At 63.7% G+C, this 98,633-nt stretch carries 96 protein-coding genes, 7 pseudogenes and 1 riboswitch (1 of these 104 only partly in view); of the genes and pseudogenes, 52 read left to right on the top strand and 51 right to left on the bottom strand.

The window, feature by feature from the left end:
- Positions 1 to 6 precede the first annotated feature (6 nt).
- From B9A11_RS14430 to B9A11_RS14420, 3 genes and pseudogenes are all read right to left on the bottom strand, one after another.
- Positions 7 to 498, bottom strand: a pseudogene (locus tag B9A11_RS14430) (type I restriction-modification system subunit M N-terminal domain-containing protein); the annotation flags it as partial.
- Between the two features lie 197 nt (positions 499 to 695).
- A complete protein-coding gene (locus B9A11_RS14425; RefSeq protein ID WP_058248725.1) occupies positions 696 to 2,417 on the bottom strand; it encodes an N-6 DNA methylase in 1,722 nt (573 codons plus the stop codon).
- Positions 2,418 to 2,437: 20 nt separating this feature from the next.
- Positions 2,438 to 2,713 carry a hypothetical protein gene (locus tag B9A11_RS14420; RefSeq protein WP_058248741.1) on the bottom strand — a complete coding sequence of 92 codons (276 nt, stop codon included), beginning with the start codon at positions 2,711 to 2,713 and terminating at the stop codon, positions 2,438 to 2,440.
- A gap of 562 nt (positions 2,714 to 3,275) precedes the next feature.
- Here B9A11_RS14420 and B9A11_RS14415 point away from each other — a divergent pair.
- From B9A11_RS14415 to B9A11_RS14395, 5 genes are all read left to right on the top strand, one after another.
- Entirely contained in the window at positions 3,276 to 3,749 is a 474-nt protein-coding gene (locus tag B9A11_RS14415) for a hypothetical protein (protein WP_058248723.1), read from the top strand.
- Between the two features lie 2 nt (positions 3,750 to 3,751).
- Entirely contained in the window at positions 3,752 to 4,207 is a 456-nt protein-coding gene (locus B9A11_RS14410; protein WP_058248722.1) for a TniQ family protein, read from the top strand.
- A 57-nt stretch (positions 4,208 to 4,264) separates the two neighbouring features.
- A complete protein-coding gene (locus B9A11_RS14405; protein WP_058248721.1) occupies positions 4,265 to 5,692 on the top strand; it encodes a hypothetical protein in 1,428 nt (475 codons plus the stop codon).
- Positions 5,689 to 6,306, top strand: a complete 618-nt coding sequence (locus tag B9A11_RS14400) for a hypothetical protein (RefSeq protein ID WP_058248720.1) — start codon at positions 5,689 to 5,691, stop codon at positions 6,304 to 6,306. The genes B9A11_RS14405 and B9A11_RS14400 overlap by 4 nt, the downstream gene beginning before the upstream one ends.
- Positions 6,307 to 7,248: 942 nt before the next feature.
- On the top strand, positions 7,249 to 8,346 hold the full coding sequence (locus tag B9A11_RS14395) for an alpha-hydroxy acid oxidase (RefSeq protein WP_058248719.1): 1,098 nt from the start codon (positions 7,249 to 7,251) through the stop codon (positions 8,344 to 8,346).
- Here the strand turns inward: B9A11_RS14395 and B9A11_RS14390 are convergent.
- The 7 genes from B9A11_RS14390 to B9A11_RS14360 all read right to left on the bottom strand — a co-directional run bounded on the left by B9A11_RS14390 (position 8,333) and on the right by B9A11_RS14360 (position 14,845).
- On the bottom strand, positions 8,333 to 9,187 hold the full coding sequence (locus B9A11_RS14390) for an energy transducer TonB (RefSeq protein ID WP_058248718.1): 855 nt from the start codon (positions 9,185 to 9,187) through the stop codon (positions 8,333 to 8,335). The genes B9A11_RS14395 and B9A11_RS14390 overlap by 14 nt on opposite strands.
- Positions 9,184 to 9,648: a biopolymer transporter ExbD gene (locus tag B9A11_RS14385; RefSeq protein WP_058248717.1), complete on the bottom strand. Its 465-nt coding sequence runs from the start codon at positions 9,646 to 9,648 to the stop codon at positions 9,184 to 9,186. Before B9A11_RS14385 ends, B9A11_RS14390 begins: the two co-directional genes overlap by 4 nt.
- A gap of 4 nt (positions 9,649 to 9,652) precedes the next feature.
- On the bottom strand, positions 9,653 to 10,417 hold the full coding sequence (gene exbB / locus B9A11_RS14380) for a tonB-system energizer ExbB (protein WP_058248716.1): 765 nt from the start codon (positions 10,415 to 10,417) through the stop codon (positions 9,653 to 9,655).
- Positions 10,418 to 10,419: 2 nt separating this feature from the next.
- A complete protein-coding gene (locus B9A11_RS14375) occupies positions 10,420 to 11,103 on the bottom strand; it encodes a Fe2+-dependent dioxygenase (RefSeq protein WP_058248715.1) in 684 nt (227 codons plus the stop codon).
- 66 nt (positions 11,104 to 11,169) lie between these two features.
- Positions 11,170 to 13,638 (bottom strand): TonB-dependent receptor, encoded by a 2,469-nt coding sequence (locus tag B9A11_RS14370; RefSeq protein WP_234988860.1) that lies wholly within the window; start codon positions 13,636 to 13,638, stop codon positions 11,170 to 11,172.
- Positions 13,639 to 13,825: 187 nt separating this feature from the next.
- On the bottom strand, positions 13,826 to 13,993 hold the full coding sequence (locus tag B9A11_RS14365; protein ID WP_083499906.1) for a hemin uptake protein HemP: 168 nt from the start codon (positions 13,991 to 13,993) through the stop codon (positions 13,826 to 13,828).
- 249 nt (positions 13,994 to 14,242) lie between these two features.
- Positions 14,243 to 14,845 carry a CGNR zinc finger domain-containing protein gene (locus B9A11_RS14360; RefSeq protein ID WP_058248714.1) on the bottom strand — a complete coding sequence of 201 codons (603 nt, stop codon included), beginning with the start codon at positions 14,843 to 14,845 and terminating at the stop codon, positions 14,243 to 14,245.
- Positions 14,846 to 15,054: 209 nt separating this feature from the next.
- Between B9A11_RS14360 and B9A11_RS14355 the strand changes: the two genes are divergently transcribed.
- The 16 genes and pseudogenes from B9A11_RS14355 to B9A11_RS14280 all read left to right on the top strand — a co-directional run bounded on the left by B9A11_RS14355 (position 15,055) and on the right by B9A11_RS14280 (position 30,360).
- Positions 15,055 to 15,684: an FMN-dependent NADH-azoreductase gene (locus tag B9A11_RS14355; RefSeq protein WP_058248713.1), complete on the top strand. Its 630-nt coding sequence runs from the start codon at positions 15,055 to 15,057 to the stop codon at positions 15,682 to 15,684.
- Between the two features lie 262 nt (positions 15,685 to 15,946).
- Complete coding sequence (locus tag B9A11_RS14350) at positions 15,947 to 16,201, top strand: DUF6525 family protein (RefSeq protein ID WP_058248739.1); 255 nt, start codon at positions 15,947 to 15,949, stop codon at positions 16,199 to 16,201.
- A gap of 128 nt (positions 16,202 to 16,329) precedes the next feature.
- The gene (locus B9A11_RS14345; RefSeq protein ID WP_058248712.1) at positions 16,330 to 16,926 is read left to right on the top strand and encodes a ZrgA family zinc uptake protein; all 597 of its coding nucleotides are present in this window, start codon (positions 16,330 to 16,332) and stop codon (positions 16,924 to 16,926) included.
- A 7-nt stretch (positions 16,927 to 16,933) separates the two neighbouring features.
- Complete coding sequence (locus B9A11_RS14340) at positions 16,934 to 17,629, top strand: ABC transporter ATP-binding protein (RefSeq protein ID WP_058248711.1); 696 nt, start codon at positions 16,934 to 16,936, stop codon at positions 17,627 to 17,629.
- Complete coding sequence (locus B9A11_RS14335; RefSeq protein WP_058248710.1) at positions 17,626 to 18,876, top strand: ABC transporter permease; 1,251 nt, start codon at positions 17,626 to 17,628, stop codon at positions 18,874 to 18,876. Before B9A11_RS14340 ends, B9A11_RS14335 begins: the two co-directional genes overlap by 4 nt.
- Positions 18,873 to 19,403, top strand: coding sequence for a DUF3299 domain-containing protein (locus B9A11_RS14330; protein WP_058248709.1), 531 nt, complete (start codon positions 18,873 to 18,875; stop codon positions 19,401 to 19,403). Before B9A11_RS14335 ends, B9A11_RS14330 begins: the two co-directional genes overlap by 4 nt.
- 2 nt (positions 19,404 to 19,405) lie before the next feature.
- The gene (locus B9A11_RS14325) at positions 19,406 to 19,897 is read left to right on the top strand and encodes a DUF3299 domain-containing protein (protein ID WP_058248708.1); all 492 of its coding nucleotides are present in this window, start codon (positions 19,406 to 19,408) and stop codon (positions 19,895 to 19,897) included.
- Between the two features lie 224 nt (positions 19,898 to 20,121).
- A pseudogene (locus B9A11_RS14320) lies at positions 20,122 to 21,612 on the top strand (CaiB/BaiF CoA transferase family protein).
- Between the two features lie 14 nt (positions 21,613 to 21,626).
- Positions 21,627 to 22,373: an acyl-CoA dehydrogenase family protein gene (locus B9A11_RS14315; protein ID WP_083499904.1), complete on the top strand. Its 747-nt coding sequence runs from the start codon at positions 21,627 to 21,629 to the stop codon at positions 22,371 to 22,373.
- A complete protein-coding gene (locus B9A11_RS14310; protein WP_058248707.1) occupies positions 22,370 to 23,527 on the top strand; it encodes an acyl-CoA dehydrogenase family protein in 1,158 nt (385 codons plus the stop codon). The genes B9A11_RS14315 and B9A11_RS14310 overlap by 4 nt, the downstream gene beginning before the upstream one ends.
- A 134-nt stretch (positions 23,528 to 23,661) precedes the next feature.
- Positions 23,662 to 24,792, top strand: a complete 1,131-nt coding sequence (locus tag B9A11_RS14305; RefSeq protein WP_234988859.1) for a TAXI family TRAP transporter solute-binding subunit — start codon at positions 23,662 to 23,664, stop codon at positions 24,790 to 24,792.
- A gap of 132 nt (positions 24,793 to 24,924) precedes the next feature.
- Positions 24,925 to 26,521 (top strand): annotated as a pseudogene (locus B9A11_RS14300) (TRAP transporter permease).
- On the top strand, positions 26,518 to 27,330 hold the full coding sequence (locus B9A11_RS14295) for an alpha/beta fold hydrolase (RefSeq protein WP_058248706.1): 813 nt from the start codon (positions 26,518 to 26,520) through the stop codon (positions 27,328 to 27,330). The pseudogene B9A11_RS14300 and the gene B9A11_RS14295 overlap by 4 nt, the downstream one beginning before the upstream one ends.
- Entirely contained in the window at positions 27,330 to 28,715 is a 1,386-nt protein-coding gene (locus B9A11_RS14290) for a CaiB/BaiF CoA transferase family protein (protein WP_234988858.1), read from the top strand. The genes B9A11_RS14295 and B9A11_RS14290 overlap by 1 nt, the downstream gene beginning before the upstream one ends.
- The gene (locus tag B9A11_RS14285; RefSeq protein WP_234988866.1) at positions 28,609 to 29,133 is read left to right on the top strand and encodes a carboxymuconolactone decarboxylase family protein; all 525 of its coding nucleotides are present in this window, start codon (positions 28,609 to 28,611) and stop codon (positions 29,131 to 29,133) included. The genes B9A11_RS14290 and B9A11_RS14285 overlap by 107 nt, the downstream gene beginning before the upstream one ends.
- Before the next feature lie 6 nt (positions 29,134 to 29,139).
- Complete coding sequence (locus tag B9A11_RS14280; RefSeq protein WP_234988857.1) at positions 29,140 to 30,360, top strand: enoyl-CoA hydratase/isomerase family protein; 1,221 nt, start codon at positions 29,140 to 29,142, stop codon at positions 30,358 to 30,360.
- Positions 30,361 to 30,395: 35 nt separating this feature from the next.
- On the opposite strand, the gene B9A11_RS14275 is transcribed toward B9A11_RS14280, so the two are convergent.
- The 4 genes and pseudogenes from B9A11_RS14275 to B9A11_RS14265 form a co-directional block, all read right to left on the bottom strand.
- Positions 30,396 to 31,148, bottom strand: a complete 753-nt coding sequence (locus B9A11_RS14275; protein ID WP_058248704.1) for a GntR family transcriptional regulator — start codon at positions 31,146 to 31,148, stop codon at positions 30,396 to 30,398.
- 82 nt (positions 31,149 to 31,230) lie between these two features.
- Positions 31,231 to 31,623 carry a glutathione S-transferase C-terminal domain-containing protein gene (locus B9A11_RS22220; protein ID WP_234988856.1) on the bottom strand — a complete coding sequence of 131 codons (393 nt, stop codon included), beginning with the start codon at positions 31,621 to 31,623 and terminating at the stop codon, positions 31,231 to 31,233.
- A 94-nt stretch (positions 31,624 to 31,717) separates the two neighbouring features.
- Positions 31,718 to 31,852, bottom strand: a pseudogene (locus B9A11_RS22605) (thioredoxin domain-containing protein); the annotation flags it as partial.
- A 58-nt stretch (positions 31,853 to 31,910) separates the two neighbouring features.
- A complete protein-coding gene (locus B9A11_RS14265; protein ID WP_058248736.1) occupies positions 31,911 to 33,056 on the bottom strand; it encodes a 3-oxoadipyl-CoA thiolase in 1,146 nt (381 codons plus the stop codon).
- A gap of 351 nt (positions 33,057 to 33,407) precedes the next feature.
- On the opposite strand from B9A11_RS14265, the gene B9A11_RS14260 reads away from it, so the two are divergent.
- A complete protein-coding gene (locus B9A11_RS14260) occupies positions 33,408 to 34,334 on the top strand; it encodes a MurR/RpiR family transcriptional regulator (RefSeq protein WP_083499903.1) in 927 nt (308 codons plus the stop codon).
- A 14-nt stretch (positions 34,335 to 34,348) separates the two neighbouring features.
- Here B9A11_RS14260 and B9A11_RS14255 read toward each other — a convergent pair.
- The 11 genes and pseudogenes from B9A11_RS14255 to B9A11_RS21640 all read right to left on the bottom strand — a co-directional run bounded on the left by B9A11_RS14255 (position 34,349) and on the right by B9A11_RS21640 (position 41,231).
- Positions 34,349 to 35,062, bottom strand: a pseudogene (locus B9A11_RS14255) (aspartate/glutamate racemase family protein).
- Positions 35,059 to 35,967, bottom strand: coding sequence for an ABC transporter substrate-binding protein (locus B9A11_RS14250; RefSeq protein ID WP_058248703.1), 909 nt, complete (start codon positions 35,965 to 35,967; stop codon positions 35,059 to 35,061). The pseudogene B9A11_RS14255 and the gene B9A11_RS14250 overlap by 4 nt, the downstream one beginning before the upstream one ends.
- Positions 35,968 to 35,991: 24 nt before the next feature.
- Positions 35,992 to 37,167: an ABC transporter ATP-binding protein gene (locus B9A11_RS14245; RefSeq protein ID WP_058248702.1), complete on the bottom strand. Its 1,176-nt coding sequence runs from the start codon at positions 37,165 to 37,167 to the stop codon at positions 35,992 to 35,994.
- A gap of 27 nt (positions 37,168 to 37,194) precedes the next feature.
- On the bottom strand, positions 37,195 to 37,512 hold the full coding sequence (locus B9A11_RS21665; protein ID WP_234988865.1) for an ABC transporter permease subunit: 318 nt from the start codon (positions 37,510 to 37,512) through the stop codon (positions 37,195 to 37,197).
- Complete coding sequence (locus B9A11_RS22215; protein ID WP_234988855.1) at positions 37,431 to 38,000, bottom strand: ABC transporter permease family protein; 570 nt, start codon at positions 37,998 to 38,000, stop codon at positions 37,431 to 37,433. The genes B9A11_RS21665 and B9A11_RS22215 overlap by 82 nt, the downstream gene beginning before the upstream one ends.
- Entirely contained in the window at positions 37,997 to 38,542 is a 546-nt protein-coding gene (locus B9A11_RS21660) for a carbohydrate ABC transporter permease (RefSeq protein WP_200807292.1), read from the bottom strand. Before B9A11_RS21660 ends, B9A11_RS22215 begins: the two co-directional genes overlap by 4 nt.
- Positions 38,499 to 38,846: a carbohydrate ABC transporter permease gene (locus tag B9A11_RS21655; RefSeq protein ID WP_200807291.1), complete on the bottom strand. Its 348-nt coding sequence runs from the start codon at positions 38,844 to 38,846 to the stop codon at positions 38,499 to 38,501. The genes B9A11_RS21660 and B9A11_RS21655 overlap by 44 nt, the downstream gene beginning before the upstream one ends.
- 32 nt (positions 38,847 to 38,878) lie before the next feature.
- Complete coding sequence (locus B9A11_RS14230; protein WP_327442511.1) at positions 38,879 to 39,823, bottom strand: ABC transporter substrate-binding protein; 945 nt, start codon at positions 39,821 to 39,823, stop codon at positions 38,879 to 38,881.
- A gap of 6 nt (positions 39,824 to 39,829) precedes the next feature.
- Entirely contained in the window at positions 39,830 to 40,129 is a 300-nt protein-coding gene (locus tag B9A11_RS21650; protein WP_200807289.1) for a hypothetical protein, read from the bottom strand.
- 47 nt (positions 40,130 to 40,176) lie between these two features.
- Positions 40,177 to 40,629 (bottom strand): M24 family metallopeptidase, encoded by a 453-nt coding sequence (locus B9A11_RS21645; protein WP_200807288.1) that lies wholly within the window; start codon positions 40,627 to 40,629, stop codon positions 40,177 to 40,179.
- Positions 40,611 to 41,231, bottom strand: coding sequence for a M24 family metallopeptidase (locus tag B9A11_RS21640; RefSeq protein WP_200807287.1), 621 nt, complete (start codon positions 41,229 to 41,231; stop codon positions 40,611 to 40,613). The genes B9A11_RS21645 and B9A11_RS21640 overlap by 19 nt, the downstream gene beginning before the upstream one ends.
- 944 nt (positions 41,232 to 42,175) lie before the next feature.
- Positions 42,176 to 42,284, top strand: a riboswitch (guanidine-I (ykkC/yxkD leader).
- Positions 42,285 to 42,377: 93 nt separating this feature from the next.
- On the opposite strand from B9A11_RS21640, the gene B9A11_RS14220 reads away from it, so the two are divergent.
- From B9A11_RS14220 to B9A11_RS14180, 9 genes and pseudogenes are all read left to right on the top strand, one after another.
- Positions 42,378 to 43,445 (top strand): putative urea ABC transporter substrate-binding protein, encoded by a 1,068-nt coding sequence (locus B9A11_RS14220; protein WP_058248701.1) that lies wholly within the window; start codon positions 42,378 to 42,380, stop codon positions 43,443 to 43,445.
- Between the two features lie 92 nt (positions 43,446 to 43,537).
- Entirely contained in the window at positions 43,538 to 44,230 is a 693-nt protein-coding gene (locus B9A11_RS14215; protein ID WP_268811254.1) for an ABC transporter permease, read from the top strand.
- Positions 44,231 to 44,346: 116 nt separating this feature from the next.
- Positions 44,347 to 45,136: pseudogene (locus tag B9A11_RS14210) on the top strand (ATP-binding cassette domain-containing protein).
- A 95-nt stretch (positions 45,137 to 45,231) separates the two neighbouring features.
- Positions 45,232 to 46,509, top strand: a complete 1,278-nt coding sequence (locus tag B9A11_RS14205) for an agmatinase family protein (protein ID WP_058248700.1) — start codon at positions 45,232 to 45,234, stop codon at positions 46,507 to 46,509.
- A gap of 87 nt (positions 46,510 to 46,596) precedes the next feature.
- Complete coding sequence (locus tag B9A11_RS14200; RefSeq protein ID WP_058248699.1) at positions 46,597 to 47,067, top strand: hypothetical protein; 471 nt, start codon at positions 46,597 to 46,599, stop codon at positions 47,065 to 47,067.
- Positions 47,064 to 47,243, top strand: a complete 180-nt coding sequence (locus B9A11_RS14195; protein WP_058248698.1) for a hypothetical protein — start codon at positions 47,064 to 47,066, stop codon at positions 47,241 to 47,243. The genes B9A11_RS14200 and B9A11_RS14195 overlap by 4 nt, the downstream gene beginning before the upstream one ends.
- 263 nt (positions 47,244 to 47,506) lie before the next feature.
- Positions 47,507 to 47,821 carry a hypothetical protein gene (locus tag B9A11_RS14190; protein WP_058248697.1) on the top strand — a complete coding sequence of 105 codons (315 nt, stop codon included), beginning with the start codon at positions 47,507 to 47,509 and terminating at the stop codon, positions 47,819 to 47,821.
- Positions 47,725 to 48,771: a sensor domain-containing phosphodiesterase gene (locus B9A11_RS14185; RefSeq protein WP_327442510.1), complete on the top strand. Its 1,047-nt coding sequence runs from the start codon at positions 47,725 to 47,727 to the stop codon at positions 48,769 to 48,771. The genes B9A11_RS14190 and B9A11_RS14185 overlap by 97 nt, the downstream gene beginning before the upstream one ends.
- 99 nt (positions 48,772 to 48,870) lie before the next feature.
- Complete coding sequence (locus tag B9A11_RS14180; protein WP_058248695.1) at positions 48,871 to 49,848, top strand: SLAC1 anion channel family protein; 978 nt, start codon at positions 48,871 to 48,873, stop codon at positions 49,846 to 49,848.
- 4 nt (positions 49,849 to 49,852) lie between these two features.
- Here the strand turns inward: B9A11_RS14180 and B9A11_RS14175 are convergent, their stop codons facing one another.
- Complete coding sequence (locus B9A11_RS14175; RefSeq protein WP_058248694.1) at positions 49,853 to 50,284, bottom strand: MarR family winged helix-turn-helix transcriptional regulator; 432 nt, start codon at positions 50,282 to 50,284, stop codon at positions 49,853 to 49,855.
- Between the two features lie 178 nt (positions 50,285 to 50,462).
- Here B9A11_RS14175 and B9A11_RS14170 point away from each other — a divergent pair, with 178 nt between their 5' ends.
- The 5 genes from B9A11_RS14170 (at position 50,463) to B9A11_RS14150 (ending at position 56,617) form a co-directional block, all read left to right on the top strand.
- Positions 50,463 to 51,647, top strand: a complete 1,185-nt coding sequence (locus B9A11_RS14170; protein ID WP_058248693.1) for a 3-hydroxybenzoate 6-monooxygenase — start codon at positions 50,463 to 50,465, stop codon at positions 51,645 to 51,647.
- 79 nt (positions 51,648 to 51,726) lie between these two features.
- Positions 51,727 to 52,422, top strand: coding sequence for a fumarylacetoacetate hydrolase family protein (locus tag B9A11_RS14165; protein WP_058248692.1), 696 nt, complete (start codon positions 51,727 to 51,729; stop codon positions 52,420 to 52,422).
- 71 nt (positions 52,423 to 52,493) lie between these two features.
- Positions 52,494 to 53,567: a cupin domain-containing protein gene (locus B9A11_RS14160; RefSeq protein WP_058248691.1), complete on the top strand. Its 1,074-nt coding sequence runs from the start codon at positions 52,494 to 52,496 to the stop codon at positions 53,565 to 53,567.
- Positions 53,564 to 54,115, top strand: coding sequence for a maleylpyruvate isomerase N-terminal domain-containing protein (locus B9A11_RS14155; protein WP_058248690.1), 552 nt, complete (start codon positions 53,564 to 53,566; stop codon positions 54,113 to 54,115). The genes B9A11_RS14160 and B9A11_RS14155 overlap by 4 nt, the downstream gene beginning before the upstream one ends.
- A 72-nt stretch (positions 54,116 to 54,187) precedes the next feature.
- Complete coding sequence (locus tag B9A11_RS14150; RefSeq protein WP_058248689.1) at positions 54,188 to 56,617, top strand: beta-glucosidase; 2,430 nt, start codon at positions 54,188 to 54,190, stop codon at positions 56,615 to 56,617.
- 105 nt (positions 56,618 to 56,722) lie between these two features.
- Here the strand turns inward: B9A11_RS14150 and ilvD are convergent, their stop codons facing one another.
- Complete coding sequence (gene ilvD, locus B9A11_RS14145; protein WP_058248688.1) at positions 56,723 to 58,570, bottom strand: dihydroxy-acid dehydratase; 1,848 nt, start codon at positions 58,568 to 58,570, stop codon at positions 56,723 to 56,725.
- A gap of 100 nt (positions 58,571 to 58,670) precedes the next feature.
- Here ilvD and B9A11_RS14140 point away from each other — a divergent pair, with 100 nt between their 5' ends.
- The 3 genes from B9A11_RS14140 (at position 58,671) to B9A11_RS14130 (ending at position 64,565) form a co-directional block, all read left to right on the top strand.
- Complete coding sequence (locus B9A11_RS14140; protein ID WP_058248687.1) at positions 58,671 to 59,573, top strand: LysR family transcriptional regulator; 903 nt, start codon at positions 58,671 to 58,673, stop codon at positions 59,571 to 59,573.
- A 69-nt stretch (positions 59,574 to 59,642) separates the two neighbouring features.
- Positions 59,643 to 60,866, top strand: coding sequence for an exonuclease SbcCD subunit D (locus B9A11_RS14135; protein WP_058248686.1), 1,224 nt, complete (start codon positions 59,643 to 59,645; stop codon positions 60,864 to 60,866).
- A 3-nt stretch (positions 60,867 to 60,869) separates the two neighbouring features.
- On the top strand, positions 60,870 to 64,565 hold the full coding sequence (locus B9A11_RS14130; protein ID WP_058248685.1) for an AAA family ATPase: 3,696 nt from the start codon (positions 60,870 to 60,872) through the stop codon (positions 64,563 to 64,565).
- 63 nt (positions 64,566 to 64,628) lie between these two features.
- Here B9A11_RS14130 and B9A11_RS14125 read toward each other — a convergent pair whose 3' ends face one another.
- Positions 64,629 to 66,854: a DEAD/DEAH box helicase gene (locus B9A11_RS14125; protein WP_058248684.1), complete on the bottom strand. Its 2,226-nt coding sequence runs from the start codon at positions 66,852 to 66,854 to the stop codon at positions 64,629 to 64,631.
- Between the two features lie 350 nt (positions 66,855 to 67,204).
- On the opposite strand from B9A11_RS14125, the gene B9A11_RS14120 reads away from it, so the two are divergent.
- Positions 67,205 to 67,864, top strand: a complete 660-nt coding sequence (locus B9A11_RS14120; protein ID WP_083499902.1) for a sugar transferase — start codon at positions 67,205 to 67,207, stop codon at positions 67,862 to 67,864.
- Between the two features lie 197 nt (positions 67,865 to 68,061).
- On the top strand, positions 68,062 to 68,238 hold the full coding sequence (locus B9A11_RS21635; protein ID WP_058248683.1) for a hypothetical protein: 177 nt from the start codon (positions 68,062 to 68,064) through the stop codon (positions 68,236 to 68,238).
- Positions 68,239 to 68,271: 33 nt separating this feature from the next.
- Here the strand turns inward: B9A11_RS21635 and B9A11_RS14115 are convergent, their stop codons facing one another.
- The 12 genes from B9A11_RS14115 to B9A11_RS14060 form a co-directional block, all read right to left on the bottom strand.
- On the bottom strand, positions 68,272 to 70,470 hold the full coding sequence (locus B9A11_RS14115; RefSeq protein WP_058248682.1) for a 3-hydroxyacyl-CoA dehydrogenase NAD-binding domain-containing protein: 2,199 nt from the start codon (positions 70,468 to 70,470) through the stop codon (positions 68,272 to 68,274).
- The gene (locus B9A11_RS22210; RefSeq protein ID WP_234988854.1) at positions 70,471 to 71,370 is read right to left on the bottom strand and encodes a hypothetical protein; all 900 of its coding nucleotides are present in this window, start codon (positions 71,368 to 71,370) and stop codon (positions 70,471 to 70,473) included.
- Positions 71,371 to 71,373: 3 nt separating this feature from the next.
- Positions 71,374 to 71,832: a cupin domain-containing protein gene (locus B9A11_RS14105; protein ID WP_058248681.1), complete on the bottom strand. Its 459-nt coding sequence runs from the start codon at positions 71,830 to 71,832 to the stop codon at positions 71,374 to 71,376.
- An 83-nt stretch (positions 71,833 to 71,915) separates the two neighbouring features.
- Positions 71,916 to 72,827, bottom strand: coding sequence for a hypothetical protein (locus tag B9A11_RS14100; protein ID WP_058248680.1), 912 nt, complete (start codon positions 72,825 to 72,827; stop codon positions 71,916 to 71,918).
- A 6-nt stretch (positions 72,828 to 72,833) separates the two neighbouring features.
- Positions 72,834 to 74,045, bottom strand: a complete 1,212-nt coding sequence (locus B9A11_RS14095; RefSeq protein ID WP_058248679.1) for an acetyl-CoA C-acetyltransferase — start codon at positions 74,043 to 74,045, stop codon at positions 72,834 to 72,836.
- Positions 74,046 to 74,178: 133 nt separating this feature from the next.
- Positions 74,179 to 74,817 (bottom strand): glutathione S-transferase family protein, encoded by a 639-nt coding sequence (locus B9A11_RS14090; protein ID WP_058248678.1) that lies wholly within the window; start codon positions 74,815 to 74,817, stop codon positions 74,179 to 74,181.
- A gap of 319 nt (positions 74,818 to 75,136) precedes the next feature.
- Positions 75,137 to 76,270 (bottom strand): acyl-CoA dehydrogenase family protein, encoded by a 1,134-nt coding sequence (locus tag B9A11_RS14085; RefSeq protein WP_058248677.1) that lies wholly within the window; start codon positions 76,268 to 76,270, stop codon positions 75,137 to 75,139.
- A gap of 21 nt (positions 76,271 to 76,291) precedes the next feature.
- Complete coding sequence (locus tag B9A11_RS14080) at positions 76,292 to 76,504, bottom strand: hypothetical protein (RefSeq protein WP_058248676.1); 213 nt, start codon at positions 76,502 to 76,504, stop codon at positions 76,292 to 76,294.
- Positions 76,504 to 76,716: a hypothetical protein gene (locus B9A11_RS14075; protein WP_058248675.1), complete on the bottom strand. Its 213-nt coding sequence runs from the start codon at positions 76,714 to 76,716 to the stop codon at positions 76,504 to 76,506. The genes B9A11_RS14080 and B9A11_RS14075 overlap by 1 nt, the downstream gene beginning before the upstream one ends.
- A 42-nt stretch (positions 76,717 to 76,758) precedes the next feature.
- Complete coding sequence (locus B9A11_RS14070) at positions 76,759 to 78,537, bottom strand: acyl-CoA dehydrogenase C-terminal domain-containing protein (RefSeq protein ID WP_058248674.1); 1,779 nt, start codon at positions 78,535 to 78,537, stop codon at positions 76,759 to 76,761.
- A 33-nt stretch (positions 78,538 to 78,570) separates the two neighbouring features.
- Positions 78,571 to 78,972 (bottom strand): MerR family transcriptional regulator, encoded by a 402-nt coding sequence (locus B9A11_RS14065; RefSeq protein ID WP_058248673.1) that lies wholly within the window; start codon positions 78,970 to 78,972, stop codon positions 78,571 to 78,573.
- A 229-nt stretch (positions 78,973 to 79,201) separates the two neighbouring features.
- Positions 79,202 to 79,576, bottom strand: a complete 375-nt coding sequence (locus B9A11_RS14060; protein ID WP_058248672.1) for a MerR family transcriptional regulator — start codon at positions 79,574 to 79,576, stop codon at positions 79,202 to 79,204.
- Positions 79,577 to 79,726: 150 nt separating this feature from the next.
- On the opposite strand from B9A11_RS14060, the gene B9A11_RS14055 reads away from it, so the two are divergent.
- The 5 genes from B9A11_RS14055 to trpB all read left to right on the top strand — a co-directional run bounded on the left by B9A11_RS14055 (position 79,727) and on the right by trpB (position 85,389).
- Positions 79,727 to 80,152: a PaaI family thioesterase gene (locus B9A11_RS14055; protein WP_058248671.1), complete on the top strand. Its 426-nt coding sequence runs from the start codon at positions 79,727 to 79,729 to the stop codon at positions 80,150 to 80,152.
- Positions 80,149 to 80,652, top strand: coding sequence for a PaaI family thioesterase (locus B9A11_RS14050; protein ID WP_058248670.1), 504 nt, complete (start codon positions 80,149 to 80,151; stop codon positions 80,650 to 80,652). The genes B9A11_RS14055 and B9A11_RS14050 overlap by 4 nt, the downstream gene beginning before the upstream one ends.
- Positions 80,653 to 80,760: 108 nt before the next feature.
- The gene (locus tag B9A11_RS14045; protein ID WP_058248669.1) at positions 80,761 to 82,713 is read left to right on the top strand and encodes a putative bifunctional diguanylate cyclase/phosphodiesterase; all 1,953 of its coding nucleotides are present in this window, start codon (positions 80,761 to 80,763) and stop codon (positions 82,711 to 82,713) included.
- A gap of 62 nt (positions 82,714 to 82,775) precedes the next feature.
- Positions 82,776 to 84,101 (top strand): MATE family efflux transporter, encoded by a 1,326-nt coding sequence (locus B9A11_RS14040; RefSeq protein ID WP_058248668.1) that lies wholly within the window; start codon positions 82,776 to 82,778, stop codon positions 84,099 to 84,101.
- A 70-nt stretch (positions 84,102 to 84,171) separates the two neighbouring features.
- Positions 84,172 to 85,389, top strand: a complete 1,218-nt coding sequence (trpB, locus tag B9A11_RS14035; protein ID WP_058248667.1) for a tryptophan synthase subunit beta — start codon at positions 84,172 to 84,174, stop codon at positions 85,387 to 85,389.
- A gap of 63 nt (positions 85,390 to 85,452) precedes the next feature.
- Here trpB and B9A11_RS14030 read toward each other — a convergent pair whose 3' ends face one another.
- From B9A11_RS14030 to uxuA, 8 genes and pseudogenes are all read right to left on the bottom strand, one after another.
- Positions 85,453 to 85,821, bottom strand: a complete 369-nt coding sequence (locus tag B9A11_RS14030) for a DUF2237 family protein (protein WP_058248666.1) — start codon at positions 85,819 to 85,821, stop codon at positions 85,453 to 85,455.
- A 12-nt stretch (positions 85,822 to 85,833) separates the two neighbouring features.
- Positions 85,834 to 86,514: an aminoacyl-tRNA hydrolase gene (gene pth, locus B9A11_RS14025; protein WP_058248665.1), complete on the bottom strand. Its 681-nt coding sequence runs from the start codon at positions 86,512 to 86,514 to the stop codon at positions 85,834 to 85,836.
- Positions 86,515 to 86,646: 132 nt separating this feature from the next.
- Positions 86,647 to 87,267, bottom strand: a complete 621-nt coding sequence (locus B9A11_RS14020; RefSeq protein WP_058248664.1) for a 50S ribosomal protein L25/general stress protein Ctc — start codon at positions 87,265 to 87,267, stop codon at positions 86,647 to 86,649.
- A gap of 103 nt (positions 87,268 to 87,370) precedes the next feature.
- Positions 87,371 to 87,769, bottom strand: coding sequence for a thiol-disulfide oxidoreductase DCC family protein (locus tag B9A11_RS14015; protein ID WP_058248663.1), 399 nt, complete (start codon positions 87,767 to 87,769; stop codon positions 87,371 to 87,373).
- Positions 87,766 to 89,016, bottom strand: a complete 1,251-nt coding sequence (locus B9A11_RS14010) for a lytic murein transglycosylase (protein WP_058248662.1) — start codon at positions 89,014 to 89,016, stop codon at positions 87,766 to 87,768. The genes B9A11_RS14015 and B9A11_RS14010 overlap by 4 nt, the downstream gene beginning before the upstream one ends.
- Positions 89,017 to 89,112: 96 nt before the next feature.
- Positions 89,113 to 89,550: a mannitol dehydrogenase family protein gene (locus tag B9A11_RS22495; RefSeq protein ID WP_268811257.1), complete on the bottom strand. Its 438-nt coding sequence runs from the start codon at positions 89,548 to 89,550 to the stop codon at positions 89,113 to 89,115.
- A gap of 80 nt (positions 89,551 to 89,630) precedes the next feature.
- Positions 89,631 to 90,581 (bottom strand): annotated as a pseudogene (locus B9A11_RS22490) (mannitol dehydrogenase family protein); the annotation flags it as partial.
- Positions 90,578 to 91,786, bottom strand: a complete 1,209-nt coding sequence (gene uxuA / locus B9A11_RS14000; protein WP_058248661.1) for a mannonate dehydratase — start codon at positions 91,784 to 91,786, stop codon at positions 90,578 to 90,580. The pseudogene B9A11_RS22490 and the gene uxuA, both read right to left, overlap by 4 nt.
- Positions 91,787 to 91,889: 103 nt before the next feature.
- On the opposite strand from uxuA, the gene B9A11_RS13995 reads away from it, so the two are divergent.
- The 4 genes from B9A11_RS13995 to B9A11_RS13980 all read left to right on the top strand — a co-directional run bounded on the left by B9A11_RS13995 (position 91,890) and on the right by B9A11_RS13980 (position 95,451).
- Entirely contained in the window at positions 91,890 to 92,642 is a 753-nt protein-coding gene (locus tag B9A11_RS13995; RefSeq protein ID WP_058248660.1) for a GntR family transcriptional regulator, read from the top strand.
- Positions 92,632 to 93,603: a TRAP transporter substrate-binding protein gene (locus B9A11_RS13990; protein ID WP_058248659.1), complete on the top strand. Its 972-nt coding sequence runs from the start codon at positions 92,632 to 92,634 to the stop codon at positions 93,601 to 93,603. Before B9A11_RS13995 ends, B9A11_RS13990 begins: the two co-directional genes overlap by 11 nt.
- 66 nt (positions 93,604 to 93,669) lie before the next feature.
- A complete protein-coding gene (locus B9A11_RS13985; RefSeq protein ID WP_083499901.1) occupies positions 93,670 to 94,173 on the top strand; it encodes a TRAP transporter small permease in 504 nt (167 codons plus the stop codon).
- 3 nt (positions 94,174 to 94,176) lie between these two features.
- A complete protein-coding gene (locus tag B9A11_RS13980) occupies positions 94,177 to 95,451 on the top strand; it encodes a TRAP transporter large permease (RefSeq protein ID WP_058248657.1) in 1,275 nt (424 codons plus the stop codon).
- Here the strand turns inward: B9A11_RS13980 and cobS are convergent.
- Genes cobS through cobU form a run of 3 tightly spaced genes read right to left on the bottom strand, consistent with a single transcriptional unit; the run spans position 95,444 to position 97,693 of the window.
- Entirely contained in the window at positions 95,444 to 96,178 is a 735-nt protein-coding gene (cobS, locus tag B9A11_RS13975; protein WP_058248656.1) for an adenosylcobinamide-GDP ribazoletransferase, read from the bottom strand. The two genes, B9A11_RS13980 and cobS, sit on opposite strands and share 8 nt — an antisense overlap.
- A complete protein-coding gene (gene cobT, locus B9A11_RS13970; protein ID WP_058248655.1) occupies positions 96,175 to 97,185 on the bottom strand; it encodes a nicotinate-nucleotide--dimethylbenzimidazole phosphoribosyltransferase in 1,011 nt (336 codons plus the stop codon). The genes cobS and cobT overlap by 4 nt, the downstream gene beginning before the upstream one ends.
- Positions 97,169 to 97,693, bottom strand: a complete 525-nt coding sequence (cobU, locus tag B9A11_RS13965) for a bifunctional adenosylcobinamide kinase/adenosylcobinamide-phosphate guanylyltransferase (protein WP_058248654.1) — start codon at positions 97,691 to 97,693, stop codon at positions 97,169 to 97,171. The genes cobT and cobU overlap by 17 nt, the downstream gene beginning before the upstream one ends.
- Before the next feature lie 68 nt (positions 97,694 to 97,761).
- On the opposite strand from cobU, the gene B9A11_RS13960 reads away from it, so the two are divergent.
- Positions 97,762 to 98,331 carry a histidine phosphatase family protein gene (locus tag B9A11_RS13960; RefSeq protein WP_058248653.1) on the top strand — a complete coding sequence of 190 codons (570 nt, stop codon included), beginning with the start codon at positions 97,762 to 97,764 and terminating at the stop codon, positions 98,329 to 98,331.
- On the top strand, positions 98,328 to 98,633 hold the 5' portion of the coding sequence (locus tag B9A11_RS13955) for a hypothetical protein (RefSeq protein ID WP_058248652.1). The gene runs 456 nt beyond the window's last position; 306 of the gene's 762 nt are visible here — the first part of the coding sequence; the start codon lies at positions 98,328 to 98,330; the stop codon falls past the right edge of the window. Before B9A11_RS13960 ends, B9A11_RS13955 begins: the two co-directional genes overlap by 4 nt.

Raw genomic sequence — 98,633 nt, 5'->3', positions numbered from 1 at the left:
GAGTAATCAGCCTCCGGCAAAAGCGGGGCGGTTCATTACGTGCGGCGTCATGAAGTCTTCCGCAGCCTCGTTCACCTCGGCGCCGAACTTGCGGATCAGGTGTTCGTAGACATTGGACATGGTCCGCTCGGGGACTGCCTCGGGGTGCAGGTCCATCGCGGCGAAGTTCTGGCAGATCTTGTAGAGCACACCGGCCCGGTCCATGCGGGCGATGGTGTTGATGAAATCGAACTGGTCGAAGATGACCCGGGCGTTGTCCGAGAACTGACCGATGTAGTCCTCGAGATTCTGACGGGTCCGCGTCGCACCCAGGCTTGCCAGGGTGTAGTTTGAGGTGTTGTAGAACGGATAGCCGGTCTGCTGGCGCAGGAGAACGCCCATGTCGATGCCGCTGTCCTTGAAGGTCTCGACAGATTGCAGGGTTGCTTCACGCGTCGGTTCGAGCACGCATTCCAGACGGCGCAGAAGGGTGAACGGCAGGATGATTTTGCCGAATTCGGTGTGGCGGAAATTGCCCTAGAGGTCGTCCGCGTTTTTCCAGATGAAGTCCGCGAGGGTCGTGTTGTTCTTCGTTTCCTGGCTCAAGGCCGGTCTCCAATCGTAGTGCAATGCTCGACTTACCGGGAAAGTAGGCGCAAGAATTGCGGATTGATATAGCTGGTCGCCGGAATTCCTGTGGAATCCCGGTATTTTATTCAGTCGGCGGCCCGAAGCTCCCGATGCGGCCAGCAGGCAGCCCGATCATCCTCCAGTTGACTCCGCAGTTCCTCGATCTGGGCCAGGATATCCTTCCGGCGCTGAAACCCCTCTCGCATCTCCTCCAGCGTATCGAGGGTCGGCAACGGGATCGGTAGAGCCTTGAGGTCCTTCATGCCGATCGACTGGATCACCGCGCCGCCGGCAAGCGACTGGATGTGCTCCTGCACCGTCGGGTCCGAGAGGTACTCGTAGAGTGCGAGCGCCGCGATGCCGCCGCGCCGAGTGGCGCGCAGGATCATCATCGACTGCCCTGCGGTCCAGATCTTTTCGGCGTTCTCCTCCGGGATGCCTTCCGGCACCAAAGCGACCGAACCTACCGTGCCCTTCACCGCGATAAGCACGTCACCAGGGATCAGGCGCTGATTGCGGGCCTTGTTGTATTTGGCCATGCTCACGCGCACCGCACGTTTCGGCTCCGCAATGAAGCCATCGGGCACAATGTCTGCGGGCATGGCCTCGAGCAGGGTGTACTCACCGCCCTCATCCTCGGAGATGCTCAGCGGCCGGATGAACTCGACGAGATCTTCCAGTGGCGCAACGTCGTGCTTCTCCAGCAGGGCATCGATGCGCTCCCGCGCGCCGGTGCTCAGGTAGCGGTTCGGGGTGAGGACGAGATTGTTATCGCGGATCTCCTCGAAAGGGACGTCCCGCGCCAGGGCGCGATCTTCAACCTTGGCACCTGATGCCAGGTCAAGCCATGAGGCCTCGGGGAGAACCTCGAACCGGCCACGACGGCCCTTGGCGGCAACAAGGTCATGCCCGAGATCCACAAATCGCACCGAACTGCGCTTGGCGACTGTCGTTGCCAAAGTGACGAGCAGCGTCGGAATACCCGTATTGGTGAACATCATCCCCGAGGGAACCCCCATGATGGCCTGAAGGCGGTCACTGCGCATCAGGTTGTCCCGCGCCACCGTCTCGCTGCCGACCATCCGGAACATGGCGCCGGTGGTGGTCGAGAGGATCACCCGGCCGAGCGTCATTTCGGTCGCATCTGCAATGGCCAGCGTTTCCGAGAGCATCCGGCCGATCTTCCCGCGCTCGAGGCCGAGGCTTGCGAGGGTGCGTTCCGGGATGGTGTCGTCATCCTTCACGATGAGGCCGAAGGGCGGGAACATGACTTCCACGGCAGCATTGCTGACTTCTCGGCGCTCCCAGCCCCAGGCCGTTTCGATGGATACGGCTTCTCCGAGATCGAGGATGCTGAGGATGTGCCCCATGATCCGCGCTTGCTCAGGGGTTGGCGTCACGAAGCTGATCTGGGGTGCGCGTTCCGCCAAATTCGACATCATGGTGTAGTCGAGACAAGGCCGCATGGACCAGGGATAGGAAAACCGGACCGAGGCCGCATCGCCGATCATGTCGACTATTTTCAGGCTGGCCTCCGCACGGATCCAGCCTTCGCCGCGGTGGTCATTGACCACATCCATCAGCTCCGAAAGCGTGCGATACCTTTCCTGCCTGGGTGTGCCGAGCAGGGCGCGCCCGACGCCTTCCAGGATCTGGGCGACTTCCCTGCTGACGGCCTTCGCGCCATCGAGTTCTTCCAGCGGTCGTTGGGTTTCCACCAAGTTGGCCGTGATCTCGAGAAAGGCTGAGAGACCTTCCGAAGGGGAGCGCGCAAGGCGCAGCTGGGTGAGGATTTCTTGCGCTTTCATCGGAACCGTATAGGTAGGGGTTACTTATTTTTTGCCAGCTTAGCGTTAAAGCTGTTGGTATGATAGGTGGTAATCAACCTGTCTTCGCCAGCGACAACCACGACGCCACCCTTCTTGCGCGCATCGTCCAGGAGCTTCTTCCTGAGACGCATCTGCTCGAGTTCTTCGTCGATGATCCGCGTGGTGAGGACGTAGCGGTCGCCCTCAATCTCGCCAAGGTCGAGGGCGAGATCGGTCAGGCCTTTCCTGATGCCGCGTTGGTTCATCCTGCAGTCGAAATGGTGAGTCATGTTCATGTGGGGACGCTCCGTTTTGATGCTGAGACTATGCGCTTGAAGATGGCGTGAGTCAATCAAAAAAACCATAGGCAGGCGCTACCTTTTGAAATTGGCCTCAAAGTATGAGTGGATTGGTTCATGTCGCACAAGGCTTTTCGTGTTTCTTTCGCCACAGGTGATTGACAGGATGATAATGGTCTTAGGTGGTCTAAGTTTCTGTTTTATATTCTCTTTTCAACGCTTCGATCATCGCCTCCTGCAACTGATGGACCGAAATGCGGGGCGCACTGAAAAACAGGTCATGCTCTGCCACCCTTGAGAAATGCCCTGTGGCACCCGAGGTTCACCTTATGATGATCCAGACACGCAGCACCTCTTTCGCACTCATACGGGCAGCCTGACCAAGGCCCCATGACCGGTCTCAAGGCTGGTCCCTCGATGATTCCCGCGAAGGTGCGCATGCTCTACATCCTCACCCCACTCCTCGACGCGATACGCGCCTGATCCAGCCGGTTCCCGGCCGATCTCGCCGTTTCCTGTCCGGATGCCGATCCGGATGATCGCGTAGAGGGGACTCCCCATGTTTGATATTTCCGGTGGCATCGCGCTGCCGAGCCCGTCCGTTGCTGATCGCGACGTACCCGCGGCCTCCAAGGGCCATTGCACCGCTCATGCCGTCCTTGGGGACGGTGAAGGCACCCGTGTTCAGGCCGAAAGCTGGCTCGAACTCTGCCATCAGATGTTGCTGAACGCTGATGAAGAGGTGGCTGAACTGGCCGAGCAGCAGCGGTTCATCTTCGGAGAAGACGAAGATGACCTTCGCGAGCACATCTTCGATGTCATCGCCACGCTGCACGACGGATACCGCATCGCCTACACCATCAAGCCGGAAATCCGGCTCGCATCGGGGGTGTTCCTCGAAGAGATGGCCGAGATCACCGCCAACATCTTTGCCGTTTCGGAATGGACCAGCATCGTCCAGCCGGACGATGAGGAGCTCGCGCCGGCCAAGGTCGCACCCAAACGCAGCCGCAAGCGCAAGACGCGGGGCTGATCATGGCGCTTCATCCGATCCTTCCCGTCATCGCAGGCGAATGCCTGACCTCGTATTTGAACCGGTCCGCGCAGTGGCATTGCGGCATGGGGCTGCATGACTTTCTCGCCTTCGTGGATCTGCCGCGCGCCGCGCTGACGGCGCCGGGCTCTGAGACTCTTGATCGCCTCGAGGGGCTATTGGGACTGCCTGTAAGCCGGTTGGGGGAGATGACCTTCACGGTGGATGGGGACGGGGGCCGCATGCTTGCGGGCCTGCCGGTGCAGTTCGAATTCGGCGATATCCGGAAGACCAAGTATTGCCCGAAGTGCCTGCTTGAGGATTTGAAGCCTGACAGCCCATCCCATGGCGTGGCCGTCGGCCGTATCGGGTGGCAGGTGGCCCATATCCGCAGCTGCCCAGTTCACGGGGTGGCACTGCTCCCAGGCAAAATCCAGTCCCCTGCGAAAAGCCTGTAACTGATCACCGATATCACCCTGGATCAGAAGGCACTGGCAGGGATTGCCGGTCAAGCAATGGCGCGGGAGTGGTCGGGCCTGGAGGCCTATATCTCGAACCGGCTGGCGCGCCAGCCGGGGCCTGCCTGGCTTGATGACCAGCCGATCAATGTGGCGGCCCGCGCCTGCGAGATGCTGGGGATGTTTCTCCTTCAGCCGCCCATGGTCTCGCTGTCCCGCTTGGGCGAAGAGGACTGGCATCAGGCCGGGAAGCACGGCTTCGAGATTTCCGCAGGGGGCGGCGAGGCCATTCGAGCTGCTTTGCAGGAGCGCATCGACGCGGCATTGACCGGTGACCGGTCGGGTGGTGCGCAAAAGGTGTTTGGCTGTCTCTACAAGTGGCTCCAGTACCGGCAGGACGCGAAGGGGAAGGGGCCCATCCGTGAAGTGGTCTGGGAGTTGATCCTCGACAATTTCCCCTATGAGGCCGGCACCATGCTGTTCGGGGAGCCCGTCGACCGACAACGCGTTCATTCCGTCTATAGCCTGGGCAAGAAAGTGGGACTCAGCCCGCGGGCGGTGCAACGTGCTGCCATCCTGAACGGTGTACTCAATGCAGAATTGGGTAAACCGCGCTCCTATGAGATCCTCGACGCCGAAGAGGTAGAGGCGCTGGCGGAGATTATGCTGTCCTCGATGTCGATCGCGGGATTGGCCGAGTTCCTCGGCTCGACCTTCAAGCAAGCAGACGATCTCGTGCGGGCTGGGCTGATCTCGCGAATGCAGGGCGAAGATGGCGAGGTCCGGTCGACTCGCAAGACGATCCTCCACGCATCTGCCGAGGGCTTTCTCGAAGAACTGTTGTCCCAGGCCGAACGGGTGAAAGCACCCTCCGAAGGCATGATGAACATTGATGCCGCAGTCGATCGATCCCGTTGGCCGGCGCTGGATGTCTTCCAGGGCATTCTGTCAGGCGCCTTGAGCCGTGTCGAAATTGTGGATCCGAAGCTGAAGGTGCAGGGCTTGCTGGTCGACCCGGTCGAGGTGCGGGATGCCCTGGCGCGCATTAAGGGCGACGGCCGCGTTGGCAGCTTCGAGGCCGCAGCCTTGCTCGGCGTGCGGCAGATCGAATTTAGCAATCTCGCGCGACTGCGCGGGCCGAATGGGACGCCCTACCTTGCCCAACATGTCGAGCCCAACACCCGCGGCCGCGGCGTGAAGCTGTTCGATGTCGCCGGGATCGAGGCATTCCTTCGCGACTATGTGCTTCTGCAGGAACTGGCCGAGAAGGCCGGCGTGGGGCGGCTGGGCGTGAAATACAAATTGGATGCCTTTGGGTCCGTCCGATCAATGATGCCTCGGCCCAGGGGCGGTTGTGGTATCGGCGGGCGGATGTGGAGGGGGTGTTGGGATAGGTGGGGATATCAAGTATCCACCATCCCCTCGCTTTCTTCTTTGCGCGTATCGTCAGCCTGTACCAACGATGAACGCGGATCCCTTAGATGAAAGAAGTGATAATTTCAGCGGCAATAGCGATCATGCCGTTCCTCTCCCCCGCTTATGCCGGGGAATTCAATGGCTCCATTTTTGGACACAAACTGGGCTCGCCCGTTCCCAAATTCAATCGGGAAGATCTACTGGTCGAAATCATCGGTGAGCCATATTTGGTTTACAATAATGACAGTTGGTCGCAGGTCTTCGAGGAGGCCCACGTCTACCCAACAGTTGTTTCTGGTGTAGTCTATGCCGTAAAGGGGGTTTCGCGACTCTCAAGTGATAAGGAGACGCAACGCCTTGGTCGTAGGGTCGCGAGGGTGCTCTCCATTGAATATGGCGACAACGAATATTGCTATGAGTATGGCGACTATGAATCGAGACTATTGCAATGTAATGATGGGCAACCTCTTTCCTCCATTTACCCGAATATGGATATCTGGGGTGTGATCTCGGGGAGGTACAGAATGTCTGTTCACGTCTATGGTGAAGTCGTCGAATTTCGGGTGCAATTTTCTGAATCCTCCCAGGAAGGTGCAAGAATGCAGGAGATAATGTCAGCTGAAAAAGATGAGTTGTTTATGGAGTTCCACGGAGACGAGATCCTCGATTCCATTGGCCGTTAATGGATGTCTCCTCTGCCAAGCAGTCGCCCGACCGGACCTTGCGGTGCGAAAATTATCGCATATCCTTGGAGTGTAAGGTTAAGGTTGCAGCATAGATGACGAGGCGAACCCATCGAAAAATGAGAAGCTTCGAAGGCCGGGTGCGATTTTACCAGAGGGTTGCCTTTTCGGCGCCGTTACTCGCAGCGATTTTGGTTTTCGTCGCACGCAACGGGACGCTTGGCAGTTTTTTCTCAATCTTTATCAAAGTGTGCTTTCCGGTTTTGCACCAATCATGCCAAGGTGATGTTACCCCTCCAGACGTAAATGCAGAGCTTGATGCGTTTCTTGCGTACGGTTTGGCTGGTTGCGCAGTGCTGGGGGTTTGGACCTTCTTCTTTCGACATCTGATTTGCGATATTGTTCGTAGCATCATGTTGTGGTGGGAGTACCGAAGCTAAGACTGCCACTTGCAGAAAGTGCCTGGATCATCAAGGCGACAAGTGCGACAGGTTGCGAAAGCCGGTAAGATTGCCGCTTGTGTGGTGGAATTTCACTGGCAAAATTAGACGCGCCGCGCTGGCAGACCCGCTGGACTCAGTGTTTTCCGCTCTCAATGTTTTCAAAGGGTTGCTGAAGGACTGGTGGCAAATCCTGCCTGGTCGTTTCATTTGAAGTGCCCAAGGTGAGTTTGCCACTTGGCGGGTCTATCTCTGCGACCTCTGCGTAAGTCATTGATTTTTCGTAAGTATGAAAAGCGCCGCTCTGACCGGGGCGGCGTTTTGCTTGGAAACTGTCAGGAGAGGCGCTTAGCCCGGGCGCGGTCCTCGGTAGCGTCATCGTTTGATGGCTTTCTGCAAGGGGACGCAGCAGTTGCCAATAGTTGACTAAAATAGTAAAAAATGTACCGCGGGGTGGAACTTTCGCTGTCCCTTGTCCAAATCTCACGTCCGGTGCCGACCCATGTCTTTAGATACACCCGAGCGGTTGCCTGCCAGCTTGGCCGACTACCAAGCGCTTGCTCAGGCCAATTTGTCCCCCGACGTGGCCGCCTATTTCCTCAGAGGGGCCGGAGCAGAGCAGACCCTGCGCGCGAATGCCGAGGATCTGGCCGCGTTGCGCCCTTGGCCGCGCGCCTGCAAGGATTTGCGGGGTGGCTCCACGGCCTGCGCGGTGCTGGGGCTGTCCCTTGATGCGCCCTTGCTGGTGGCGCCCATGGCCTATCTGCCCTTGCTGGACCCCGCAGGGGAGGCGGGTGTTGCCGCCGCTGCGACGGCGCAGGGGGTGGGCATGGTGCTGAGCGCGCAATCCGCCCAGCCGATGGATCATGTCCGGGCCGAGGGCTCGAACTGCGGCTGGATGCAGCTCTATTGGCTTGGGGGGCGGGATGCGACCATGCAGCTGGCGCAGCGGGCCGCGCGGGCCGGGTTCTCTGCGCTGGTCCTGACGGTCGATGCGCCGGTCCATGGCATCCGCGATGCGGAACTGTCGGCGGGCTTTGCGCTGCCGCCGGGGCTGCGGGCGGTCAACCTTGATGGTCTGGCTCAGCCGCAATTTGCCCCCTTGACCAGCGGCGAGTCCCTGCTGTTCGACCGTGTCGCGCATGTTCTGCCCGGGTGGGAGGACGTGGCGTGGCTGTGCCGGAATGCGCCGCTGCCGGTCCTGCTCAAGGGCATCTTGCACCCCGATGACGCCCGCCAAGCGGTGCAGGCCGGGGCGGCGGGCGTCATCGTGTCGAACCACGGGGGGAGGGTGCTGGACGGTGCGCCATCTTCTATCTCTGCTCTGCCAGCGGTGGTGGCCGCCGTGGGCGGCGCGGTGCCCGTGCTGATGGATGGCGGCATCCGGCGCGGCGTCGATGTCTTTCGCGCGCTGGCGCTTGGGGCCGATGCGGTGCTGATCGGGCGCCCGGTGTGTCACGGGTTGGCGGTGGCGGGCGCGCTGGGGGCCAGCCACGTGCTGCGCCTGCTGCTCGACGAGCTTGAGGTCACCATGGCCCTGACCGGATGCCGGACCCTCTCCGACATCACCCGCGATTGCCTTGGGCCTAGCCCTTTTTGATCGTGTAGTTCAGCGGGATCACCAGCGTAAAGCTGTCGCCCGTCAGATGGTTGGGCGGTGTCGGCAACCGGTCCAGATCGTCAAAGACCTTTAGCGCGGCCTTGTCCAGCAGATCGGACCCCGAAGAGGTCTGCACCGCGCGGGCGATCACCTGGCCATAGCGATCCAGCGTGAACTTGATGCGCACCTCGCCTTCGACGCCCTTTTTGCGGGCGGCCTGCGGATAGGATTTGGCCTTGGCCAGCCGCAGCACCACGGCCTTTTGCCATTCGCTGACCTCGGCCATCTGCTCGGCGGTCAGACCTTCGGCATCGGCCTTGGCGGTCTCGGCCTTAGCTTGGGCATCGACCCCGGACACTGACGCCTGCGCCGCCTCGGCGGCGACCGCGCCCATCTGCGCGGCCTGATCGACCTGCTCTTCGTCGAACTCTTGGGCGACCTCCTTGGCGACCTCTTGGGTCTCTTCGACGGGGTCGGGGCTGGCGATGCCGAACTTCAGATCGTCGTCCGCCACGTCATAGGGGGTCTGGTTCAGGATCGGCTCTGCGGCGGCCATGGCGGCGTGGACCGCCTCGGGGCTTTCGGTGACGGTGGGGGCGTCGATGGCCTCGGCCACGGCGGTGCTGTCCTCGCCCGCGTCAGAGGGGGCGGCGATGATGTCGGACAAATCGAACATGATCGCGCCTTGCAGGCCTGCCTCTTTACGCAGGGGGTCGTGCGGCGTCTGCTGAGGCTGTGCCAAAAGCCCCGCAGGCAAGCCCACATGGGCCGCAAGGCTCAGCGCCGCGGCCACGGTCAAGACCGGCCCCATCCCGCCGCCGGTGCGATAGGCGAGGCTCATGGCTGGGTCTCCGCTGTCTCGGGCAGGGCTTCGGGCGGGGCAGAGGCCTCGTCCAGACCGACCAGACCGACCTTGAGGTAGCCCTCGGCGCGCAGCACGTTCATGACGGCGATCAGCTCGCCATAGGGCACGGCCTTGTCGGCGCGGATATACAGCCGCTCGTCGCGGTTGAGCATGGTGGCGATGCCGATTTCCATGACCAAGCCGTCCAGCGTGGTCTGAACCTCGCCCACCGCCAGCGACAGATCCTCTTGGAGGGTGATGAACACCGGTTCAGAGGGGCGCTGCGGCGCGTCGGCCACCGCAACGGGCAATTCCACCGGGATGTCGACGGTCGACAGCGGCGCGGCCACCATAAAGATGATCAGCAGCACCAGCATGACGTCGATGAAAGGCGTGATGTTGATGTCGGCGTTTTCCGCCATCTCGTCATCACTGCCAGAGCCAAGTCGCGCGCCCATGGGATCACTCCGCCGCTTGCGCGTGGGGCGCGGCGCGTTGAACCATGGCGCGCGGCGACAGGTCCAGATCGCGCGAAAGGGTGCGCGCCACCAGCGCCGAGGCATCGCCCAGCATCACCTTGTAGCCGCTGACGCTGCGCGCCAGCAGGTTGTAAAAGATCACCGCCGGAATGGCCGCGACCAGCCCGATGGCGGTGGCGAGCAGCGCCTCGGCGATGCCGGGGGCGACCACGGCGAGGTTGGTGGTGTTGGTTTCTGCAATCGAGATAAAGCTGTTCATGATGCCCCAGACCGTACCGAACAGCCCGACAAAGGGCGCGGTGGACCCGGTGATCGCGAGCAGAGCCGAGCCGCGTTGCTGGCTTCGGGCGGCGCCGACCTCGATCCGCGACAGGGCGCTGTCGGCGCGCTCTTTGATACCGGCGTCCGGGCCGTCGCCTGACCTGCGGCGTTCGTCCAGTGCGGCGCGCACCATGGCGCCCATCACCCCGCGCCGCTTGGCAAAGCGGGCCTCGACGGTGTTCAGCGTGCCCGCCTTTTCCAGCGCGCGGTAGTTGCGGCGCAGGCGCAGGCGCGCGGCGGCCAGCAGCACCAGCCGCGCCACGAACACCGCCCAGACCAGCACAGAGGCCACGGCCAGCGAGATCATCACCGCCTTCACCACGATGTCGGCGGCAAGGTACATGCCGACGGGCGACATGTGATCCTGACCGGCCTCGGCCAGCCACTGAGCAATCATCGCGCGCCAAGGATCGAATGAGAATTCCATGATCAGACCTCCGTCCATTCGCGGATCAGGTTGTGATAAATGCCGGTCAGGGTGACGACCTGCGGATCGCTTAGCCCCAGCCGCCCGGCCAGCGTCTGGATCGTCTGGTCGAGATCGAACAGAATGGTGCGACGCTCGTTCGACCGCACCATGCTTTGCAGCCAAAAGAAGGACGACACCCGCGCGCCGCGCGTGACCGGTGTGACTTCGTGCAGCGAGGTCGACGGGTACAGCACCATGTCCCCCGCAGGCAGCTTGACCGATTGCGTGCCATAGTGATCCTCGACGATCAGCTCGCCGCCGTCGTACTCGTCCGGTTCCGAGAAAAAGACGGTCATCGACAGGTCGGTGCGCAGCCGCTCGCCGCTGTGCGGGTTCACGCGGATCGCGTTGTCGACGTGCACGCCAAAGGTCTCGCCGCCTTCGTAGCGGTTGAACATCGGCGGCAGGATGCGCGAAGGCAGCGCGGCGGACAGGAACAGCGGCGTCTGGTGCAGCCTGTCGACGATAAGCTGCCCGATCTCGCAGGCCACGCCCGAGCGCGGATCAAGCTGGCGGTTGTTCTTGACGCCCTGCGACTGGGCACCGGCGGTCTGCTTGCCGCTTTGCCAGTCGGCGGCGTCCAGCCGGGCGCGGATCGCCTGCACCTCTGCCTTGCTGAACAGCTGGGGAATGGTGATGAGCATAAGGTTTCTCCTGTGGGACAGGGGGCCGGGGCAGCGCGTTTGGGCCGCCCCGACCGAGGGAACATCCTAGAACTTCAGATCCACGGCGGCCCAGATCTCGCGCCCTGGCGCGACATAGGTAAAGGGCTCGCCCGAACGATAGGCGGTGTCGTAATAGACCGTGTCGGTCAGGTTCTTGACGCCAAAGCGCACGCCCATGCTGTCGTTGACATCGTAAGAGCCAACCAGATCGAACGACCAATAGGCCGGCAGCACATTGCCATTCGGGGTCAGGGTGCCCAGATCGACGTCGTCTTTCCAGTTGGTCTGAACGCCCAGCATCAGCTGATCGGTGACGTCATAGGTCGCCAGCATGTTGAACTGCTTATGCGCGATGGTCGCGACGCTCTGACCGATGGCGGTGGTATCGGCGGACTCCAGCACTTCGGATGTCATAAAGACCGCGCCACCGTACAGGCCCAGCCGGTCGACCTTGCCCGCGACACCCAGCTCAACCCCGCGCAGGCGGTACTTGAGCGAGTCCTGCGTGACCTGCGCGCCCCTTGGGCCCACATCCTCGCGCGCGTTCATCTTGGTCGTCTGGAACAGCGCCGCGGTCAGCAGCAGATCGTCGTTCAGCTCGTATTTCGCGCCCAGCTCATAGGCCACGTTGCGTTCCGGCGCGAGCGTCGCCCCGCCCGTGTCGAGACCGCCGTAAAAGCCGCCCCCCGAAGCGATTTCCTGCCCCATCGGGTTGGCCGAGGTCGCCACGGAGCCATACAGGGTCAGGTCTTCGCGCGGTTTGAACGTCAGGCCAAGGTTGCCGTTCCACATGGTATCGGTGCGTGACAGCGCATAGGCCGCGCCGCTGCGATCCACGCCCTCGCGGTCCACCTGGTAGTGGTCAAGGCGGATGCCCGCATCCAGCGCCCATTGCGGCGACAGCTCGATCCGGTCGACGAAGTAGGCAGAGATCGTCTGCACGTCGGTCTTGGTCACATTGCCGCTGAGCGATGGCATCACCCCGGCCCAGCACGGGTCGGTGTTGGGGCTGACCACGTCAACGGTGCAGCCGCGCGCGCCGGTCGGATAGTCTTCGGTCGAGCCGGGATAGCTGTCCTGCCGCACGGTTTCCTTTTGCAAAACAAGCCCGGTGGCAAAGCTGTGCGAGACGCCGCCCCAGTCCGCTTCGCCGGTCAGTTGCGCAGTGTTGGCGATCACGTCGACCTCTGTGTAGCGCGACTTGTCGCGGACCCCGGTTGTCCAGTCCGCCGGATCGGGAGAGCCGTTTTCATCGACGCTGCCGGGGGCGGTCAGGATGTAGTCGTTGACCGTGCGCGCCGCCCGCAGGGTGTTGGTGAACGCCAGATTGCCGTTGATGTCCCACGTCAGGCGCGCCGTGGCCACATGGCGCTGGGTGTCCTGAAAGTCGCGATCGGCCACGCCGTAGAAGGTGCCGCGATCCACGCCGAATTCGGTCACAGGGCCGCTCGCGCCGCCGGGGCCCGCGCTGGTAAAGGGCACGCCCCAGTCGGGCATCTGGTCGAAGTGCGAATAGGAATAGCTGGCGTCCAGCGTGACATCGTCCGTCAGCTTGTATTTCAGCGCGACCGCCGCGCCTTCGCGGTTGTCATAGGCCTCGTCCCGGCCCGCGACTTCGCCGCGCTGGTACATCCCGTTAAAGCGCAGCTGCAGCCGGTCGCTGGTGGCGAGGTTGATGTCAAAGGTCGAGCGGATCGTCTTGGCCGAGCTATACTCGGTCGAGAAACGGTAGAAATCCACGTCCTGCGGCTGTTTGGTGGTGACGTTCAGGGTGCCGCCCGTGGCCCCGCGCCCGCCAACAGAGCCGGACGGGCCTTTGGTGATCTCGACCTGTTCGGTGTCAAAGGTCTCGCGCACGGACACGCCCGGATCGCGGACGCCGTCGACATAGATGTCGTTGTTGGCCTTGAAGCCGCGGATATAGATGTTGTCGCCGTAGGCATTGCCGCCTTCGCCAAAGCCCAGCGACACACCGGGCGTGCTGCGGGCCAATTGCCGGACCGAGGTCACGTTGGTGGTGTCCAGCACCTCTTTGGTGACGGCGGTCAGGGTGCGCGGCATGTCGGCCACCTCGCCGCGCAGCAGCGGGTTGGCGCTGGTCACCGCGCGGAAGGGCGCGTCGGGGTCGGCGTTGGGGTTGGTGCCGGCGCGCGCCTGCGCCTCGGCGGCGGCTTGGGCTGCGGCCTCTGCGGCCGCTTGGGCTTCGGCGGCTTCTTGGGCGGCACAGACCGGCGTTCCGGCCAGCTCTGGCGTGCAGACCTGCGGGGCAGGGCGCGGGGCGGCAACCCGGCGCGGTTTGGCGGCGGCCCGCGGGGCCGGTGCGGCGGCAGGTTCCGGCGCTGCGGTGGTTTCCACGTCCAGGGTCGGCAGGACGATGGCCCCCTCGTCCGTGGCCTCCTGGGCAAAGGTGATGCCCGCAAGGCAGGCCGCCGTCAGAGAGGTTCCCATGAACAAGGTGGATTGGCCCGAACGGGCCGGGGCGGCCGCGCGGGGCCGCTGGCGAAGTGTGCGCATTTCTCAGATCCCTCGAAGTGTTCGCTTTTTTGAACGCTGATCTGGCTGTCTGGATTCGGGGATCTGGATGGCGCAGCGTCGCGGTTAAATAGATGATTAATTTTGTCAGGAAAAGCCGAAACTGGCATTTTTCCCGGCGGATTTGGCTGTGTTCCGTTGGGTCAGACGCGAGGCGGCGTGCGGCGACCTATTTGGTCAGGATCAGCTTGCCCGCGCGGGTGATCCGCAGCGTATAGGACTGACCGTCCAGCACGATTTCGGCCTTGACCCCGTCGGGGATCAACGCGCGCGCATCAAAGACCGGGGCTCCGTCGGCACCCTGACGCGGCAACGGGGCGGGGGCGGGCTGGCTCATTGCGGGTCTCCCACCGGCGGGCAGAGGTTATTCTTGCACGCAGAGGCGGGCGTTGGGGCGCAGGCGGGTGTCAGCACGTCTTACTCCTTTCCTGAGACATCCGGGCTTCCTGATCGGTGGCTGGGACGCGGGTGTGGTCGCGGATACATAAAGTTGACTATTTCAGTCACTTTTGCGCCACCTACCTTATCCCGACAAATTAAGTCAAGATAATTTCAACAGGTTCAGTGCGGCCCGTTTGCGACCCGGTCAGCGATTGCGAAAGGCGGCTGCCTTGGCCCGGTTTCCGCAGACTTCCATCGAGCACCAGCGCCGTTTGTGATTCTTACTGACATCCAGAAAGAACAGCGTGCAGGTCGGCCCTTGGCACTGGCGGACGTGGTGGAAATTCGCCCGCGTGACCAACTGCGCGGCGGCCTCGGCGATGCGCAGGATCAGATCGCCCGGCGCATCGAGCGGCTGGTGGTCGCGCAGGGCCAGCCGGTCTTCGCCCGCTTCGATCCAAAGATGCCGGGGGCGGCGCGCAAGCAGCGCGTTGATCTCGGCGATGATCGGGTGGCCCGCATCCTTCGGCGGGGTTCCGGCGGTCACCTCGATAAACTCCCGGAAACGCTCGCGAAATGCGACGATCTCGGCACGCGCGGCTGCCAAGGCATCGGCGTTTTGCGGGGCGCGCAAGGGCGCAACCTCGGCCGCGGTGGCAAGGCCCGCGGCCTCCATCCAATCCAGCAGATCCGCGCCCGTGTCCAGCCAGTCATACAAGACGGTGCGCGGCTGGGCGCGCGTATTGAGAAAATCCAAGGCGGGATGTTCAGCGATGAAAAAGGGCTCTGGTCGGGGCGCGTCGGTCATCGGGTTGTTGATCCTGTCGCAGAACTGGCCCGTCAGCATAACCGAAGAATGCCGACTTAGGTAGTTACAAATTCACACGCGGCCTCACGAACAAGTAACTGTCCAAATGATTTTCACCAGTTACAAATAACCGGCAATTGGAGTTGTAAGCGGTTGCCCGTCGGCCCAATGCAAAACCTGACCTGACCTCAACACAAGGAGATACCCCCATGACAAACATCCTCTATATCGCCGCCTCGCCGCGCGGTGCGGCTTCGCAATCGGGCAAGCTGGCAGAGGCTTACCTGGATGCGCGCAAGGCGGTAGAGCCGTCCGCCTCCATCGACACCCTTGATCTTTGGCGCGCCGATCTGCCCGAGTTCGACGGCGACAAGGCCGCGGCCAAAATGACCTTCTTTGGGGTGGGCGACATGGACGCGCCGCGCCAGAGCGCGTGGGATCAGGTGGTGGCCATCACCGAGCGCTTTCTCGCGGCGGATGAATACGTGCTGTCCGTCCCCATGTGGAACGGCGGCATCCCGTATAAGCTAAAGCAATACATAGATATTATCACCCAGCCGGGGCTGCTTTTTGGCTTTGACCCCGAGCAGGGCTACAGCGGGCTGTTGCAGGGCAAGACGGCCCGCGTGTTTTACACCTCTGGCGTCTATGCGCCGGGGGCACCGGCGAAATACGGGGCCGATCACCACTCGACCTATCTGTCGTGGTGGCTGGAATTTATCGGCGTGACCGAGGTTGAGACGCTGCGCTTTCAGCCCTCGTTGTTGACGGCGGACCCGCAGGGCGATCAGGCGAAGGCGGTGGCACGGGCGGCGGCAATGGCGCCCGTGCCGGCCTAAACATCGTTCAGGCGCGTGCCGGGGGTGGCGGGGCAACCGCTTCCCTCGGCTTTTTTGTTTGCTTTGCGCCGCCTTTCTAAAATTTTTGCCGAGCCTGTGAGAATCCGGGTTGAGCATCGGTTGGGTTATATTATAACGCAGATGTTACGTTATATCATAACATCAAAATTGCGACGACCGCAGCCCACACCCGCACAGGAGCCCGCATGACCCGCGCCGTTGACCCTTATCATCCCCTTTCGGCGTGGCGGCGCGCGGCGGCATGAGGCGCAACGTCTCGACCACCCTGCGCCGCCGCAGGCGTGGCGATCCGATGCGGGCCTTTGACGCGCTGCCGCGCCCTTTGCGCGCGTGGATGGCGCAGGCCGCATTGCCGTGGTCGCCCACCTCTTGTCGCCGGATCTGGGTCAAGGCCCAGGCGCAGGGCGCAAGCCTGGAGGATGTGCTCGCGCGGCTTGACCGGGCCGAACAGCGCACCCTGGCGCGTGACCGGCTGTCGCGGCTCGCCCTTGATTAACAAGGCCACCGAAAATGACCCCCGCTTGGGCCCGCTGGCACAAACGGGGATGTGATCGCGCCCTCTCGCTTGGCGGTCTTGTCATGCGCCTGGCAATTCTTCATCACTCAGTCTCGAAAGGACACACCATGAAACCGATCCATTTGGCGCTTGCCGTCACGGCCCTTGCTTCGCCTGCCTTGGCGCAGGAGGCCCGCGAGATGGACGCCCATGAGCACGGCGTCTCGGTCGCGGAAATCGCCGTCGAGCACGGCAAGGTTGCGATCAACATCACCGCGCCGGGCATGGATATCGTCGGGTTCGAGTACGAAGCCGCCTCAACCGAGGACAAGGACGCGGTCGAAGCGGCGATCCGCGCCCTGCTGACGCCCGAGGCCATCGTGGCCTTGCCCGAGGCGGCGGGCTGCCGCCTAACCGAGGTCTTGGCGCATCTGCATGGCGGGGATCACGACGACACGGCGGACGCCCATATGGACGACGATCATGACGATCATGACGACGCGGCGCACGAGGATCATGACGACCACGCAGACGCCGCCCAGCACACCGAGTTCCACGTCAGCTACGCCTTTGCCTGCGAGGACGAAGACGCGCTGACCCAGATCGGCTTTCCCTTCTTTGACCAGTTCGCCAACGCGCAGGAAATCGACGCGCAATACGTCACAGAGACCGGCGCCGGGCTGGCTGAAATCACCCGCGCTGCGCCGACCCTGACGCTGGAGTAAGCCCGCAATGACCCTCTCTGCCCGGGCCCTGTCGCTTGAGAATGTCCGGTTTCGCTGGTCGGGGCGGGCGGCCTTTGGGCTGTCGGTCCCGGAGTTTCGCGTCAGCCGGGGCGAGTCCGTCCTGCTGCTGGGGGAAAGCGGGTCGGGCAAGTCGACCTTGCTATCGCTGATTTGCGGGATCGTCACCGCTGATGAGGGCCGGGTGAGCGTCGGGGGCACCGATCTGTCCAGCCTGCGCACCGGGGCGCGGGACCGCTTTCGCGCCGAACATATCGGGGTGATCTTTCAGCAGTTCAACCTGCTGCCCTACGCCAGCGTGTCGGACAATATCCAGCTGCCGCTGCGCTTTGCCCCCGCCCGTCGCAAGCGCGCTGCGCCGGATGAGGCGGCGCGCCTGTGTGCGGCGCTTGGCCTGCCGGAGGGGATCACGGACGTGACCGCCGGGCACCTGTCGGTCGGCCAGCAGCAACGGGTCGCCGTGGCCCGCGCGCTGATCGGACAGCCGCCGCTGATCGTCGCCGATGAGCCGACCTCGGCCTTGGATGCGGCCACGCAGGACAGCTTTCTCGCACTGCTGTCCGAGCGGATCGCGGCGACGGGCGCGTCCTTGTTGATGGTCAGCCACGACGAACGGCTGGGCGCGCGCTTTGACCGGGTGGTGCGCCTGTCTGACATCGCCCAAACCGACGGGATGACCGCATGATCTTGCGCCTTGCCTTTGGATCGCTCATGGCGCGGGCGCTGACCGTGGGGATGACCATCCTTGCCATCGCCTTGTCGGTGGCGCTGTTTCTTGGGGTGGAAAAGGTGCGCACCGGCGCGCGTGCCAGCTTTGCCGATACGATTTCCGGCACCGATCTGATCGTCGGGGCGCGGTCCGGGTCGGTGCAGTTGCTGCTGTACTCGGTGTTTCGCATCGGCAATGCCACCAACAACGTCACTTGGGAAAGCTATCAGGACATCGCCCGCCGCCCCGAGGTCGACTGGATCGTGCCGATCTCGCTGGGCGACAGCCACCGGCAATTCCGGGTGATGGGCACGACCCAAGGCTTTTTCGAGCATTACAAGTTTCGCGGTGGCCAAGCGCTGGAGATCGCCGAGGGGCACGGCCTGACGGACCTGTATGATGCGGTGATCGGCGCCGAGGTGGCCGCCACGCTGGGCTATCACGTGGGCGATCCGATTGTCGTGGCGCATGGGCTGGCGTCGTTCACCGAGCATGACGAACAGCCCTTTCGCGTGGCCGGGATCATTGCGCGCACTGGAACGCCGGTCGACCGCACCGTGATTGTCAGCCTTGAGGCGATCGAGGCGATCCACGTCGACTGGCATTCCGGCGCGCAGCGGCCCGGCGCGGGCACCCCGATTGAGCAAATCCGCCAGATGGACCTGACGCCCAAGGCGGTGACCGCCGCTTTGGTTGGCGTGAACTCAAAGCTGCGGATTTTTGGCCTGCAACGCTGGATCAACGAATACCCGCAGGAGCCGCTGCTGGCGATCCTGCCCGGCGTGGCCCTGCAAGAGCTGTGGCAGATCGTGGGCATCGCGGAAACCGCGCTGACGGGGGTGTCGGCGATGGTGGTGGTGACCGCTTTGCTGGGGATGATGGCGATGATCTTTTCCTCGCTCAACGAGCGGCGGCGCGAGATGGCGATCTGGCGGGCGATGGGCGCGCGGCCCTTGACGATCCTTGGGCTGCTGGTGCTCGAAGCGGCGCTGATGGCGGCGCTCGGGGCGGGGTTGGGCCTGGCGCTGCTGTATGGCGGGCTGGTCCTGGCCCAGCCGATGGTGGACGCGGCCTTTGGGCTGTGGCTTCCGATCGACCCGCCGACGGCGCGCGAGTTGATCGTTCTCGCAAGTGTGATCGCCGCAGCGGCGGTTGCGAGCCTGTTTCCGGCCCTGCGGGCCTATCGCCTGTCGCTGGCCGATGGCATGATGGTGAAAGTATGACTGACACGTATTCTTCTCGCCGGGCGTTTATCGCCCTGATGTCCGCAGCAATCGTGCCCGCTGCGTTGGCCCCTAAGCGCGTCGAGGCGGCGGGGGTGCGCGAAATCACTTGGGATGATCTGATCCCGCCCGGTACCGCCTATGGCGAGATCATCGGCCCCGGCCAAAAGGATGAGGTCAACGACACGTGGATTCCCGAATTCGACGCGAATGGGCGCAAGCTGAACACCGCGTTGGACGGCGCATCCATCAAGATGCCGGGCTATATCATTCCCTTTGACACCACCGCCGAAGGCGTGACCAGCTTTATGCTGGTGCCCTATCAGGGGGCGTGTATCCACGTCCCGCCGCCGCCGCCGAACCAGCTGGTGTTCGTGCGCACGCAGACCCCGTGGCCAAGCGAGTCGATGTGGGATGCGGTCTGGGTGACTGGCCTTATGTCGGCCAAGCCCATGTCGACGGAAATCGGCGATGTCGGCTATCAGATCGCGGCGGACGAGATCGAACTTTACGACTGGATGGAGTGAGCATGAACCGCCGTATGCTGCTGCTTGGGGGCGCCTCTGCGCTGGTTGCAAACCGAGCGATGGCCGAGCCGGTGATCGAGCTGACGTGGCGCGATTTGTTGCCTGCGGACGATCGCTCGGTACCGGGCAGCCTGCGCAACCTCTTGCCCCACGACGAAAGCGATCTGGCCGCCCGCCAGCCCATGTCGACCGGCGTGCGGACCGATTGGAACGGCCAGATCGTGCGGCTGTCAGGCTTTGTCGTGCCGATTGACCACAAAGGCAGCGGCGTTGTGGCGTTCTTGTTGGTGCCCTTTGTCGGGGCCTGCGTGCACGTGCCGCCGCCTCCGGCGAACCAGTTGGTGTTCGTCACCACCAGCACGCCCTACGAAGGCTCTGGCATGTTCGAAGCGGTGACCGTGACCGGCATGTTTGGCACCGCATCGACCTCGACCCAGCTGGCCGACGTCGGCTATGCGCTCTCCGCCGACGACATCCGCCCGTACAAGGCGTAGCGCGCCGTTCCCCTTTTTATGCGTCTCAGGCGCAATGCGCCGAGTGGGGGCGACACAAAAACCGCGTTGGCGTTGCTCGGGGTTTCGAACATGTCACCGGCACCCGCCCGGTGCGTTCCTGATCTGGCAGTTGCCTACTTGCGGCTCCCCGGCAAGCACCATTTGACCCTGCACGGGTTTTGTCTCGACGAGGGCGAGACGCTGGACCGGGATGAAATCGAGCAATGGCATTTCACCTCTATGGGCGGACTGGGCAACCCACGCCGAATTCTGCGCTTGCCGATCCTTTTGGGGATGGCAGAACCGATAGCGTCCCCGCCCCTCGCATCCCTCAAAAATGTAGGTTTTCCCATCTTGGATCGCGCAAAAGCCCGTCCACGCGCCGGAAAAGCTCGAAAAAGACTATGAGGCATATTTATAATTCTTGTATTGCGTTAGAGTTGCAATTCCCCGATGCCGCCGCCCAAGAGAAAGAGGAGGTATGTGCGTTGGCGGGTTGCCTGGAACATGTGAAGGTTCTTGATTTCAGCCGTGTCTTTGCCGGCCCTTGGGCTGCGCAAATGCTGGCGGATTTTGGGGCGGAGGTCACCAAGGTAGAGCACGTCAGAGGCGGGGATGACGTCCGACGGATGGGCGTGTCGCATCTTGATGCCCAAGGCCAGCCGACCGGCGAGACCTGCTCTTTTCTGGCGATGAACCGTGGAAAGAAATCTGTTGCCATCGATCTGGGCAAGCCCGAGGGCCAAGAGATCGCGCGAGGCCTGATCGCGCAGGCGGACGTTTTGATCGAAAACTTCAAGACGGGGACACTGGCCAAGTTCGGACTGGACTTTGAACAGGCCAAACAGATCAATCCATAGCTCGTCTACTGTTCGATTATCGGGTTTGGTCAGGCCGGGCCGATGGCGCATTTGCCCGGCTATGATCCGATCTTTCAGGCCATGAGCGGGCTGCTCAGCATGACCGGGATCGCCGAGGGCAAACCGGGGGCCGGGCCCGCTTTGGTGGGTTATTCGATTTCGGATATCACTGCTGGGCAATACGCCGTCTCAGCCATTCTGGCCGCGCTGGCCCACCGCGACGCCGTCTCGGGCGAGGGGCAATACATCGACGTGGCGCTGCTGGATACGCAGATCCACGCGGCGTCGCACATGGCGATGAATTATCTGTCTTCGGGGCGCCTGCCACGGCGCAACGGCACCGCCTCGCAGATCACCTGCCCTTGGCAAAGCTTTGACTGCGCGGATCGCCCGATCATGATCGCCATTGGCAATGACCCGCAGTTCCGCCGCTTTGCCGCGTATCTCGACATGCCTGATCTGGCCGATGATCCGCGCTTTGCGACCAATCTCGACCCGGTGGCCAATGCTGAAACCTTGATTCCGATCATCGCCGAAAAGCTCTTGCTGAAACAGGCGGATGACGTGTGGGCGGACCTCGACGCGATTGGGATTCCTGCCGGACCGCTCAATTCTTTCGAAGAGACCTTTGCCATGCCGCAGGTCCAGGATCGCGGCTTGCTGCAAACGCTGGACCATCCCAGTGCGGGCACGGTGCGCTATGTGCGCAATCCCGTCCGCTTTTCGGCGGGCGAAGCGGATAAGGGCCAGCGTCCTCCGCCACTGTTTGCCGAGCATACGGACGAGATGCTGGCGGGCCTTGGGCTGGATGCGGATCAGATCCAAGCGCTGCGCGCTGCGGGTATCGTAAAATAAAGGGGGAGGACAGAATGTCCGACGAGTGGAAGGAAAACACGCGCCTGATCTTGGAAAGCGCACGCGCGATCCTGCCGGGGGATCGGTCCTTGGACCGGGTGCGCAAGGCGCGGTTCGACGGGGCGGGCGCCGCCGGGGCCGACCTCTTTGCGGTGCTCACGGGGCGAGGGGTGGCCCTGGTGGATAGGGGTGCGGCGGGCGTGACGGTCGATGCGCCCGAAACGCTTGATGGAGCGCGGCTGGGCGCGGTGTCCTTTGACACTGTTGCCGCAGAATTCCTGCCCTGCGCAAACCCAGACGCGGTTTTGGACAGCGCGACGCTGGCGCACGCGGCGTACCTGTTGGGGCTGTCGGACGCCGCTCTGGACATCACCCTTGACTACCTGCGCATCCGCGAACAGTTCGGGCGACCCATCGGCAGCTTCCAGTCGCTGCAACACCGCGCCACCGAGATGAAAATCCAGCTGGAGCTGACCCGCGCCGCGGTCGAGGCCACCGCCCGCCGGTTTGACACCGGGGCCGATGCGACGGCGCGCAAACACGGCGCGGCGCGCTGCCATCTGCGGGCTGGCACGTTGGCCATGCACGTCAGCCGCGAGGCGATCCAGATGCACGGCGCGATGGGCATCACCGACGAGGCGGACATCGGCCTTTATGTGCGCAAAGCCATGACAGAGGCGAACCTCTTTGGCGCGGCATCCGTGCAGCGGCGCGTCCTGTCGGACCGTTTGAACGACCCGAAACAGGAGCACGCGGCATGAAAGACGTCACCGATTACAACGCCCTGAGCGACGCCGATTTCCGCGCCATGGTGCGGGCCTTTGTGGAAACCGAATACCCGGACATTCGCCGCTATGCCCTGAGCCGTCTGCACTGGGACGAGGTCAAACCGTGGTATCTCAAGCTGTCCGAGCGCGGCTGGCTGTGCCCCACATGGCCGGTCGAGCACGGCGGCATGGGGCTGACGGCGGGCAAACACTTGATCATGATCGAAGAGTTCGAACGCTTTGGCGCGGCGCGCGTCAATGACATCGGGCCGGTCATGCTGGGGCCGCTGCTGTTGAAATACGGGAGCGAGGCGCAAAAGGCGCATTTCCTGCCGAAAATCCTGTCGGGCGAGCACATCTGGGCCCAAGGCTACAGCGAGCCGGGGGCCGGCTCCGATCTGGCGGCGGTGCGCTGCGAGGCGGTGCTGGACGGCGACGAATGGGTCATCAACGGGCAAAAGACCTGGACCACGCTGGGGATGGACGCCAACTGGATCTTCATCCTCGCGCGGACCGACAAGACGGTCAAGAAACAGGCGGGGATCAGCTTTTTGCTGGTGCCGATGGAAGCCAAGGGCGTAACCCAACGCCCGATCCTGAACCTCGACCTAGAGGAAGAGTTCTGCGAGGTGTTTTTCGACGACATGCGCGTGCCCGCCGATCACATCGTGGGCGAGGTCAACGGCGGCTGGACGGCGGCCAAGGCGTTGCTGGGGCACGAACGTGTGTTCATTGGCGCGCCGCGTCTGTCGGCTTCGGCGATGGCGCGGCTGGAACGGATCGCGCGGCGGGTGGGGGTCTGGGATGACCCTGTGTTCCGCGACCGCTTTGTCGCTTTGCAATGCGACGTGGCCGATCTGAGCGATCTGTTTGAAACCTACGTGGACAAGCTGCGCGGCGGGCAGGAAATCGGCGCGGACGTGGCCATGCTCAAGATTTTCCAGAGCGAGTTGTACCAGCGAATCTCTGAACTGGCGATGGAGGTGGCGGGCGAAGAGGCCGGGCTGCGCCATGCGCCCGCAGGCGACAGACGAAACCACGCCGCGGCGGTCTATCTCTCAGCCCGTCCGACGACGATTTTCGGCGGCTCGACAGAGGGTATGCGCAGCATGCTGGCCAAGGCGGTGCTGGGATTGCCGACCGGATAAAGTCCACTTTGTACTAAAGAGTATAACAATGATTTTTATGCGTATGCGGGGATACTTCAAGCGTCGACGCGCCGGAACGAACACCGCGAAACGGGGCGGGATTGCAGACACCGCTCAGCCAGGGAGGACTGAATTTGCTGCGCAGAGCATTCACCACCGGGGCCGCCGCGCTTGCCGCATTCATGACCACGACCGCCGTGATGGCGCAGGACGTCTCGTTGCCCAGAACGCAGGTCTGGACGTCGTATGACGTGGGCACCGCTGGCTACGTCGAAGCGTCCGCCATGGCCGACGCGCTGGACAAGAAGTTTGGCACCACCGTGCGGATCATCCCGTCGGGCACCTCCATCGGGCGCCTGCTGCCGCTTCAGGCCGGGCGCGCAAGCTATGGCTTTATGGGCAACGAGAACTACTTTGCCGGCGAAGCCATGTTCGAATTCGGCGCGCGTGAGTGGGGGCCGCAGGACCTGCGCGTGGTGCTGGGCCGCCCGTCGCAGGTGGGTCTGGTGACCGGCAAGGACACGGGCATCGCGTCCCCGGCGGATCTGGCGGGCAAAAAGGTCGGCTACGTGCTGGCCAACGCGTCCACCACGCTGAACACCGAAACCGTGCTGGCCTTTGCGGGTCTGACCGCCGCCGACGTGGAAAAGGTCGAATACCCGTCCTACGGCGCGATGGCCAAGGCGTTTGTCGCCGGTGAAATCGACGTGGCGCCCGCCGTGCCGACCTCGTCCTTCCTGCGCGAGGCCGAAGGGGGCCGCGGCGTGCAGTGGCTGTCCATGCCCAAGGAAGACACCGAAGGCTGGGGCCGCGTTGCCGCCCATGCCAGCCTGTTCTCGCATTCCGAGGCGACGGTCGGCGTGAGCATTTCCGACGACAACCCGGCGGACTTGCTGGGCTACCGCTACCCGCAGCTGACCGTGCCGGCCTCGACCAGCGCGGATGAGGTCTACAACATGATCAAGGCGCTCGATGAGACCTTTGACATGTACAAGGACGCCTCTGTGGTGATGCCGAACTGGTCCACCTCGATCGCGGGCACGACCCCGGCGGGCGCTCCGTTCCACGACGGCGCGGTCAGGTACCTCAAGGAAATCGGCGTCTGGACCGACAAGGACCAGCAGTGGAACGATGCCCGCATCGCCCATATCGAAGAGGTCAAGGCCGCTTGGGAGGCCGCAACCGCGCAGGCTGACAGCGAAGGCGTCAAGGGCGCGGACTGGCCCGCCTATTGGGAAGCCTGGCGCGCCGAGCACCTGAACTGATCCATCCAAGACCGTGATCGCGCCTGGGGCCAAGCCTTGGCGCGATCCGCTTATGCCCCCGCAGACCCGCTGGGCCCTGCCGCATTGGTGGTGGCTCTGGGTGCAGGCTTTCCTACTGTTACGGACCTGACCATGCAAAAAGATGCTCTCCCGGACGCTATTACGCCATTTCGCCCTTGGGCCGCACAGGACACGCGGCTGTCCGGGCTGGCGTGGTTCACGGTCTTCGCCCTGTCTGCGATTGGCCTCGTGATCATCACGAACCAGATTTTCAATCTCAAGCTTGGCGGCTTTCGCCCGATCTCGACGGCCTATTACTACATCGTGGTGGGGTTGTTCCTGCCGGTGGCCTTTCTGAGCTCGCCCGCACGCGAAGCCGATGAGACCCGCGTGCGCTGGTACGACTGGGGGCTGGCGGCGCTGGCGTTTAACGTCTGCATGTTCTTTGCGTCCAACTCCGAAAGCATCCTCTACAAGGGGTGGGAGTTTGTCGCCCCCACCTATGTCATTGTTCAAGCGGGGCTTTTGGTGGCTCTGGCGCTCGAAGCGGTGCGTCGCTGTGCCGGGGTGCCGCTGTTCGTGATCTGCGCGATCTTTGCGACCTTTCCGCTGTATACCGGCCACCTGCCGGGGTTCCTCTGGGGCGTGCAGCTGTCGTTCTCTGACACGGTCCTGAGCCATTCGTTGGGCGTCGAAAGCATCATCGGCATTCCGATCCGCGTCATTGCGGACCTGTTGATCGGTTTTATCGTCTTTGGCGTGGCGCTGACGGCCTCGGGGGGCGGGGTGTTCTTTATGGACCTGGCCAGCGCGCTGTTGGGCCATGCGCGCGGCGGCCCGGCCAAGGTGGCTATCCTGTCGTCGGGCTTTTTCGGCTCGCTGTCGGGCAGCGTGATTTCCAACGTGATCTCGACCGGGTCGATGACCATCCCGACCATGAAGAAATGCGGCTACCCGGCCTCTTATGCGGGGGCGGTGGAATCTTGCGCCTCGACCGGGGGCGCGCTCATGCTGCTGGCGACGGCGCTGATCCGCGCCGAAAAGGGCCGCAGGATCGAGCCGCTGGTCGAAATGATCATGGAGACGGGGCGCACCACCGGGATGCTCGTGGGCGTTCTGGCGGGCGTGGGTCTTGTGGTGGGCGCGCTGTCGATCACCGGGGTGGGCAATGCCTTTAGCCGGGAGTTGTTGCAATACGCGGGCGGCAACCCGTACCTGCTGCTGATCTTTGGCGCCTGCTCTGGTGCAGGGCGGCTTTTCGATGATGGCGAGCCACCTGTTCATCCTGTACTGGGCGATGCTGTCCTACATCACGCCGCCCGTGGCCATGGCCGCCGTGGCTGCATCGTCCATCGCCAAGGCTCCGGCCATGAAGACCGGCGTCACCGCGATGCGGCTGGGCGCGATCCTGTTCCTGCTGCCGTTCCTTTTCGTGCTGAACCCGGCGCTGATCCTGCAAGGCGACACGCTGCACGTGATCATGGCCGCCACCACGGCGATCCTGTCGATCCTCATGCTGTCGGCGGCCTCCGAGCGCTACATCTACTTTCTCGCGCGGCCTGCCGTCGGGTGGGAAGCGGCGGCCCTCTTGGTGGGCGGGCTGTGCCTTTTGGTGCCGGAATGGCGCTCTGACATGGCGGGGCTTGCGATCCTTGCGCTGGTCATGGGGGCGGGGGTCCTGAGCAAAACCAAACCGAGCCAACTTGAAACCGGGGAGGGTTTGAAATGACCGTTTTCCAAGTCACTTTGCCCGACGGCGGGCATCTGAACGCCGCTCTGGATGGCCCCGAGGATGCCGAAGTGATCGTCTTTGCCAACTCGGTGATGACCGACCTTGGCGTCTGGGACGCGCAGGTTGCCGCCTTTGGCGCGACGCACCGGGTGCTGCGCTTTGATCAGCGCGGGCACGGCGGGTCCAGCTTGCCGGACGGTCCGATGCGCTTTGAGCAATACGGCGCCGACATCATCGCGCTGCTGGACCACCTTGATATCAAACGCTGCACCTTTGTCGGCCTGTCGATGGGTGTGCCCAGTGGGCTTGCGGCCCATGCCATCGACCCCGCCCGCTTTGCGCGGTTCGTGGTTGTGGATGGCATCTGCAAAAGCGCGCCCGCGCGGGTCGCCTTTTGGACGGAACGGCGCGAGACGGCGCTGGCGCAGGGGATGCAGGTGATCGCCGAGCAAACCGCCAAGAATTGGCTGCCCGGTGTGGCAACGCACGATCCAAAGGCCGCGCAGCTGCGCGCCATGATCGCCGCGACCCCGGCCGGGGGCTTTGCCGCCGCAACCCATGCGCTGGCCAGCTATGACCTGTCCGCCGTCGTCGAAACCCTGACTTGCCCACTGCTGGGGTTGGCCGGGGCGCTGGACGGGGCGATGCCCTCTGCCGTGCCCGCCCAGTTCGCCGCCGCGCCCGATGCGCGCTTTGCCACCGTCCCGCAGGCGGGCCACATCCCGAATTACCAGGCACCCGAAGCCTTTAACGCCGCTCTGGCGGACTTCCTCGCTGCCACCACGCCCCAAAAGGAGACAATTTGATGTCTGGACCTCTCTCGCATATCCGCGTGCTCGACCCAAGCCGGATCATGGCTGGGCCTTGGGCAGGCCAGATATTGGCCGACATGGGTGCCGACGTCATCAAGGTTGAACGCCTTGGCGAAGGGGATGACACCCGCCGTTGGGGGCCGCCGTTCCTCAAGGATAAGGACGGCAATGCGACCCGCGAAGCAGGCTATTACCTGTCGGTTAATCGCGGTAAACGCTCGGTCGAGCTGGACCTGAAATCCGAAGAAGGCCGCGCCGCGGTGCGCGCGCTGGCGGCCAAGTCGGACATCGTGCTGGAGAACTTCAAGACCGGGACGCTGGATCGCATGGGTCTGGGCTATGAGGACCTGAAAAAGGAAAACCCCGGCCTGATCTATTGCTCGATCACCGGCTTTGGCCTGAGTGGGCCGATGGCCAATGACGCCGCCTATGACTTCATGATCCAAGGCATGGGCGGCTTGATGAGCGTTACCGGTGGGCCGGATGATGCACCGGGGGGCGGGCCGCAAAAGGTCGGCGTTCCGATCATCGACATCATGACCGGCATGTATGCCGCGATCGGGGTCTTGGGCGCGCTGGCGAACCGGACCCAGACGGGGCAGGGCGATCACATCGACCTCGCCATGCTGGACGTGTCGGTGGCGATGCTGGCCAATCAGGCGATGAACTACCTCGTGTCGGGGAACACTCCCGTGCGCCGGGGCAACCGTCACCCCAATATCCAGCCGCAGAACGTTTACCCTGTCTCGGACGGGTTCATCGTGCTGGCGGTGGGCAACGATGGGCAGTTCCGCAAGTTCTCCGAGGTGATCGGCCAGCCCGCCTTGGCGGACGATCCGAAATTCGCCACCAACGCCGCGCGGGTCGAAAACCTGCCCGAGTTGGAAGAGATCCTGGTTGCGGCGCTGGCCTCTGGCACCATCGACGAGTGGGTCGGTAAGTTCGCTGCCGCCGGGGTGCCTTTGGGGCCGCTCAACACCATCGACCGCGTGTACGAAGAGCCGCAGGTCAAGCACCGCGAGATGCTGCGCGACATTCCGCACCCGCTGTCCGGGACGCTGAAACAAGTGGTCAGCCCGCTGAACTTCCGCAACGCACCGCTGTCGTTTGAAAAGGCGCCGCCGCTGCTGGGGCACATACCGCAGAGGTGCTTTCCGCGCTGGGACTGGAGGCGGCAGAATGACGGACCAAACCACCAAGCCGAGCGCCGGGCGCATCAGCTTTCCCGAGGCCGAGACCATGACGCCTGCGCAAAAGGAAGTCTACGAGCAGATCGTTTCCGGCCCGCGCAAGACGCTGGTCGGCCCGCTGCGCGCGGCGCTGCACAACCCGGTTCTGGCGGACCGCTGGCAGCGTCTGGGGCGGGTGTTGCGCTTTGAGACCTCGCTGCCGACGCATCTGAACGAACTGGCGATCCTTGTGACCGCGCGGCGCTGGAACAGCGAGCTGGAGTGGGCGATCCACCTTGGCGACGCGGGCCGGGCGGGGCTTGATCCGGCGATCGGTGAGGCGATCCGCACCTGTTCACTGCCGGATTTCAAAGGCGACGAGGCCGCCCGCGAGATCTATGAGTTCGCCCGCCAGCTGGTGGAAACCGGCAACGTTGCAGACGCCGACTATGCGGCCATCGTCGCCCGCTGGGGAGAGGTCGGTGCGGTCGAGCTGACGGCGGTGATCGGCTATTACTCGATGGTTGCCATGACGTTGAATGTGCACCGCATCCCCTTGCCGCAAGGCATGGAGGTGTCCTTGCCGATCCAGGATGGCGTGTTGTCCAAAATGCCGGCGGCGGGCTAAGCGGCCATGTTCTATGATCCGCGAACGCAGGACCACGGTCTGCCGCATAACCCTTGGCTGGCGTTGGTGGTGCCGCGCCCGATCGGTTGGATTTCAACGGTTGGGCCGTACGGCACCAACAACCTGGCCCCCTATTCGTGCTTTAACGCCATTTCCGGCAAACCGCCGTTCGTGGTGTTTTCCGCCGATGGCCCAAAGGACAGCGTGACCAATGCCGAGGCGACCGGTGCGTTCTGCGTCAATATCGCCACCTATGATCTGCGCGAGGCAATGAACCAAAGCTCTGCCCCGTACCCGGCAGAGGTGGACGAATTCGCCGCCGCAGGGCTGACGCCCGTGGCTTGCGAGAACATCCCGGTGATGCGTGTCGCCGAAAGCCCCGTGTCCATCGAATGCCGCCAGTCTCTTTTGAGATGGCGCGGCCCAAGATCGACTGACTTCAAGACCAAGGACCAAGGACCAAGGACCCACCAGACGCTGTCCCTAGAGGTAAGCGATTTTATCGCCACCGTGACCATCGACCGCGCACCCGTCAACGCGCAGAACAACCGCTTTCGCGAAGAACTGGTCGAGGTGATCGACGCCCTAGGCGACCGGACGGATGTGCGTGCGATCATCATCACCGGTGCGGGCAAAGCCTTTTCCGCGGGCGCAGACCTGTCCGAGCGGCCGACGCGGGAACCGGGCGTCTACACCGCGCACAACCGGCGCGTCCGGGCCAGCTTTGACTGCCTGCTGGAGTGCCCAAAGCCGATCATCGCGGCTGTCAATGGCGCGGCCATCGGCGCGGGCTGCGTGACCGCGCTGTGCTCTGACATCATCGTGACTTCGGAAAAGGGGTTCCTGCAGATGACCGAGGTCATGGTCGGTCTTGCGGGCGGCGTCGCCCATGTGCGCCGCCACTTTGGCGAAAGCGACGCGCGCATGATGGTCATGACCGCGCGCCGCGTATATGGCCCGGAATTGCTGCGCATGAACGTGGCCTCGGCCTGCACCGCGCCCGAAGACCTGCTGGACACCGCCCGTGGCATCGCCGCCGATATCGCCAAGGCCAGCCCCTCGGCGGTGCGCGCCGCGAAGAAGTCGTTCCAGCAGACCGAATGCGTGTCGATCTACGAAGGCTACCGCTTTGAGCAGACCCAGACCAAGGCGCTGTCCACCTCGGAGGATACCGCCGAAGCCATGGCCGCCTTCCGCGAAAAGCGCGCTCCGGTGTTCAAAAGCTGAAGGATTCGCGCCCTGGCTTTGGTCGGGGCGCACCCTTAGCGCAGCTTGACCTCGATCTTCATCATGTCGCCACGATAGACGCCATTGGCCAGCAGGATGATGTCGCCATGCTGGTTGACCGCCATCCGCTGGACCTTGGCCACCGGCTCTCCGATGGAGACGTTCAGCAGATCGGCAATCGACAGATCAGACGAGCCGATGGTCACGATCTGGTTGGCGTCGCTGATCGTCTGGCCCGGAATGTCCGACACCAGCCGCATCGCCGTCACCTTGCCATAATCGGCCTCGTCGATCTGCGGGCAGATCCGTTCATCGACGTAGATGTCGGCCAGCAAAAAGGTGATCCCGTCCCGCGTGTGACGGCGGCGCAGGTGGCGATAGGCGGGCGCGGCATTGCCGATATGCCCTTCGTAGCGGGGCAGGGCGACGTTGCGGTCATCTTCGAGGATTTCGATCGTTGCATTGTCGCGCGCGATCAGCATCCCCGTCCAGTCGGTCTTGACCTCGCACCACAGGTCGCGCTTCGGACGGTCCAGCACAAAGGTGCCCTTGGCTCGGTAGCGTGCAATCAGCCCTTCTTTTTCAAGCGTTGCGAGCGCTTGGCGGATGGTCATCGTCGCCACGCCGCATTGTTCGGACAGCTCCTTGACCGTGGGGATTTTTGCGCCGACCTCCCACTCTCCGCTTTCGATGCGCTGGCGAAACAGGCTGGCCAGTTGGATGTAGCGCGAGACGTTGCTTTTCTGAAGCGCCGCCACGGTGGCGTTCTCAGCTTTGTTTTGCGACATGTTCCATACCCCGATCTTCGCGTGAGGATCAGGGTGCAGAGGTTAACGCGCGCCTTCAATCCTAAAAGCTAGGTTTTAGGACTTAGGTCTCGAACCACAGATGTCCGGCGGTGATGTCGGCGACGTTGTCGCCCGCGTGGTCATCATCTGGCACCGTGCTGGCGACAGAGGCGCGCTGTGCCATTTGCGCGTCAAATGCCGCAAGCTGCGGGAAGTGGGTGCGCCAGTCGCAATCGGACCAGCGGAAATCCAGTTGCCCAAGCGCGCAGATCACCGAGATTTGCCCAATCCCAAAGGGGCTTTTCGACAGCTGCGCGGCGTCCTGTTCCAGCTGGCGCATCGCGGCACGGATTTTCACGCGCCACGCGTCTGTGACCTTGTCCCACGCGGCCGCAGGTCGCGCCAGCTCTGTGCGCCACAGCAGCAGGATATCGGTCATCCCATCGCCCAGAGCCTGCCAGCAAAGCTGATCCATGCGTGCGGCCGGGTCGGTCGGAAAAAAAGGCCGTTCCCGCGAGGCTATCCAGGTATTCACAGACCACGCGGCTGTCATACAGCGGCTTGCCCGCGTCCGTCACCAACGTCGGGATCTTGCCCAAGGGGTTGTCCGCCAGCACCGCCTGCGGCGTGGGCATGTGCAGCGCGACCACGTTGCGCGACAGCTCGACCCGATCTTCCATTCCGGCTTCTTTGAGAAAAATCATGACCTTGCGCACATAGGGTGAGCGCGGGGACCAATGCAGTTTCATGTCAATTCCTCCCTCAGACGGCTTCGAGACCGATGGCGATGCCCTGTCCGACACCAATACACATGGTGGCCAGCGCGCGTGTGCCCTGACCCTTTGCCAGTTGCCGCGCCGCGGTGCCGGTGATGCGCGCGCCGGACATGCCCAGCGGATGCCCCAGCGCAATCGCGCCGCCATTGCGGTTCACGTGCTCTGCATCATCGGGCAGGCCAAGGCGGCGCAACACGGCCAGCGCTTGGCTGGCAAAGGCTTCGTTCAATTCGATCACGTCGAAATCGGTCGGCGCAAGGCCAAGGTGCGCACACAGCTTTTCCGTTGCCGGTGCCGGGCCAATCCCCATGATGCGCGCGGCCACCCCGGCGGTCGCGCCGCCGGTAACGCGGGCCAGCGGCGTCAGTCCGTGACGTTTGATCCCCGCCCCGGTTGCCAGGATCAGCGCCGCCGCGCCATCGTTCACGCCCGACGCATTGCCCGCCGTCACAGACCCGCCTTCGCGGAAGGGCGCCCTCAGCGCGCCGAGTGTCTCCAGCGACGTGGCGCGCGGGTGTTCGTCGGTATCAAAGACGATCGGATCGCCGCGGCGCTGCGGGATGTCCACGGGGATGATCTCTTGGGCGAATGCGCCCGAGGCAATCGCCGCCGCCGCACGCTGCTGCGAGCGCAGGGCAAAGGCGTCCTGATCGGCACGAGAGATGCCAAAGTCCTCGGCCACGTTCTCGGCGGTTTCGGGCATCGAGTCGGTGCCATAAAGGCGCTGCATCACCGGGTTGACGAACCGCCAGCCGATGGTGGTGTCCTCGACGCTGTTGGCGCGCGAAAAAGCGCTGGTGGCCTTGGGCATGACAAAGGGCGCGCGGCTCATGCTTTCGACGCCGCCCGCGATGGCGATGTCGCCTTCGCCTAACGCCAACCTGCGCCAAGCGCCCAGCACCGCATCCATGCCCGAGCCGCACAGGCGGTTGATCGTTGTGCCCGAAACGGTTTCTGGCATCCCCGCAAGCAGCAGCGCCATACGGGCGACGCTGCGGTTGTCTTCGCCCGCCTGATTGGCGCAGCCATAGATCACGTCGACCACCGCCTCCCAGTCGAGCGCGGCGTGCCGCGCCATCAGTGCCCGCAGCGACACGGGTGTGGCCACGTCGCCCTCTGCGCCGCGATCCATCAGCAGCGGTTTGTCGAGGTCATGCAGCAGCATCGCCAACAAGTGCTGCCGGTTCACCGTCCAGTTCCAACGCGTCTCGGCCACGGGGAGCAACGCCAGCCCCGCTTCGGTCACATCGTTGGTATGATCCACCAGCGTATCTGTCGAGCCATGCGAAAAGGGCACGTCCTGAATGCGGTCGTAACTTGAGGCGGACAGCGCCGAAAACCACGCAGTGACGCAGGCCGATTGCAGGTCGGGGGCCAGCTCGGCGGCGCGCGGAAAGGCGTCGAGGATCTGCTGCGCCTCTGGCGCGGTCGGGCGAACAATTTGATAGCTTTTCATCCGAGGAAATACTGTTGAGATGGGGGTATGACGAAAGAAAGAGCCAACAGGCCCACGGCGGTCGATCCCGCGCAGCCCGCGCCTGCGGAGGGGCTTGGGGACCAGACGCTTGAGGGGCGGATTTACCGGGCCTATCCGGCGCTGACCCGGTCCGAGCAGCGGTTGGCGGACGTGCTGCTGGAACACCAGATGGAGCTGCCAAGCTACACCGCCGCCGAACTGGCGACCAAGGCGGGCGTGTCCAAGAGCACGGCGGCGCGCCTCATCCGCACGCTCGGCTATCGCAGTTACCCCGAGGCCAAGCGCGCGATCCGCAACGAGCAATTCTGGGGCTCGCCCCAAGGTGGCCTGAGCCGCGCCGAGCAAGCGCCTGAGGTTTCCGCGCAGCGCATGATGGAGGACGACCTGGAAAACATCCGGCAGACCCTTGCGGCGATCCCCGAGGCGCGGATGACAGAGGCCGCCGGGGCGATTGCCAACGCGCGGCGGGTGTGGATCATCGGCCTGCGCAGCGGGCATGGTCTGGGCCTGCACATCGCGCATTACCTGACCCTGATCCGGGGCGAGGTCCACCTGATGAACTTTGGCTCGGGGTCGTTGTCGCATGACGTGGGCAGCCTCCAAGAGGGGGATTTGCTGCTGGTCATCGCCTTTCGCAGACGCCCCAAGATCCTTGTGGACATGCTCGAAGCCTCGCGCGAGGCGGGGGCGCGCACCTTGTTGATCACCGACTTGTCCGCCGGGGCCAGCGCCCGTGCCGCCGACATGACGCTACGCTGCCGCACCCAAAGCCCGGCACCGTTCAATACCTTTACGGCGGCGGTCACCTTGATGAACTGCCTTGCGTGGCAGGTGCATTCGATGCGTGGCGACGCGGCCATCGACCGCTATCGCCGCATTGATCAACTGGTGCGCAGGCTCGACAATGTGTCGACCCCGCAGACGCCCCCCTAGGGTCATCGCCGCGCTCAGCCCAGCAGGTGGCTGCGGGTGGGGCGGGCCCAAACCCCAAGGCGCGAAGACTGCGCGCCCGACCGCGCCAACATGCTGGCCAGCCCCACGGCGGCGCCGACGCCTTCGACGACCGGCAGCGCGTGGCGTGCCTCTAGATCGCGGGCAAAGTCGGCCATGCCCGCACAGCCCAGAACGATGCTCTCGGCGCCGCGCGCCTTGGCCTCGTCGATCAGCGCCGAGATCTATTGCGTCGCGCCGCTGTCTGGGTCGTGCAGGGCCAGGACCGGGATGTCGCTGGCCAGAACCGCGCGGCAGCGGCTGGAAAAGCCATAGCGGGCCACGTTGTCTTCGAGGATCGGGACCGAGCGGGACAGCGTGGTGACCACGGCAAAGCTGTGCCCCAACAGCGATGCGACGTGCATCGCCGCCTCGCCAAGGCCGACCACCGGGCCGTTCAGCAACGCCCGCGCCGCATCAAGGCCGGTGTCGTCGAAACAAGCGATGATATGCGCCAGCGCGCCGTGGTCGCGTTCGGCGGTCTGCATTTGCGACAACATGCCGGGGACGGCCAGCGCGCCGTCGAAAGGGCCTTCGATGGCGGCGGGGCCCATGGCGGACTGCCCGGCGATCACCTGGACATCAGAGGCGGCAGCGGCCCGTGTGGCGCGTGCGATCCCGTCCGTCATGGAGGCGGTGGTGTTGGGGTTGGTGATGGTGATGCGGATCATGCGGCAACCCCCTTTTCCAAGGCGCGGGTCGGCGCACCGTCGTTCAGCGTGTCATAGGCGATTGGCGCGTCGGTCAGATGGGCGTCGGCAATGCCTTGTTGCCAGCGGGCATAGGACGCTTCACCGATGCGCGACGAGGTCCACATGGCGCATTCGCGGTAGGTCTCGACCACCTGCACCGAGATCGCCCAGTCGATCTTGGGGAACAGCCGCGCCAGCACGTCGGCGTAGCTGCCCGCATCGTGGCTGTTGACCCACGCCATGCCGCGTCCCAGCGCACGGGCGAAGCGTACGGGCCGGGTGTCGCCTGCGTCCAGACCTTCGGTGTAGTAGACGCTCCACGGGATGTCGCCGCCGTCGCGGGCAAATGTCGCGCACAGCTTGCCATGGCCTGCCGCCTGATAGGCCAGCGCGCCGGGCAGGTCGATCAGCAGGTAATCCCCCATGCCCCCGGCAAAGCAGCTTTGCAGGATACCGGCGTCAAGGTCCTGGATATAGTTGACCGCCGCAGGGTCCACGCCCGCCTCGCGCAGCATCATCTTGAGGTACATGCCCACGCTCGCGCCGTTCGATCCTTTCATCAGGACGGTCTTGCCGACCAAGGCCTGCGCGTCAAAGGCGGGCGCTTCGTGCCGCCCAATCAGCGCCAAGGGCGCCCGGTTCGACACCTGCGCAAAAGGCACCAGACGGCGCCCGCGCCCGTGGAACATCGACGGCACCCAGATCCCGCCCAGCGCGGCCTCGGCGTCGCCATCGCGGATGTGATCCAGCACCAGATCCCAAGGGCGTGGGACCACTTCGGTCACCTCCAGACCCTCTTGGGCAAAGAAGCCCTGTTCGTTGGCGATGTAGTGCGGCAGGTAGTTCAGGCTGTGGCCAGTGGCCGAAACGAGGAAGCGGTCCACGTCAGTCTCCTTGTGTCAGTCGGGTCAGGCGCAGCGCGCAGCGGCGGCGGGGGCGGCGTGCACGCGCTTCCCGGTCGGCTTGTCGAACCAGACGGCATCGGCGTCGTCATAGTCCAGCGAACAGGCGTCACCGTGGGCAAAGCCGGGGTGGCCGGGCATCCGCACAAAGACGAGGTCTTCGGTCGAGATGCCTTCGCCCGCGTCCTCCAGACCCAACCGGCAGCCAATGATGGTCTCGGCGCCAAGCCGTTCGATCACCGCCACGCGGGCGGGAATGCGGGCCTGACCCTCGGGGCGCAGCTCCAGCTTTTCGGGTCGGATGCCAAAGATCGCAGAGCTTTCACCGCCCGGAGTGCCCGCGCCGTGGGTCCAGCTGACACCATCGTATGTGGTCAGGCGGTCGGCGCTATATTTGACCGGGATCAGGTTCATCGGCGGCGCACCCACAAACTTGGCCACAAAGGTGTTGGCGGGCTCGTCATAGATCTCGTCAGGCGTGCCGATCTGCTGGATCACGCCGCCGTTCATCACCACGATGCGGGTCGCCATGGTCATGGCCTCGACCTGATCGTGGGTCACGTAGACAAAGGTCTTTTTCACCTTCTGGTGCAGGGTCGTAATCTCGGACCGCATCTGCGTGCGCAGCTTGGCGTCGAGGTTCGACAGCGGCTCGTCCAACATGTACAGCGACGGATCGCGCACCAAGGACCGGGCAAGGGCGACGCGCTGGCGCTGACCCCCGGACAGGCTGCCGGGGCGGCGGTCCAGCAGCGGGGTCAGCTCCAGATGCTCGGCGATGCGGTCGACGGCGGCCTTGACCTCGGGGCGGTTCATCACCTGCCAGCGGTGGATCATGTTGATGATCGGGATGTGGTGCCACTTTTTAAAGCGGTCTATCACCAGCGGAAAGGCGATGTTGGCGCGCACGGTCATGTGCGGATACAGCGCGTAGCTTTGGAACACAAAGGCGACACCGCGCTGTTTCGGGCTCCAGTCGTTGGCGCGCTGCCCGTCGAACAGCATCTCGCCGCCGGAAATCTCGGACAGGCCGGCGATCATCCGCAGCAGGGTGGACTTGCCACAGCCCGAAGGCCCAAGCAGCACGAGGAACTCGCCATCCTCGACAGAGGCATTGAAGCGGCGGATGACAGTGTTGGTCCCGAAGGTCTTCGAGATACCGTTGAAGTCGATCTTGGGCATCGGATCACCCCTTGACTGCGCCGGAGGTCAAGCCTGCGACGATCTTGCGTTGAACGAGAAGGAAAAACACACGGCGGGAATGGAGAACATCAGTGCGGTGCCCATCACGGCGGACAGCGGCGTCTCATACTCGCCGATAAAGCTGGCCATGCCGACGGCCGCGGGCCACAGGTCCGGGTCCATCAGGAAGGTCACGGCGAACTGGAACTCGTTCCAGCCACCAAAGAAACAGATGACAGCGGCGGCGGCGAGGCTGGGTGCGATCAGCGGAAAGACGATAAAGGAGAGGATCCCAAGGCGCGGGCAGCCGTCGATGATGGCGCTTTCCTCGATCTCATAGGGGATCGAGTCGATGGCCCCCTTGAGGATGAAGGCCGCGACCGGCAGCGAAAACCCGAGTTGGCAAGGATCACGCCCCACAGGCTGTTCAGCAGCCCCAGCGAGATGAACATGGCATAGAGCGGCACCACCAGCAGCGCCTCGGGGATGACCTGCGTCATGAACATCAAAAAGCCGATCAACCCGCGCCCGTGGAACTTGAACCGCGACAGGGCATAGCCCAGCAGCGAGCCCAGCATCAGGCTGAGCACCGTGTTGCCCAGCGCGATCACGGCGGTGTTGGACATCCAGCGCAGGACGGGAACTTCGCTAAGGGCCGTGATCAGGTTCGGCAGGTTGGACAGCTGCGGACAGGGCAACTGGCCGGTGTTGAACAGCTGCGTATCGGTGCCCAGCGCGGTGGTCGCCATCCAGTAGATCGGAAAACCGGCAAAGGTGACCAGCACAGCGATCAAGGCCACGCGCAGCAGGGAAAAGAGAGGATTGGTTTTCATTTCGACATCACCCGTGCGCGGCGGCGTTCAAACAGGAAGTGGGCAAAGGCCACCGCGAGCGCGAGCACAAGGCCGACGACGCCATAGGCAGAGGCGAGGCCCAGTTCGAAGTCCTCGAACGCGGTCAGGCGCAGTTGCACCACAAGGGTGGACGTGGACCCGATCGGGCCACCCCCGGTCAGCAGGTAGATCACCTCGAAACGGCGGATCGACCAGACCGCCACCAGCAGGGCCACGATCTGCATGGTCGGCAGAATGTAGGGCAGCGTTACGTTGCGGAACACGTTCAGCGCATCGGCCCCGTCGATCCGGGCGGCTTCGCGCACTTCTTCGGGGACCGATTGCAGCGCGGCCATCATCACCAGCATGACGAAAGGCGACACCTGCCAGATCGTCACGAACATGATCGAGGTCAGCGCCAAGTCCACAGAGGTCAGCCACGGGATGCGCCCAAACCCAAGCGCTTGGGTGATGTCGCTGGCCACGCCGGACGGCCCGTTAAAGATACACAGCCAGACCAGCGTGGCGGCAACCGACGGCACGGCCCAGCGCCAGCGCCGACGCCGTGCCGACCAGAATGCCAAGGATCACCGTCAGGATCGTGTAGATGATCGTGACCGAGAACGACGTATAGAACTGATCGTCGGTCAGCAGGTCTTGATAGTTTTCAAGCCCGATGAAATCGTCCGCGGTGGGCTTCATCAGGCGCGTATCCGTAAAGCTCATCCAGACTTGCTGGATGAGCTGGCCAACGACGAACAGCGTCATGTAGGCCAGTGGGACCGCGACGAACGCGTAGGGAACAAGGCCCAACAGTCGTTCACGCTTGAACAGTGTAGAAGTCATGGGTCGCGGTCCTTTAAACCGGGATCGGCGGCTCAGTTGTTGTAGTCCGCGTCGATTTCGGCCTGTGCCTCGTCCAGGGCTTCTTCGGTCGTGGCCGCGTTCAGCAGGACCTTTTCAAGGCTGGTCATCAGCGGGCGCAGGATCGACTGGGTTTCCAGCTCATACCCCGGGATCAGCGTCGAGCGCGAGTCTGCCGCCATTTCGGCAAAGGTGGTCGCCCAGGGGTTCGCCGCGACGAACTCTGCGGTGACCGGAACATCGGTCGCCAGCGCATCGGGGCCAGAGGCGGCGCGCAGCGAGGTTTGCCCCTCTTCAGAGATCAGCCAGGACAGGAATTCCTTGGCGGCGGCATTTTCCGCGTCGCTGGACCAGGTGTTCACGCCCAGAAAGATCTGCTGGTGCGCGCCCGGATGCGGGAAGGGCAGCGCCGTCGCGCCAAGCTCGTCACCGGGCAGCGGGCCGCCCGTGGCGATGTTCAGCGAGCCGCCGGAGTTGTCCAGCGAGAACGCCATCTGCTGTTCCTTGAATCGGGTGCGCTGGGTGCTCATCTGGTCGCCGATCGGAATGATGCCGCTGTCATAGGCCGCCTTGAACGCGTCAAAGGCCTGCGCCATTTCCGGCGTGCCAAAGGTGATCTTGCCGCTGTCATCGACCAGCTCGGCGCCGTAGCCATAGGCCCAGTTGAGGAAGTCCTTGGACCACGGGCTGAACTCGTTCATCGAGTGGCGGCCGGTAAAGCCGATGGCGCCGGTGGCTTCGCTGGCGGTCTTGGCGGCGGCGATCATCTCTTCGATGGTCTCGGGCAGCTCGACGCCGGCCTCTGCCAGGATCGCCTTGTTGAAGATCAGCGCGTAAACGGCGCGGTGCCAGCCGATGCCATAGCGGGTGCCGTCCACGACGCCGTTGTCGTTGGTGGCGTTCAGGGTGTCGACGCCTTCGGTCACGTCATCCAGCGGGATCAGGAAGTCGGCCCCGATCAGCGTTTAGAACAGACCGTCCTGCCCGATGAGGATGTTGGGGCCCTGACGCGCGCCCATTTCGGTGATCAGGCGGTCGTTGAACTCGTTGCGCGAAATCGTGTGCTGTTCCAGCGTGATGTTCGGGTGGCTGTCCTCGAACCTTTTCACGGCGGCCCACAGGTTTTCGCCGCGCAGCGCATCCAGCCACTGGGTGTTGGCGATGGTCAGCGTGACCTGGTCCTGCGCGGCGGCGGGGGCGCCCGCGCCTGCGAGCATCGCAAGCGCCGCAGCGCCGGCCATCAGGGTGCGTCGGGTGAAAGTCATGTTGGGTTTTCCTCTTGTTGGACTTGGAAAGGGAGGGAAGGAAGGCGTCAGGCAGGGATGCGATGAACACCGAGCGGCACGTGACAAGAGAGGTTCTCGGCCCCGTTGTCTGTCACGAGATAGCAATCGCCAATATTCGCACCCGCGGTCAGCGGATCGAGCCATTGGGAGTGCAATACAAAGGTCATGCCCTCTTCGAGGGTGGCATGTTTGTTGGATTGGATGTTGTAGGGCGGCATTTTCGGCATGGATACCGAATGTCCCACCTTCGGGTTGCGCGGCCCCTTGGTGGCGGGCCAGACATGGGTGATGCGGCGGCCCATGGCTTCCCAGTCGGGGTTGGGCACATATTGCTGCGGCACCTTCAGCGGCGCGCCATCGTCGCCCGCGCTCCAGTTATAGGGCATGGAGCGGCTGTCGGCGTCGGTCAGGACGCCGCGGCGGATGTACGGCTCGAAGGAGACATTGGCGACATCCGAGATCAGCGCTCCCGGTCGCACCACATGGCCGTAGGGCTTGCCGCAGTGGGTGCCGTAGGGGTTGATCCCGATCTGGTAGCCTTCCCGGTCTCGCCGCCGCGCGCCATCTGGGCAAAGGTGAAGGCGGCATAGATTTCGTGGTCGGTCACACCGGGGCGGATCACGTGATAGGCCGCCTGCATCCCGATACAGGCCAGCTGCGCCGCGGCCCGGACCACGGCCTGCTCCGCCTTGGACCGGCGGCGCTGCATTCGGTCAACGATGCCTTGCGCCTTTTCAAAGCGGCTGCCGGGCAGACTCTCTGCAAGGCCCGCCCAGTAGGGCGCCGAGGTTGCATCGCCCACCAGCCCGATCTGCGCCTTGGTCAAGCCCAGCTCTGCCAGTCGCTTTGCCGTGGCCTCGACCACGCGGTCCAAGGCGCGGCCGGGGCGGTTATAGGTCTCGCGGCCCCATGTCCCGATCTGCCAGATGTCGTCAACCAGCACAGGCAAGCCCGCAGGCGGCAACACGACAGAGCTGGAAAACACCGTGTACAGGGTCAGCGGTAGGTCCGTGTCGGTGGGAATGATCAGCATCCCCTCGCGGGCACAATCGCAGATATAGCGCAGGTAAGAGTTGGACACCTTTTACGACCCGATGCTGTCCGCATGTACCAGCAGCACGTCATGCCCTGCGGCGCTTGCCTCTTGGCGGATGCGGCGCAGACGATCTGCAAATTCCGCTTCGGGCAGCGGCGGCACGGGGGTGAACTCGAAATCCGGCTCAAAGCCGTCCAGAAGGCGCTCAATCCGGGGGGGGTGGTGTGGGTGTCAGCCAGCTTTGTGAGGGTCATGGTCGGGCTCTTTTCCGTGTCGTTTGGGGCAGGGGGGTGACCGCCTGTTGAGTTCACAAACCGTAGGATGACGGGCCGCGGCAAGGCGCAAGAACGCCGGAAGAAAGCCCTAGATCGCGCCTGCCTAAAATTTGTGCACCGTCGCGAAATAGGTATTCTGAAGAGATGTCTTTTGATTTTTGGCAGGAGAGTGCCAAAATGAAATTTACGCCTAAACCCCTATTATAAATTGGTAATATGTAGAATGCGTGGGACTCCTTGGGCGGATTCTTGGAATTTTTCGGCGCGTCTTGTAAGAAAAGTTTCAGTCCATAAAAACGGCAGTGCTAACGCTATAGGCATTTCATTAACGCTTTGTATCCCCAAACCCTGACTGAAAGCGCCGCGATCCACTGGCCCGTGGCACGGCAGGGCAGGCCGCACCACGCCCCACCCCGCCGGTTCGGAATCGGGGTGTCGCTGCGATCAGGCCGCCTGTGCCGTGTGAAAGGCGCAAGCCCCCCGCAGGCTGCCTCAAACGCGCGCGAAGCCCCGTGATCTACCTGTGACCGAGAGGGGCAGCCATCGCGGCGGCCCACTGTTGACGGGCTGCGCGCCACCGGATCGCGCAAAACCTGCCCAAAAAGAGGGCAAACGCCGGAAAATAGCGCTTAAACATGCTTCAATTTGGCATTTTTGCCGGGCGCCCCCCGCGCTCTGGCTTGTCCGAAACGTGAACGCTGGTGTCGCATGAACGGGCAGGGCGTTTAGGGTTCCACTGTCCCAAGGGGCAGGTTCGGTCCGAGAAATCCACCCGGCGGGCCAAATCCCGTGGGGCACACGGCGGGCCAAAATCCCGGGAGGCATACTGCGCAGGTTCATCCCGCGCCTTGTTCTTGTTCCGCCCGCGGGGAGCGAACCTTTTGCAATGAGCGGGACGCTGAACCGGGGAAATCACATGACCAAGCTCAAGCACCTTGCCACGACCGCCCTTTCGCTGGGGCTTCTTGCCGCGACGCTCTCGCCTGCCGCCGCGCGGGAAAAGACCGACTTCAAGATCGCGTGGTCAATCTATGTGGGCTGGATGCCGTGGGGCTATCTCGAAGACAGCGGCATCATGGACAAATGGGCCGAGAAATACGGCATCGACGTCGAGATCGTGCAGATCAACGATTACGTCGAAAGCATCAACCAATACACCGCGGGCGCGTTCGATGGCGTGTCGGCCACCAACATGGACACCCTGTCGATCCCCTCGGGCAGCGGCGTGGACACCACCGCGCTGATCATCGGGGATTATTCCAACGACAATGACGCGGTGATCGCCAAGGACGGCATGACGCTGGCCGATCTGGCGGGGACCAAGGTCAACCTCGTGGAGCTGTCGGTCTCGCACTACCTGCTGGCGCGGGCGCTGGACAGCGCAGGGCTGGCGGAAAAGGATCTGGACGGGGTGGTGAACACCTCTGACGCCGATATGATCGCCGCCTACGCCACCGACGACGTGAAAACCGTGGTGACGTGGAACCCGCTGGTGTCCGAGATCACGGCCTCCAACCCGGATGCAAGCGTGCTGTTCGACAGCTCGAAAATCCCCGGCGAGATCCTTGATCTGATGGTGGTGAACACCCAAACGCTGGCGGACAACCCCGACTTTGGCAAGGCGCTGGTGGGCGCGTGGTACGAGGTCATGGGCCTGATGGCGGCGGGCGACGAAGCGGTTTTGACCGCCATGGCCGAAGCGTCGGGCACCGATCTGGACGGCTACAAGGCGCAGCTGGCCGCGACCGAGATGTTCTATGATCCGGCCGATGCGGTGGCGCAGGCCTCTTCTGCCGATCTGCCGGGCACCATGACCGAAGTGGCCGAGTTCCTCTTTGACAAGGGCATCCTGGGCGAGGGCGCGCCCTCGGCGGATTTCGTCGGCATCGCCTATCCCGATGGGACGGTGTCGGGGAACGAGGCGAACGTGATGTTCCGCTTTGACGCCACTTACATGCAGATGGCCGCCGACGGCGCGCTCTGAGTGCCGCGCAATGGAGAAGCCGGCGCGCTCTGAGTGCCGCGCAATGCTTACGTGCCCCGGCTGCGGTCGGGGCACCCGATAAAGGCCCCCTCATGCGACTGATCAACCGTATCCCCTCTCGTCCGCTCGCGGTGTTTCTGGCCGCCGTGCCGTTCATCGCGGTGCTGATCGCCTATGCGGTCGGCTCGGACATGCGGCTGGCGGCGAACCCGTCGGACAAGCTGCTGCCCGCGCTGTCCACGATCCAAGAGACCGCCGTGCGCCTGTTCACCCAAGGCGACCGCCGCTCTGGCGAGCTCCTGCTGTGGAAGGATACATGGGCGTCGCTCTCGCGCCTGCTGGGGGGCGTTGGAATTTCGGCGGTGCTGTCCTTGGTCATTGGCATGGTCGTCGGGCTGCTGCCGCTGTTCCGGTCGCTGTTGTCGGGGTTCGTGGCGGTGCTGTCGATGGTACCACCCTTGGCGCTGCTGCCGATCCTGTTCATCGTCTTTGGCCTTGGCGAGACGTCCAAGGTGGTGCTGATCGTGATCGGGATCACCCCCTTTATGACCCGCGATCTGGCGCAGCGGGTGCTGGATATTCCGCATGAACAACTGGTCAAGGCGCAGACCCTTGGGGCGTCGTCCTGGGTCATCGCCGCGCGGGTGGCGCTGCCTCAGGTGCTGCCGCGCCTGATTGCCAATGTGCGCCTGTCGCTGGGCTCTGCCTGGCTGTTCCTGATCGCCGCCGAAGCGGTGGCGGCGGATGTGGGCCTTGGCTATCGCATCTTCCTTGTGCGGCGGTAGCTGGCGATGGATGTGATCCTGACTTACGTCATCTGGATCACCCTGCTGGCCTATGTGCTGGATTGGCTGCTGAAACAGCTGTCGCGCAAGGCGTTTCCGTGGATGGAGGCAGGCTTATGAGTTTCGTACAGGTCCGTGACGTCTGGCAAGCCTACGGCGGGCGATCCATTATCGAACGGGTGAACCTCGACGTCTCTGAGGGCGAGTTCGTCTCTATCGTTGGTGCGTCGGGCTGCGGCAAGTCCACCTTTTTGCGGCTGCTGCTGGCGGATGAGCGCCCGGTGCGCGGGGCGATCACCGTCGATGGCGGGGACGTGGCCGTCGAGCCAGGGCGCGCGCGGCGTGGTCTTTCAACGCTACTCGGTGTTTCCACATCTGACTGTGCGCGAAAATATCGTCGCCGCCGAGGGGTTCAACACCCGCTCTGGCTGGCTGTTCGGCGCGGCCAAGCGCGCGGCCCGCGACCGCGCTGATGCCATGCTGGTGCGCATTGGGTTGAACCACGTGGCCGGGCAATACCCCGCGAGCCTGTCGGGCGGGATGCAACAGCGCCTTGCCATTGGCCAAGCGCTGACCGCGCGCCCGCGGGTGCTGCTGTTGGACGAGCCTTTTGGCGCGCTCGACCCCGGCACGCGGGGGCAGCTGCACGACTTTTTGACCGAACTGCGGGCCGAGACGCAGATGACCGTCTTTATGGTCAGTCACGACCTCGAAGAGGCCTTCAAGCTGGGCGACCGGGTGCTGGTCTTTGATAAGCCGCGCTGGGATCCGCAAGATCCGGGGCTGTATGGCGCCACCGTCACCTATGATTTCGACGCGCGCGACGGCGGGATGCCGCATCAGCATATCCTTGATCGCTATCCGTCGCTTGCGCCCGCATCAGAGCCGGTCCCAGAGCCGGCGTAACAGACACTCACGCGCGCCGCCGGGCCCCGCGCGTGGGACAGCCAAGGCCCGGAACATGACAGCCCCGAAACGGGCTAACCGATTGGGAGACAGAGATGTTTTCTGAGATACTCAAGGCAGAGGCCCGCGCCCGCGACCCGCGCAGCCAGCGTGCCCGCCATGCCACGCGCGAGATGCGCTCCCACCACCCCGACCTGACCAAGCTGGCCGGTTGGAAGGCGATGCGCAAAGAGGCCGAGCTGCCCGAAGGCCGCTGGGCCGAGGAACGCGCCTGGGCCTTGCGCATGGGTCTGACCGGCGCGGACACCATCGAGGACAAGTCGATCCCGACCTTTGCGCGCGGCGAGCTGCCGCATTACGCAGGGATCAATACGTTTCTCAAGGCGCCCTACACCGAGGACGTGCTGGAGGTGGCCAACTACGACGCGACGGTCTTGGGCATCCCCTTTGACGGCGGGACAACCTATCGGCCCGGCACGCGCTTTGGCCCGCAGGGGGTGCGCAAGATCTCGGCGCTGTATACGCCATATAACTACGAGATGGGGGTCGACCTGCGCGAGCAGATGACGCTGTGTGACGCGGGCGACGTGTTCACCATTCCGGCGAATATCGAGAAGAGCTTTGACCAGATTTCGCGCGGGGTGTCTCATGTGTTCTCGTCGGGGTCTTTGCCCATCATGATCGGCGGCGATCACTCGATCGGCTTTCCCTGCGTGCGCGGCATTGCGGAGTGTACGTCGAAGAAGATCGGTATCGCGCATTTTGACCGCCACGCCGACATTCAGGAAAAAGACCTTGATGAGCGGATGCACACGACGCCTTGGTTCCATTCGACCAACCTGCCGAACGTGCCGGCCAAGAACCTTGTGCAGATCGGGATCGGCGGCTGGCAGGTGCCGCGCGAGGCGGTGAAGGTTGCCCGCGAGCGGAATACCAACATCATCACCATGGGCGACATGGAGAAGATGGGGCTAGACAAGACCATCGAGATGGCGCTGGAGATGGCCTGGGACGGGGTCGACATGGTCTATATGTCCTTTGACATCGACTCGATTGATTGCGGGTTTGTCCCGGGTACAGGCTGGCCGGAGCCGGGTGGGTTCCTGCCGCGCGAGGCTTTGGCCTTGGCGTCCGGGGTTGCCGCCGAGGGGATTTGCGGGCTGGAGCTGGTCGAGGTCTCGCCGCCCTATGATACGTCCGACATCACCGCCCTGATGGGCACGCGGGTGATCGTGGATGTGCTGGGGTCCATGGTGGCGCATGGCAAGCTGGGCGCGCACAAGCGGCACATCGACAAGCCGGTGACGCTGCCGCATGGCGAATTCGAGGGCAAGCGTTGGTCGAATCCCGCGCCGCACAAGGTGGGCGAATGATTGGGCCGTGGCAGAGGGGCGCTGCCCCTCGGGCTTGCGCCCTCACCCCGGGATATTTGGAAAGAGAAGAAACAGGGGGAATGATGGATGCCGCATGATCGTCATCACCATCATGGACATGATCACGGTCATGACCATGGGCACGCGCATCACCCGCATGACCACAATCACCCGCATGACGCGGATCATTTGCACAGCCATATGCACCACCACGACGATGCGGCGGATTTGCAGGTGCTCGCGGCGCAATTCATCGACGGTTTTGTGCAGGCCAAGGACAAGACGTTCTATCTGAAGCTGGCGGGGGTGCCGTTCGAGCGGCCCGGCAAGGGCGGGGCGAAGGCGCTCAAGCTGGTGGATGTGGAGTTGACGACGGATTGGCAGGTGGGGACGGCCTCGCCGTCTTTTGGCTCTCGAGAGCTGAGTTACCTGCCGTTTCCCGGTGAGATGGTGCGAGAGCGCACCAATATGAGCCTAGTTTACGTATCCATGGACGAGAAGGCGAGCTTGGATTTGCGCGACTTTTTGGCCCAGAAAAAGAGAGTGATTGACCAATGAAATATCTGACTTTTGTGTCCGCAGTGTTGGCGGCAAGCCCAGGTCTGGCGCATCCCGCGCAGGAACTGCATGTGCAAGAGGGCGCGCCTGGTGCCCTGTCCATCGGCGCGGCCGTTATCGGGCTGGCTTTGTTCGTGGGATGGGCGCTGTCCCGGCGTGGGCAGGCGGGCGTCTGAAGGTGATCGGATTGGGGTAGGGGTTTCGCGCCTCTGCCCCTTTTTGACCTGCGCCGGCGGGCGATCCTGTCTCAGGGCGGCAGCCACAGACGGGCCGCCGTAAGAGAGATTTGACAGGCGCAAGGAGCATCGCTGGGCGCGCACTTGTCGCCAAAGATCAGGCGTCCACGCCCTGCGAGTCCATTTGGTGGTCTTGACGGAGCTTTGTTCTGGATGCCGGCTTGGGGGGAAGTTACCTGTATAAATCAGCCAAAAAGTAGAACGTGGCAAAGACCCGCGTCTCGACCGGAAGGGGGTTTTTTATACTCTCGCCAAGTTTCGGCGAACTGCTTGCCACCGACATCGCCAGCCATCCGGAAAATCTGCGTTGGAAAAAGCAAAAGGTGCTGTCCGCCTTGCGTGACCTCTTTGGGATGGACGTCGCCTTCATCTCGCGGTTCACGGCCACCGAACGGATTTTCGACGAAATTCTCATTGGCGCGTGCTCCCCCACACTTTCGCTGCGCCGCGGAGATGGCTCTTTGCTGGGCGCAGCTATTGCGACCGGATTGCGCAAGGGGCGGCGCCGACCCTTATGACAGACGCACGGACCGAGCCGTCTGTCGCGGATAACCCCGAAACGCTGGACCTGCCCATCGGTGCCCATGTCAGTTTTCCGATCATCCTGTCGACTGGTGTCACCTGGGGGATGCTCTGCGCTTTTAGCCGTCAGCCGCGCCAGGATCTGACAGACCGCGATGTCGCGATGTTCGGCATTTACGCCGACATGCTCTCGCGCGACATCGAGGTGCAGGTCATCGAAGGCGGGTCCGCAGAGGAACTAGAGTTACGCATCGACAAGCTCATTCGGACAGATTTGGACATTCACCTTCAGCCCATCTTGTCGTTGCCCGGTGCCATCCCCCAAGGCTATGAGGCGCTGACACGGTTTCCGGCCGAATTGGGGAGCGTCGAGACGATCTTTCGCCGGGCGAAATACGATGACCGGATCGTAACGCTCGAAGAAGCGGTCGCGCGAAAGACAGCCGCCATCCCCATGCAGATGGGCGACGGCTTTTTCGTGTCAGTCAATGCTTCGGTCACCTCGATTGAAACCCTCGACTTCGAGAGCATCTTTCCGCCGCACGTGCGCCACCGCATTGTGCTGGAAATCACAGAGCATGAGCGCGTGCCGGATTATGCGGCATTTCTGTCTGTCCTGACGCGTCTGCGGGCACAGGGGTTTCGCATCGCGATCGACGATGTCGGCGCGGGGTATTCCAGTCTGCGGCACGTCATTCAGTTGAAGCCCGATTTTCTCAAGCTTGACCGCTCGCTTGTGATTGGATTGCTGGCGAGCCGAGAGCAGCGCGGCCTCGTCAAGGCGCTGGCCGAGATGGTGCAGTCTCATGGCGGGGTTGTCATTGCGGAAGGCGTTGAAAATCCGAAAAAGGTTGTGATGCTTGAGAGACTGGGCGTCACCATGGCGCAGGGCTATCTTTTCGCGCGGCCCATGCCGGCGGCCAAGGTGCTTGCCGCGGACGGCTGACGCGCGCGCATTGCGCTTTTTCCCGCGCTCTTGATCTGGGTCAACGCGAGGGCGCAGTTTGCATTCCAAAAGCGTGATGTGAACACCAAAGGACGCGCCATGACTGATATGCCTCACGCGCCGGACCACAGCCGGTTGGCCCATTTTCCCGTGACCTTCTTTGCCACCGTGATGGGCCTTGCGGGGCTGACACTGGCGCTGCATCTGGCGGAAACGCGCTTTGGCTGGGGGCATCTGGCCAGCCAGATCGCGCTGATGGTGGCCATTGCCGATTTTGCCGCCATCGCAGTTTTGTTTGTTCTCAAAGGCTTGCGCCACCCCGGCGCCATTCAGGCCGAGTGGGCGCATCCGGTCAAGCTGGCCTTCTTTCCGGCGATTTCCATTTCCTTGCTGCTGATCGCGACGGCTTTGCGCGCCGAAGCGCCGGGGGCGGCGGGCGTCGTGTGGTCCGTGGGGGCGGCGGCGCAGGGGGTGCTGACGCTGGCGGTCATCTCGGGGTGGATCGGGCGCAGGCCGTTTCAGCCGATGCACATTTCGCCTGCGTGGTTCATCCCGGCGGTGGGCAACGTGATTGTGCCTGTCGCGGGGGTGCCTTTGGGCTTTGTCGAAGTGTCGTGGCTGTTCTTTTCCGTCGGCCTGATGTTCTGGGTCGTGCTGCTGACGCTGGTGATGAACCGCTTGATTTTCCACGATCCTTTGCCGGGGCGCTTGCTGCCGACCTTGGTGATCCTGATCGCGCCGCCCGCCGTCGCGTTCCTGGGCTGGTTGCAGCTGAACGGCGGGGTTTTGGACGCCTTCGCGCGGGTGCTGTACTATGCGGCGATCGGCTTTGCGGCGATTGTGGCGATCCAGGCGCAGGGGTTCGCCAAGCTGCCGTTCGCGCTGTCATGGTGGGCGCTGAGCTTTCCGGTGGCGGCGCTGACCATCGCGACCTTGCGCTTTGGCGAATTGGCCGGGTCGGGGGCACATGACCTGCTGGGCGGGGCGTTTCTGGCGCTGCTGGGGATGATCGTCGCGGGGCTGATCTGGCGAACTTTGAAGGCCGCTGCGAAAGGCGAGATTTGCCAGCCGGAATAGGGGCTTAACCCGCCTCGAAGGCGTCAGAGACCTTTTGGGCGAGGGCGCAGAATTGCGCCCTTTCCGCGTCGGACAGACCCGTCAGCACGTCGTCCTGCAAGGCGGCGACCAGCGGCAGAACTTCGGCAAAGACCTGCGCGCCTTTGTCGGTCAGGAACACCTCGCGCGCCCGCCGGTCGCGTTTCGAGACATTGCGCGCCACCCACCCCTTGGAGATCAGCCGGTCGATCACTCCGCCAATGGTCGCGCGGTCATAGGCGATGGCGGCGGCGATGCTGGCTTGGTCGATGCCGGGGGTGTCCTTGACTGCGCCCATGGCGGCAAATTGCACCGGCGTGAGGTCGAGACCAGCAGCCTTCATCCGTTGTTGAAACACTTGGGTCGAGTGTTGGTGGAGGCGGCGAATCAAGTGTCCGGGCATGGTGTTCAGGGTCATCTTGCGCCTCCTTTCTGGCTGAGACTACGCATTTTCAGTATCTTACAGGGGTTAATTTGTACACTCATCTTTTTCGTTGACCAAAGCTGCATCCCCCGCCTACTAATATGCACACATACAATTTCTGCGGGGGAGGCTCAGCCGGGACGGCTGCGGGCCGCATGAAGAGGAGCAACGGATGTCTGATCTTCCTATCATCATTGCCGGGGGCGGTATCGGCGGTCTGGCGGCGGCTTGCGGCCTTGCGCGCAAGGGGCAGCGGTCCATCGTGGTGGAACAAGCGCCGCAACTGGGCGAGATCGGCGCAGGCATCCAGATCGGGCCGAACGCGTTCCATTGCTTTGACTATCTGGGGGTCGGGGACGAGGCGCGCGCGGTCGCCGTCTATATCGATGCTCTGCGCCTGATGGATGCGCAAACCGCTGAAGATATTACGCATATTCCGCTGGATGAGCCGTTCCGCAAGTTCTACGGCAACCCCTATGCGGTGGTGCACCGGGCGGATCTGCACGGGGTTTTGCTGAAATATTGCGAGGCGAGCCCCTTGGTCGATATTCGCACCAGCCACGTGGTGACGGGTTACGAACAGGACGAAAGCAGCGCGACGCTGTTGGTGCAGGACCGCGACCCGATCAAGGGCAAGTTCCTGATCGGCGCCGAAGGTCTGCGTTCGCCCATTCGTGCGCAGCTGGTGGGCGACGGCGAGCCGCGGATTTCCGGGCACACGACCTATCGCAGCGTCATTCCGACCGAGCAAATGCCCGAGGATCTGCGCTGGAACGCGGCGACGCTCTGGGCCGGGCCGAAGTGTCATATCGTGCATTACCCCCTCAAGGGGGGCAAGGTGTACAACCTTGTTGTGACCTACCACCGCGATGTTCAGGAGGCGATCGCGGGGCGCCCTGTGTCAAAGGAGGAAGTGGCACAGGGCTTTGAACATATCCACCCCAAGGCGCGGCAGATCATCGAGCACGGCGACAACTGGAAGCTGTGGGTGCTGTGTGACCGCGAGCCGATCTCGAACTGGGTGGACGGGCGTGTGGCGCTGCTTGGGGACAGTGCGCATCCGATGCTGCAATACTTTGCGCAGGGCGCGTGTATGGCGATGGAGGACGCGGTGGCGCTGTCGCATTGCGTTGAGAACTTTGGCGAAAATGTCGAAGACATGTTGCAGCGCTATCAGGATATGCGGCGGGTACGCACGGCGCGGGTGCAGATGAATTCGCGGCTGATTGGTGAATACATCTATCACCCCGATGACGCCAAGGCGGCGGTGCGCAACCATGTGATGAAGGGCATGTCGCCGGACGATTGGTACAACCAGCTGAACTGGCTCTATGGTTCGAATGGACTCGAGGGCTGAGAGCTCTCGGATTTTGGATATTTGTAAAGAGAAGAAGACCGCAGGTTTTCGTGCCTGCTTGACCGGAAGGAAGACTTGGATGGCTTTGGCTTTTGACGCGGCTCCGACGCCGACGGTGGCGATTGTGGACAGCGACGATCGCATTCCCGTGCGGCGGATTTTCTGCATTGGGCGCAATTATGCGGCGCACGCGCGGGAGATGGGCAAGGACCCGGATCGTGATCCGCCGTTCTTTTTCCTCAAGCCTGCGGATGCGGTTGTCGAGGACGGGGCGACGATTCCGTACCCGCCGCAGACCGAGAATTTTCACTATGAGGCCGAGCTGGTTGCGGTGATCGGCACGGGCGGGGTGAATATTCCCGAAGAGCGCGCGCTGGATCATGTGTGGGGTTATGCGGTGGGCAACGACCTGACGCGCCGCGATTTGCAGTTGAAGGCGCGGGAGCAGGGGCGGCCCTGGGATTTGGGCAAGGGCTTTGACCGTTCGGCCCCGGTGGCGGCGGTGCATCCGGTGTCGAAGGTGGGGCATCCGTCCAAGGGGTCGATCAAGCTGACGGTGAATGGTGAGGTCAAGCAGGATGCCGATCTGTCCGAGCTGATCTGGTCGATCCCCGAGATCATCTCGATCCTGTCGCAGTCGATGGAGCTGCGCCCGGGCGATCTGATCATGACGGGTACGCCGGCGGGGGTTGGTCCGCTGGTCGAGGGGGACGTTTGCGTGGTGGAGGTTGAGGGTCTGGGGACCTGCACCACCACGATCGGGCCGCGCGCCTGACAAAGCTTGCCCCGTGCGTTTAGGCGCGCGCGGGGCGTTTGAGAGCGCAAGTCGCAGGGAAGGAGAGACCGATGGACAACGCCATGCAACCCGAGGACACGCCGGAACTGCGCGCGCTGTATAAAGGGTTCGAGGACAGCCACCTGAACCCGCTGTGGACGCAGACCGGCGATCTGATGCCGGTGCATCCCAAGTCCAGGGCCGTGCCGCATGTGTGGAAATGGTCGGACCTGTTGCCCTTGGCCGAGCGGTCTGGCGATCTGGTTCCCGTGGGGCGCGGCGGGGAGCGGCGGGCGATAGGTCTGGCAAACCCGGGGCTGGGGGGAAAGGCTTATGTCTCGCCCACGCTGTGGTGCGCGATCCAGTATCTGTGCCCCGGTGAGAACGCGCCCGAGCATCGCCATTCGCAGAACGCGTTCCGCTTTGTGGTCGAGGGCGAGGGCGTCTGGACCGTGGTGAACGGCGATCCGGTGCGCATGTCGCGGGGCGATTTGCTGCTGACGCCGGGGTGGAACTTTCACGGGCATCACAATGTGGCGACAGAGCCGATGGCGTGGATTGATGGCCTTGATATTCCGTTCAGCCAGCAGATGGACGTTGGATTCTTTGAATTCGGGGCCGAGCGGGTGACCGACAATGCCACGCCGAATTACAGCCAAGGCGAGCGGCTGTGGTGCCATCCGGGGCTGCGGCCGTTGTCGCAGTTGCAGGATACGGTGTCGTCGCCCATAGGCGCATACCGTTGGGAACACACGGATAATGCGCTGACTCAGCAGCTGTTGCTGGAGGATGAGGGAAACCCGGCGACGGTGGCTTTGGGCCATGCGGCGATCCGCTATACCAACCCGACGACCGGCGGCGACGTGATGCCGACGATCCGCTGCGAGTTCCACCGCCTGCGCGCAGGGACCGAGACGGCGGCGCGGCAAGAGGTCGGCTCGAGCGTGTTCCAGGTGTTCGAAGGCAGCGGTTCGGTGGTGCTGAACGGCGAAGTCAAAAAGCTGGAGAAGGGCGATTTGTTTGTCGTGCCGTCTTGGGTGTCTTGGTCTTTGCAGGCGGAGACGCAGTTCGATCTGTTCCGCTTTTCCGACGCGCCGATCATGGAGCGGTTGCACTTTATGCGCACGCAGGTCGCGGGGGCATGAGCACCGACGACGCTGCCGCGCGCGAAGCATTGCGGGCGCGGCAGGGGGCGGGGGCGCGCTATGATGCGGACGCCGCCCCACATGACGACCTGCTTTTGGCGCGGCGCGGGACGGCCTATTTTGCGCGCAAGCTGAATGAACTCAGCGATGCCGAGCTGTGGGGCGATAGTCTACGCCCCGGCCAGACGCGCCGCCATGTGATCGCCGAGGTCAGCTATCAGGCGCGCGAGATTGCGATTGCGCTCAGTGCGTTGAACGGCCCTTTGGCTGCCGAAGAGGCCGAGTGGCGGCCCGATGTGGCGCTTGCGACGACGCTGCCCGCCCGCGCGCTGCGGCATCTGTTCGAACATTCGGCCAAGCATCTGGACGTGGAATGGCGCGATCTGCCGGGGGCGAAATGGGACGCGGCGGTCACCTTGCTGGATGGCACGCAGCCCATGGCCCGTGCAACGCCCCGCCAGCGCGCGGCAGCGATCTGGCAGGCGGCGGTCGATCTGGGCAACGGCGCGCGCGCCTCGGATATCCCTGTCATCCTACGCCAGCCCTAGGCGCATTTGCCGTTTGTCATACGCTAACAGGCGGGCTACCACTTTGGACATAGCCAAAGGGAGAGTGGCGCCATGACGACCCAAGACATTGAGACACTGGTGGATGAGCTGACGCTGGAAGAGCAGGTGAGCCTGCTGTCGGGGAGTGGCTTTTGGTCGTTGCCCGGTGTGGAGCGGCTGAACATCGGTAAGCTGCGCGTCACGGACGGGCCGAATGGCGCGCGCGGCGGTGGCTCGTTGGTGGGGGGGGTCACGGCGGCGTGCTTTCCGGCGGGAATCGGGATCGGCGCGACATGGGACCCGGACTTGGCGCGCGAGATCGGCGGCGCGCTGGCCGATGAGGTCAAGTCAAAGAACGCCCATGTGAGCCTTGCGCCGACGGTGAACATCCACCGCAGCGTCACCAATGGGCGCAATTTCGAGTGTTACTCGGAGGACCCTGAATTGGCGGCGGCGCTGGCCGTTGGGTATATCCAAGGGCTTCAGGCCAAGGGCGTATCCGCCACGATCAAACATTTCGCGGGCAATGAATCTGAGATTGAGCGCACCACGATCAGCTCGGAAATTGACGAGCGGTCCTTGCGAGAGGTTTACCTGCGCCCCTTTGAGGATGCGGTGAAAAAGGCGGGCACTTGGGGGGTGATGTCGTCTTATAACAAGCTCAATGGCACTTATGCCGCTGAGAATGCTTGGCTTTTGACGAAGGTGCTGCGCGAGGACTGGGGCTATGACGGGATTGTCATGTCCGATTGGTTCGGCTCTCGGACCTGCGCGCCGACGGTGAACGCGGGGCTGGATCTGGAGATGCCGGGGCCGACGCGCGACCGCGGTCAGCAGCTGATCGACGCGGTCGAGGCGGGCGAGGTCAGCCGCGAAACCGTGCGCGAGCGCGCGCTGAACATGCTGCGATTGATGCAGCGGGTGGGCTCGCTGGACGATCACCGCGCTTTCGAGGAGCGGGCTGAGGACCGACCCGAGCACCGCGCGCTGATCCGGCGGGCCGGGGCCGAGGGGGCGGTTTTGATGAAAAACGAGGGCGTCCTGCCGCTGGATGCGCCGCAAAAGATCGCCGTCATCGGCCCGAACGCCAAGGTTGCGCAGATCATGGGCGGCGGCTCGGCGCAGCTGAATCCGCATTACCGCGTCTCGCCCTGGGAGGGGCTGGTGGCCCGCGTTGGCGAAGATCGCCTGACCTACGCGCAGGGCTGCACCAACCACCGTTGGGAACCGGTCATGGACAAGGTCACGGCGGCGTTTTTCGACAACGAGACGCTGGACGGCGCCCCGGTGCACGTGGAGGAGATGGACAGTTCCGTCGCCTTCTGGATCGAAGGTGTGGGCGGCGGCAAGGTTGATCCGCTGCACTTCTCGGCGCGGGTGACGGGGCAGTACACGCCTGAACAGAGCGGGCCGCACAGCTTTGGTCTGCACGCGGCGGGGCTGGCGCGGCTGTTTGTGGACGGGCAGTTGGTGGTCGATGTGTGGGACGGCTGGACCAAGGGGCGCACCTTTTTCGAGGAAGGCTGCGACGAGGTCACGGGGCTGGCTGATCTGACAGCGGGCAGGCCGGTGGAGGTGGTGATGGACTTCCGCACCAAGCCCACCGACAATCTGCAATTCAGCGCTTTCCGGTTTGGCGTATCGCGGCCTTTGGGGGAGGCGGAGATCGCCGAGGCGGCGCGCGTGGCGAGCGAAGCGGACGTCGCGTTGGTCTTCGTTGGACGGTCGGGCGAGTGGGATACCGAAGGGTCGGACCTGCAAGACATCGCCTTGCCCGGCGCGCAGGACGCGCTGGTCTCGGCGGTGCTGGCGGCGAACCCCAACACGGTGGTGGTCTTGCAGACCGGCGGGCCCGTAGAGATGCCCTGGATCGCGGACGCGCCCGCCGTGTTGCAGGCGTGGTATCCGGGCCAAGAGTGCGGCAACGCCATTGGTGATGTGCTGTTCGGCGAGGTTGAGCCGGGCGGGCGCTTGCCCCAGACCTTTCCGGTGCGGTGGGCGGACAACCCGACGCGCTCGCAGGATCCGGAGGTTTATCCGGGCCTCGATGGCCGCGTGCGCTATGAGGAAGGCGTGTTCATCGGCTATCGCCATTACGACCGGCAGGGGACGCTGCCCTTGTTCCCGTTTGGCCATGGTTTGGGATATACGACGTTTGAAATCAGCAACTTGCGGGTCATGGGTGAGGAGGTAACGGTCACTGTGACCAACACCGGCGCGCGCGCGGGGGCGAGCGTGGTGCAGGTCTACGTCGGCGATTTGGAGGCCAGCGTGGCGCGGCCCACGCGCGAGCTGAAGGCGTTCCGCAAGGTCCGGCTGGAGGCGGGTGAGAGCGCCGATGTGACCCTGACGCTGAGCGCGCGGGATTTTGCGTTTTATGACGTGGAGGCCGGGGGTTGGCGCGTCGAGGCCGGGGCGTTTTCCGTGGAAGTCGGGTTCTCGGCTGCGGATTTGCCGCTGCGCTGTGAGGTCGTGCGCGAGGCCGAGAGTTTGGCTGTGTGAGGAAAGGGCGAGGGGCTCGCCCCTCGCGCTCCCCAGGATATTTTTAAAGAGAAGAAGATGGGAAGGCCACCGCAGTGGATTTGCGGTGGCCTTTGGTTTTGTAGGTTACTTTTTGAGTTGGGTGACGTCGCGGACCGCGCCTTTTGCCGCCGAGGTGGTCAGGGCGGCGTAGGCTTGCAGTGCGGTGGAGACTTGGCGTTTGCGCTGCTCCTCGGGCTGCCAGCCTTTTTCGTCGCGGGCGGCGCGGCGGGCGGCGAGCACGGCATCGTCCACGGCGAGGTGGATTTTGCGGTTGGGGATGTCGATTTCGATCTTGTCGCCTTTTTCCACCAAACCAATGGTGCCGCCTTCGGCCGCCTCAGGGGAGACGTGGCCGATGGACAGGCCCGAGGTGCCGCCCGAGAAACGCCCGTCGGTGAGCAGCGCGCAGGCTTTGCCCAGACCTTTGGATTTGAGATACGAGGTCGGGTAGAGCATTTCCTGCATGCCGGGGCCGCCCTTGGGGCCTTCGTAGCGGATGACCACCACGTCGCCTTCCTTGACTTTGCCGGTGAGGATGTCGCTGACCGCGGCGTCCTGGCTTTCGCAAACATGCGCCGTGCCGGTGAACTTGAGGATCGAGGCATCGACGCCCGCGGTTTTCACGATGCAGCCTTCCTCGGCGATGTTGCCGAAGAGCACGGCGAGGCCGCCGTCCTGGCTGAAAGCGTGGTCCTTGGAGCGGATGACGCCGCCTGCGCGGTCGGTGTCGAGGTCTTTATAGCGGTTCTCGGTCGAGAAGGCCTGCGTGGTGCGCACGCCGCCGGGGGCCGCTTTGAACAGCTGTTCCGCCTCGGGGTTGTTGGCGACCTTGATGTCCCATTTGCCGATCGCCTCGGCCATGGTGCTGGAGTGGACCGTGGCGCAGTCGTTGTGCAAGAGGCCCGCGCGGCTGAGTTCGCCCAGGATCGAGAAGATGCCGCCGGCGCGGTGCACGTCCTCCATGTGGACGTTTTCGATGTTCGGCGCGACCTTGCACAGGCAGGGCACCTTGCGCGAGAGGCGGTCGATGTCATCCATGGTGAAGTTCACCTCGCCCTCGCGGGCGATGGCCAGCAGGTGCAGCACGGTGTTGGTGGACCCGCCCATGGCGATGTCGAGCGACATGGCGTTTTCGAACGCTTCAAAGGTGGCGATTTCGCGCGGCAGAAGGCCCGCTTCTTCGTCGTTGTAGTGACGCTTGGTGATCTCGACGATCTTGCGGCCCGCTTCGAGGAACAGGTTTTTGCGGTCGGCGTGGGTTGCCAGCGTCGAGCCGTTGCCGGGCAGGGCGAGGCCAAGCGCTTCGGCCAAGCAGTTCATCGAGTTGGCGGTGAACATCCCCGAGCACGACCCGCAGGTCGGGCAGGCGTTTTCCTCGATGTGCTGGACCTGCTCGTCGGTGTAGGTTTCCGAGGCGGCGGCGACCATGGCGTCGACGAGGTCGACCTTTTTCACGTCAAGATCGGCGAGGTCGATCTTGCCTGCTTCCATCGGCCCACCCGAGACGAAAATCACCGGGATATTCAGGCGCATGGCGGCCATCAGCATCCCCGGCGTGATCTTGTCACAGTTGGAAATGCAGACCATGGCGTCGGCGCAATGGGCGTTGACCATGTATTCGACGCTGTCGGCGATGATCTCACGCGAGGGCAGCGAGTAGAGCATCCCGTCGTGGCCCATGGCGATGCCGTCATCCACGGCGATGGTGTTGAATTCCTTGGCCACACCGCCTGCGGCCTCAACCTCGCGGGCGACCATCTGGCCGAGATCCTTGAGGTGGACGTGACCGGGCACGAATTGGGTGAAAGAGTTGACGATGGCGATGATCGGCTTGCCAAAGTCTTCGTCGGTCATGCCGGTGGCGCGCCACAGGCCGCGTGCGCCTGCCATGTTGCGGCCATGGGTGCTGGTTCTGGAACGATAACGAGGCATGGATGCCCTCCCGGAGTGAAATTTGGCGCACCTTATAGCGGTGGTTTGCCAGAGTGAAATATATTATTCTGGGCGGATTGATAGCCTGAGGGACTAAGTGATGGACCTGCGCCCGCTGCGGCATTTCCTTGCCTTGGCCGAGAGTTTGCACTTTGGCCGCGCCGCCGAGCAGTTGGGGATGACCCAGCCGCCGCTGTCGCAGTCGATCAAGGCGCTCGAGGCGCAGCTGGGTGCGCCCTTGTTCGACCGGACGCGGCGCAGCGTGGCCCTGACGGCCTTTGGCGCGCAGTGGTTGCCGCATGTGGCGCAGGCGGTGGCGGCGGTGGATGCCCTGCCCGAGACGGCGGACAGCATCCGCCAAGGGCGCGCCGGGCGGCTGGAGCTGTCCTTTGTCAGCACCGCCGATTACAGCATTTTGCCGACGCTGGTGGCGCGCTTTCGCCAGCTTTACCCGCAGGTTGAGCTGTCCTTGACCGAGGCGACCAGCGACCGGCAGATCGCCGCAATGGTAGAGGGGCGCGGGCAGGTGGGGATCATCATCCCGCCGCAAGAGGCGAGCCTGCCGGAGCGGTTTGCCTATCGCTGTCTGGCGTCTGAACCCTTGGTCGCCGCCGTACCGGAAAGCTGGCTGGCCGAGGGGCGTTTGACCCCGGTGGCGGGGCAGGTGACAGCGGCGCAGGTGGTGGCTTCGCCGCTCATTGTCTTTCCGCGACACGTCGCGCCGCTGTTTTATGATTTGGTGACAGGCTATTACGCGGCCCATGGCGGGGCGGCGCAGATCGTGCAAAACGCCATCCAGATGCAGACGATCATCTCTCTGGTGTCCGCCGGGATGGGCATTGCCCTGGTGCCTGCGTCCTTGCGCAACCTCGCGCGGGCCGGGGTGTGTTACCTGACGCTGGCGGGGGACGCGCCGCAGCTGGAGACGGGCGTCGTGTGGCGGCGACAGGATGACACGCCGACCTTGCGCAACTTTCTGGCGATGCTGGACGACATCACCTGACACATCCGGGGCGTGCATCCCGGCGCGCGGCGCGCTATCACATGCCAGAACACTGGAACGGTTTTCTTGATGACGTTACGCGTTTTGCACACCGCCGATTGGCACATCGGCCAGACCCTCAACGGGTGGAGCCGCGAGGCCGAGCATCGCGCTTGGCTAAAGGCTTTGGAAGACGTTCTAGAGGCGCATCAGATCGACGTTTTGCTGATTGCGGGGGATGTGTTTGACGGGATAAACCCGTCGGGGGTCTCGCAAAAGCTGCTGTATCAGGCCTTGCGCGGGTTCAAGACCCGGCGGCCCGGTCTGGTGACGGTGATAACAGCGGGCAACCATGACCCCGCAGCGCGGCTCGAGGCGCCCGCCGCCATTCTTGACAGCCTCGATGTGCATGTGGTGGCGACGGTGCGGCGGTCCGAGGGCGCTTTGGACGTGGCGCGCCACATGGTCCCGCTGCCCGATGCCAGCGGCGCGGTGCGCGCCTATGCCTGCGCGATCCCGTTTTTGCGCGCTGCTGACCTGCCGGGGCTGAGCTTTGCCGAAAACGGCGCGGGCTCGCCCATCGTTGAGGCCGCGCGCCGGTTCCACGCCGAAATGGCCAAAGGCGCTTTGGCGCTGGCGGATGGCCTGCCGATCCTCGCCATGGGGCACCTGCATTGCCACGGCGCGACCGAGAGCGACGGGGCCGAGCGGCGCATCCTGATCGGCGGCGAACACGCGGTCCCCGAGGATATTTTCCCGCAGGCCTTTGACTACGTAGCGCTTGGGCATTTGCACCGTCCGCAAAATCTGGCCGGCGGGCGCATCCGCTACTCCGGCTCGTGTTTTCCGCTGTCCGCCACCGAGGCGGGCTATGAGCATGGCGTGACGCTGATCGAGGTCGGGGACGAGATCACCAAGACCCATCTGCCCATGCCCCGCCCCGCGCCGATGTTGCGCCTGCCAGAGCGTGGCACGATGGAGGTGTCCGATCTGGGCGCGGCCCTGCAAGCCCTTGATTTGCCTGATGTTCCCGCCGATCTGCGCCCCTTCGTCTACGTGGAGCTGACCGCGACCGGCTCTGCCGCCGTGCTGATGACCGAGGCCGAACGGCTGCTGTCAGACGCCCCCGTCCGCCCCGCGGGCATCCGCGTGCACCGCCCCGCGACCGAGGTAACGCAGACCCCTGCGCCGGTGTCGCTGGCCGAAACCACGCCCGAAGACCTTTTCCGCACGGCTTTCGAGGCCGCCAACGGCCTTGCACCCGAACCCGCGCATATCGCCGCCTTCCGCGATGCCTTGGCAGAGGAGGGCTAAGCCATGCAAATCCTTCAGATCAAGGGCGAAAACCTCGCCAGCCTGTCGGACGCCTTTGTCCTCGACCTGACGGCGGAACCGCTGCATTCCGCGGGCCTCTTCGCCATTACAGGCGAGACGGGGGCGGGCAAATCGACGATCCTCGACGCCATGTGCCTTGCGCTTTATGGCAACTGCCCGCGGCTTTCGAGCGCGGGGGTCAACGACGACGTGCCCGACGCCAGCGGCGAGACGATCAAATCGTCTGACGCGCGGGCGATCCTGCGGCGGGGGGCGGCGCAGGGCTGGGCCGAGGTCACATTCGTCGCCCCGGACGCAGAGACCTACTGCGCGACATGGGCGGCGCGGAGGGCGCGCGGCAAGGCGGACGGGCGGCTGCAAAGCATCGACCGCAGTCTGACCCGCGTGGCCGACGGCACGGTCTTGGAAAGCCAGATCAAGGCGGTGAACGACCGGGTGACCGCGCTGACCGGCCTGACCTATGACGAGTTTCGCCGCACGGTCTTGCTCGCGCAGGGGGACTTTGACGCCTTCCTCCGGGCGGGCACAACCGAGCGCGCGGCGCTGCTGGAAAAGGTCACCGGCACCGAGGTCTATCGCCTGATTTCCCGCCGCGTTTATGCCCTGCACCAAAAGGCACTGGCGGCGGTCACCACGCTAGAGGCGCAATGTGGCACGGTTCCGATTTTGACCGATGAGGCCCGCGAGACTTTGGTGCAGGACGCGGCAGCCTTGGCACCTCAGATCGCGCAGTCTAGGGCGCAACGCGCTGAAAGTGCGGCGAAATTGCAGTCGCATGTGGATCTGGAAAACGCGCGCACCGCCTTGGCCCAAGCGTCCGAGGCCGCACAGCACGCGGCAGAGGCATTGGAACAGGCCGCGCCAGAGCGCGCGCAATTGGCCCAGCTGGAAACGGCCCTGTCGCTGCGGTCCGAGTTTGATCGCTTTGCCGCGACGCAGCGCACGCTGAAAGAGGCGACAGAGGCCGAAACACAGGCCCAGGCCGATCACTTGCGCCTGTCCGCAGAGGTCGAAACCGCCCAGACCCGTGCTTCGGACGCGGTCGCGGCGTGGGAGGAAACGGAACGCGTGTTCAAGGCCTTTGGGCCGATCTGGACGCAAGCGACCCAGCTTGACCAAGCCATCCTGACCGCCCAGCAAGAGGTTCAGGATGCACGCGCGGCCCAGCTTGAGGCAGAGGAGGCCGCCGCGCAGGTGCAACAATCCGTCTCTGACCTGAACGGGCAAAAGGAAACCGCCGAAACCGCCCTTGCGGCGGCGGGGGCGGCCTTGGCGCGCGTGCCGGACGCCGCGCGTTGGGTGGATCGCTGGCCCGACGTGCAGCGGCAGCTGGCCTCTTGCGCGGACCTTGCCTTGGCCGAGCAGACCGCCGTGGGGCAGGCGGCGGAGGCGCGTCATCAAATCACGCAGGCACAGACAGCCCTTGCGCAACTGGACGCGCAAACGCCGCAGGACCGGGCCAAGCTGAGCGGGCTAGAGCAGGCGATCACCGACGCTCAGGCCGCGTTGAACACCGACCGTAGCCCGCAGACGCGGCTGGAGGCCGTGCTCGCCAAGCTTAGCGCCGTCCAAGAAATGCGCCGCGCGGCGCGGGATTATGACAGCGCCAAGGCCCAACATGCAAAGGCCGCAGGGCGTTTGGCGGCACAAACCGAGGCAGAGGCCAACGCTGACGCCGAAGCGCGCGCTCATCAGGCGGCCGCCGATGCCGCAGCGCAGCGGGTTGCGGCTCTCGAAGCGCCAGCACAGCGCGCCGAGGCCGCCGTGTCGGAGCTGGCCCAGCAGTTGCGCGCGCACCTTGAACCCGATTGTCCTTGTCCGGTGTGCGGCGCGACAGAGCACCCCAGTCTGGCGGATGATGCCTTGGCGGCGTTCGCGCAGGACATGCGCACAGCGTTGGACACTGCCCGTACAGAACGGGACACCGCGCTGCGGGCGCAGGACACCGCCGCGCGGGCAGGCGATGCGGCGCGCTTGGCGATGACGCAGGCGCAGGAAACCTGCGCCACTGCGCAAGCCGCGATGCAGGCAGCGACCGACAGCTACACGCAGGCGCGGGGCGCAGAGGCGAGCTTGCCCGCTGCGCCGGACTGGGCAATTTTGCCGCTGACACAGGCTGCTGAAACGCTGGAGGCAGAGCGCTTGCAACTCGCCGATCAGCTGGCTCAGCGCGAGGCGCAGCGCAGCCAATTGGACCGCAATCAGACCGCCGCCCAAGCGATCCGACAGCGGTTGGAGCAGCGCCGCGCGGCCCGTGAAGCGCAGGCCGAGGCGCTGGCCGAGTTGCGCACCACGCTTGGTGTGGCCGAGCAGTCCGCCCGCCATGCGGCCCAGCAACGCGCGGCCGCCGAGACCGATCTGACGCCGATCTTTGCGGCGATGCAACTCCAGCCGGACGGGTTCGGCACCGAGGCGCAGGCGCGGTTATCTGACCGGATTGAGCAGGTCAGCGCGCGCCTCAAGGCGCAGCAAGAGGCTGAAATCGCTCTGAAAAATCTCGCCCCACAGCTGAGCGCCGCGCAGGCGCAGGCGCGCTCTGCCGCCGAAAATGCCACGCGTCTTGGCCAGGTCGCCGACACTCGCGCCGCCAAGTTGGCGCAGCAACAAACAGAGCGTGCCGCTCTGTTGGACGGCGAGCCCACCGACACCCACCGAACGCGCCACAACACCGCACGCACGCAGGCGCAAACCGCCAAGGACAGCAGCGCCGATGCCTTGGCGCAGGCCCGCAGTGCGCTGAGCGCCGCCAAGGCCCATCTGACCGCTTGTCAGCGTGCCGCCACGCAGGCGAGCAAAGACCGACAAGCCGCGCAGGCCGATCTGACCACCAAGGCCACCGCCGCCGATTTGTCGCTTGATACCCTGGCGCAATTGATCGCAGACAGCGGGCAGTTGGACGCGCTTCGGGCCAAGCTCAAGGCGCTTGAAGATGCGCATTTGCGCGCAGTCTCGAGCCATGAGGCCCGGCAAAAGGATGTGGCCGCGCTAGAGGCAAAGGGCTTGCCCGAAGAGGATGCCGCAACCCTCAAGTCGCAGCTCGAGCAGGCCGATGCGCAGCTCAGCGATCTTGACGCACAGCGCGGCGCCTTGCAGGAACGGCTGACGCAGGACGATGCCTTGCGCGCGCAACTGCGCGGGATCGAGGCGCAGATCAAAGAGGCCCGCGCCCACGAACAGGTCTGGGCGGCGGTCAACGACGCCATCGGCTCTCGTCAGGGTGACAAATTCGCGCGCGTCGCCCAAAGCGTGACGCTGGCCATGCTGGTCGAGCGCGCCAACCTGCATCTCGAAAGCCTGAAACCGCGCTATCGGTTGGCGCAGGGCGGGGCGGATCTGTCCTTGCACATCGTCGACCGCGACATGGGGGACGAGCAGCGCTCGACCCGCTCGCTGTCGGGCGGCGAGCGGTTCCTTGTGTCGCTGTCGCTGGCTTTGGCGCTGTCGCAGATGGGCAGCCGGGGCGGTTTGGCCGATACGCTGTTCATCGACGAAGGCTTTGGCGCGCTGGATGCCGAGAGCCTTGATGTGGCGATGGACGCGCTGGAGGCGCTTCAGGCGCAGGGGCGCACCATCGGCGTAATCAGCCACGTCGAAGCGATGAAGGATCGCATCCCGGTGCAGGTCCGCGTGACCCAGCGCGGGGCAGGGGCCAGCAACGTGTCCGTGGCGGTGCTATAGGCGCAACAAAAAGGCGCGCCGGGTGGGGCGCGCCTGAGTGAATTATCGTTGCCTTTGTTACGGTTACGGCTTGCGCCGGGGGGCGTCCATGCCACCGGGGCGCGGTTTCCCTTTGGGGCCGGGCTTGCCCGGTTTGCCGGGGGCGGTAAAGCGCTTGGAGGTGTCCGCCGCCTTGTTGAACTTGGGCTTGGGCTTGGGTTTCTCACCCGGTTTGCCCTTGCCAAAAGGTTTGTCGCCAGAGGGTTTGCCTTTGCCGAACGGCTTGTCACCTGATGGTTTACCCTTGAACGGTTTATCCCCCGAGGGCTTGCCCTTGTAGGGTTTGTCGCCGCGCGGGGCGTCGGATTTGCCCTTGTAAGCAGGCTTGTCGCCCTTGGGCTTATAGGGGCGGTCGTCCGAGCGGTCCTTGTTAAAGGGCTTGTCGCCGCGGGGTTTATCGCCCCAAGGCTTGCCACCACCGGGCTTGTCCCCACGCGGTTTATCGCTGCGGGGCTTGTCCCCCCACGCCTTTTCACCGCGCGGCTTGTCCGAACCGCCAAGCGAGCGCTGCGCCTCGCCATCGGGGCGGGGTTTGCGCGGCTTGTCTTTCCAATCGGGCTTGCCGTCGCGCTGCGGACGGTCGCCGCGCGGCTTATCGCCCCAAGATTTCTCGCCACGGGGCTTGTCAAAGCGCTTGTTGCCCTGCGTGGCGCCCTTGGCAGGGCCGCGCGGCAGGTCGGGCGCGGCGTCCAGAACGCGCATCATCACGCCGTCTTCCAGCTCGCCGCCATCGGGGACGCGGGCCAGAACCTCGGGCATCTTCTCTTCAAGCAGCTCAACAAAAGTCTCGCTGTTCTGCACGCGGATCGCGCCCAGAGCGTCCTTGGAAATGCCGGTCGCGCGCAAGATCAGCGGCAGCAGCCAGCGCGGCTCTGCCTTGTCGTCGCGGCCTACGGACAATGCGACCCACTTGGACGGGCCAAAGGGCTTGCGTTCCGCCCGAGGGGTGCGCGCATCGGGGTCGCTCAGCTCTTCGGGCGCGGACTGCCCGGCGCGGAACAGCCGCAGGCAGGCCGCCGCGATTTCCTCGGGCGAGCGGGTTTCCAGCAGGCGCGCGGCAAAGGCGCGCTGGTCGTCGGTCATCTCCTGCGACCAAAGCTCGTCGTTCAACAGGCGCTCTTCGTCCTGACGCAGGATCTCATCGGCGGTGGGGGGCGTGATCCACTCGGCGGTGATCTTGGAGAATTTCAGCAGACGGTCGGCCTTGGACGCCAGTTTCGGGGTCACGATCAGGGCGGAAATGCCCTTGCGCCCGGCGCGGCCGGTGCGGCCAGAGCGGTGAAGCAGCGCCTCCTGGTTCTTGGGCAAATCGGCGTGGATCACGAGGTTGAGGTTCGGCAGGTCGATGCCGCGCGCAGCCACATCGGTGGCCACGCAGACCCGCGCCCGCCCGTCGCGCATGGCTTGCAGCGCATGGGTGCGTTCGGTCTGGGACAGCTCACCGGACAGGCAGACCACGCGGAAACCCCGGTTGGACAGACGCGCCGTCAGGTGGTTCACCGCCGCGCGGGTGTTGGCGAAGACGATGGCGTTTTCCGCCTCGTGATAGCGCAGCAGGTTGATGACGGCGTTTTCGCTGTCATGAAAGGCCACCTTGACCGCGTGGTATTCAATGTCTGCGTGCTGGGTCTTGCCCGAGAGGGTGGTGACGCGCTCGGCGTCCTTTTGGTACTGCTGCGCCAGCTTGGCGATCATCGGCGGCACGGTGGCCGAGAACAGCAGGGTGCGGCGCTCTTCGGGGGCCTCATCGAGCATAAACTCAAGGTCTTCGCGAAAGCCGAGGTCCAGCATCTCGTCCGCTTCGTCCAGCACGATGGCGCGGATGCTGCTGAGGTCCAGCGTGCCGCGCTGGATGTGGTCGCGCAGACGGCCCGGCGTGCCGACAACGATATGCGCGCCGCGTTCCAGCGCCCGGCGTTCATCGCGCGCGTCCATCCCGCCGATGCAGGATGCCATGCGCGCGCCCGCCTTGGCATAAAGCCAGCCCAGCTCGCGCATCACCTGAAAGGCCAGCTCGCGCGTCGGCGCCACGACCAGCGCCAGAGGCGCTGCGGCAAAGCCCAGTTTCTCTTCGTCGCCCAGCAGCGTCTTGGCGATCGCAAGGCCAAAGCCCACGGTCTTGCCCGATCCGGTCTGCGCCGACACCAGCAGATCCTTGCCGTCTAGCTCGGGGTTGGACACGGCCTGTTGGACGTCTGTGAGAGTGTCATAGCCGCGCTCGGCCAGCGCGTCGGCGATCGTTTGAATCATGAATGGGGTCCGTTCGGGGCAGGCGCACATGCTGCGCGGCAGAAAAAAGGGGGCGCAGGGCGCGCCAAGCTGCCTTCCTAGCACCCGCGCACGCCTTTGTACATGGGGTTTTATGGCCAATCCGTCGCAACGGCCCGAGTCGCGACCCAGCCCTTTCCTCTGCCATAGGTTTGGCGGAACACAATCATCCCGGGAAACCGGGCCTTGCTCCATAAAAAAAGTGGCAAAAATGTGCCCAAATTTGCTGGGTTTCGCAGTTGCAGCATTTCCACGCCTTGACTTGCAGGGGGCTTTGGCGGCATCTCGGTTTTACATTAATCAATTCTTAAGCGTTGAAGGTAACGTCACAAATGGTTAACACAACCTCGTTCGACACCACCGATCACAGCACCCCTATTTTTGACACAGCGCCGCGCGGAGGATCTTTTGGATTTCGCGTCGCAAAAAGAACTTTTGACATCGTTGTCGGTCTCGCTCTTTTACCGCTGGTTCTACTGTTTGGGATCGCGCTGCTGATCGTTAACCCGTTTGCAAATAAGGGAAAACTCTTTTTTGTTCAGCCTCGGATGGGGCGAGATACAAAAGCCTTCAACGCGATCAAGTTCCGCTCGATGCGCGCGGTGGAAAAGGTTCAGCGCTCGGCGGATTGCCCGCTGGAGGTCGACCGCATCACCCCGCTGGGCGGCTTTTTGCGGAAAAGCCGCATCGATGAGCTGCCGCAGGTTCTTAACGTTCTCAAGGGCGACATGAGCCTGATCGGCCCGCGCCCCGACTACTATGATCACGCGCTGCATTACATCGAAGAGATTCCCGGCTACCGCGAACGCCACGATGTCCGTCCCGGCATCAGCGGCTATGCGCAGACCGAACTGGGCTACATCGAAGGCGTCGAGGCCACCCGTCGCAAGGTCGCCGCAGACCTGCACTACATCGAGAACGCCAGCTTTGCACTGGAAGCGTGGATTTTCTGGCGCACGCTGGTCGTGGTGTTCAAACGCGCAGGCAGCTAAGCCGACCTGCATAAAACGACGGAAAGGCGCCCATTTTTGCGGCGCCTTTTTTGTTTTCTGGGGGATTTGCCCAGGAAACAGGCGCGCATGACGGGGCGGCGCGCGGTCGGGAAAGCTTTGTTTAGGATTTGCGCGTAGGGTTAAGGGCACCATTCTGCGCATAGGGGGGACGCAGCGAACCTGAAAAGGAGCACGCCATGTGCCTGTCCGTCGAAGCCTTTGCCCTGTTCTTGAACCTGCTGCCCATCGACCTTGTGGACGCCGCGCCCGATCGGGTGGTGATTGCCGCCACCTCTGGGGATGTGCACTGGGTCGCCGTCGAAGAGCGCTGGTGCACCATGGCTCCACAACTGGACCACATCACCGAAAGCTAAAAGGCCAACCCCGAGGGGCTGGCCTTTGGTCGTTTACGCAGCGTCTGCGGATTTGTCGAAGCGCCCGTAAAAGCTTTGGTTCTTGTCGGCCATCTCGCGCAGCAGCGGCGGGCAGGTGAAACGGTCGCCAAACTGCTCGGTCAGCTGGTCACACCGCTCGGCAGCATAGGCCGCGCCCAGCATGTCCAGCCACGACAGCGGACCGCCGGACCAAGGCGCAAAGCCCCAGCCAAGGATCGCGCCCACGTCACCTTCGCGGATGTCCATCAGCACGCCTTCTTCCAGCGCGCGGACCGCTTCGAGCGATTGGGCGAACAGCAGGCGGTGCTGCACGTCGATCAGGCTGGGCTGCGCGTCGGCTTCGGGGTACTGCGCCTTGACAGTGGCGGACAGGCCGGTGCGCTTGCCCTTTTCGTCGTAGTCGTAGAACCCCGCAGAGGCCTTGCGGCCCAGACGGCCCTCGCCTTCCATCCAGAAGATCACCTCGTCCACGGCCGCGTCGGGATAGGCGTCGCCCATGGCGGCCTTGGTGGCGCGGGCGATTTTCGCGCCGAGGTCAATCGAGGTTTCATCCACCAATTGCAGCGGCCCCAGCGGCATCCCCACCATCTTGGCGGCGTTTTCGATCAGCGCCGGGCTGACGCCCTCGGCGACCATACGGATGCCTTCGTTGATGTAGGGAATGATGCAGCGGTTGGCGTAAAAGAAGCGCGCGTCGTTGACAACAATCGGCGTCTTGCGGATTTGCCGCGTGAAATCAAGCGCTTTGGCCACGGCCCGGTCGCCGGTCGCCTTGCCCTTGATGATCTCGACCAGCATCATTTTCTCGACGGGGCTGAAGAAGTGGATGCCGATGAACTGCTCGGGGTTCTTGGACGCCTTGGCAAGTTCGGTGATCGGCAGGGTCGAGGTGTTGGTGGCAAAGATGCAGTCGGCGTTGGTCACGGCGTCCACAGCCTTGGTCACTTCGGCCTTGATTTTCGGGTCCTCGAAGACGGCTTCGACGATCAGGTCACAGTCGGCCAGCGCGGCGTAATCGGTGGTCGCCTCGATACGGGCCAGCACCTCCTCTTTCTTCTCGGGCGTGGCCTTTTTGCGGGCGATGCCCTTGTCCATGTAGGTGGCGGTGTAGGCTTTGCCGCGATCCGCTGCTTCTTGCTTTTGGTCGAGCAGGACAACCTCGATCCCCGCCTGAGCGGACACCAGCGCGATGCCCGCGCCCATCATGCCCGCACCAAGGATGCCGACCTTTTGCACACGCTGGTCGGCCACATCGGCGGGACGCACCGCGCCCTTTTCCAGCGCTTCCTTGTTGATGAAAAGCGAGCGGATCATGTTGCCTGAAGACGGGTTCATCAGGATGTTGGTGAACCAACGCGCCTCGATTTTCAGAGCCGTATCAAAGGGGACCATCGCGCCCTCGTAGACCGCCGAAAGCATCGCCTTGGCCGCCGGGTAGACGCCCTTTGTCTTGCCGTTAACCATGGCCGACGCGCCGACAAAGGTCATGAAACCGGCCGGATGATAGGGCGCTCCGCCGGGCATTTTATAGCCCTTGGCGTCCCAGGGTTTGACGATATCGGCGTCCTTGGCATTCAGCACCCAGTCGCGAGCGGCCTCCACCGGGTTGGCGGCGATTTCGTCGATCAGACCCGCCTTTTGCGCCTTGATCGGGTCCAGCAGCTTGCCTTCGAGCAGGAAGGGCGAGGCCCCCATGGCGCCCAGCTTGCGCGTCAGGCGGGTGGTGCCGCCCGCGCCGGGGAAGATGCCAACCATGATTTCCGGCAGGCCGATCTTGGCCTTGGGGTTGGGCGCGGCAAAGATGCGATGGGTCGACAGCGGCAGCTCCAACCCGATGCCCAGAGCGGTGCCGGGCAGGGCGGCGGCGATGGGCTTGCCGCCCTTGTTGGTCTTGGGGTCCATGTTCGCGCGCTCAATCTTGCGCAGGATGCCGTGCATCCGCATGGTGCCCTCGAACAGGCCTTGGGCGGGGTTGTCGCCGGCCATTTCCTTCATCTTGGCGATGACGTTCAGGTCCATCCCGCCGGCAAAGCTGTCCTTGCCAGAGGTGATCACCACGCCCTTGACCGTCTCATCGGCCAGCGCGTCGTCGATCAGACTATCAAGCGTTTCCAGCCCCTCGAGGCTGAGGACGTTCATCGACTTATCCGCCACGTCCCAAGTGATGATCGCAACGCCGTCGGCGTGTTTTTCCATCGTGAAATCGGTCATTTAGCTCTTCTCTCCCGAAGCGTTATTTGTGGTGCCGGTCCACCGTTGGTGGCCCATGCCATTAAGGATAGAGGACATTTGCCAGCCCTCGGGTGTGTGGTGCAGCAAGGCAGACGAGGTGTAGGGCGGGATCACCTGTTGCCCCTCGCGCAGAAATTCGGTGCGGTAGGTCGCGATGATCGAAAAGTCGTCGCAGACCTCAAAGCCCACCGGTTGCCGAATGATCTGGTCCAGCCCCATGACGTCGCAGGCCTGTAAATAGTACTGAAAATTCTGCATGACCTCTTGCGGGGTGCGCAACATCGTCGGCCCCTCGCGGGTGATCAACGAGAACGGCAGCCTAATCCGGTTTTCCCAGCGCGTGATGTCGCGTGTCAGGAAGGGCTGGGTGATGTCTTCCAGGAAAGCGTCGAAATCGCCCTGGGAAAAGGCAACGGGCGGCGGGGTGGGTCTGGGAATGTCATCAGGGGCCAGCAGTGGCCAAGCCGCGCGTGAGATGTGGTTGCGCACCTCTTGCATGACAAAGCGGTCCCCTTTGCGCACCAGCACCATATGCGCGTTGAAACTGGGGTAGACGTCCAGCGTGCCGTTCAAGAACCAAGAGCGGTACTGCCCTTCGATCTCATCCGGCCCAAGGAAATGCGCGTCGACCACGCTGCGCACATAGTTCGTCACCTTCATGTTGTGGATTGAGCGGTGCAGCGTGTGCAGCGCTTCGCCGAGTTTGGCGTCATGGTTAAAGGTGGTCGGGCCTTCCTTGGTGTAGATCCAATGCGGGTTGGTGGTGTGCTGCATCATCAGGTGAGGGTTGTCCTCCCAGATGGCTTGGGTCAGCTTGTCCAGCACGCCCTGCATGACCGCGCGGGCCTTGGCCGAGGATATGAGCGAGGTCTCGGGCATGGGTCAGAAAGGGCTTCCGTCGCGGCGGGTAAAGGCCATTTGGCCCGCGTCCACGGTGACTTGCATATCGACGTCTGAATAATGGCCCCGCTCGGTCGGGGTGCGGGTGCCGATGACGACAAAGGCGCCTTCGGCGTCCGATCTGTTGACGATGTGATGACCGTTGCGATCCCCCTTGGGGAAGGCGCAGCAATCGCCGGGGCTCAGGGGCGTCTCGCCCGTGTCATCGACCAGCGTCAGCGCGCCCTCGGTGACCACCAGAAATTCGTCCTGTTCCTCGTGCCAGTGCCGCAGCGACGACATGGCGCCGGGCGCGAGCCGCACCAGATTGGCCCCGAACTGCGTCAGGCCCGCCGCATCACCAAGGCGCTGCTGGCTGCGCCCCGCCATGGCGGCGTCATGCGGTGCGGGATAGCTTGATCCGGTCAGAACCGGCAGCCGGGTCAGGTCAATCTTGGGCATTACGCACCTCCTGCGCGGGGCGCGGTGGATGGGGCCGGGCGAGTGGCTTTTGCGGTCACGTTGGGCACGGGTTACTCCTTTACTCAGACTTTGGTCCGGGACGCCGACAGGTCGCTGCCGGTGATCCGATCAAGGGTCAAATGGCCCATGGGGTGCATGACGGCGGTGACGCGCCACTGGCCGTCGTCGCCTTGTTCCAGCGTCATCGCGCTGGTGTAGGACGGGATCAGCAGCTCTGTCTTACGCAGGATATGCGTGCGGTAGGTGCCGTGCATCCGGCGCGTGCCCACGGCTTCGGCGCTTTTGACAAGGCGCACAATGTCGGTCAGCCCATGCACCTTGAATTCGGTCATGCAGCGGTCAAAGTCTTGCCGCAGCGCATCCCGATCCGCGATCACTTGGTTGATCCGGCTGCCCTGCATGAACAGCGGGAACTGCACGGTGTCACACAGGGCGTCAAAATCGCCGTCCAGATAGGCGTGGGTCATCCGGTCCAGCGTCGTTTGAAACTCCCACAAGGTTTGCTCGCGGTCCTGCGCGGTGGGCTCGTCGCTCTGGCCAATGGCCAGTAGCGCCTTGCCATGCGCGCCCGCGTCGGCCACCACATGCTGGGTCGAGACGGTCTTCCATCCGTCGCCGCGCCGCTCCATCACGGTAAAGTTCGGATAGGGCGGGCGCACCAGGTCGTCCCCCGCATACAGGTGCGAAACATGGACAAAGCGCAGCCGGTCCGGCCCGTCAAACACCGCCACATCGACGTTGCGTACCAGCCGATCCACCCCCAGCGAGGCATAGTGATCGCTGGCCGCCTCAAAGCCGGTGCGCAGCTCGGCCATGGTCGGGCGCAGCTGCATCCCGGCTTCGGTCGAGATGGTAAAGGGCGTGGTGTAATGCCGGGCGAACAGGTCGAAATTGCGCGTCAGCAGAGCCTCTCCGGTTTCATCCAGAGAGAGCTGCGCAATGTCCAATGCCGTATCGCCCGGTGTGGTCTGCATCTGGGATCAGAGCCTTTCGATGATGGTGGCCGCGCCCATGCCGCTGGCGATGCACAGCGTGGCAAGGCCGGTGCCCTTGCCGGTGCGCTCCAGCTCATCGAGCAGGGTGCCGATGATGATCGCGCCGGTCGCGCCAAGCGGGTGGCCCATGGCGATCGAGCCGCCATTGACATTGACCTTGGAGGCATCCACATCGAACGCCTGCATGAAGCGTAGCACAACAGAAGCAAAGGCTTCGTTGACTTCGAACAGGTCGATGTCGTTGATCGACATGCCGCTGTCGCGCAGGATTTTCTCGGTGGCGGGGACGGGGCCGGTCAGCATGATGGTCGGATCGGTGCCGATCTTGCAGGTGGCGCGGATGCGGGCGCGGGGCTTGATGCCGTATTGCTCGCCGAATTCCTTGTTGCCGATCAGCACCGCAGCAGAGCCATCGACGATCCCCGAAGAGTTCCCGGCGTGGTGCACGTGGTTGATCCGCTCAAGGTGCGGGTATTTCATCAAGGCAATCTGGTCGAAACCGGGCATGACTTCGCCCATGTCCTTGAACGACGGTTTCAGCGCGCCAAGGCTTTGCATATCGGTGGCGGGGCGCATGTATTCGTCGCGGTCGAGGATCGCCAGATTGTTCTGGTCGCGCACGGTGATGACCGACTTGGCAAAGCGGTTGTCGGCCCAAGCCTCGGCGGCGCGGCGCTGGGATTCAACCGCAAGGCTGTCCACGTCATCGCGGCTAAAGCCATACTCGGTGGCGATGATATCGGCGCTGATGCCTTGGGGGACGAAATAGCTTTCCATGGCAAGGCTGGGGTCCACGGCAATCGCCGCGCCGTCGCTGCCCATGGCCACGCGGCCCATCATCTCGACGCCGCCGGCGATATAGGCTTGCCCTGCGCCGCCCTTGACCTGGTTGGCGGCAAGGTTTACCGCCTCCATGCCCGAGGCGCAAAAGCGGTTGATCGACAGGCCGGGGATGGATTCATCAAGGTCCGAGGCCAGCACCGCCGAGCGCGCAAGGCAGCCGCCCTGCTCGCCAACCTGGGTGACATTGCCCCAGATGACGTCTTCGACGGCGTGCCCGTCCAGACCGTTGCGGTCCTTGATGGCGTTGAGCACCTGCGCCGACAGACGCAGCGAGGTCACCTCGTGCAGCGACCCGTCCTTGCGGCCCTTGCCGCGCGGGGTCCGGACTGCGTCATAAATATAGGCTTCGGTCATAGAGTTAGGCTCCTGTCGGATCGATTTCTTGAGATCAGGGTGGGGGAAAGCCGCGGCCCACGCAAGAGTTACGTAGTGGCGGCTTACGTAAAGACGTTAGGTCGTTTTGACTGTCCGGGCCGGGGCCGCCATGTCAGGCGCGATCCGCCGGAGAGCCCGGCATCAGATCGTAAGGGTGTTTCCAGCCGTCGAGGCCTTGGATGTTGGACAGCCACCGGTCGATATTGGGCCAGTCGGCGCGGTCAAAGCCAAAGGGCTCGGGGTAGAAAAGGTAACCGCAACAGCTGAAATCGGCGTTGGTGGGGGCGCTGCCCACGATCCAGTCGCGGTTTTCGAGATGGTGGTCGAGCGTCTTGTAGGCGGCCTTGAGGCGGCCTTGCATGAATTGGATCACCGGGGCGGGGCGCTTGTCCTCGGGGAGGAAGTTCATGAGAAAGCGGGTCATGCCGGCTTGGGACGACATCTTGTGATTGTCCCAGAACATCCAGCGCATGACTTCGCGCTGCTCCTCGGGGGTGGTGCCGCCGAACTTGCCGGTTTTCTCGGTGATGTGCATCTGGATGATGGCAGACTGGCTAAGCTTGAGGTCTCCATCTTCGAGCACTGGGGCTTCGCCCATCTCGTTGACGTTGGCCAAGTATTCAGGCGTGCGGGTCGCGCCGCCGAAGAAGTCAACGTAAACCGGCTCCCACACGAGGCCGGAGAGTTCCAAGGGCAAAGCCGCCTTGTAGGCGTTTCCGCTTTCGCCGAAGCAATGCAGTTTGATGGTCATGCGCCAACCTCCCGTTGCGCTTGTTTCAAGGGATCGCGTGGGGGTTTTGCACCCCCACACCCCCGCAGGATATTTTCTAAGAGAAGAAACACAATGTCGCAGCCCTCGGTAACCGCTCTTTAACACGCATAAGTGTAGTCTGGTTCTGCGGTACAGGCTGGGAAGCCGATGACCGCAAGAGGAGAAGACCGGCTCTGCCGAAACGGAGCCGGCAATGCAGGAAGGTCGAGTGCAGCCCTGACGCTGGGTACGATGTGCGACCTTCCTGCTTCTTCTCTTTACAAATATCCATCTTCCCCGCTTTCAGCCCGCACCGCCGTCAGAGGTTGCGCGCAATCAGTTCCTTCATGATCTCATTGGTGCCGCCATAGATGCGCTGGACCCGTGCGTCGGTCCACATCTCGGCCACCGCGTATTCCTGCATAAATCCGTAGCCGCCGTGCAGTTGCAGGCAGTCGTCGAGGACTTCACCTTGGGTGTCGGACAGCCAGTATTTGGCCATGGCGGCCTTTTCGACCGACAGCTCACCGCGCAGGTGTTCCACCATACAGGCGTCAAGAAAGGCGCGGGCGACGGTGGTTTTCGTCTGGCATTCCGCCAGTTTGAAGCGGGTGTTCTGGAATTGGGTGAGCGGGCCGCCAAAGGCTTCGCGTTCCTTGCAGTAGGCGATGGTGCGGGCGACCGCGCCTTCCATGGCACCCACGGCGCCGCAGCCGATGATCAGGCGCTCTTGGGGGAGCTGTTTCATCAGCTGGTAAAAGCCCTGACCCTCTTCCTGCCCGAGAATGTTTTCGGGCGGGATTTCCACGTTGTCGAAGAACAGCTCGGACGTGTCCGCGGCGTGGCAGCCGATCTTGTCAAGGTTGCGTCCGCGCGAAAAGCCAGCCGCGCCGTCGGTTTCCACCACCACCAGCGACACGCCTTTGGAGCCCTGCGAAGGGTCGGTTTTCGCCGCTACCACGATCAGGTTGGCGTGTTGGCCGTTGGTGATAAAGGTTTTTTGTCCCGACAGCTTATAGGCGTTGCCGTCGCGCACGGCGCGGGTTTTGATCCGCTGGACGTCCGATCCGGTCGACGGCTCGGTCATCGCCAGGGCGCCCACCAGCTCGCCGGTCACCATCTTGGGCAGCCAGCGCTTTTTCTGCTCCTCGGTGCCATAGGCGAGGATGTAATGCGCGACGATGCCCGAATGGATGCCGTGGCCCCAAGAGGCCAGATTGGCGCGTGAGCCTTCGATCAGGATGACCGCTTCGTGGCCGAAATCGCCGCCCGCGCCGCCGTATTCCTCGGGGATGGAGGGGCAGAGCAGGCCCAGCTCGCCCGCCTGCTGCCATGTCGCGCGGTCCATCATGCCTTGCTTGCGCCAGCGTTCAAACTGCGGCTGCCACTCGGTTTCGATGAACTTGGCGGTCATTTCCGCCAGCATCGCGTGCTCTTCGGTCATCCAGCTCATGTCGGTCCTCCCCAACCGGCGTTAGCGTTTGCGCGCCTCCAGCTCGGAGTTGAAAACCCGCAGCCGGTGGTTCAGCGCGTCGGTGTCTGTCACGCTGTCGAAATGCTCGAACAAAAAGGACAGCGCCTCTCCTTCGTCGAGCCCGGCGTCATGCGCGAACCGCTTGAGGCCACGATAGCCATCTTCGGTCATGGCGACAGGAAAACGCCGCGTCAGACGGAAACGTTTTGGCATCATTTTATCCTTTTCTGTAAAAGTCCTGAGAGGACAAAGACCCCCAGCGCGCAACCCGCCCAGATCAGCGCGGGGCGCACCTGCGGGCCAGCGTTCAGCGTGCCGTCCCCGAATTCGGGCGACACCGATACCGCGCCGTACCCGGCCCGGACCAGCGCGCCGAACAGCACCAGCATCGCCAGCAGTTTGATCAGTTCCAGAAAAGAAATCACGCCGCCTCCGGGGGTTTGGGTGGGGTTGCCCCCACCTTTCCCTCAGAACTGCTCGGCGTCCAGCGACATCACCGGGTCCGCGCCGCTTTCGATGCGGCGCAGGTGGGTCGTGGTCATCGGCAGTTGCCGCGCCATGTAGTAGCGGCCCGTGGCGATCTTGGTCTTGTAAAAGTCCGCGTCGCCGGTGCCTTCCGCCAGTTTATCCTCGGCGGTGACCGCCATCTTCGCCCACATCAGGCCAAGGCAGACGTGGCCCATCAGGTGCATGAAATCATACGATCCCGACAGCGCCGCGTTGGGGTTTTTCATGCCGTTCTGCATGAAATACATCCCCGCCGCTTGCAGATCCTTGGAGGCGGCTTTCAAAGGCTCGCGGAAGTCCTTGTCGAAGGCTTCGGACCGGCCCTTGGTTTCCTTGATAAAATCGGTGACCTGCGCAAAGAAGGCCATGACGTGCTTGCCGCCGTCCTGCGCCAGTTTGCGGCCCACGAGGTCCAGCGCCTGAACGCCGTTTGCGCCTTCGTAGATCATGGCGATGCGGGCGTCGCGGGCGAATTGCGACATGCCCCATTCCTCGATGTAGCCGTGGCCGCCGTAGACCTGCTGGGCCTGCGTTGCCATCTCGAAGCCCTTGTCGGTGAGGAAGCCTTTGACCACGGGGGTCATCAGCGACACCAGACCATCGGCGGCCTTGTCTTCGCAGCGGTGGGCACGGTCAATCAAGGATGCCCCCCAGTACGCAAAGGCGCGGGCCCCCTCGACAAAGCTCTTTTGATCCAAGAGGTTGCGGCGAATATCCGGGTGCACGATCAGCGGATCGGCGGGGCCGTCGGGATTTTTCGCGCCGGTCACGTCACGGCCCTGAAGGCGGTCTTTGGCGTAGATCAGCGCGTTTTGATAGGCGACCTCGGCCTGCGCATAGCCCTGAAGGCCAACGCCGACGCGGGCTTCGTTCATCATGGTGAACATGGCGCGCATACCCTTGTGTTCCTCGCCCAAGAGATAGCCGGTCGCCTCGTCGTAGTTCATCACGCAAGTGGCGTTGCCGTGAATGCCCATCTTCTCTTCGAGCTTGCCAACAGAGACGCTGTTGCGCGCGCCGGGTTGGCCATCCTCGACGATGAACTTGGGCACGATGAACAGCGACACGCCCTTGATGCCATCGGGGCCGCCGGGAATCTTGGCCAGCACCAGGTGGATCACGTTTTCGGACATGTCATGGTCACCGGCAGAAATGAAAATCTTCTGGCCGGTGACCTTGTAAGTGCCGTCCTCCTGCGGGACGGCCTTGGTGCGCATGAGGCCAAGATCGGTGCCACAATGCGGCTCCGTCAGGTTCATGGTGCCCGTCCATTCACAGGTCACCATTTTGGGCAGATAGGTCGCTTTTTGGTCGTCAGTGCCATGCGCATGGATCGCGGAATATGCGCCATGCGTCAGACCCTGGTACATGTTGAATGCCATGTTGGCCGCCGAAAACTGCTCTCCAACCGCAGTTGCGACGACATAAGGCAGACCCTGACCACCATACTCGGGATCGCAATCCAGCGCCGTCCAGCCGCCTTCGCGCACGGCATCAAACGCCGCCTTGAAGCCGTCCGGCGTGCGAACCACGCCATTTTCCAACACACACCCTTGGGTGTCGCCCACAGCGTTCAGCGGGGCCATCACTTCAGAAGCGACCTTGCCCGCCTCTTCCAGGATGGCCGTCAGGGTGTCGCGGTCCATGTCCCCGTAACCGGGAACGTCCTGCCGAGATACCCCAAGCATCTCTTCGAGGACAAAAACCTGATCTGCGATAGGCGCCGTGTATGTGGGCATGTGTTTCTCCCTAAAACTGCCCGCGGCCGACCGTTATTCGGCCGCGCTTTTCTGGTCCATCGAGGCGAGCATCTTTTCGCCCCACTTCATCTGGTCTTCGAGCTCGCCGATGGCTGCATCCAGCTCGGCGCGCTGCGATTTCATATCTGCCAGACGATCCTGAGCGATCTCGTAGGCGCGGGCCAACTGCGTGCGCTGCTGGTCGCCGACGCTGTACAGGTCCAGAAGCTGGCGGATTTCCTCCAGCGAGAACCCAAAGCGCTTGCCGCGCAAGATCAGCTTGAGACGCGCGCGGTCGCGGCGGGTGAACAGACGCTTTTGGCCTTCACGAATGGGGAACAGCAGTTCCTTTTGCTCGTAAAAGCGCAGCGTCCGTGGCGTCACCTCGAAAGCATCGCACATCTCTCGAATCGTCATCTGTCGTTCGTCGTTCATTTTCCGTTTCCTCAAGCCGCAGGTGAGTGTGTACGCCTCGAGGTGCTCATTCGTGCTTATTCCTACAACGGGAATTTTCGTTGACGTAACTCATACGTCACGTCAATTCCAAGTTGACGTAACATCACGAAAGGTCAACAGCGCGAATTCGCAATAATCCTTCAAAGCGCTTTGGGTGGCTTAGTAAGGGAAACCTTACCCGACGTCGTCGGAAAATGTTAACGAATAATTAAGATAGATTAACAGATTCGGCGGTCTCGTTGCGCAGGGCGCGCAGCTCATCGACCGCCTCGTCCAGTTGGCGGCGCTGCTCTTCGAGCTCTTGCAGCTGGCGGTCGGCCATTTCGACCCAAGCCTTCATCTGCGCCTCGGTGCCTTCCTTTTCGTAGATCAGCAGCCATTGGCGGATGTCTTCGAGTTGAAAGCCGAATTTGCGCCCCCGCAGGATCAGGGTCATGCGAGCGATTTCCTTGGGGCCATAAAAGCGCGAGCGGCCCTCGCGATCAGGGTGGAGCAGTTCGATATACTCGTAATAGCGCAGCGTGCGCGGGGTCACGTCGAACTTTGCGCACATCTCTTTAAAGCTTAGGCGTGTCTCGGCCATCTCGTCTCTCCCCTCGGCAGACGCAAGGTAAGCCGCGTTTGGGCGGTGTGCAACCGGGATCACGGGGGCCGGGACGCGACGGAAAAACCGCGCTTGCACAGGGGCTTTGCGCCGCCCAATATGGGGGTGCATAACCGTCAGAGAGCCGCAATGACCGCCGACAAAGCCCGCATCGCCAGACAGTTTATCGAGACGATCCCGCACTCCAAGGCGTTGGGGATGCGGATCACTGACATTGGCGACGGCAGCGCGACCATCGTGATGCCCTATGACGCGCGGTTTATTGGCGATCCCGAGACGGGGGTGATTCACGGCGGCGCGGTGTCGGCCCTGATGGACACCTGCGGCGGGGCGGCGGTGATGAGCCATCCGCAAAGCCCCACCGGAACAGCGACGATCAACCTGCGCATTGACTATATGCGTCCTGCGGCTCCGGGTCAGGCGATCACAGCACGGGCCGAATGCTATCACATCACGCGAAACGTGGCTTTTGTGCGCGCGACCGCCACCGATGACGACACCGAAAACCCCGTCGCCTGCGCCACAGGCGCCTTTACGGTGGAGGCGCAGGCATGACCCGCAAGACCCCCGAACCCGTTCAAGTCATTAAACAAAGGCGCGATGCGGCGCTGTCGGCGCTTGTCGATGGGGTGCCGTATATCCATTACCTTGGGGTGACCTTTGACCGGCGCGGCGACGAGCTGACCGCGGTGCTGCCCTTTGACGACAAGCTGATCGGCAACCCGTTTTTGCCCGCGATCCACGGCGGCGTGACGGCGGCGTTCCTTGAGATTACCGCGATGATCACCCTCAACTGGACATGGCTGTGGGAAGACATCGAAAGCGGTGTTCTGGATGCCGAAGAGATGGTCGCAGGCAAACTGCCGCGCCTGCCGAAAACCATTGATTTCACGGTGGATTACCTGCGCAGCGGCCTGCCGCGCGATGCCTACGCGCGGGCGCGGGTGAACCGGTCGGGGCGGCGCTATGCCTCGGTTCAGGTGGAGGCGTGGCAGGACAACCGCGACCGGCCTTTCGCGGCCGCCAACGCCCATTTCCTGATGCCACGCAGCTGATTTTGGTCAAATTCGCAGCGGATTCAGCGCCCTCTCTGGGCCTGTTTTAAAGGTCTGGTAGGGCTTATCCGCGCAAATACCCCCAAGGCCAAGACGACGCGGGGGGTTATGGCGCGGTTCATTCCATATTTTCCAGAACGGCTGTGGCAGCGCTATGTCTGGGCGCTGGCCGTCATGGCGGCGATGGTGGTCGGAAACGTCGTTGTCCAGCGTGTGACCTTTGAACAGGCCGCGCAGAACGCCGCGCGCGTGCTGTTGATCACCGAACAACAGACGCGCGTTGCGCAGATTTTGTCGGATTTACAGACCTTTGAGCAAAGCGGTGACGCGCCTGACCTGACCGCGCGGCTGGACGCCTTTGACGCGGCGCAGGGGCAGCTGTTGCAGGCGGCGCCCTCTGATCCCGCGATCCAAGCTCTTGCTGCCGCGGGGGAGCAGTTTTCGTGGCGTGTGCAAAGCGCCCTCGTCGATCCGCAAGCGGATGCGCCTCGGGATCTTGCGCCAACATTGGCCGCCGTTCGTGAGGATGCGCTGCGCCAAGCTGAGCGACAGCAGGCGCAAGCCGTGCGTTGGCACTGGGCTGCCTTTGCCGTCTCGGGTCTGGTGGTGATTGCGCTGGCGGTGCTGGTGTTTTGGCCGTCGCATCAGTCGATCCGCGCCGCTACACACCGGGGCCGCGTGCAAATTCGCGCTCTTCAGGATAAGAACGATGACCTGCGCCAGCTGTCGGAACGGCTGGACCATGCCAAGTATCACGACGCGTTGACCGGCCTTGGCAACCGGCGCAAGCTGATGGCGGACCTGTCGCGGCGGATGCAGGCGGCGCCGCTGGGGGCTCTGTGCTTGCTGCAAATCGACCTCGACCGATTCAAATCGGTCAATGACACCTTGGGCGTGACCATGGGCGACGCGGTGCTGGTGCATGTGGCAAAGGTTCTGGAGCATCTGTTGCGCACGCAGGATGTGATTGCGCGGGTGGGCGGCGATGAGTTCGTCGTCATCATGGAATTCCCCCCCGAAGATGCCCCCGAAATGGCGCGGAATCTGGCCGATGCGATGCTGCAAGCCATCCGCAGACCCTTTTCCCCGCAAGAGGATCAGACCTGCACCGTGGCCGCCAGCATTGGCTACGCGTTCAACGGCACGCGCCGTGACACGACGGAAACGATCATGGCCAACGCTGACATCGCCTTGGGCGAGGCGAAACAAGGCGGGCGGGGCCTGGCGCTGCGCTATGATGCGGCCATGCGTGCCGGGCTGGAGTGGCGCGCCACGCTGATCGCCGACCTTGAACGCGCCATTGCCGACTACGAATTCGTTCCCCATTTCCAGCCCAAATGCGATCTGGCGACCGGGGCGGTCTGCGGTTTCGAGGTGCTATCGCGCTGGGAGCACCCACAGCGGGGCACCCTGCCGCCCGCCGAATTCCTTGATCTTGCCGAGGAAATCGGCTGTCTAGACGTGATCGACGCCCAAGTGCTGCATAAGGGATTGGATGCGCTGCGCGATTTGCGCGCCCAAGGTGTCGAGGTCACCATGGCCTTTAACGCCTCCGCCAGCAGCCTGCGCCAGCCAGAGTGGGTGCAGGACCTCAGCATGGCGCTGGCCATGCGCAACCTCAAGCACAGCGACATCGTGATCGAGGTGCTGGAGACGATCTTGATCCAGGACGACCAGGATCAGGCGGTGCGCAGCATCCGCGCCCTGACTGCCGCGGGCACCCGCGTGGACATCGACGATTTCGGCACCGGATATGCGTCAATGTCGATGCTGGCGACTTTGGACGTGGGTGGGCTCAAGATTGATCGCTCGCTGGTGACCAACATTTCGCAGGCGCGCGATCGCCAAGTGGTCGAGGCCATCATTGGCCTGTCGCACGGCCTTGGGATCAAGATCACTGCCGAAGGGGTCGAACGCCCGGACCAGCTTGCGATTCTGCGCGACTTGGGCTGCGATACGATCCAAGGCTTTGGCATCGCGCGGCCTATGCCCTTGACGGACATGCGGGATTGGCTGGCCGAACGCGCGGAGAGCTCGGTGACTTTACTCGAGGCGGGCTAGTGGTTGTCGGGCCGGGCCGGGCGGATTAGGGTCGGCGCGATCAACCCCCTGAAAGCTTTCGCATGACCGCAGCTGCACCAGCCCCCGTTACCCACCGGCGCGTTCTCAAGATCGCCGTGCCGATCATGCTGGCCAATGTCACCGTGCCCATCCTTGGGGTGGTCGACACGGGCGTGGTCGGGCAAATTCCGCAGGCCGCGCCCATCGCCGCCGTGGGGGTCGGGGCGATTATCCTCGGGGCGATATACTGGATTTTCGGCTTTTTGCGCATGGGCACGGCGGGGCTGACCGCGCAGGCCACGGGGCAGGGCAACCGTGCCGAAGTCGCGGCCCTTTTGACCCGCTCGCTGATGATCGGCCTTGCGGGCGGCGCTGCAATCATCGCGCTGCAACAGCTTGTTTATGCAGGGGCTTTTGCCATCTCGCCAGCGGGGCCAGAGGTCGAATCCCTCGCGCGCGACTACATGCAGATCCGCATCTGGTCCGCCCCCGCTGCCATCGCGATTTACGGCATCAACGGCTGGCTGATCGCGCAGGAACGCACCCGCGACGTGCTGATCCTGCAAGTCTGGATGAATGGCGCGAACATCCTGCTCGACCTGCTGTTCGTCTTGCAGCTGGGCTGGGGTGTGTCCGGCGTGGCCTTTGCGACCTTTCTGGCAGAGTGGTCGGGGCTGGCCATGGGCCTGTATCTGTGCCGCGCAGCGTTCCGAGTGCCGGACTGGCGCGATTGGCCGCGCGTCTTTGACCGCGAAAAGCTGAAAAATATGGCAGTGGTGAACACCGACATCATGCTGCGCTCTTTGATGTTGCAGGCGATCTTTGTGTCCTTCCTGCTGCTGGGGGGCAAATTCGACGCGGTCACTCTGGCCGCGAACCAAGTGTTGCTGCAATTCCTGCACGTCATGTCCTTTGCCCTAGACGGCTTCGCCTTTGCCGCCGAAGCCTTGGTCGGGCAGGCCATGGGGGCCAAGGCGGTGCAGCAACTGCGCCGCTCGGCGGTCCTGACCTCTCTTTGGGGATTGGGGTGTAACGTGCTGTTCGCGCTGGCTTTTGCGCTGCTCGGCGGCATCGTTATCAACACCATGGCCAAGGACCCGGAGGTCCAGCAAGCGGCCCGCGCCTACTTGCCGTGGATGGTGGCCGCGCCCTTGGTGGGGCTGGCATCGTGGATGCTGGACGGGATTTTCATCGGGGCGACGCGGACCGGGGACATGCGCAATATGATGGCGATTTCTGCCGTGATCTACGCCGCCTCGGTGGCCTTGCTGATCGGGCCGCTGGGCAATCACGGGCTGTGGCTGGCGCTGCTGATTTCCTTTGTCGCCCGTGCCATTACGCTGGGCCTGCGCTATCCGGCTTTGGAACGCGCTGCCCAAAACGGTTAGGCGCTTTTGCCTCTGGCCTTTTGCGCCCCAAATGGCCTATGCAGACCCAATCATACAAGGGAGAGGCGCGATGGACGATCTCGTCAACAGCTTCATGACCGGCCCCGACGACAAGGGCCGTTTTGGTATCTTCGGCGGGCGCTTTGTGTCCGAAACGCTCATGCCGCTCATTCTTGAGCTTGAAGAGCAGTACGAACACGCCAAGACCGACGAAAGCTTCTGGGCCGAGATGGACTTTCTGTGGAAGCATTACGTCGGCCGCCCGTCGCCGCTGTATTTCGCAGAGCGCCTGACTGAACGTCTGGGCGGCGCCAAGGTGTATCTGAAACGCGACGAACTGAACCACACCGGCGCGCATAAGATCAACAACGTGCTGGGGCAGATCATCCTCGCCCGCCGCATGGGCAAGACGCGGATCATCGCGGAAACCGGCGCGGGCCAGCACGGCGTGGCCACCGCCACCGTTTGCGCGAAATTCGGTTTGAAATGCGTAGTTTACATGGGCGCGCACGACGTGGAACGTCAGGCACCCAACGTGTTCCGGATGCGCCTTTTGGGCGCCGAAGTGGTCCCGGTGACCTCTGGTCGCGGCACGCTCAAGGACGCGATGAACGACGCGCTGCGCGATTGGGTGACCAACGTGCGCGACACCTTCTACTGCATCGGCACCGTGGCCGGCCCGCACCCGTACCCGGCGATGGTCCGCGATTTCCAGGCCATCATCGGCAAGGAAGCCAAGGAGCAGATCCTTGAGGCAGAGGGCCGTCTGCCCGACACCATCATCGCCGCGATCGGCGGTGGTTCGAACGCCATGGGCCTGTTCTTTCCGTTCCTTGACGACAAGGGCGTCAAGATCATCGGCGTCGAAGCGGGCGGCAAAGGCGTCAACGAAAAGATGGAGCATTGTGCCTCTCTGACCGGCGGCCGGCCCGGCGTGCTGCACGGCAACCGCACCTATCTGCTTCAGGACGACGACGGCCAGATCCTCGAAGGGTTCTCGATTTCCGCCGGGCTCGACTATCCGGGCATCGGGCCGGAGCATTCGTGGCTGCACGACATTGGCCGGGCCGAGTATGTCTCGATCACCGACCAAGAGGCGCTTGGTGCGTTCCAGCTGTGCTGCGAGACCGAGGGCATCATTCCCGCGCTCGAACCCAGCCACGCGCTGGGGCACGTGATCAAGATCGCGCCCGAGCTGCCCAAGGACCACATCATCGTGATGAACATGTGCGGTCGCGGCGACAAGGACATCTTTACCGTGGCCAAGCACCTTGGCTTTGACATGTAAGTCCTTGTGACAAAAATATTTGGGCGTCCCTCGGGGCGCCCTTTTTCGTTTCAGTCAGGGGGCTTAGGCGGCGTGCTCTTGCAGGACGTGCAGCGGCACGATGTCCAGCGCGCGCTGGTGCGTGGCGGCCAGATGGACCTTGGGCGCGCAGCCTTCGTCGTGGGCTTGTAGGAACCGCCCGGCGCACAGGCACCAGCGATCCCCCGGCTTTAGCCCGGCAAAGTTGTACTGCGGCATGGGGGTGCTGAGGTCATTGCCCACGTATTTCGAATAGGCGAGGAACTCGGCGGTCATCACCGCGCACACCGTGTGGCTGCCCTGATCGGCGGGGCAGGTGTTGCAATGGCCGTCGCGGAAATAGCCCGTCAGCGGCGCGGTGGAACACATCTCCAGATCGCCCCCCAAGACATTGATCGCTGCGTCTTTGTCCATCGTCGGCTCTCCTTACCGGAACTTGTCCGCCAGTTTTTGCAACGGGCTGCGGTCGTCCTCTGCGGGCGCTTCGGCGGGTTTTACGGCCTTGGCGGGCGTCTCTTTCACCGTTTTCGATGATCTAGGCGGCGCAGTGCGCAAGGCAACGGCGTTCTGGAACTTGCCCGCCTCGCCATCGGCCAGATGGCCTGCACCGTCGGAAATCCCGCGCAGCAGATCGTCCAGCCAGACCTCGTCCGCCTTGGCGAAATCATGCAGGACATAGCCCGCGACGGCCTCTTTGCGGCCCGGATGGCCGATGCCCAGACGCACGCGCTGGTACGCTTCGCCGATATGCTGGTGGATCGAGCGGAGGCCATTGTGCCCCGCGTGCCCGCCGCCCATCTTGACCCGGCATTTGCCCGGCGCGAGATCCAATTCGTCATGGAAAACAGTGACATCGCCGGGCTCAAGTTTATAGAAACGCATCGCCTCGCCGACCGACTGCCCGGACAGGTTCATAAACGTCTCGGGCTTGAGCAGCAGCACCTTGTCCCCGCCCAGGCGCCCCTCGGACACTTGACCGTTGAACTTGGACTTCCACGGCGCAAAGCCATGGTCCGCCGCGATCTGATCCAGCGCCATAAAGCCGATGTTGTGCCGGTTCCTGGCGTATTTACCGCCGGGATTGCCGAGACCTACGAAAATCTGCACGCTGTCCTCCGTGTCTTGTCCGCGCCCTTGTAGGCCAAAACGCCCCCCGCTGACAACGCGAGAGCCCCGCGCAAAACAAAAGACCCCCGCCGCTGGGGCAGGGGTCCAATGTCTTGCAACGATGGGGGAAGATTACTCTTCGCCGCCCTCTGCTTCGTCTTCGTCGTCAGAGGCCGCAGCCAGACCCGACGGAGCCGAGATGTTCGCGATGACAAAGTCACGGTCGATGGTCGGCTTGGTGCCTTCGGGCAGGGTCACGTCCGAGATGTGGACGATGTCGCCGATGTTCATGCCGGTCAGATCAACGGTGATCTTTTCGGGGATGTCGCCCGCAGTCACGATCAGCTCGACTTCGTTACGGACGACGGTCAGAACGCCGCCCTTCTTGATGCCGGGAGCCGCTTCTTCGTTGATGAACTCAACGGGAATGAAGAGGTTGACCTTGGACGTGCGACGCAGGCGCATAAAGTCCACGTGGGTCGGCAGGTCTTTGACCACGTCACGCTGGACGTCGCGGCAGATGACGCGCACGTCTTCGTGACCTTCAACCTTGAGGTTGAACAGGGTCGACTTAAAGCGGCCTGCTTTCAGGCGCTTGAGCAGCTTGTTGAACGGGATGTTGATCGGCAGAGGCTCGCTTTCGCCACCAAAAACAATCCCCGGAACCAGGCCGTCACGGCGTGCCTGACGAGCGGCGCCCTTGCCTGTCCCCGTACGTTCCAGAGCTTCGAGATCAGGAATCTCACCAGCCATAATAATTCTCCAAAGTTAGGGCAGGGTGCCTCCAAGGCTGTCACCCCGCGTGAAGCCGTGGCCATAGGCGGAATCGCCTCGTTTGGCAAGGGGGCAATCGCCTTTATGCGCTGTCAAAACGGTGGGCGGCCTCTGGTGGCGGGAGATAGCAGGTCTCGCGGCGGCCAAACAGTCGGTATCGGTTGCGGGCAACGGCGCTATAGAGGGCATCGCGCAGGGGGCGGGGGATGATGCGGGCGAGGGTCGCAGCCCGCCACGGATGGCGCAGGTGGGCGGCGATGTGCAGGGCGGCATCGCTGCGGAGCAGCGCGCGGTCGGTGATCAGCGCAAAGGTCTGGTCCAGCATCTCGGGCGTCAGCCCATGCCGGGCGGCCAGCGCCGCGCCCTGCGCCGAGTGGACAGAGGCAAAATGCAAGGTCGGCGCGCGCTCGTGGCGCAGAATAAACGCGACGCTGCCGGTGCACAGCACGCAGTGCGCGTCAAACAGCACCGTGGGCGTCATCGCGACAGGGCGGCTTTCATCGACGCCTCGGGGAAACATGTGGCGGGGCGGCCCGTGGCCTCTTGCCAGCGTCCGATAGAGCGGCGGGTTTTGAACCCCGGCAGCCCGTCCGCGCCGCCGACATCGTGGCCCATCTCCTCCAGCGCGCGCTGCATCTGCGCAACGTCAGAGCGGTAGAGCCCGCCGACCGCGCCCCATTTGCCGCTGAAATCGCCCATGCCGTATTGGATGCGATCCCCCACATGGCCGACGAACAGCGCGTAGAGATCGGACATGTTATAGTCTTTCAGGACGTAGAAATTCGGCGTAACGATAAAGGCGGGGCCATTGCGGCCCGCAGGCATCAGCAGGAACCCTTCGCCGCGCAACTCATGGGCGGGAAAGGCTTTTCCCCCGATGCGGGTGATCCCCATGGCTTGCCAGTCACTGATGCGTTTGCCTTGGTCCGGGCCTTCGAGGGTGCAGGACACGCTGGCCGGGACGGTGACTTCGAACCCCCAGTCGCGGCCCTTTTGCCAGCCGTGTTTGCCCAAGTAATTGGCAATCGAAGCGATGGTATCCGCCTCGGAGCGCCAGATATCCGCGTGGCGGTCGCCGTCGCCGTCGGCGGCGTATTTCAGGAAGTTGGTCGGCATGAACTGCGGCTGCCCCAGCGCCCCGGCCCAAGAGCTTTTCATCGCGCCGCTGGGGGCGTGGCCGGCCTGCGCGATCTGGAGCGCGGCGATCAGCTCGGCCGTGAAATAGGGCGCGCGGGTGGACATAAAGCCTTTGGTCCCAAGGACTTGAAAGACGTCATGTTTGATCGGCACCTGACCATACCCGCTTTCACGGCCCCAGATGCCCAGCACGATCCGCCCGGGCACCCCGGTGCGCGCCTCGGCCTGCGCCAGCGCTGTCGCGTGCCGTTTCATCATCGTGCGCCCGACGCGGGTCGCGCCGTCCAGAGAGCCACGGTTAAAGTACTTTCCGGGCGAGCCGAACTCGGCCTGTCGCTGGCGTTTGGGGGTCTGCGGTTTGGTCCCCGGCGGCACCAGATCGGGCAAGTCCCAGTTCAGCTGCACGCCGTTGAAAGCGGCGCGAAAGGTCTGGCGCGACACGCCTTTTCGCTGGGCTTGCGGCCAGACGGTCTGGTCCAGCCACGTTTCGAACTGCTTTTGCACGGCGGCTTTGTTTTGCGCTGCGGCAGGGGCGGCAAAGGACAGGACCACAAGGGGCAGGGCAATCAGACAACACAGGGCGCGCAGCATCACAGACTCCGGGTTCGGGACAGGCCCCGTCAGCCTAGCGGGCGAATGCGCGCGCGCCCACGGTTTTTTGCCGCAAAGGCGTGCTTTTGCCGACCTCTAGCTTAGGGCCGTTTCGGCGTGGATCGCGTGGGCCATGCCCAGTTCCAACATCAGTTGCAGCCGATCGCTGACCGCCCGTCGCCACTCTGGCGCGGCCAGCAGAGCGCCCGGAAACAGCCCCGGCAACGCGTGCAGAGCATCGCACAGCGCCTCGGCCCCGTCCCGGCGGGCGGCGTGCAGCGCGTCCTGGCGCGGATCGCGCAGATCATAGGGCTGGCCTGCTGCATCACGGCCCAGCACGTAGCGCATCCAGGCGGCCACGGCAAAGGCAAAGGCGTCCAGCGGTTGCCCCTGTTCCAGCGCGGCGCAGGCGGGGGCAAGGATGCGTTGCGGCAGTTTTTCGGTGCCATCCATGGCGATCTGATAGGTCTGGTGGTGCAGGTGCGGGTTTTCGAAGCGCGCGACCAAAGCCTGCGCGTAGGCGTCCAGATCCACCCCGGCAGGGGCGGCAAGGTCGCTGCGGAGGCGCGCAAATGGCGGCGCACCAGACGCGCCAAGCCCGGATCGGCCATCACGTCCGACACATGCTTGTGCCCCGCCAGAAAGCCCGCATAGGCCAGCATCGAATGCGCCCCGTTGAGCATCCGCAGCTTCATCTCTTCGAAGGGGCGCACATCGTCCACGAACTGCGCCCCCGCCGCGCCCCAGTCGGGGCGGCCGTTGGGAAAGCGGTCCTCGATCACCCATTGAGTGAACCGCTCTGTCTCAATCGCGGCGGCGTCTTGCAGGCCCAGCAGCTCTTGGGCCGCCTCTAACGTGGCGGGCGTGCTGGCCGGGGTGATGCGGTCCACCATGGTCGACGGGCAGGCGACCTCTGCCCGGATGTGATCCAGCAGATCGGGGGCGGCGCGGCGGGTGAAATCCATCAGCAGGCCGTGCAGCATCGCGCCATTCTCGGGCAGGTTATCGCAGCACAGCACGGTAAAGGGCGGCGTCCCCGCCGCGCGTCGCTGCCTCAAGGCCCAGACCAGCAGGCCCGCAACCCCGATGGGCTGGTCCGGCTGCGCCAGATCATGGGCAATCGCCGGGTGCGACAGGTCCACGCCGCCGGTGGCGCGGTCGATGCCATAGCCTTTTTCCGTGACGGTGACGCTGACGATACGTGTTTGCGGGGCGGTCAGGGCGGCCAGCACTTTCGCGCGGTCCGTTCCCAGATGCGCGGCCCCGGCCAGCGCGCCGATCACCCGCGCCGCGCTGCCCTCGGCGCTGCGCTCGATCAGGGTGAACAGGCCGTCCTGCGGAGTCAGTTGCGTGGCGGGGTCAGGGCTGCGCAAGCTGACCCCAAGGATGCGCCAATCGCCGCCCGATGCCGCCAGCGCGCTGTCGGTATAGGCCGCTTGGTGGGCTTTGTGAAACGCGCCCAGCCCCAGATGCACGATGCCAACGCCATGCGCGGTTGGATCATAGGCAGGCTGGGCAACCTGTTCGGGCAACGCGCCAAGATGCGCCAGAGACAGCCGGGTCATGCGTCGACCCGAGGTTCCAACGCCGCGATCACGCCGCGCAATTCGGCCAAGCCCTTGAGGCGGCCAATCGCCGGATAACCGGGCTGCGCACGGCGGCCCAGGTCATCAAGGATGTCCTGACCGTGATCGGGCCGAAAGGGGATCGACCAATCGGCGCGGCCTTGCGCACGGCGGCGCGCCTCTTCGCGCAGGGCGGCCTCGATCACCGCGACCATGTCGGTGTCGCCGCCCAAGTGCTCGGCCTCAAAGAAAGAGCCGCGAATTTCACTGGTTTCACGCGTCACGTTGCGCAGGTGCAGGAAATGCACGCGATCACCGAGACGTTCCATCATGCCGGGCAGGTCATTGTCGGGCCGCGCCCCCAATGATCCGGTGCACAGCGTGATGCCATTGGCGGGCCGGTCGACCGCGTCCATGACCGCCTTGTACTGCGCTTCGGTGGACATGATGCGCGGCAGGCCCAGCAGCGGCACGGGCGGATCGTCCGGGTGGCAGCACAGGCGCAGGCCCAGCCGTTCAGCGGTGGGGATCACCTCGGACAAAAAGTCCACCAGATGGGCGCGCAGCTGCGCCTCGTTGATGGCATCGTATTCGGCCAGATGGGCGCGCACCTCGTCCAGACCAAAGCTTTCGGCGGCTCCTGGCAGGCCAAAGACGACGTTCTTGGCCAGCTGCGCCTGATCGGCGTCGCTCATGTCGGCAAAGCGGCGGGTGGCCTCTTCGCGCAAGGCGTCGTCGTAATCGTCCACCGCGCCGGGGCGCGCAAGGATGTGCAGGTCGAAGGCCGCGAAATCCGCCAGATCAAAGCGCATACAGGTGGCGCCATTGCGCATCCGGTAGGTCAGATCGGTGCGGGTCCAGTCCAGCACCGGCATGAAGTTGTAGCAAATCACCTCGATCCCCGCCGCCGCGAGGTTTTCAAGGCTGGTGCGATAGGCGTCCAGATGGGCCTGCCAGTCGCCCTTTTGCTTTTTGATGTCTTCCGAAACGGGGAGGCTTTCGACCACGTCCCACGCCATGCCAGAGGGCGACCCATCCTTGAGGCGGCTGACCTCGGCCTGCCGCTGGGCGATCTCTTGCGGGGTCCAGACCGCGCCCGTGGGCACGTGATGCAATGCAGAGACGATCCCCTGCACCCCGGCCTGGGCCACATCGTCAATGGACACAAGATCCTTGGGGCCAAACCAACGCCACGTCTGCTGCATGTTTTCCTCCCGCAGAATCTGTCTTTGACCCATTTTAGCATCGGAAAAATTTTGAGTACTAGTATGGCAGTATGGTAGCCAGAAATGGGAGAGGAGGCGAATCATGGTACTTGATGGCCAGGATCGGTGGCGTTTGAACAACGCTTTGCCGATTTCATCGCAGATTTACGCGTTGCTGCGCGATCGTATCGTGCGCAATGAGTTCGCGCCCGGCGAGCGCATCTCGGAGGCCGAGATCGCCAAGCTGTGCGAAGTCAGCCGCCAACCCGTGCGCGAAGCCTTTATCAAGCTGGCCGGTGAAAACCTGTTGGAGATTCGTCCGCAGCGCGGCACCATCATCACCAAGATCGCCTATACCGCCGTTCTGGATGCGCGGTTCCTGCGCGAAGCCATCGAGGCGGACATCGTCTCGATCCTTGCCTCCCGGTCCGACACCGCGCTGGTGCGCGAGTTGCGCGATCAGGTCTCGCGGCAGCGCGAGCTGGGGCAGAGCCGCTCGGCCGAGTTTATCCAGCTCGACGAACATTTCCACCACACCCTCGCCCAAGAGGCGGGCAAGGGCGGCGCGTGGAAGCTGCTTGAAGGGCTGAAATCGCAGATGGACCGCGTGCGGTTCCTGTCGCTGTCGCAGTTCCCCATCGGGCGGCTGGTAGCGCAGCACAGCGCGCTGGTCGACCGCATCGAACGGGGGGATGTGTCCGGCGCAAACGCCGCCATCCGCACCCATCTGCGCGAAGTTCTTACGGATTTGCCCAGCATTCTGGCCGCAAACCCGCAGTTTTTCGACCTGCCGGACGGGACGGTCCTGCAACCGGCCAATGCACCTATTCAGGGAGGAATAGACCATGAGCATTAACTGGAAAATCACCGCCGCCGCGGCGGCCATCGCGGCCATGGTGGCGGGCGCGGTGTCGGCGCAGGACATGACCCTCAAGCTGGGTCACCTCGCCAACGAGGACAATCCGTGGCACAAGGCCAGCGTCAAGTTCGGCGAAGAGCTGTCGGCGCTGACCGATGGCCGCATCGCCGTCGAAGTCTTTCCGAACGAAAGCCTTGGCAAGGAAATCGACCTGATCAACGGGATGCAGCTGGGCACGGTCGACATGACCATCACCGGCGAGAGCCTGCAAAACTGGGCGCCCATGGCGGCGCTGCTGGCGGTGCCTTACGCTTATAAATCCATCGAGCACATGGACGAAGTGGCCTCTGGCGAGATTGGCGACCAGATCAAGGCGCAGATCATCGAAAAGGTGCAAATCCGCCCCATCGCGCATTTCGCCCGCGGTCCGCGCAACCTGACCTCGAACCGCGCGATCACCTCGCCGGATGCTCTGAACGGCCTCAAGATGCGCGTGCCCAACGTGCCGCTGTTCGTGGACGTGTGGAAGGCGCTTGGCGCGAACCCCGGCCCGATGGCCTTTTCCGAGGTGTTCACCTCGCTGCAAAACGGCACCATCGAAGCGCAGGAAAACCCGCTGGCGCTGATCCGCTCGGCGTCCTTTGCCGAGGTGCAAAGCCACGTCAACCTGACCCAGCACGTGCGCAGCTGGATCTATCTGACCATCGCCGAATCCACCTGGAACAAGCTGAGCGCCGACGATCAGGCCGCCGTCATGGAGGCCGCCGCCCGCGCCCAAGCCTATGAGCGAGAGCTGTTCGACGCCTCCATCGCCGCCGACCGCGCCTATCTCGAAGAGCAGGGCATGACCTTTGTCGAGGTGGACGGCGCGGCGTTTCAGGCAAAGGCCAAGGACGCGGTTCTGGCCAACGTGAACGACGAGATCAAGCCGATCGTCGAAGGCCTGTTCTCTGAGTAATCACAGAACCTTGGACCCGGTGCCGCAGCGGTGGCGCCGGGTTTTTCCATAAGGGGGGAGCGGCGTGTGAGACACGCAGAAAAAGTGATTAACGCCATCACCTTTGTGGCCAAACTGGGCACGGGGCTGTCCTTTTCGGTGCTGATTGCCGCCGTCCTGATCCAGGTCGTGGGTCGCCATACCGGCATGGCCCCCGTCTGGACCGAAGAGCTGACGCGCTATGCGCTGCTGTTCACCGTGGCCTTTGGCGCGGGGCTGGCCTTTCGCACCGGTGATCTGGTGAACGTCGATGTGATCTGCGAGCATCTGCCGGGCAAAGCGCCATGGCTGCTGCGCCTGTTCGCGGCGCTGGTGACGGCGGGGCTGGCGATTTACCTTTTACCGCACGCGTGGCGCTATGTGTCGATCGGCAAGATGCAGACCTCGCCCGCGCTGGGGGTTCGGATGGATTTCATCCACGCCGCCGTCTGGATCATGCTGGCGCTGATCGCCGTGTTTGGCGTGCTGCGCATTCTTGGGATGCTGACCGGCACCGAAGACGGCAAACCCCAAAAACCGCAGGAAGATTGACCTATGGACGTTACGATCTTGTTCTCGACCTTCGTGGTCGGGTTGGCATTGGGTGTGCCGGTGGCGATCACGCTGGGGGCCGCGTCGCTGGCCTATCTGCTGGTGTCGGGAATGCCCCCGGTGGTCATGCCGCAAAAGATGTACGCGGGCATGGATGTCTTTGTTTTGCTGTCGATTCCGGGCTTTATCCTGGCCGGGAACCTGATGAACCAAGGCGGCATCACCCAGCGCATCATCCGCTTTGCCAATGCCTTGGTCGGCTGGGTGCGCGGCGGTTTGGGGCTGACCAATATCGCGGCCTCGATGCTGTTCGGCGGCATCACCGGCACGGCGGTGGCGGATGCGGCCAGCATCGGCGGCGTGATGATCCCCGGCATGAAAAAAGCCGGCTACCCGGCGGATTTCTCGGCGGCGGTCACGGCGGCCAGCTCGACCGTGGGGCCGATCATCCCGCCTTCGGTGCCGATGATCATCGTCGGCGCGCTGTCGGGCATTTCGGTCGGGCAGATGTTCCTCGCCGGGGCGATCCCCGGCATCCTGATGGGCATCGCCATGATGGTCACCGCCTATGTGATTTCCAAGCGCCGCCACTTTCCGCGCCAAGCGTGGCAGGGCTGGACCGAGGTCGCGCGCAGCTTTGGCGGGGCGATCTGGGCGCTGGCGATGACCTTTCTGATCATCTACGGGCTGCTGTCCGGCCTTGCGACCCCGACAGAAACCGCCGTTGTTGCCAGCCTTTATGCCTTTCTCGTGGGCGCGTTCATCTATCGCGAATTGCCGATCCACAAAGTCCCCGGCATCATCGTCGACAGCGCCGTATCGGCGGCGGGCATCCTCGCGCTGGTGGGGTTTGCCAATGTGTTCGGCTGGATCCTCGTGTCCGAGCGCATCCCCCAAGCCATCGCGGACGGCGTTTTGTCGTTTACGGACAACACCTTCGTGGTGATCTTGTTGATAAACCTGCTACTGCTGTTCGTGGGGATGTTCATGGAAACCATCGCGGCGCTGATCATCCTCTTTGTGCCGCTCTTGTCGCTGGCCCAAGCGGTGGGCATCGACCCGTTGCACTTTGCGACTTTTGCGGTGCTGAACCTGATGATCGGCCTGACGACGCCGCCGGTGGGCGTGTGCCTGTTCGTCTGCGCCGGGATTGCGCGCTTGCCGCTGGCCCCGGTGGTGGTGGCGATCCTGCCGTTCCTAATGACGAATATCGCGGTGCTGCTGCTGGTGTCTTATGTGCCGGCGTTCGCCACGTGGCTGCCGGGTCTGCTTAAATGAGCAAGCCCAGCGTCATCCACGCAAAGCTTTCCGACAGGAACTGGATAGAGCCCAAGACATCGCCCGTCTGCCCGCCGATGCGCCGCTTGGCGGTGTAGGCGGCAAGGGTGGTGACGGCCCCCATGACGATCAAAGGCACCGCGCCAACCGCCCAGATCAAGGCGACCAGCAGCGCTATGGCCCAAGCCCAGTGCCGCGCGGCCCCGTCCGCCATCTTGCCCAGACCGTCCGCGCGGGCGGCGGGCAGCAGCCAGAGAACAAGGGTCATCGCCAAACGCGAGGCGACCGCCAGCCCAAGGAATTGCGCCAAAGACGCCTCCGGCAGCTCGGCCAGCGACGCGATCCACAGGGCGCTGCACAGGCCCACGGCCATGACCCCATAGCTGCCGATGCGGCTGTCGCGCATGATTTCGAGGCAATGCGCCTTGTCCCGGCCGCCGCCCAGACCGTCGGCGAAATCGGCCAGACCGTCCTGATGCAGCGCGCCGGTGACCAGCACCAGCACCGTAAAGGCCAGAAGCGCGGCGATCACCGCGCTGGCACCCAGCGTCAAAAGCCCCGCGTGCGCCGCCCAGACGATCAGGCCAATGGGCAGACCCGCGAGCGGATAGGCCCAAGAGGCCGCCGCCAGAGGTGGCACTTCGCCCCGCAGCTGCCCCGCAGGCAAGCGCGAGAGCAGCATGATCGCCACGCGAAACTCGGTCAGGCGCGTGGCGAGCGGGGTCATGCCTCGGACACGCCCGCTTCGGCAAAGGTGGCCATGCCGTTGTGGCACTCCAGCGCCGCGCGCAAAACGCCAAGAGCCAGCGCCGCGCCAGAGCCTTCGCCCAGAGCCATGTTCATGGCGAGGATCGGCTCTTTGCCCATGGCGTCCAGCAACTTGCGGTGGCCCGGCTCGGCGCTGACATGGCCAACGACGCAATGGGCCAGCAGGTCCGGGTTCGCGTCGAACAGCGGCACTACGGCGGCGGTGCAGATATAGCCGTCGAGGATCACCGGGATGCGGCGCGCGCGCGCCTCCAGGACCGCGCCGCAGATCGCCGCCTGCTCGCGCCCGCCGATGGCGGTCAGCAGGCTCAGGCCCTTGGCGTCCTTGTGTAGGGTCACGCCTTGCTCGATCACCTGCGCCTTCAGCGATTTGCCCGCCTCATCCGAGCCGGTGCCGCGCCCGACCCACTCTGCCGCCGTGCCGCCAAAAGCCGCAAAGGCCAGCGCCGCCGCGATCGTCGAGTTGCCGATGCCCATCTCGCCAAGGATCAACACCGAGGTGTCGGGTTTGACCGCCTCGGCGCCTCGGCGCATGGCGTCCAGCACCTCAGCCTCTGTCATCGCGTCCTTTTCCGAGAAATCTTGCGTCGGCGTGTCGAGGTCCAAGGCAACCACCGACAGATCCGCGCCCGAGGCCCGGCAGAGCTGGTTGATCGCCGCTCCGCCGTGTTCGAAATTCGCCACCATCTGCGCCGTCACCGCCTGCGGGAAAGGGTTGACGCCCTTGTCACATACGCCGTGATTGCCTGCGAAAACAACCGCTTGCGCGGCCTTGATCGCGGGGCGGTCGGTGCCCTGCCAGCTGGCCATAAAGACCGCGAGGTCTTCGAGACGGCCAAGCGAGGCGGGCGGCTTGGTCAGGCTGTTCTGACGTTCGAGCGCGGCGTTTGCGGCGGCTTGGTCAGCGCTCGGCAGGTCAAGGCCCAAGATAGCGTCAAGAGAGGTCACTTCAGAAAGGATTGTCATTCGGTTTCACCCTGATTGGATAGCCTGCGGCACACAGATAGACGTGATCACACGCCTCGGCGACCGTCTGGTTCAGCCAGCCCGCCGCGTCGCGGAACTGTCTGGCGAGTTTATTTTCCGGCACGATGCCGCAACCGACTTCGTTGGTGACAAAAACGACCGGGGCGGTCTGATGCCGCAGCGTTTTGGTCAGCTCCGCGCCCGCCGCGCGCCAGTCGTGATCGCCCAGCATGAGGTTGGTCAGCCACAGCGTCAGGCAGTCCACAAGGCGCGGATCGCCGCCGTCGGTGTTCGTCAGCGCGCCGCACAGGTCAAGCGGTTCAGAGACGTTCTGCCATTCCGGCCCGCGCCGGTCCTGATGCGCCGCAATGCGGGATTTCATTTCATCGTCAAAGGCTTGGGCCGTGGCGATATAGACGCCGCGCCCCGTGGCGCTGAGCGTCAGCCGCTCGGCCAGCGCAGATTTCCCGGACCGCGCGCCCCCTGTTATCAGTGTCGACTTTTCCATTGGCGCGTGAGAAAGCAGGTTTTAAGGCAAAAGAAAAGCGGGAAGGTGCGGTGTCGGACGAAACGCCAATGGGCGCAGAATTGCTGTTGATCCGCCACGCGCCAGTGGCAGAGCCGGGGCGGTTGATGGGGCGGACGGACGTGGCCGCGCGGGTCGATCCTTTGGTCGCGGACCGGGTGCGCGCATGGGTAGGCGGCGTCTCGTTGCGCCGCTGTAGCCCGGCTTTGCGCTGTCGCCAGACGTTCGCAGCGCTCTGGCCGGATGCTGCGCCCAAGCTGGACACACGCCTGTGGGAGCAGGACTTTGGCGACCACGACGGGCTGCCCTTTGGCGACTTGCCCGACCTTGGCGTCTTGTCCAGCGCCGAGTTGTCCGCCTATGCCGCGCCAAACGGCGAGAGCTTTGACGACCTTTGCGCCCGCGTCTGGCCCGCCTTGCAGGACTGCGCTTCGCTCGCGTTGCAGCAAAACGCCCCCGTCGCCGTCGTCGCCCACGCAGGTGTCGTGCGCGCGGGGCTCGCGATGGTCCTTGGGGCCGCACCGCTGGGCCTCGCGTTCGAGATCGCGCCGCTGTCCGTCACCCGCCTGCGCGTCGGCCCGGATGGTCCCGTCTCGGTGATCGAGGTCAACCGCACATGACCGCGCGCGTCTTTGGCCACTTTGGCGAATGGCTTCAGGGGCGGATGGGGCCGGATGGCCCGGTCGCCTTGGTGACCCTGACCTGCAACGCTTTGTGGATGCAGGCCGAGGCGGGCGGGCACCCGCCCGAAGAGGCCGCGCAGTTGGGGCAGGTTTTGGGCCTGAAGATCACCCAAGGCGTCACGGGCATCATCCCGCTGGGCTGCGGCGCAGGCGCTTCGACCGCGTCGCTGATCGCCATGGCGCGCGGGGCGGGCTTTGCAGGTGATCCTCTGACGCTGGCCAAGGCTTGTCTGAGCGTC

This window comes from Tropicibacter naphthalenivorans (assembly GCF_900176475.1).
Taxonomy (GTDB): domain Bacteria; phylum Pseudomonadota; class Alphaproteobacteria; order Rhodobacterales; family Rhodobacteraceae; genus Tropicibacter; species Tropicibacter naphthalenivorans.
This window is presented reverse-complemented; position numbering and strand designations above follow the sequence as displayed.

Coding starts and splice junctions, on each gene's coding strand:
- B9A11_RS14425 (WP_058248725.1), bottom strand. CDS start 2,417: ATGAAAGCGCAAGAAATCCTCACCCAGCTGCGCCTTGCGCGCTCCCCT.
- B9A11_RS14420 (WP_058248741.1), bottom strand. CDS start 2,713: ATGAACATGACTCACCATTTCGACTGCAGGATGAACCAACGCGGCATC.
- B9A11_RS14415 (WP_058248723.1), top strand. CDS start 3,276: ATGTTTGATATTTCCGGTGGCATCGCGCTGCCGAGCCCGTCCGTTGCT.
- B9A11_RS14410 (WP_058248722.1), top strand. CDS start 3,752: ATGGCGCTTCATCCGATCCTTCCCGTCATCGCAGGCGAATGCCTGACC.
- B9A11_RS14405 (WP_058248721.1), top strand. CDS start 4,265: ATGGCGCGGGAGTGGTCGGGCCTGGAGGCCTATATCTCGAACCGGCTG.
- B9A11_RS14400 (WP_058248720.1), top strand. CDS start 5,689: ATGAAAGAAGTGATAATTTCAGCGGCAATAGCGATCATGCCGTTCCTC.
- B9A11_RS14395 (WP_058248719.1), top strand. CDS start 7,249: ATGTCTTTAGATACACCCGAGCGGTTGCCTGCCAGCTTGGCCGACTAC.
- B9A11_RS14390 (WP_058248718.1), bottom strand. CDS start 9,187: ATGAGCCTCGCCTATCGCACCGGCGGCGGGATGGGGCCGGTCTTGACC.
- B9A11_RS14385 (WP_058248717.1), bottom strand. CDS start 9,648: ATGGGCGCGCGACTTGGCTCTGGCAGTGATGACGAGATGGCGGAAAAC.
- exbB (WP_058248716.1), bottom strand. CDS start 10,417: ATGGAATTCTCATTCGATCCTTGGCGCGCGATGATTGCTCAGTGGCTG.
- B9A11_RS14375 (WP_058248715.1), bottom strand. CDS start 11,103: ATGCTCATCACCATTCCCCAGCTGTTCAGCAAGGCAGAGGTGCAGGCG.
- B9A11_RS14370 (WP_234988860.1), bottom strand. CDS start 13,638: ATGCGCACACTTCGCCAGCGGCCCCGCGCGGCCGCCCCGGCCCGTTCG.
- B9A11_RS14365 (WP_083499906.1), bottom strand. CDS start 13,993: ATGAGCCAGCCCGCCCCCGCCCCGTTGCCGCGTCAGGGTGCCGACGGA.
- B9A11_RS14360 (WP_058248714.1), bottom strand. CDS start 14,845: ATGACCGACGCGCCCCGACCAGAGCCCTTTTTCATCGCTGAACATCCC.
- B9A11_RS14355 (WP_058248713.1), top strand. CDS start 15,055: ATGACAAACATCCTCTATATCGCCGCCTCGCCGCGCGGTGCGGCTTCG.
- B9A11_RS14350 (WP_058248739.1), top strand. CDS start 15,947: ATGAGGCGCAACGTCTCGACCACCCTGCGCCGCCGCAGGCGTGGCGAT.
- B9A11_RS14345 (WP_058248712.1), top strand. CDS start 16,330: ATGAAACCGATCCATTTGGCGCTTGCCGTCACGGCCCTTGCTTCGCCT.
- B9A11_RS14340 (WP_058248711.1), top strand. CDS start 16,934: ATGACCCTCTCTGCCCGGGCCCTGTCGCTTGAGAATGTCCGGTTTCGC.
- B9A11_RS14335 (WP_058248710.1), top strand. CDS start 17,626: ATGATCTTGCGCCTTGCCTTTGGATCGCTCATGGCGCGGGCGCTGACC.
- B9A11_RS14330 (WP_058248709.1), top strand. CDS start 18,873: ATGACTGACACGTATTCTTCTCGCCGGGCGTTTATCGCCCTGATGTCC.
- B9A11_RS14325 (WP_058248708.1), top strand. CDS start 19,406: ATGAACCGCCGTATGCTGCTGCTTGGGGGCGCCTCTGCGCTGGTTGCA.
- B9A11_RS14315 (WP_083499904.1), top strand. CDS start 21,627: ATGTCCGACGAGTGGAAGGAAAACACGCGCCTGATCTTGGAAAGCGCA.
- B9A11_RS14310 (WP_058248707.1), top strand. CDS start 22,370: ATGAAAGACGTCACCGATTACAACGCCCTGAGCGACGCCGATTTCCGC.
- B9A11_RS14295 (WP_058248706.1), top strand. CDS start 26,518: ATGACCGTTTTCCAAGTCACTTTGCCCGACGGCGGGCATCTGAACGCC.
- B9A11_RS14290 (WP_234988858.1), top strand. CDS start 27,330: ATGTCTGGACCTCTCTCGCATATCCGCGTGCTCGACCCAAGCCGGATC.
- B9A11_RS14280 (WP_234988857.1), top strand. CDS start 29,140: ATGTTCTATGATCCGCGAACGCAGGACCACGGTCTGCCGCATAACCCT.
- B9A11_RS14275 (WP_058248704.1), bottom strand. CDS start 31,148: ATGTCGCAAAACAAAGCTGAGAACGCCACCGTGGCGGCGCTTCAGAAA.
- B9A11_RS22220 (WP_234988856.1), bottom strand. CDS start 31,623: ATGGATCAGCTTTGCTGGCAGGCTCTGGGCGATGGGATGACCGATATC.
- B9A11_RS14265 (WP_058248736.1), bottom strand. CDS start 33,056: ATGGATCGCGGCGCAGAGGGCGACGTGGCCACACCCGTGTCGCTGCGG.
- B9A11_RS14260 (WP_083499903.1), top strand. CDS start 33,408: ATGACGAAAGAAAGAGCCAACAGGCCCACGGCGGTCGATCCCGCGCAG.
- B9A11_RS14245 (WP_058248702.1), bottom strand. CDS start 37,167: ATGCCCAAGATCGACTTCAACGGTATCTCGAAGACCTTCGGGACCAAC.
- B9A11_RS22215 (WP_234988855.1), bottom strand. CDS start 38,000: ATGAAAACCAATCCTCTCTTTTCCCTGCTGCGCGTGGCCTTGATCGCT.
- B9A11_RS21655 (WP_200807291.1), bottom strand. CDS start 38,846: ATGACTTCTACACTGTTCAAGCGTGAACGACTGTTGGGCCTTGTTCCC.
- B9A11_RS21650 (WP_200807289.1), bottom strand. CDS start 40,129: ATGACTTTCACCCGACGCACCCTGATGGCCGGCGCTGCGGCGCTTGCG.
- B9A11_RS14220 (WP_058248701.1), top strand. CDS start 42,378: ATGACCAAGCTCAAGCACCTTGCCACGACCGCCCTTTCGCTGGGGCTT.
- B9A11_RS14215 (WP_268811254.1), top strand. CDS start 43,538: ATGCGACTGATCAACCGTATCCCCTCTCGTCCGCTCGCGGTGTTTCTG.
- B9A11_RS14205 (WP_058248700.1), top strand. CDS start 45,232: ATGTTTTCTGAGATACTCAAGGCAGAGGCCCGCGCCCGCGACCCGCGC.
- B9A11_RS14200 (WP_058248699.1), top strand. CDS start 46,597: ATGCCGCATGATCGTCATCACCATCATGGACATGATCACGGTCATGAC.
- B9A11_RS14195 (WP_058248698.1), top strand. CDS start 47,064: ATGAAATATCTGACTTTTGTGTCCGCAGTGTTGGCGGCAAGCCCAGGT.
- B9A11_RS14180 (WP_058248695.1), top strand. CDS start 48,871: ATGACTGATATGCCTCACGCGCCGGACCACAGCCGGTTGGCCCATTTT.
- B9A11_RS14175 (WP_058248694.1), bottom strand. CDS start 50,284: ATGACCCTGAACACCATGCCCGGACACTTGATTCGCCGCCTCCACCAA.
- B9A11_RS14170 (WP_058248693.1), top strand. CDS start 50,463: ATGTCTGATCTTCCTATCATCATTGCCGGGGGCGGTATCGGCGGTCTG.
- B9A11_RS14165 (WP_058248692.1), top strand. CDS start 51,727: ATGGCTTTGGCTTTTGACGCGGCTCCGACGCCGACGGTGGCGATTGTG.
- B9A11_RS14160 (WP_058248691.1), top strand. CDS start 52,494: ATGGACAACGCCATGCAACCCGAGGACACGCCGGAACTGCGCGCGCTG.
- B9A11_RS14155 (WP_058248690.1), top strand. CDS start 53,564: ATGAGCACCGACGACGCTGCCGCGCGCGAAGCATTGCGGGCGCGGCAG.
- B9A11_RS14150 (WP_058248689.1), top strand. CDS start 54,188: ATGACGACCCAAGACATTGAGACACTGGTGGATGAGCTGACGCTGGAA.
- ilvD (WP_058248688.1), bottom strand. CDS start 58,570: ATGCCTCGTTATCGTTCCAGAACCAGCACCCATGGCCGCAACATGGCA.
- B9A11_RS14140 (WP_058248687.1), top strand. CDS start 58,671: ATGGACCTGCGCCCGCTGCGGCATTTCCTTGCCTTGGCCGAGAGTTTG.
- B9A11_RS14135 (WP_058248686.1), top strand. CDS start 59,643: ATGACGTTACGCGTTTTGCACACCGCCGATTGGCACATCGGCCAGACC.
- B9A11_RS14130 (WP_058248685.1), top strand. CDS start 60,870: ATGCAAATCCTTCAGATCAAGGGCGAAAACCTCGCCAGCCTGTCGGAC.
- B9A11_RS14125 (WP_058248684.1), bottom strand. CDS start 66,854: ATGATTCAAACGATCGCCGACGCGCTGGCCGAGCGCGGCTATGACACT.
- B9A11_RS14120 (WP_083499902.1), top strand. CDS start 67,205: ATGGTTAACACAACCTCGTTCGACACCACCGATCACAGCACCCCTATT.
- B9A11_RS21635 (WP_058248683.1), top strand. CDS start 68,062: ATGTGCCTGTCCGTCGAAGCCTTTGCCCTGTTCTTGAACCTGCTGCCC.
- B9A11_RS14115 (WP_058248682.1), bottom strand. CDS start 70,470: ATGACCGATTTCACGATGGAAAAACACGCCGACGGCGTTGCGATCATC.
- B9A11_RS22210 (WP_234988854.1), bottom strand. CDS start 71,370: ATGCCCGAGACCTCGCTCATATCCTCGGCCAAGGCCCGCGCGGTCATG.
- B9A11_RS14105 (WP_058248681.1), bottom strand. CDS start 71,832: ATGCCCAAGATTGACCTGACCCGGCTGCCGGTTCTGACCGGATCAAGC.
- B9A11_RS14100 (WP_058248680.1), bottom strand. CDS start 72,827: ATGCAGACCACACCGGGCGATACGGCATTGGACATTGCGCAGCTCTCT.
- B9A11_RS14095 (WP_058248679.1), bottom strand. CDS start 74,045: ATGACCGAAGCCTATATTTATGACGCAGTCCGGACCCCGCGCGGCAAG.
- B9A11_RS14090 (WP_058248678.1), bottom strand. CDS start 74,817: ATGACCATCAAACTGCATTGCTTCGGCGAAAGCGGAAACGCCTACAAG.
- B9A11_RS14085 (WP_058248677.1), bottom strand. CDS start 76,270: ATGAGCTGGATGACCGAAGAGCACGCGATGCTGGCGGAAATGACCGCC.
- B9A11_RS14080 (WP_058248676.1), bottom strand. CDS start 76,504: ATGCCAAAACGTTTCCGTCTGACGCGGCGTTTTCCTGTCGCCATGACC.
- B9A11_RS14070 (WP_058248674.1), bottom strand. CDS start 78,537: ATGCCCACATACACGGCGCCTATCGCAGATCAGGTTTTTGTCCTCGAA.
- B9A11_RS14065 (WP_058248673.1), bottom strand. CDS start 78,972: ATGAACGACGAACGACAGATGACGATTCGAGAGATGTGCGATGCTTTC.
- B9A11_RS14060 (WP_058248672.1), bottom strand. CDS start 79,576: ATGGCCGAGACACGCCTAAGCTTTAAAGAGATGTGCGCAAAGTTCGAC.
- B9A11_RS14055 (WP_058248671.1), top strand. CDS start 79,727: ATGACCGCCGACAAAGCCCGCATCGCCAGACAGTTTATCGAGACGATC.
- B9A11_RS14050 (WP_058248670.1), top strand. CDS start 80,149: ATGACCCGCAAGACCCCCGAACCCGTTCAAGTCATTAAACAAAGGCGC.
- B9A11_RS14045 (WP_058248669.1), top strand. CDS start 80,761: ATGGCGCGGTTCATTCCATATTTTCCAGAACGGCTGTGGCAGCGCTAT.
- B9A11_RS14040 (WP_058248668.1), top strand. CDS start 82,776: ATGACCGCAGCTGCACCAGCCCCCGTTACCCACCGGCGCGTTCTCAAG.
- trpB (WP_058248667.1), top strand. CDS start 84,172: ATGGACGATCTCGTCAACAGCTTCATGACCGGCCCCGACGACAAGGGC.
- B9A11_RS14030 (WP_058248666.1), bottom strand. CDS start 85,821: ATGGACAAAGACGCAGCGATCAATGTCTTGGGGGGCGATCTGGAGATG.
- B9A11_RS14020 (WP_058248664.1), bottom strand. CDS start 87,267: ATGGCTGGTGAGATTCCTGATCTCGAAGCTCTGGAACGTACGGGGACA.
- B9A11_RS14015 (WP_058248663.1), bottom strand. CDS start 87,769: ATGACGCCCACGGTGCTGTTTGACGCGCACTGCGTGCTGTGCACCGGC.
- B9A11_RS14010 (WP_058248662.1), bottom strand. CDS start 89,016: ATGCTGCGCGCCCTGTGTTGTCTGATTGCCCTGCCCCTTGTGGTCCTG.
- uxuA (WP_058248661.1), bottom strand. CDS start 91,786: ATGCAGCAGACGTGGCGTTGGTTTGGCCCCAAGGATCTTGTGTCCATT.
- B9A11_RS13995 (WP_058248660.1), top strand. CDS start 91,890: ATGGTACTTGATGGCCAGGATCGGTGGCGTTTGAACAACGCTTTGCCG.
- B9A11_RS13990 (WP_058248659.1), top strand. CDS start 92,632: ATGAGCATTAACTGGAAAATCACCGCCGCCGCGGCGGCCATCGCGGCC.
- B9A11_RS13980 (WP_058248657.1), top strand. CDS start 94,177: ATGGACGTTACGATCTTGTTCTCGACCTTCGTGGTCGGGTTGGCATTG.
- cobS (WP_058248656.1), bottom strand. CDS start 96,178: ATGACCCCGCTCGCCACGCGCCTGACCGAGTTTCGCGTGGCGATCATG.
- cobT (WP_058248655.1), bottom strand. CDS start 97,185: ATGACAATCCTTTCTGAAGTGACCTCTCTTGACGCTATCTTGGGCCTT.
- cobU (WP_058248654.1), bottom strand. CDS start 97,693: ATGGAAAAGTCGACACTGATAACAGGGGGCGCGCGGTCCGGGAAATCT.
- B9A11_RS13960 (WP_058248653.1), top strand. CDS start 97,762: ATGGGCGCAGAATTGCTGTTGATCCGCCACGCGCCAGTGGCAGAGCCG.